Source organism: Metapseudomonas otitidis (assembly GCF_011397855.1).
Taxonomy (GTDB): Bacteria; Pseudomonadota; Gammaproteobacteria; order Pseudomonadales; family Pseudomonadaceae; genus Metapseudomonas; species Metapseudomonas otitidis.
On sequence record NZ_AP022642.1, the window covers coordinates 5,027,758 to 5,136,365 of the forward strand.

Consider the following 108,608-nt stretch of genomic DNA (forward strand, 5'->3'; position numbering starts at 1 on the left):
AGTGAAGTCGCGGCTGCGTACCACGCGCTGGCTCATGCGCGGCTCCCCAGGGGCGCGGCGGCCACCGGCGCTTTCGGCTTGCGGAACACCAGCAGGTTGCCGGCCATCACCAGCACCAGGCCGAGCAGCGCCGGGGCGGTCCAGGCATAGCCCTCGGCGAAGGCCGAGATGTTCAGCGCCACCACCGGGAACAGCACCGTGCAGTAGGCCGCGCGCTCCGGCCCCATGCGCCCCACCAGGGTCAGGTAGGCGGTGAAACCGATCACCGAACCGGGGATCGCCAGGTACAGCAACGAGCCGAGGTAGCGCGGGCTCAGGTCCAGGGTGAAGGGCGTGCCGCTGGCCAGGCACCACAGGGTCAGCAGCGAGGCGCCGTAGAACATGCCCCAGGCGTTGGTGGTCAGCGGCCGGTAGCCGGCCTTCTGCTGCAGGCTGGAAAGCATGTTGCCGGCGGAGAAGCACAGCGTGCCCAACAGTGCCAGGCCGAGGCCCAGCCAGGTTTCGCGGCTGGCCTGGTGGCCGGCCAGCTCGGGCCAGAACAGCAGCGCCAGCCCGGCCAGGCCCAGGGCACCACCGGCCAGCACGTTGGCAGCGATGCGCTGGCCGAAGAACACCCGCGCATTCAGCGCGTTCCACAGGGTGGCGGTGGAGAACACCACGGCGATCAACCCGCTGGGGATCCACTGGCTGGCGGTGTAGAAGCACATGAAATTGACGCAGAACAGGCACAGCCCCTGGGCCAGGCAGATCGCCTGCGCGCGGCCGTCGAGCTTCTGCAGGCGACGGCTGAGCAGCAGGATGGCGAACAGCACCACGGCCGCCAGGGCGAAGCGGTAGGCGATGGACACGGGGATGGCCACCTCGCCCATCTGCAGCTTGATGGCGATCCAGGTGGTGCCCCAGATGAGCACGGTGAGCAGGTACAGCGAGAGGTTCATGGCGGTCTTCCGGTGGTGCGTCGAGTGGCCAGTCTCCCGCGCAGCCCGTCGGCCGGCTTGCAAAAACTTGCGCTTATCCACTGCGCCCCGCTGCCTCGCACACCACGCCCGCGCTAGCATGGCGTTCGTCCCACGGAGGCTTTGTCCATGTCGCCACTGCTGCACCACCAGGTCTTCCAGTCGATGGCCAGTTCGCCCAACGCCCGCCTGGAGCGTTGCACCGAACTGGGCGACGGCCTGGCCGCCGCGCAGTGGAGCAACCACCACGACGCCCGCGACTACGAAGGGCCGAGCCACCACACCCTGTCCTGCTACCTGGCCGGCGGCACCGGCACCTTCCGCCGCGAGCGCCCCGACACCAAGGGCGCCCCGGGCAAGCTGTGCATCATGCCGGCGGGGCACGACTCGTCCTGGGTGGTCAACGGCGAGATCCGCCTCGCCCACCTGTACATCCCGCCGGAGCAGTTCGCCCACGCCGCCGTCACCCTGCTGGACCGCGAACCCCGCGAGCTGGAGATGCGCGAGGCGACCTTCCTCGACGACCCCGAGCAGGTCCTGCGCTTCCAGCGCCTGGTCCAGCTGGACTGGCACGAACCGGGGGAACGCCTGCTCACCACCAGCCTCGCCCACGAGATGCTCAACCACGCCCTGCTCACCCAGGTGGGGCTGCGCCAGGGCCCGCAGCTCAAGGGCGGCCTCGCCCCGGCCCTGCGCAAGCGGCTGATGGCCTACATCGAAGAGCACCTGGCCGAGCCCTTGAGCCTGGGCGAGCTGGCGGCCTTCTCGGCGCTCTCGGAGTACCACTTCGCGCGGATGTTCCGCGAAAGCTTCGGCCTGCCGCCGCACCAGTACGTCCTCGCCCGCCGCCTGGCCCACGCCCGCCACCTGCTGGCCCGCACCACCCTGCCCCTGGGCGACGTCGCCCTCGCCTGCGGCTTCTCCAGCGCCAGCCACTTCAGCAACCGCTTCCGCCGCGCACTCGGCGGCACACCGGGCGAATACCGCGCGGCCATGAGCTGAATCCCCGTAGCCCGGGACCGGCCCTCGGCAACCCCGGACTGAAGTCCGGGCTACTGCTGCAAACGCCATCGCGGTTGAAACCGCTCCCACGGAAAAGCCGTACCGGGGCCGTAAGGTGGGCCGGACGGCGTTCCGCTTCAGCCCACCGCCGCAGCCGCCGGCAGCACAGCACCGTAGCCCGGGCTTCAGCTCGGGACCGGCCCCCCTGGCAACCCCGGACTGAAGTTCGGGCTACGGCTGCATGCGCCATCGCGGTTGAAACCGCTCCCACGCGGGCTCCGCGACACCCTCTGGAAGGATGAGGCCTCGCTGCGGATAGCCCAGCGCATTGCGCAACGCCCCTCGGCACAAATAGAATGCGAAGCATTCCTATTTAATCGCTTTCCGAACCTTCCCGGAGCCTTCCTTGACCCACAGCCCGGCAGCCCCCGAGCAGGCGTTGCACAAGCTCTACAGCGACCACAGCGGCTGGCTCCGGCACTGGCTGCAACGCAAGCTCGGCTGCCCGCAGAGTGCTGCCGACCTGGCCCAGGACACCTTCCTCAAGGTGCTGCTGGGGCGCGAGGCGCATCGCATCCTCGAACCCCGAGCCTTCCTCACCACCCTCGCCAAGCGCGTGCTGGCCAACCACTACCGCCGCCAGGATATCGAGCGCGCCTACCTGCTGGCCCTCGCCGCGCTGCCGGAGGACGAGGCCCCCAGCGAGGAAGCCCGCGCCATCATCCTGGAGACCCTGGTGGAGCTGGACCGCCTGCTCGACGGCCTGCCGCCCCAGGCCAAGAAAGTCTTCCTGCTGGCCCAGGTGGACGGCTGCACCTACGCCGAGATCGCCGAGCAGCTCGGCCTCTCCCTCTCCAGCGTCAAGCGCTACATGGCCAAGGCCGCCGAGCGCTGCTACTTCGCAGAGTGCCTCTGATGGCCCTGCGCAAGAGCGGCGAGCCACGCATCGCCCCCGCCGTCGCCGCCCAGGCGGTGCAGTGGCTGGTGGAGCTGCAGGACGGCACGCCCTCGCGCCAGCGCGAGGAGGACTGGCAACGCTGGCGCGCCGCCGACCCGGAGCACGAGCGCGCCTGGCAGCGCATCGAATCGGTCAACCGGGGCCTGCGCGGGTTGAACACCCCCACCGCCCTCGCCGCGCTGGATGCCCCGGCCTCACGCGGCCGTCGCGAGGCCCTGAAGCTGCTCACCCTGCTGGTCATCGCCGGTGGTGGCGCCCTGGCGATGCGGGACAGCGAGCCACTGCTGGCCCTGCGCGCCGACCAGAGCACCGCCGTGGGCGAGCGCCGCCACCTGACCCTGGACGATGGCTCGACCCTGTCGCTGAACACCGACAGCGCGCTGGACATCCGCTTCGACGCCCGCCAGCGCCTGCTCCACCTGCGCCAGGGCGAGATGCTGGTGAACGCGGTGGACGAGGCACGCCCGCTGCGGGTGGAAACGCCCCAGGGGCTGGTCCTGCTCAACAGCGGTCGCCTCGCCGTACGCCTGCAGGACAGCCGCAGCCAGGTCAGCCTGTTCGCCGGCGATGCCCAGGTGTTCAGCCATGGCCAGCGCCTGGCGTTGCACCCCGGCCAGCGCCTGGACCTGGACGCCCGTGGCAGCGGGGCGGCCCAGGCGGTGGACGAGAACAGCGTGGCCTGGATCAACGGCATGCTGGTGGCCAGTTCCATGCGCCTGGGCGACTTCCTCGCCGAACTCGGCCGCTACCGCCACGGGCGCATCGGCTGCGACCCAGCCATCGCCGACCTGCGCCTCTCCGGCACCTACCCGCTGGACCACACCGACCGCATCCTCGCCCTGCTGCCGCGCACCCTGCCGGTGGAGGTGCGCAGCGTCACCCGCTACTGGATCAGCGTGCACCCCAGGGCCACCTCCTGAGCCGCGCATCGGCCCCGTGAAAAAAATTTCCACCGACCTGAACCTTTTTCCCGGCCTCGCGTGACAGGGAAGGCAGAACCCCCTTCCCTCTCTTGACGAGTGCCGCCATGAACGCCGACCCGACCCTCCGCCGCTTCACCCGCACGCCCCTGGCCCGCGCCCTGCAACCGCTGCTGCTGGGCCTGAGCCTGGCCGCCGCCGGGCTGCCCACCGTCGCCAGCGCCCAGGATGCGGTGATCGGTGCCGACCAGCGCCAGGCCTTCGACATCCCGGCCGGCGCCCTGGAGCCCGCGCTCAACCGCTTCGGCCGCGAAGCCGGCGTGCTGCTGGCCTTCAGCCCGGAAATGACCCAGGGCCGCAGCACCCAGGGTCTGAAGGGCGAGTTCGGCGTGGCCGAAGGTCTCGACCGCCTGCTGGCGGGCAGTGGCCTGCGTGCCGAAGCCAGCGACGGTGGCTTCAGCCTGCGCAATGCCGACGACAGCCTGGCCCTGGAGATCGACCGCCAGGTGGTGGTCGGCTCCCGTGCACCGGTGAGCATCAGCGAGCTGCCGGGCACCGTGTGGGTGATCGACAGCCACCAGCTGCAGGAACAGACCAAGGGCGGCGTGCCCCTCAAGGAAGCCCTCGGCCAACTGATCCCGGGCCTGGACATCGGCCCCCAGGGCCGCACCAACTACGGCCAGAACATGCGCGGCCGCAGCGCCCTGGTGATGATCGACGGCGTCTCGCTGAACAGCTCCCGGGGCATCAGCCGCCAGTTCGACTCCATCGACCCGTTCAACATCGAGCGCATCGAAGTGCTCTCCGGTGCCAGTGCCGTATACGGCGGCGGCGCCACCGGCGGCATCATCAACATCGTCACCAAGCGCGCCGAGGCGGGCGAGGCGCGCTTCACCAGCGAAATCGGCGTGCGCAGCGGCTTCGAGACCCACCAGGACCACGACTGGCGCGTGGCCCAATCGGTCAGCGGCGGCAGCGAGCAGGTCAAGGGCCGCGTCTCGGTGGCCTACCAGAAGAACGGCGCCGCCTACGACGGCAACGGCGACCAGGTGATGCTCGACATCACCCAGACCGACCTGCAGTACAACCAGGCGGTGGACGTGATGGGCAGCCTGGACTTCGCCTTCGACAACGGCCAGACCCTGAACCTGGGCATGCAGTGGTACGACTCCGGCTACGACGGCAAGAAAGGCGTGAACCTGGGGCGCGACTTCCAGGGCCTGCGCGGCCAGTCCCCCTTCGAGGTGCAAGGCGGCGCCAGCTTCGACCGCGAACCGCACACCGAGCGCCAGCAGTTCAACGCCACCTGGCACGTGCCGGAGGTGCTGGGCCACGACTTCTACCTGCAGGCTTACTACCGCAGCGAGGAGATGGCCTTCCAGCCCTACCCCTCCATCACCTTCACCAACGGCGCCATCGACACCAACCGCTCCTACTACTCCGCCTCGCAGCAGGACACCGACTACTTCGGCCTCAAGTCCGTGCTGGTCAAGGAATGGGACCGCGTCAGCCTGACCTACGGCGCCGACTTCGAGTGGGAGAGCTTCGATTCCGACCAGGCCCTGTTCAACCTCAACACCGCCGCCAACACCGGCGGGCTGGTGGCCAACGAGTACGCCCGCGTCGGCCGCTACCCGGGCATCGACACCGACAGCAAGTCGCTGTTCGCCCAGGCCAGCTGGAAGGCCACCGACGACCTGACCCTGTCCGCCGGCATCCGTCACCAGCGCATCGGCAACGACGTCGGCTCCTTCGTCGCCGCCGCCCAGCAGGTACAGATCAGCAAGGGCAACGGCACCAGCGCCGACGCCGTACCCGGCGGCTCGAAGGACTACCAGGTGGACCTCTACAACGTCGGCGCCGTCTACAAGCTGAGCAAGGCACAACAGGTCTGGGCCAACTACTCCGAGGGCTTCGAGTTGCCCGACCCGGCCAAGTACTACGGCCAGGGCAGCTACACCCGGGTGGGCAACCACTGGAGCCTGGGCCGCCACGTCAACGTCGAGGACTCCGCCCTCGACGGCATCAAGACCAAGCAGGTGGAACTCGGCTGGCGCCACTACGCCGACGGCCTGGACGCCCAGCTGGCGGCCTTCTACGCCTGGTCGGACAAGAGCATCACCTACAACCGCACCACCCTGCTGGTGGAGCAGCTGAGCAACAAGAAGCGCAACTACGGCCTCGAAGGCCAGGCCACCTACTGGCTGGACGACAACTGGCAGATCGGCGCCAGCGCCCTGGCCATCCGCTCCCAGCAGAAGATTGCGGACCGTTGGCAGAAGCAGGACGTCACCGCCGCCAGCCCGTCCAAGCTCACCGCCTTCGCCGGCTGGCAGGACGGCGAGACCAGCCTGCGCCTGCAGGCCGTGCGCAGCTTCAACCTCAGCGACGACGGCAACGTCCTGGCCAACGGCACCTTCGACGGCAACGACCACAGGATCGACGGCTACACCACCTTCGACCTGCTGGGCAGCCAGGCCCTGCCGGTGGGCACCCTCAACTTCGGCATCCAGAACCTGCTGGACAAGGACTACACCACCGTCTGGGGCCAGCGCGCCCAGGTGTTCTACGGCACCAACGCCACCGGCGACCTGTTCGACTACCACGGCCGTGGCCGCACCTACAGCCTGAGCTACAGCGTCGAGTTCTGAGCCGCCTGGCCCCGTCCCCGGGCTGAAGCCCGGGCTACATCGCCCCTCGGTGCACAGGGTGGTCCACGCTTCATCGGCCCACCCTGTGGGCTCACGGCGAACGCCCTTGGTGGATGGAAAGAGCGCCATCCACCCTGTGCAGCGACAACCTCTGCGTGGGCCAAGCATCTGCCCACCGCGCCATCCCTGTAGGGGCGACTTCAGTCGCCCGGCGGGCCGCAGGCCCGCCTGCGGCGAAGCATCAAAGCAGCTCCAGCACCCCACTCCCCAACGGCAGCAGGACGGCTGCAAGCAGCACCCAACGACCACGCCAGGCCAGCAGGGCCACCACCAGCAGGCCGGCGAGCATCACCTGGCAGAGCCAGAGGATGGTGCCGATCTCGCCGCCCTGGTCACCCACCGCCAGCACCAGGCCGACGCCGAAAGCGAGCACCGCGACGCCGCGCAGCAGGCGCGCCCGCGCCTGGGACAGCGCCCGCTGGAACAGCGCCTTGTGGTGGCGGGCCATGGCCAGGCTCAGCGCCGTCATGGCCAGGTAGCAGAACGCGAATCCAAGCAACATCACGCGCGCTCCCCTGTCTGCTGCCGATACGGCTCGGAAGCCCGGCGCTCGCTTGCCGTGCGCCAGGCCAGCGCCGCGCAGAGCAGCCCGCAGCCAAGCAGGCTCAGGTCGATGCCCGCCAGCGCCCAGTCGCCACGGCCGACGGTGGCCAGCAGGCTGGCCTGGTCACCGGTGAAGGCATTGAGCAGTGGCAACCCGAGGGCCAGCAGGGCGAAGACGGCGAGCAGGTCGCGCGCCACCCGGCCGCTGTTGCGTCGCAGCACCGCCCAGGTCGCTACCAGCAGCCAGGCACCGACGAAGACGCAGGCTTCCGCGCTGGCACGCTCGGCCATGTCGGCAGGAATCAGGCGATTGCCGCAGAGCAGCGCCAGGCTGGCGATGGGCAGGCCACCGATCACCGCACCGTTCAGCGCACGCACCAGGCCGATGCCCCGGCTGCCGCGTGCCTCGCGCTTGGCCAGCCACACCTGCAGGCCGCCCACCACCATGGCGCAGCCCATCAGCCCCAGGAGCAGGTACAGGGCGCGGACGATCTGCCCGCCGAACTGGGCCATGTGCAGGTTGCTGAGCCAGGTGTAGCTGCGATAACCGGCCAGGTAGGGCTTCTGCTCGTGCAGCAGCTCGCCGCTGCCGGCGTCGTAGGAGAGGGTCCACTGGAAGCCCGCCACCCGCCGTGCATCGCTGCGGCGGATGTCCACCACGGCGGCCTCGTCAGCGGGGTGGTGGACGCTGATCCAGCCCGGCTCGCCGCCGCCCCAGCGCTGTCGCGCATCCGCCAGCAGGCCATCGAGGGACACCGGCGGCGGGGCGGGGCGCTGCACCGCTTCGCGTTCGTAGCGGCCCAGCACGTCACCGAAGAAGGCCTTGGCGTCGCCGCCATAGGCGCGCTGGATACCGGCCGGCATGTAGTAGACGACGAAGATGACCAGCCCGGTGTAGGCGATCAGCAGGTGGAACGGCAGCCCGAGCACGCCGAACAGGTTGTGGGCGTCGAGCCAGGCGCGCTGGCCGTTGGCCTTGGGCCGCAGGGTGAAGAAGTCCTTGAAGAAGCGCCGGTGGATGATGATGCCGCTGACCAGCGCCACCAGCATGAACAGGCCGGCCAGGCCGACGATGTACAGCCCGACCATGCCGGCGTGGAGGTCGTAGTGCAGGGTGAACCAGAAGCGACCGCCGAGGGTATCCGGCAGTACCTCGCCCGTGGCCGGGTCGAGGGCGAAGCGGCGGATCTCGCTTTCGTCCGCCGGCTCGTAGCCGGCCCACCAGAACGGCTCGCGCTCGCTCGGCGGGCGCATCCAGAGGGCATGGGCATCAGGGGCCTGGGCCAGCAGCAGTTCGCGCACCCGGTCGAGGGAGAGCGCCTGTTCGCCCGGCGCCTGCAGGGTGGGGCGCATCCAGCGCTCCAGCTCCTTGTCGAAGCAGGCGAGGCTGCCGCCGAAGAGGATGACGAACAGCAGCCAGGACGGCAGCAGGCCGCCCCAGGTGTGCAGGCCGGCCATGGATTGTCGCAGGCTCATGGACGCACTCCGTAGTCACCGGGCAGGTAGGCCGCGAGGGCCAGCAGCAGGGCCAGACCTGCCAGCACCAGCCAGGCACGCCAGGCCGAGCGGGCACCAAAGGCATAGAGGATCGCCGCCGTGTACACCGCGAAGCAGCCCAGGCTGGCGAAGGTGACACGGTCGGCACGGGCCAGCGGCAGGTGGACGGTGAGGAAGGCGGTGGCCAGGTAGGCCACCGCGTATCCACCGATCACCGCCGCCAGTACGCGCGAGGCGACGGCCCGGCGCGTGGAGGAGGTGGCGTTGCTCACGTCGTTCCTTTCATGGGGTTACCAGTTGTAGGTGGCGCTGGCGGTCAGGGTGCGACCGTAGCCGTAGTAGCAGGCCTGGGCGTCGCAGGAGCTGGCGTACTCCTTGTCTGCGAGGTTGCTGGCGTTGAGGGCCAGGCGCAGGCCGTCGAGCTGGTAGTGGATGCTGGCGTCGAACAGGGTGTAGCCACCGGTTTCCACTTCGAGCACGCGGGGGCCGTACAGCCCGAAGAAGGGGTTCTGCCCGGTGAACGAGGTCTCGCCGATGTAGCGTGCGCCACCCCCGACGCCGAAGCCCGCAAGGGGGCCGCCCTGGAGGGTGTAGTCCAGCCACAGGCCGGCCTGCTCGCGGGGCACGAATTGCAGGCGCGCGCCCTCTTCCCAGGCGTTGACGCTCTTCTGGATGCGCGCATTGGTGCGGCTGTAGCTGGCGGTCAGGTCGAGGCCGTCGGCCAGATTGGCCAGGGCCTCGATCTCCAGGCCCTTGCTGCGCACCTCGCCGACCTGGCGACGCTCGTTGGGGTTGTTGGGGTTGGTGCTGACGACGTTCTGCTTGGTGATGTCGAACAGCGCCAGGCTGACGAAGCTGCGGGCGCCCTCGGGCTGGAACTTGATGCCCACCTCGTACTGCTTGCCGGTTTCCGGGTCGAAGGGCCGGCCGCTGAGCGGGTCGCTGGAGGTGCTGGGGTTGAAGGATTCGCTGTAGCTGACATAGGGCGCCAGGCCGTTGTCGGCGACGTAGACCAGGCCGACACGGCCCGTGAAGGCTTCGTCGTCACGGCTGGTGCGCGAGCCGTTGAGGTTGCTCTCGGTCTCGCTGCGGGCGAGGTCGTAGCGCCCCCCCAGCAGCAGGTGCCAATGGTCGTCGAAGGCGATCTGGTCCTGAGCGTAGAAACCGGTCTGGCGCCGGGTGATGTCGTTGTCGGCATCCTTGGTCGGCCACGGCACCGTCTGGCCATACACCGGGTTGAGCAGGTTCAGGCTGGGGGCGCTGCCGAAGCGGCTGATCTCGTGGGCCGAGACGCGGCGCCAGTCCAGGCCCATCAGCAGGGTATGGGCCAGCGGGCCGGTGTCGAAGTTCACCTGGGCCTGGTTGTCCACCGTCCAGCCGTCGAACTGCTCGTCCTTGTCGTTGGCGGTGCGCGACAGGGTGGTACCGGCGAAGGAAACGCCGCTGTTGTTGAGGTAGCGGTAGTCGAAGTTCATCCGCTCGTAGCGCAGGTTCTGCCGCAAGGTCCAGCTGTCGTTCAGGCGGTGGGACAGCTCGTAGCCGAAGGAGGTGTAGGCGCGGTAGAAGCGGTTGAAGCCCGGTTCCCCCTCGTAGAAATCGTCGTCGCGGTTGGCCGGCAGGCGGAAGGCGCTCATCAGCACCGGGGAGAAGCGGCGGCTGAAGGCGAAGTCGCCCTCGTCCTTCTGGTACATGCCGAACAGCGTCAGCTCGGTGTCGTCGCTGGAGCGCCAGGTGAGGGTCGGGGCCAGGGCCTGGCGCTGGTTGCCGGTCTTGTCCACCTGGCCATTGGCGTCATTGCCGAGGAAGGTGACGCGGTAGAGCAGTTGGCCCTGGTCATCGAGGGGGCCGCCGAAATCCCCGGCCAGCTCGCCCAGGTCATCACTGCCGGCGCGCACGCGCACTTCGTGCAGCGGGGTGTCCGGGGCGCGCTTGCTCACCAGGTTGACGATGCCGCCGGGCTCGCTCTGGCCATAGAGCACCGAAGCCGGGCCGCGCAGCACTTCCACGCGCTCCAGCAGGTAGGCGTCGGGGCGGGCCAGGCCGTAGGTGCTGCGGTTGAGCATCAGGCCATCACGGTAGGTGGAGCCCTTGGCGTCGAAGCCGCGCAGGCTCATCCAGTCGTAGCGCGGGTCGTAGCCGTAGGGGGTGCTGACGCTGGGGCTGTAGCGCAGGGCCTCCTCCACCGTGGCGACGCCGCGGGCCTGCATCTGCTCGCGGCTGATCACGGTGATGGACTGCGGGGTTTCGAGGATCGAGGCGTCGGTCTTGGTGCCGGTGCGGGTGCGTTTGGCCACATAGCCGCCCACCGGGCCGACGGCGGTGTCGCCCACGGAGCTGCCGGTGATGTTCAGGCTGTCCAGCTCCAGTTGCCCGTCCTCGGACGGGGCCGGCTCCAGGCGATAGCCGCCATCGGCCATCTGGTGGGCACGCAGGCCGGAGCCGGCCAGCAGTTGGGCGAAACCCTGCTCCACCGGATAGCGCCCCTGCAGGCCAGAACTGCGTCGGCCTGCGGTCAGCGCCGGATCGAAGCTCAGCAGTACGCCGGCCTGGCGGGCGAAGGCATTGAGGGCGCTGTCCAGCGAACCGGCGGGGACCCGGTACTCCTGGGCGACCGGGGCAGCGAGCGCCAGGGTGGGCAATGCCGCCAGCGGCAGGCTGAGGCTGAGCAGGGCCGCGCGCACGGCGCGGGCAAGGGATTCCGGGGAGCGTTGAACGGCCATGTTGGGTCCTTCGAAAGCCATGAAGAATGGGGATGCGAAGGGAGGCCGAACGAGTTCGGAAAACCTGCAGAACTTCATGAGAATTATTTTCAGCCAGCCAGGCACTCAGGCGCTGGCAGGGGCCAGGGTCACCCACCAGCGGGTGCGGTACACCACCTGGACCGGCAAGGTGCGGGCCACGGCGGCCAGGGCACGCTCGCTGTCGTCCAGGGGAAACACCCCGGAGATGCGCAACCCGGCCACCGCCGGGTCGCAGCGCAGCACGCCGTGGCGCTGGCGGTCGAATTCGGCGACGAACTCGTCCAGGCGCATGTCCCTGGCCACCAGTACGCCGTCCAGCCAGCCGGCGCGGTCCGCCTCGGCACGCTGGGGCTCGGCCATGCCGTGGGCGTCGAACTGGCTCTGCCAGCCTTCCTTCAGGACCCGGGCACTGCCTTCTCGGGGGCTGACTTCGACCGCGCCGGCGTACACGGCGAGCTGGATGCGGTCCGGCCGCTGGCGCACCAGGAACCGGGTGCCCAGGGCCCGCAGCATGCCGGCCCCGGTATCCACCAGGAACGGACGGCGGGAGGGGTCGGCGGCGGTTTCGACGAGGATCTCGCCCTGGTACAGGCGCAGCAGGCGACGGTCGGCGTCGTAGTCGATGTCCACGGCGCTGCCGGCGTTCAGGTGCAGCCGACCACCGTCCGGCAGGCCAACGGAACGGCGCTCACCGGTGCCGGTGCGCAGGTTGGCCAGCCAGGGCTGGAAGGCGGACGGCCCCTGGACGCCCAGCACGCCGGCGCCACCAGCGGCCAGCAGGATCGCCACGGCCTTGAGCGCCCGACGGCGCTGCGGGTCATGCCGGGCGCCCTCCAGCGCTGCGTGGCCAAGGGCTGCGGGGATGCCGGCGAAGCGCCCACCCAGGGCCTCCAGCCGCTGCCACGCCAGTTCATGCTCGGGATGCGCGCTCCGCCACTGCTGGCAGGCCGTGAAGGCTTCGGCCGCGCAGGTACCGGAAGCCAGGCGCACGCGCCAGGCGATGGCCTGCTCCACCACCTGGGGGTCGAGTGCGCTCATGAATAGACCGCCTTGTAGCAATGGGTCAGGGCCTGGGTCATGTACTGCTGGATGGAACTCACCGACAGCCCCAGGCGCGCGGCGATCTGCGGGTAGGTCAGGCCATCGAGCTGGGACAGCAGGAAGGCTTCGCGCACGCGGGGCTTGAGGCCATCCAGCAGGCGGTCGATCTCCAGCAAGGTTTCCAGGATCAGTTCGCGGGACTCGGGCGAAGGCGCCTCGTGCTCCGGCAGGCTGGCCAGCGCCTCCAGGTAGGCGCGCTCCAGGCTGGCGCGGCGGTAATGGTCCACCAGCAAGCCCCGGGCGATGGTGGCGAGGAAGGCGCGCGGCTCACGGACCTCGCGGGACTCGCGCTGTTGCAGCACCCGCACGAAGGTATCCTGGGCCAGGTCGGCGGCGTTGTGCGGACAGCCGAGGCGTTGCCGCAGCCAGCCCAGCAGCCAGCTGTGGTGACCGCGGTAGAGCTCGGTGATGGGGGAGGTAGGTTGCAGCGACACGGCTGACCTCGGCGGGCGTCCAACGCAAATGCGAAATAATTGCAGTTGCGAATGCTGTCACGCCGCCCTTCCCCAGCGCAAGTGCCGCCGGGCCGCGCGACCCGAGGTTTGCCGTTTGCGACAGACGTCGTGAAACCGGCTTTCCGTTCGTCCAATCGGTTCGAACTTTGCAACGGCCACCCCAGTCAATCGATCCAGTGCATCAACCAGGTGGCTCACCATGTACAACCCCTTCCAGATCCTGACCGATGCCTTCCAGGCCGATTACCGGGTCAACCTCAGCCTGGAACGGCTCGACGGCAACATCATGCTCACCCTCGCCGACGACAGCGGGGTGGTGGCGCGGCGGATGATCAGCCCCGCCCAGCGCAACGACCCGAAGCGCCTGCAGCGGGTGATCGAGAGCATCCGCTTCGGCATCGCCATCGAAAAAGGCGGCAACGTCAGCGAAATGCTCACCGCCATGACCAGCGGCAAGCCCCTGCCACCGCTGGCCCGCCCACGGGTGGGCGGCACCGGCGGCAGCCTGGGCGCGGGTTACTGAGGCCGATCAGGACTCGTCGTCCAGGGTCCGCGAATCCAGCAGCTGCCGGCGCGGGTGGGTGGTTTCGCTGGCCACCGCCGGGAAGCGCGACGAGGCATAGCGCACCACCAGGATCGACAGCGCCAGCAGCAGGATCGCACCGCAGACGTACACCAGGCTCTCGTCCGGCCGGTTGTGGTGCGAAACGTCGGAGATCAGCAGGCGCGTCAGTGCCGTGATGGCCACGTAGATCAGGAAGCGCACCGGCATGTGGTTGGTCTTGAAGTAGATCCCCACCATCGCCCCCAACTCCAGGTAGATGAACAGCAGCAGGATGTCATCCACCGTGATGTGCCCCTTCTCCACCATCCCCAGGAACGCCACCACCGCCGCCCAGGCGGTGATCCCGCCGATGGCGAACAGCGCCAGGTAGTGGAACGCCTCCACCAGCAGGTTGCCCAGCGACTCGGCCAGGCCGTGCATGTTTTCGCGCAAGGCTTCCGCCCATTTGATCTTCACGTCATTACTCCCCGGTACGTCTGGTTGGCCTAGCGTGGCGCCTCTGCATGACGGTTCGTCCATGCACGAGCGAGACCACGGCAGCGGATGAGATGCCAAGGTGCGACGTTGCGCCACGGGACAGGTTGTCGCAGGTCGGCAAGCGCAAAGCCGAAGGCTGGGCTATGAAAGAAATCGTTGACGAAAGGGAACGCCCCAAATACTGTACGCACATACAGTATTTTCATATTGACGCTTGCAAAGGTGAGAGGTGATGAATGGCCGTCGAAGTGGTGTACCGCAGCAGCCGCGATCCGGAGCGCCTGTTCATGGATAAGGCCGAAGCGGATCGTTACGACAAGATGCTGGAGCTGGCCGAATCCCTGGCCGGTGTGCTGCACAAGGCCGTGCCCTCCCTCAGTGAGCAGCAGGTCGAAGACCTCGGCATCTACATGGCCCGCAACCGCGACATCTTCGCCCGCGCCTTCAAGAACCAACCCGACGCCCTGGCCGAACTGGAGTCTGCCGAGGCGGAGTGACCGATTCCCCCGCTTGCAGGCGATGCCCGTCCTGCACCGAGCCCGCTGCCCCGGCGGGCTTTTTTTATTCCGCGCCGGCACCGTGCGCCGTTTGTTCAAGCCCCAGTGACCACCGGCCGCCACGCTGGAAGCCCCCGTCCAAGGAGCTTCCGCCATGCGATTCCTGCTTGCCCGCCTCTACGCCCCCGGTTTTCTCTTCGGCTTCCTCGCCCTGGCCCTGTGGATAAGCGAGCGCCTGCCGCTAACCGGGCTGCTGGCCCTGGTGCCGGCGGCCATCGCCGTCTCCTTCATCGCGGAAGCCTGGCTGCCCTACGAGCGGGACTGGAACCGCAGCCACCGCGATCGCCTGCGCGATGCCTTGCACGCCGTGGTCAACGAAGGGCTCAACTGCCTCGGTATCCTGGTGATCCCCCTGAGCGCGGCGCTGCTGCCGGAGGCCGGGCTCTGGCCCCATCACTGGCCGCTGGCGTTGCAACTGCTGGCTGCCATCGTCGTCGCGGACCTGGGCATCACCCTCATGCACTACGCCAGCCACCGTGTCGGCGCTCTCTGGCGCCTGCACGCCGTGCACCACAGCGTGAAGCGCATGTACGGCTTCAACGGCCTGATGAAGCACCCGCTGCACCTGGGCTGCGAGGCCCTGGCCGGCACCCTGCCGCTGTTGCTGCTGGGCATGCCGGAACGGGTCGCCGCCCTCCTCGCCCTGGCCATCACCCTCCAACTGCTGCTCCAGCACAGCAACGTCGACATGCGCATCGGCGCCCTGCGCCACCTGTTCGCCTGGGCACCGGTGCACCGCTTCCACCACATGAAGTACGGCCGCGCCGGCGACGTGAACTTCACCCTGTTCCTCAGCGTCTGGGACAGGCTGCTCGGCACCGCCTTCCACAGCGACTACCCCATGCGCGGCGACGACCTGGGCATCGGCAGCCGCCCCGACTACCCCGACGCCTACCTCGCGCAATTGGCCGAACCCTTCCGCAAAAGCCCAGCCCAACACCCCGCCCCGGAGGTGCCGCAGGAATTGATGCGTTCGTAGACCGCCGAACTCCGCGCCGTGCCCTGTAGGGGCTGTAGGGGCGACTTCAGTCGCCCAGCAGGTGCAATTGCAGGTTGCCGAGATTGCGGTCTGCGCGGATGCCGAAGGTAGCGCGCATGGTGCGGGAGAAGTGCGCGGCGTCGGCGAAACCGGCGCCGTAGGCGGCCTGGGTGAGGGATTGGCCTTCCAGGCCCAGGCGCACGGCGAGACGCAGGCGGCGCCAGAGCACCAAGCGGCGGACCGACAGGCCGACCTGCTCGCCGAACAGCCGTTCCAGTTGGCTCAGGGACAGGCCGGCGCGGCTGGCCAGGGCCTGGGCGCTGACCTTGTCGGCCAGCAGTTCGTCCACCTCGTCCAGGGCCCGTTGCAGGCGAGCGTCCAGCGTCGGGCGCGGTGCGACCAGCAGGCGCTCGGCCAGGGCCTGCAGGTCCGTACCGGCGCCGGCCACCAATGCGTGCAATGCCTGGGGAGCGAAGGCCAGGGGTTCGGCGTAGACGGCCAGCAGTACCTGGCCAGGCAGGGCCAGCGCGTGCTCGCGCATGGACTCCACCAGCACCGCCTGGCCGCTCACGGGCTCGCCTTCCACCAGCAGGTGCAAGGGAGCCCCGCGTGCCAGCAGGACCTGGTGGGCGTAATGGGCATGAGGTCGGGTGTCACCGTTGGCACCGTCGATCAGGCAGAAGTCGCGGGCCAGCCAGAGGGCGCCTTGCCAGGGGGACTCGATCATCGGGGACATGTTGTCGATTGCGGGGTGGACAGCTTCAGGGGGCGGGGCGCCGAGGGCAAGGGTCGGCGGTGATGACGGGTTGATGCCGTCGATCACGGGGCCCTGTAGGGGCGCTCCGCCGTGCCCTGTAGGGGCGACTTCAGTCGCCAAGGGCAGCGCAGCGGCCCCTATCCAGAAGCGGGCGAATGAATTCGCCCCTACACCGGTGCAACCAGCAGCAATGGTGCTCCGTCGTAGGGTGGTCCGGGCGGCGTTCCGCTTCAGCCCACCAGCACAGGCACCGCGTGGGCTGAAGCCCACCCTACGGGATGGTGTGCAGCGGCGGCTCGGCGATACGGGTCGACTTGAGGCGTTTTCCCACAGTGGGAAAGGACAATGCCCGAGGCGGGCCGATTGTTCGCTCAATACCCCCTCCCTATCCTCCGGCGGTCGCGGTCAATCCCGCGAACGGGTTTAGCGACCCGACAAGATGGCGCATCGTACCCACGGGTACATGTGGAAGGCGGCGTACGCTTTTTACAGACGTGCTTCACCCTTCCACATCGCTCCATGGCGGACTGCGCAGGGAGACCGCAAGGTCTGCCGGTGACATCTTCCGGTTCGCTAACCCTGCGCGGTCCGCCACCCTTTCGTAGCGAGAAGCGTGGCGGCTCCTGTACCTGAAGATGGAGCTTCACACCATGCACGACACCTACCCCGCCCTGACCTTCCTCCGCCATAACCGCCCGCTGCGTGCGTTGATGCTGGATAACCAGCCCTGGTTCGTTGCGGTGGATTTCGCCCGTCTCCTGGGCATGCAGCATCCGCAGACCTTGCACCGCCGCGTGGGCAGCGACCATGCGCGGCGCGTGTTCCTTGCCTGCTCCAGCAGCCTTGAGGAGCCGGTGGATGTGATCAGCGAAGCCGGCCTGTACAAGGCGCTGGTGCGCTTCGGCCATCCGGAGAACGCCCACCTGGAGCGCTGGCTGAATCGCGAGGTGATCCCTACGTTGCGCGATGCCCACGCGGCGGACGGCAACGCGCCACGCCGGGTGCTGCTGAGGTGGCAGGGCACGCGGGTGGTGATGCTGAACTGGCAGGGCGAGCTCTGGGTGCCATTGGAGGACATGCCGAGCCTGGTGCATCTGGGTTAGCGGCAGGTCGCTTTTTGTGGGAGCGGTTTCAACCGCGAAAGTCCGTGCGACGAACCTGATCGCGAATGAATTGGCTCTGTCTGCGTTAGCTGTTGTGGCTTTAATGCAAGCGCTCAAGCACGGCCCTTTCCGGGCGCCCAAGGGTTCGTGCCACCGCATGGGTTTCGCTTCGCTCGCGGAACGCCGCCCGCCCCATCCTACGAAAGCCCGTGCGCACCACATGGCGATGCGCTGGACGAAGAAGTTGGAGCAGCCGCCAACGCCCCTCCAAGAGGCCGAACGCAGTCGTTGCGCCGGGGGACGAGCGGCATGGATGCCGCGAGAGGCGCGCCAGGCCATGGATGGCCCATCGCGCCGGCCCCCAGAGCGGCGATGGAGTGAGGGAACCCCGGCAAAGCCGGGGCCGGATGATGGGGCAAGCGTTTTTGGTTCCTTTTTTGGCGATTGAAAAAAGGACTCGCCCGGGGGGGGGGCGAAACCAGAAACATCATCAGAGCTCGGCAATCAGCTGGGTTCAAATCTTCTAGCAACACTTAACGCAGACAGAGCCAATGAATTCGCTCCCATGGGGAGACGCTTGCCGTTCGGCCTTCCCGGGCTGAAGCCCGGGCTACGGGTTGGGTTAGAGGCATGCCGCTTTTGTGGGGATGGCTTCAATCGCGAAGCCTGGCACGCCGAATCCTGTTCGCTACTTGCATCACCCTGTGGAAAACCTCTGCGGGCCCCGTTTCACGGTGCCCGCAGAGGTCGTTCAGGGCCGTTCCAGCGCCTGCACCAGGGCCTTGAAGAAGCGCGCCGCTTCACCGCCGGTGACGGCCCGGTGGTCGAAGGTGAGCGACAGCGGCAGCACCGGGTGCACCGCCGGCTGGCCCTCCCAGGCCACCACTTCGTCGCGGATGCCACCGGCGCCGATGATGGCCACCTGGGGCGGCACCACCACCGGGTTGGCGTAGCGCCCGAACAGGGTGCCGAAGTTGGACAGGGTGAGGGTGGCGCCCATCATTTCCTGCGGGGGGATGGAGCGCGCCTTGACGTCGCCCCGCAACCGCGCGATGCCGTCGCGCAGGTCCTCGGCGCTGCGCTCGCCGACCTTGCGCAGCACGGGGACGAAGAGCCCGTCGGGGGTGTCCACGGCGATGCCGAGGTCCAACTGCTCGTGCTGGCGGATGGCGAGCATGCGGCCGTCGAACCAGCTGTTGAGGATGGGCTCGGCGCGGCAGGCTTCGGCGATGGCCTGGGCGATGCGGATCAGCGGGTCGCGGGCCTGGGCCCAGCGGTGCAGGTCGGCGTCGCCGTAGAGCGTCACCGGCACCACCTCGGCGTGGGAGCGCGCCATGTTGATCGCCATACTGCGGCGCACGCCGCGCAGCCGTTCGCCGCCGAAGCGGTCGCGGGCCTGCTGGGCGGCGGCCTCCACGTCGGCGCGGCTGATCAGCCCATCGGCGCCGCTGCCGGCGAGGCCGGCCAGCTCCACCCCCAGTTGCCGGGCCAGTTGGCGCACGGCGGGGGTGGCGCGGGGGGCGAGGTGTTCCTGGGTGGAAGGCGCGGCGCCGATGAAGAACTGGTCGGCATGGCTTTCGCCACCGCCGTCGAGGCGACCGACCACGGTGCCAGCGTCCTGGTCCTCGCCTTCGTAGGCCAGCAGCGGTTCGCCGACGTGGAGGATGTCGCCCTCCTGGCCGAACAGCTTGGCGACCACGCCGTCGCGCGGGGCGGGGATGTCCACCAGGGCCTTGGCGGTCTCAACTGAGACCACCAGCTGGTCGGCGTGCACGCGGTCGCCAGGCTTGATGTGCCATTCGACGATTTCGGCGTCCTGCAGGCCTTCGCCGAGGTCGGGCAGCTTGAAGTAGTTCATGGTCGTCTCCTCAGGCGGGGTCGAGGACGTGCTCGCAGGCGGCGAGGATGTCATCGGGACCGGGGATGTAGAGGGATTCCTGTCGGTAGAGCGGCGGTGGGATGTCCGGCGCGGTGACCCGCTGGATGGGCGCCTGCAGGTCGGTGAGGACGCGCTCGTAGAGGCTGGCGGCGATCTCGGCGCCGACTCCGCAGCTGCGCGGCGCCTCATGGACGATGACGCAGCGGCCGGTCTTGCGCACCGAGGCTTCGAGGGTCTCCAGGTCCAGGGGTTTGACGCAGGCGACGTCGATCACTTCGGCACTGATGCCGCGTGCCTCCAGCTGCCGGGCGGCCTCCAGGGTTTCCAGCACGCTGGCGCCCCAGGTCACCAGGGTCAGGTCGCTGCCCTCGCGCAGGGTGAAGCAGCGGTCCAGCGGCAGGCGCCGGCCGTCGTCAACCAGGGGTTGCGGGTTCATCCGGTAGAGCCGGGTGGGTTCGAGGAAGATCACCGGGTCCGGGTCGTCGATGGCGGCCAGCAGCAGGCCGTAGGCGCGGGCCGGCGATGAGGGGATCACCACGCGCACGCCGGGCAGGTGGGCGAACAGTGCCTCGGTGCTTTCGCTGTGGTGCTCCGGCGCGCGGATGCCGGCGCCCATGGGGCTGCGCACCACCAGCGGGCAGGACAGGCGCCCACGGGTGCGGTTGCGCAGGCGGCTGGCGTGGGACACCAGGTGCTCCATGGCGGCGTATATGAAGCCGAGGAACTGGATCTCCATCACCGGTTTGAGGCCTTGGGCGGCCATGCCGACGCTGAGCCCGGCGATCATGGTTTCCGCCAGGGGCGTGTCGATGACGCGCTTGAAGCCGTAGGCATCGCGCAGGCCGAGGGTGGCGCGGAACACGCCGCCGTTGACGCCGACGTCCTCGCCCAGGACCACCACGTTCTCGTCTTCGCCCATGGCGCGGTGCAGGGCCAGGTTCACCGCTTCCAGCAGGCTGCGCTTGGGGGTGTCAGTCATGGCGGTTCTCCTCGCGCCGCGCGGCGCGCTCCAGCACCAGGTCGCGCTGGTCGGCCAGGGCCGCCGGCCAGCGGGCGTAGACGTGATCCAGCACGGCTTCGGGGCCTTCGCGGCCGGCGTGCTCGAAGCGTTCCACCGCGGCCTGCACCTCGCGCTGGCAGTCGGTGATGAGCGCCTGCTCGCGGGCTTCGTCCCACACGCCGCTGGCGGCGAGGTAGCTACGCAGGCGCTTGATGGGCTCCTCTTCCCAGGCCTGGTGCACCTCCTCGGCGCTGCGGTAGCGGGTGGCGTCGTCGGCGGTGGTGTGGTCGCCCAGGCGGTAGCTGAGACATTCCACCAGGGTCGGCCCCTTGCCCTGGCGGGCGCGCTCGATGGCGGCACCGACCCGGTCGTAGACGGCGAGGATGTCGTTGCCGTCCACCTGTTCGCCGTGGAAGCCGGCGCCCACGGCCTTCTGTGCCAGGGTCGGCGCGCCGCACTGGATGCGCCGGGGCACGGAGATGGCCCACTGGTTGTTGTTGACCACGAAGACCACCGGCAACTGCCAGGCGCCGGCGACGTTGAGCGCTTCGAGGAAGTCGCCCTTGCTGGTGGCACCGTCGCCGCAGGTGGTGACGGCGACGCGGTGCTCGCCACGGATCTTGAAGGCGGTGGCGACGCCGCAGGCATGCAGGGACTGGGTGGCGATGGGTACGCAGAGCGGGAAGTCCTGCCCGGCGGCGGGCTCGGCGTAGGCGCTGCCGCGCTCGTCGCCGCCCCAGTAGAGGAGGATTTCCCCCATGGCGACGCCGCGCATCAGTTGCACGGCGGTGTCGCGGTAGTAGGGCACCAGTACGTCCTCGGGCTGCATGCGCGCGCCGATGCCGACGCCGATGGCTTCCTGCCCGAGGGTGGGCGCGTAGGTGCCGATACGGCCGGTGCGTTGCAGGGCCACGGCCTTCTGGTCGAACAGGCGGGTGAGCAGCATGCGCCGGTAAAGCCGGGCCAGCAGGTTGAAGTCATCCGCCCAGGGCGGCAGGTCGCCGACGGGGCTTCCGTCGGCCGCCAGGTAGCGGGTATGGGGCAGGTCGATCCGTGTGTGCATGTCGCCTCCTCACCTTGTGGGTGCGCAGGGATGACGGCGCTCATGGCGCCGAACCTGGCCCGGTCTGGATCTCGGCCGGGCCGCGTGGGCGCCGCTCAGCCGTAGAGCAGGCGCTCGGCCAACGCATCGGCGACCCGCGCGGGTGAGCGCTTGTCGGCCTGGGCGTGGGCGTAGATGTCGGTCAGGCGCTGGCCGATCCGCGCCAGGTGCGCGGTGATGGCCGGCATGTCGTCGCCCCGGTGGCGCAGGGCGACGTGGATCAGGCCTCCGGAATTGATCACGTAGTCGGGTGCGTAGAGGATGCCGCGCGCTTCCAGCAGGTCGGCGATGTCGGGGCTGGCCAGTTGGTTGTTCGCCGCCCCGGCCACCACCGCGCAACGCAGCTGGGGCGCGCTCTGGGCATTGAGCACGCCGCCCAGGCCGCAGGGCGCGAGGATGTCGCAGGGGGTGGTGAGCAGCGCGTCGCTGGCCACCGGGTGGGCGCCCAGCTGCTCCACCGCCAGTTGCACGCGGCCGGGGTCGAGGTCGCTGACCAGCAAGTCGGCACCAGCGGCGGCCAGCTGTTCGGCAAGGGCGTAGCCGACGTTGCCGAGCCCCTGCACGGCGATGCGCAGGCCTTCCAGGTCGTCGCTGCCCAGGCGTGCCAGGGCGCTGGCGCGGATGCCGGCGAACACCCCCAGGGCGGTGCAGGGCGAGGGGTCGCCGGCGGCCTGGGTGCTGGTGACGTGGCGGGTGTGGAGGGCGACGCAGTCCATGTCGAGGCTGGAGGTGCCACTGTCCACGGCGGTGATGTAGCGGCCGCCGAGGGTTTCCACCATGCGCCCGAAGGCCTCGAACAGCGCGGCGCGGTCGGGCACGTGGGCAGGCCGCAGGATCACCGCCTTGCCGCCGCCGTGGGGCAGGCCAGCCAGCGCGGCCTTGTAGCTCATGCCCCGGGCCAGGCGGATGGCGTCACGCAACGCGCTGTCGTCGTCGGGGTAGGCGAGGTAGCGGCAGCCGCCGAGGGCCGGGCCCAGGCGGGAGTCGTGGATGGCGATGATCGCGCGCAGGCCGGTGACCGGGTCCTGGGCGAGGTGGAGCGCTTCGAGCCGAGCGCCTTCCATCTGGTTGAACATGGCGGGCCCCCTTGCTGACGTTGCCAGGGAGTATAGGCCGCCCACCGGAACCCGGCCGCCGGCCCACTGGACGAAGGCGGGCGAGCCGGCTACAAACCGCAGAGGCGACACGGAGAGCCCCGATGACCCCGCGACAACACTGCCTGGACTGCGTGCAGAAGAACCCGCCGGCGCTGCTGGAGGCAGCCCTGTGGATCGCCGCCGAGCATGACCCGAGCCGGGTGCCGGCCGAGGCCCTGCGGGTGTTCGACCACCTGCTGCGGGAGGTGGCCGCCGGGCTGCCCGAAGCGCCACCGGCGGAGCTGGCGCAACCGCTGCTGCGGCGGATGGCGGAGCTGGGTTTCTGCGAAGAGGACGACCAGCCGCTGCAACCGCGCGCCGCGCTGCTGGACCAGGTGCTGGCGAGGCGCCGGGGCCAGCCGCTGTCGCTGGCCCTGGTGGCCCAGGCGCTGGCGGCGCGCTTGGAGATTCCCTTGGCGGGGGTGAACTTCCCCGGCCACTTCCTGGTGCGGGTGCCCGTCGCCGACCACCTGCTGGACCCCTGCACCGGCCGCCGCCTCTACCCCCGGGACTGCCGCGAGCTGTTGCTGCGCACCCTGGGGCCGAAGGCCGAGCTGCTGGCCGAGCACATGCGCCCCTGTTCGGCGCTGGAGCAGTTGCAGCGCCTGTCACGCAACCTGCGCCAGCTGCACTTGCAGGCCGAGCAGGTGGAAGAGGCGCTGAAGGATGCGGAGCGGGTGCTGGAGCTGGGCCCGGCCAACCTGATCGATCACCTGGCGCGGGCCGATATCTACAAGCAGCTGGAGTGCCCCCAGGCCGAACGCTACGACCTGGAGCGGGCGCTGCTGTTGTGCGAGGACGCGAGCCAGCGGCTGCTGCTCAGCCGCCGCCTGGAGCAACTGGGCGCCCCGCCACGGTTGCACTGATCACTGCATCAGGCCCAGCGCCTTGGCGTGGGCCACCGCCTGGGTACGCCGCTTGACCCCGAGCTTGCCGTTGATGCGCCGGGCGTGGGTCTTCACCGTGTGCAGGGAGATGAACAGGCGCTCGGCGATCTCCTGGTTGGAACTGCCCTGGGCGATCAGCCCCAGCACTTCCAGTTCGCGGGGGCTGAGCGGGCCGCTGTCCTCCTCCAGCGCTTCGCCCTCCTCCACCCCCAGTTCACGCAGCATCTCCGGCTGGCGCAGGCGCAGCTCGCGCACCGGTTGCTGCAGGTTCAGCTGGCTGGCGAGGGCCAGGGCATTGCGCAGCACGGCCGCGGCGGTGTCGGCCTCGCCGCTGAGGTATTCGGTTTCCGCCAGGGCCAGGTGGACTTCCACCTCCAGGGCCTGGAGGCCCTTCTCCCGGGCCTTCTGCAACTGCCCGAGCAGCCGCTGCCGGGCGTTGAACACTTCGCCCTCGTACAGCTCGGCCAGGGCCAGTTGCCACTCGATGCGCGGGATCAGGTCGAGGGTCGCCGGCGGCGCCTGCACGGCGTGCTCGCCCCGGAAGTGCCGCAGCACCCGCAGCAGGGCATGACGGGCCTGGCCGGCGCGGCCCTGCATGAGCAGCAGGCTGCTGCTCACCTGCAGCAGCACGGCGCGGTAGACCCGCTCGGGGATGTGCCGCAGCTGCATGAGGCGCTCGGCCTCGCGCAAGCGGTCGAAGGCCTGGTCGAAGGCACGCTGGTTGGCGTCCAGCACGGCCAGGCCGAGGTAGCCGTAGAGGGCCCGGTAGTCCTCGCAGGCGCGGGCCTCGCGCAGGCCGGACTGGTAGTGCTGGCGGGCCGCGTCCTCCAGGCCCTGGCGCAGGGCCAGCCGGCCCCGGCGCAAGGCGATGCGGCCCAGCAGCGGGCTGGCGTCCAGCGCCTGGCCCATGAGGAAGGTCTGCGCCCGCTCCAGCACGGCATCGGCCCGCAGCAGCGCGCCCCGGTGTTCCAGCAACTGGGCGTGGTCGAGTTCGAGGAAGGCCTCCAGCAACAGGCAGCCCTGGCTACGCGCCAGCACCAGGGCCTCGCGGTTCAGGGACTGGGCCTGGTCCAGCTCGCCGGCCAGCAGGGCTTGCTGGGTGAGTGCGGAATAGCAGATCAGCCGCTGGTCCCAGGCATCTTCGTCAAGGCCGGCCAGGGCTTCCCCCAGATGCAGCCGGGCGTTGGGGCCGTCGCCCTGGAGGTGGGCCAGCAGGCCGTGCTGCGCCTGCCAGTAGGCCACCAGGCGCCGCTGCTGGCGGGCGTCCGGCTGGGGCAGGAAGCGGCCCTGCTCGGCGATGCAGCGCACGGCTTCGTCCAGGCGCCCGGCGAACAGCAGGGCACCGGCCAGCAGCCGCAGGGAATGCGGTGAGACCCGCAGCAGGTCTTCGCCGACGTCGGCGTGCAGGCGCAGCAGCAAGGCCGCGTTGCGCCCGATGAACAGCTCGCGCACGCCGTAGTGCTGCAGCAGGCTGACGGCCACTTCAGGCTGGCTGGCCTCCAGCGCATGCTCGATGGCAGCCGGCCAGTCTTCGCAGGCGGCGAACCACTGGCAGGCGCGCAGGTGCCAGCCGCGTCCACCGCTGCCGTCACGGGCGCGCACCTGCCGGGCCAGGGGCGGGAACAGGCGGAACCAGCCGGGCGCCTCGGGTACGCTTTCGACGAAGCCGCCGAGGGCTTCCAGCTCACGCAGCAGGCCGGCGCCCTCCCCAGGGCCGAACAGGTGTTCGCAAAGGTCGGCATTGAAGCGCGGCAGGTGCACCAGGGCGTGCCAGGCTTCGCTGAGTTCCTGGCCCAGGCCGGCGAACAGTTCGTGCTCCAGGTAACCCATGAGGGTGGTGGACAGGGCCTGGCGCTGCAGCGGATCGGCAAAGCCCCACTCCACCGGCTCCAGCAGGGCCATGCGCACCCCGGCGCACCAGCCGCCGGTGCTCTCGTGCAGGCGCGCCGGCGCGTCGGCCGGCCAGGGCTGGCGGGAGTCCCGCAGCAGCGGCACCAGTTCGTCGGGCTGGAAGGCCAGGGTGGCGGCGTCGAACTCCAGCAGGTCGCCGTCGATCAGCAGGCGCGGGAGGTTGCAGGCGGGACGGCGGCGGGTGCTCAGCCACCAGGTGATGGCGCCGCCACTGGCAGCGATGAGTCGGTCGAGGCAGGCGTCGAGGGCGGGGTCGGGCTGGCGGGCGTAGTCGTCGAGCATCAGCCAGGTGGGGCTGCGCCAGACGGCCAGGGCGCGCAGCAGGCTGGGTTCGTCGTCCGCCTCCAGCCCCAGCGCGACGGCCAGGATGGCGCGCAACCCGGCCTCGCCCTCACTGCCACCGAGGGGCAGCCAGTGCAGGGCATAGCCCGGGGGCCGGCGCTGGGCGCACTCCAGCAGCAGCACACTCTTGCCACAGCCGGCGGGCGCGCAGAGCAGGCGCAGGCGTGCGGCACTGGCCAGCAGGGGCTCCACCAGCCGGGGACGGGCGACATGCAGGGCCGGCAGCCTGGGCAGGCACACCGGTGGCGCGATGAGGTTCAGTGAGGACATGCCGGCTGCCTCTTGTTCTGTTCAGGGCTGCTCGTGGCGCCACCCTAGGCGCGAGGGGAGGCGTTGTTGAAGGATCATTCAGGCCCCTGATTCGGGCCTATAAGGGCCGGGGAGACGGCGGCCGCAGGCCCCCGATGCATCGAAGCGGAAGCACGGCCACAAAAAAGCGGCCCGAAGGCCGCTATCAAGCGTCACTGACAAGCAAGGGACCGCACACCTCCTTGTGCGCGGGTGGAGCGGTTAGCGAACGCCGGCGTTGCGCAGGGCGGCCGGGGTGTAGTCGGCGGCCTTGCCGACGAAGCCGAACTCGAAGCTGTGCTTCTCCTCGTTCTTCATGCCCAGGGCCAGGTAGCGGCCGGCGATGATGTCGTACAGCGCTTCCAGGGTGTAGGCCGGCACCTGATGGTGGTAGTAGAACTGGGCGTGGCCCTCGGCGACGCGCCACAGCTGGCCACGGCCGTCGTAGTGGTCCACCAGGGCCACCTGCCAGCTGTCCTCGTCGATGTACATGTGGCGCTTGGCGTAGATGTGCCGCTCACCCGGTTTCACCGTGGCCACCACTTCCCACACGCGGTGCAGCTCGTAGCGGGTCAGGTCCTGGTTGATGTGGCCGGCCTTGATGATGTCGTCGTACTTGAGCGAAGGCGAGTCCAGCTTGTAGCTGTTGTAGGGGATGTACATCTCCTTCTTGCCCACCAGCTTCCAGTCGTAGCGGTCCGGTGCGCCGGAGAACATGTCGAAGTTGTCCGAGGTGCGCAGGCCGTCGGCGGCGGTGCCGGGACCGTCGTAGGCGACCTGGGGCGCACGGCGCACGCGGCGCTGGCCGGCGTTGTAGATCCACGCCAGGCGCGGCTCCTTCACCTGGTCGAGGGTTTCGTGCACCAGCAACACGTTGCCGGCCAGGCGCGAGGGGGCGGTGACCTGCTGCTTGAAGAAGGTCAGCACGTTCTCGCCCTTGGCGGCCGGCAGGTCGGGCATTTCCTGGGGCACGGCCACTTCTTCCTCGAAGCGGATGGGGGTGTAGGAGCCGTTCACCTGGGGCGTGGCCTGGGTGATGACCCGGCGCAGGTTGCCGCCCCGGTAGCGGGTGACGTGGTTCCAGATCACTTCCACGCCGCTCTTGGGGATGGGGAAGGCGTAGTAGCGGCTTTCGGCGAAGTGGGCGAGGCCGTTGCCGTCGTTGATGGGCTGGACGTACAGCGCACTTTTCTTCGCGGCGTCCTGCACGGCCTGGGGCACGTTCACGGTGCGGTGGGTGGGGTACACCGGGATGCGGTAGGTCTCGGGGTAGCGCTTGAGCATCGCCACCTGGCCGTCGGAGAGCTTGTCCTTGTACTGGTCCACGTTCTGCGCGGTGATGGTGAACAGCGGCTTCTCGTTGGCGAAGGGGTCGGCGAGGAAGCCCTTGGCGTCCACGGCGCCGGCATCCTTGCCGATGCCACCGGTCCAGGCGGGGATGCTGCCGTCGGCATTGCCGGCCTTCTCCGCGCCCAGGGGGGTGAGGGTGGTGCCGAGCTGGGCGGCTTCATCGGCGGAAACCGCGGCCATCACCTGGCTGGCCAGCAGGCTGAGGGCCAGGGCGGTGCTTTGCAGGAGGGTCTTGCGCATAGTCGTTTCGTCCACTCAGAAGTTCATGCCGAAGCTGACGGCGAGGAAGTCGCGGTCCACCAGGGTGTTGTACTTGCCGCCGAAGAAGTCGGTGTAACTGATGCTCGCGGTGTAGGTGTTCTGGTAGTCGGCGTCGAGGCCGATGCTCAGGGCCTTGGCACCTTCATTGAAGAGGCCGTTGGGGCCGTAGCCGTCGACGTCGTGGGACCAGGCCACGTTGGGCTTGAGGTTGATGCCGGCGATGACGTTGGCGTAGTCCAGCACGGCGCGGGTGCGGTAGCCCCAGGAGGTGCGGGTGACGAAGCCGTGGGTGTCGCCGCCGAAGCCGTAGGTGCCGTACACCGAGTCACGCCCGTAGCGCAGCTCGCGCGGGTTCTCCAGGCCGCCGACGCGGGCCAGGCCGACCTCGCCCACCAGCGTCAGGCGCTCGGCGCCCAGGACCTGGTCGAAGAAGTGGGTCAGGGTGGTCTGTACCTGGGTGATTTCCTTGCGCTTGTAGCCGGTGTTGTCGGCGCCCTCACGGGACGCGATGGGAGACGCCGTGCCCCCTGCCAGCGGGTTGACCAGGGCCAGGGTCACGTCGTTGGTGTTGAGCTGGATGGGCGCGTTCGGGCGGTAGCTGATCTCGCCGCTCCAGGCGGTGCCGGTGGGCAGGGTGGTGGAGAAGCTCAGGCCGTAGAGCCGGATGTCCTCGGGGTATTCCAGGTAGTAGCGGCCGTTGCCGAGCGCCATGCTCTGGGCGAGCCCGGCACCGTTTGCAGCCACGGCAGCGGCAATGGCGGGGTTGCCCACGGAGCAACCGGCCGGACGCCCCAGGCTTGCGCAAACGGCGGCTTCGAGGGTCTGGCCGAACAGCGGGTTGGCAGCCGTCGCCAGTACGCCCGTGGCCGTCTTGGTGCCCACGAACGGCGTGCGGCTGTGGTAGTTCATGAAGTACGCGCCGTACTCGGTCTCGTCGCCCAGCCAGCGCAGGGCCACGCCGAACTGGCCGGAGTCGCGGGCGTCGCGGTCGCCGCCACGGGGCAGGATCACGCCTTCGCGGGCCACCTGGAAGCCCTGGCCGAAGCCCGCTGCGATGGGCTGCAGCGGCGCGATGGCCGGGGAGCCCACGGTGTAGCCGGTCACGCAGCCATCGGCGGCCACGTCGCCACCGAAGAAGGTGCCGCAGTTGTCCAGCACGGTCTGGTCCCATTCCAGCTGGTAGAAGCCTTCCACGCTGAGCTGGTCGGTGAGGGTCTGGGACAGGTAGAACATGTTCACCGGGATCAGGCCTTCCTTGATCTCGGCGCCGGGACGGCGGAAGGCGGAGACGTCCACCGGGTTGATGGAGTTGATGCTGTTGCCGATGAAGGTGCTCTCGCCCCAGCTCACCACCTGCTTGCCGAGGCGGACGTTCCCCGGCAGGTCGGCGATGCTGTAGTTGTGGTAGACGAACGCATCCAGCAGTTGCGCGCCGGCGGACTTGGAGCCTTCCTTGCGGTTGTGGTCGCTGATGGGCTTGAAGCGGCGGTCCTCGTCCTTCAGCTCGAAGTCGTACCAGTACTTGCCCCGCAGGAAGATGCCGGTGTCGCGGTACTTCAGCTCCAGGTCGTGGATGCCCTTGAAGATCTTCGAGAAGGTCTCGCCCTTCTTGAAGTTGAGGCGGCCGTCGTCACCGGTAGACGACTGGCCCTTGCCGCCGTTCACGGTGCTGATCAGGTCCGGGTCGCCATTGCGCATGGACCAGCTGGCGCCGACGGAGAGCGAGGAGTCGAACTGCCCCTCGATCTCGCCGATGTTGAAGTTCACGGCCTGGGCCTGGGTGGCGCAACCCAGGGTGATGGCGACGGCCAGCGCGTGCGGCCGGAAAACTGCGCGCGTTGTTGTTTTTGTCATGCGGCTTTCCTGGTGGGTGTAAGGAGGGCACCACCCTAACCAGTCACCCGCGCAGGCGATAAGCGCACCAAGGAGGGATTCATCCCTGTCGCTCGAAAGAGTGAATCCACCGCCACCACAGGCGTCTCAGAGGGCCTTGTTAGGCCTCGCGGGGCTTTGGCATCCTCCCCGCTTTGCCCCACCGGCCACCGCCATGAACGACACCGACGCCCAGACCCTGGCCACCCGCGAGGTGGTGATGCGCTACCACCTGAGCTGGAAGGCGCGCGACATCGACGCCGTGCTCGCCCTCTACCACCCCGAGGTGGAATACAACGACTTCTTCCAGAACCGCTGCATGCGCCTGGCGGAGCTGGGCGACTACGTGCGCGCCACCATGCCCAGCGCCCCGGACGACTTCCTGGTGCACAGCGACCGCATCCGCGTGGACGGCGACACCGCCTTCATCCAGTACAGCCTGCGGGTCGGCCGCAGCGGTACCTTTCGTACCAGCGAGGCCATTACCGTTCGTGACGGGCTGATCTGGCGCATCAACGAGTACGCCCTGCTGGTGGCCGATGCCCGCGCCAGCGGCGAGCCCGAGCGCTCCAGCCGCCCGGCCGCCAGCCGCCTGGGCCTCTCCGCCCGCCAGTTGAGCCTGCTGGCACGGGACCTGGAGGACTACTTCCAGCGCAGCCAGCCCTACCTCGACCCGGCCCTGGACCTGCACCAGGTGGCCACCGCCACCGGCTACACCCGCAACCAGATCTCCTACCTGCTCAACCAGATGCTCGGCCAGAGCTTCTACCAGTACGTGAACCAGGCGCGCCTGCGTCACCTGCTGGCCCAGCTGGAGGCGCAGCGCTCGGTGGCACGCATCGACGAGCAGGCCTTCGCCGCCGGTTTCAACTCCCTCTCGGCCTTCTACCGCTGCTTCCGCCAGCACACCGGCCTGTCGCCCAAGGCCTACCTCAAGCGCCTGCAGGCCGAGGGCTGAGCGCCCCGCTGCCTTGTCGGCGTGCCCGCGCGCACGACAAGGCGACCGGCAGCCACTAGGCTTGCCGCCCACGATCCCTTTAGACCCGAGGAATGCCCATGCCGGCCTGGAAATCGATCAGCCTGTGGATGGACCAGCTCGACGAGCCCCTCACGCCCCGCCCGGCCCTGGGCGGCAGCCTGGAGGCCGACGTCGCCATCATCGGCGCCGGCTACACCGGCCTGTGGACCGCCTACTACCTCAAGCGCCAGGCGCCCGAACTGAAGGTGGTGGTGCTGGAATCGGAAATCGCCGGCTTCGGCGCCAGCGGGCGCAACGGCGGCTGGCTGATGGGCAACCTGCTGGGCGAGGACCGCGCCCTGGCCAAGCTCTCCCGCGAGGAGCGCCGCGCCAGCTGGGACCTGCTCCACGGCATCCCCGACGAGGTGGCCGAGGTGCTCACCCGCGAGGGCATCGACTGCGACTACCGCAAGGGCGGCGTGCTCTACTGCGCGGCCCGCTACCCGGAGCAGGAAACCCGCCTGCGCCACTACCTCGACGACCTCCACGCCGAAGGCCTGAACGACGACGACTACCGCTGGCTCGCGCCCCACGAACTGGCCGGGCACATCCGCGTGGCCGGCGCCCTGGGCGGCCTCTACAGCCCGCACTGCGCCACCATCCAGCCGGCCCGCCTGGTGCGCGGCCTGGCCAGCGCCGTGGAGCGCCTCGGCGTGCAGGTGTTCGAACAGAGCCGGGTCACCGACTGGGCCCCGGGCCGGGTCACCACCCTGCAGGGCGAGGTGAAGGCGCGCTGGGTGGTGCCTGCCGTGGAAGGCTACGCCGCCGCGCTGCCGCCCCTGGGGCGCTACCAGTTGCCGGTGCAGAGCCTGCTGGTAGCCACCGAGCCGCTGCCGGAGTCCACCTGGGCCGAGATCGGCCTGGCCCAGGGCCAGGCGTTCAGCGAGTTCAGCCGCCAGGTCACCTACGGCCAGCGCACCGCCGACAACCGCCTGGCCTTCGGCGCCCGGGGCGGCTACCGCTTCGGTGGTCGCCTGCGGGAAGACTTCAACCTCGACGAAGAGGAAGTGGGCCTGCGCCGCTACCTGTTCGGCGAGCTGTTCCCCATGCTGCGCAACGTGCGCCTGACCCACAGCTGGGGCGGCAACCTCGGCATGGCCCGGCGCTTCCAGCCGCACATGCTGGTGGACCGCGCCAACGGCATCGCCCTCTCCGGCGGCTACGGCGGCGAAGGCGTCGGCGCCACCAACCTGGGCGGGCGCACCCTGGCCGACCTCATCCTCGGCCGCGAGACGCTGCTCACCCGCCAGCCCTGGGTACTCGGCGACGGCCCGCTGGATCGCCTCGCCGCCTGGGAGCCGGAGCCCTGCCGCTGGCTCGGCTACAACGCCATCATCCGCAGCTTCGTCCACGAGGACCGGGTGCTGGCCAACCCCCACAGCGCCCCCTGGCGGCGAGCCCTGGCCGCGCGCCTGGCCGCCTTCATGGAAAGCCTCATGCGCTGACGCGGCCCCGCCGCGCAGCCCCCTCCCCCCTGATTGGAAGCCCTTGCATGAAAGCCACCCTGCTGCAGAACACCCACACCCTGCCCCTGTCCGAACCCAGCCCGGTGCCGGTACCCGTCGGTGAGCCGGTGCCCCATACCCGCGTGCATTCCGTCGAGCGCACCGACGGCGTGGAAACCGGCGTATGGGAATGCAGCCCCGGCAAGTTCCGCCGGCAGATCCTCGAGCAGGAGTTCTGCCACTTCACCCACGGCAGCTGCACCTTCACCCCGGACGGCGGCGAGCCCATCGAGATCAAGGCCGGCGACGCCCTGCTGCTGCCCGCCAACAGCCTGGGCGTGTGGGACGTGAAGGAAACCCTGCGCAAGACCTACGTCATCATCAGCCGCTGATCCCGGGGCCTTCGGGCCCTGGAAACCGACCGGCACCTCGGGCAGAGTGCCGGCGGTCCCCTCCCTGGTACGCCGCATGCCCGCGCCCTCCCCCCGCCACCTGCCCGTGTTCGATGCCCCGGACGCCCGCCTGCGCCCGGTGACCCGCGACTACCCCGACGGCCATTGCACCCCCGAGCACTGGCACGAGGGCGCACAGCTGATCTACGCCACCACCGGGGTGATGGAACTGAGCTGTGGCCAGGGCTGCTGGCTGATCTCGCCGCAGCAGGCGCTGTGGATGCCCGCGCGCCTGCCCCACCGGCTGCGGGCCCGAGGGCCGGTGGCGCTGCGCACGGTGTACCTGCGCCCGGACCAAGCCCCGGCCGAACTACCCGATGCGCCCTACAGCCTGATGGTCAGCCCCCTGCTGCGCGAGCTGCTGCCCCGCGCCCTGCCGGTGGACGGCCGGACGCCCCCCGACAGCCGCGCCGCGCACCTGATGCACCTGCTGCTGGACGAGATGCGCCAGGCCCACGCCGTGCCCCTGCGCCTGCCGATGCCCCGCGACCCACGCCTGCAGAAGCTCTGTCTGGGCCTGCTGGAGCAGCCGGGCGATCCCCGCAGCCTGGCGGACTGGGGCACCCAGGTGGGAGCCTCGACGCGCACCCTGGCGCGGCTGTTCCGGGCCGAGCTGGGCACCAGCTTCCTGCTCTGGCGCCAGCGGGCCCGCATCCAGGCAGCCCTGCCCCGGCTGGAGCGGGGCGAGGCGGTGACGCGCATCGCGGCGGACCTGGGCTACGAATCCAGCGGAGCCTTCACCAGTGCGTTTCGCCGGCTGATGGGCAAGTCGCCGAAGGCCTGGCGCAACGAGGCTGGCTGATCAGCGCCGGTAACTGGCCGATGACCGACGGCCAACCGCCACCGCCCGCCCTACCCTGGGAGCCTCTGCCACGAGGAGCCCTGCCATGCCCACTGTCCACCGCCACAGCCTGCGCATCCCGGTCAACGGAATCGAACTGGACGCCTGGTACTACCTGCCGGATGCCCCGGCCCCCTTCCCATTGCTGCTGATGAGCCCCGGCTTCGCAGCGCTCAAGGCGTTGCACCTGGATGCCTTCGCCCGTCACTTCGCCGAGGCCGGCTTTGCCGTGGTGCTCTGCGACCACCGGGGCTTCGGTGCCAGTGGTGGGGAACCGCGCGAGGACATCGACCCGTGGCAGCAGGTGGACGACCTGCGCGAGGTGCTCACCTGGGCCAGCCTGCGCCCGGAAGTGGACGCCAGCCGCCTGGGGGTCTGGGGCTCCAGCTACAGCGGCGGCCACGCCATCGTGCTCGGCGCGCTGGACCGGCGGGTGCGCTGCGTGGTCGCCCAGGTGCCCACCATCAGCGGCCACCAGAGCTTCCTGCGGCGCGCGGGGGCGGGCCTGCATGCTGCGCGGGAGGCCTTCCAGGCCGACCGCCTGGCCCGCTACCAGGGGCAGCCGCCCAGCTACCGCCGGGTGATCAGCGAAGGCGACGCGCCCGGCCTCTACCCCGGTGCCGATGCCAGCGCCTTCTACGGCGCCAGCGCCACCCTGGCGCCGGACTGGCAGAACCGCGTGACCCTGCGCTCCAGCGAGCGGGCCAGCGAGTACGAACCGGGCAGCTGCATCGAACGCGTCAGCCCCACGCCGCTGATGCTGCTGGTGGCCGAACACGACACGGTGACCCCCACCGACCTGGCCCTGGCCGCCTACCAGCAGGCCCGGGAGCCGAAGCGGCTGGTGCTGCTGCCGGACGGGCATTTCGAGCCCTACACCCGGCATGCGCCCCAGGCGATGGCAGAGGCGCTGGCGTGGTTCCGCCAGCACCTGATGGATCAGTCGAAGCGGCCGTGACGGCCTTTCCCGGCGCTGAAGGCCTGGGCGCCCAGGCGGGTTTCGCCGCTGTGGATAACCGCCAGGCCGCCCTCGAATTCGTGGGCGATGGCGGCCTCGAACGGCAGCTCCCATTGGGCGTAGGCACTGGCGCGGTCGGCGAGCAGGCAGCGCTGCGGAAAGGCGGCGATCTCCCGCGCCAGGCCTTGCGCTGCTTCCAGCGCCGACCCGGCCGGCACCACGCGGTTCACCAGGCCGATGGCAAGCGCCTCGTCGGCCTGCACCGGGCGCCCGGTGAGGATCAGGTCCAGCGCCCGGCCCTGGCCGACGATGCGCGGCAGGCGCACGGTGCCGCCGTCGATCAGCGGCACGCCGAAGCGCCGGCAGAACACACCGAGCACGGCGTCCTCGGCCATCACCCGCAGGTCTGCCAGCAGCGCCAGTTCCAGCCCACCGGCCACGGCATGGCCTTCGATGGCGGCGATCAGCGGCTTGGCCAGCTGCATGCGGCTCGGTCCCATGGGCCCGTCGCCGTCCGCCTCCAGGCGGTTGCGCCGCGCGCTGTCCTCGGCCACCGCCGCCAGGTCGGCCCCGGCGCAGAAGGTGCCGCCGCTGCCGGTGAGCACCGCCACCCGCGCGTCATCGTCCGCCTCGAAGGCCCGCAGCGCCGCAGCCAGGGCCTCGGCGGTGGGGCGGTCGACGGCGTTGCGCACCTGCGGGCGGTCGATGATCAGGGTGGTGATGGGGCCGTGTTTTTCGACGCGGATGCTCATCGGGAACTCCTTGGGGGTAAACGCAGGCAAGAAAAAGGCCGGCAAGATTGCCGGCCTTCACCCTAGTGCGTTCCCGGGGAGGTGTTCAGCCTGCTGGCGGAATCCCCTAGGAGTCTGGCGGGATCAACCCGTGTATTTCTGCAGGTTGGCCATCATTTCCTTCAGGGCTTCGACGTTGTCCGCCGGGTGGGCAGCGCCTTCGAAGTCGCAGATCTGCTGCCAGCTGGCGGCCACGTCTTCGACGCTGAAGCCCTGGCGCGGGTCGAAGCCGGCGCCCAGGCTGCGCTCCCAGCGCACCTTACCGATCCAGCCGCCGCCCACTTCGAACAGGCCGGAGGTTTCCTGGCACTGCTCGCTGCCGAGGAACACCACCAGGGGGCTGACCAGCTCGGGCTTGAGCTGCTCGAACACCTGCGGCGGGATCAGGCCTTCGGTCATGCGGGTGCCGCCGGTGGGGGCGATGGCGTTGACCAGGATGTTGTTCTTGCGGCCTTCGATGGCCAGGGTGCGGGTCAGCCCGTAGAGGCCGAGCTTGGCCATGCCGTAGTTGGACTGGCCGAAGTTGCCGTAGATGCCGGAGGTGGACGAGGTGAAGATCACCCGGCCATAGCCCTGCTCGCGCAGGTGCGGCCAGGCGGCGCGGGTGACCTTGTAGGCGCCTTCGACGTGGACCTTGTAGACCAGCTCCCAGTCGGCGTCTTCCATCTTGTGGAAGGTCTTGTCGCGCAGGATGCCGGCGTTGTTGACCACCACATCGATGCGGCCGAAGTGGTCCAGCGCGGTCTGCACGATCTTGTCGCCGTCGGTGACGGAGTCATGGTTGGCCACGGCGGTGCCGCCCGCTTCGCGGATCTCGGCCACCACGCGGTCGGCGGCGGAGGCGTTGGCGCCCTCGCCATGGGTGCTGCCGCCCAGGTCGTTCACCACCACCTTGGCGCCATGCTTGGCGAACAGCAGGGCATGGGCGCGGCCAAGACCGCCACCGGCGCCGGTGACTATGACCACTTTGTCTTCGAAACGGATCGATTCGCTCATGCAATGGACTCCAGGGCAGTTTCGGGTATCGGCCGAGTGTCCTGCAGTGCCGCCCGGCCGACAAGAAAGGTGGACGGGCATGAATGGTGAGCGATAACGGCGGGGGATGGCCGGGCGCGTCGCAGAGCGCCCGGCGGCGGCTCAGTCGAAGGGCATGAACAGCGCGCCACGCGGGCGCAGCTTGAACAGCCACCAGTTGTAGAAGGTGCAGAGCAGGGTCACCAACAGGCAGGCGACGAAGCAGCCGACGCAGCTGAACCAGACCCAGGGGGCGTTCTCGTAGTAGGCGGCGTAGGCCACCAGGCCGAAGCTGGCCAGCAGCAGGAGCACGGCCAGGCCACGCCCGGCAATGCGGAAGAAGGGGTGCAGCAGCACCAGCAGCTTGTACAGCATGTGACCTCCGAGCCCGGGCACAGGGCCCGGGCGCATCTTGGAAAGGAGGCCGCGATGCTAGGCCGCGGAGCCGCTGGCAGGCTGCCGGACAATTCCGAATGCACTACCGGACGGCTCCGGGAAACGCCCCTAGGCGAGGCGCAGGCGGCTGAGGTGGTCGTACAGGTGCATGACGTGGGCCTGGGCGTACTCGGCATGATCGAGGGCGCCGTAGGCGAAGTGCGGGGCCAGTTCGCCGGTGTGCGCGGCGAAGTCGGCGAAGGCGCGTTGCAGGCGGGCCAGGGCCTCGGCCTGGGCGAGCGGGGCATCCAGTGCCGGGGCACCGGGGATGGCCTCGTCCAGCGGGTGGCGCATGGCGCCCCGGGCGGCGAAGAGGTCGAAGGCCAGCGGGCCGACGCTGTGGCGGAACCAGGCCGGCTTGAGCTGTGGATAACCCGTGAGGGAGAACTCGATGCTCTGGGCGCAGTGGTTGAACACTTCGGCCGGGCTCCAGCCGGCGAGGCTGACCAGGGTGCGCCCTTCCCAACCGGCCAGCAGGCGCTGGGCCGCCTCCAGGCTGACGGGCGCCGGCGCCACCGCGCGGGGCAGCGCCCAGTAACCGGCGCCTGCAGCGGCCACGCTCCCGAGGGCGGTCAGTTGCAGGAGTCGACGTCGTTTCATGTGGTGCTCTCCAGGGCCTGGCGGAACGCCAGGTAATGCTGCAGGACCTGGCTCGGTGCCTCGGTCTGCGGGTAATGGCCGATGTGTTCGAGGAGCACGGTGTCGGGCTCGGGGATCAGTTCGCGGTAGCGCGCCACCATGTGGGCGCCGGAAATGGGGTCGACGGCACCGTCGATCACCCGCAGCGGCACGCCGCCTTTCTGCATGGCGGCCACCCAGCGGTCGCGCTGCTCGCGGCGCTCGGGGATGTAGCGGATCAGCCGGTGCATCACCGCCGGGCCATCGTGGGCGGCCACCAGGCTCCAGAAGTCATCCAGCTCCGCTGCCGAAGGCTGGGTCGCCGGGCCGAAGACCTTGCCGAAGTTCGCTCCCAGCTTGGCGCGGGAAAAGCCCCGGCCGATCAGGGGTCCCAGGGGGCTGAGCAGCAGCTTCTGCACCAGCACCGGGCGGTGGGTCTCGGGGAACAGCCCGCCGTTGAGGAACACGCAGCTGGCGATCCGGGCGCGGCCTTCGTGGTGCCGCGCCAGCAGCTCCTGGGCGACGCTGTCGCCGTAGTCGTGGGCCAGCAGGTGCACCGGGCCGTCGATGCCCAGGTGGCGTACCAGGGCCTGCTGCAGGTCGGCCTGTTCCAGCAGGCGGTAGTCGTGGCCGCGCGGCTTGTCGGAGTCGCCGAAGCCGAGCATGTCGCAGGCGATCACCCGGTAGCGCTCGGCCAGGGGCTGCCACAGGTAGTGCCAGTCCCAGGCGGCGGTGGGGAAGCCGTGGATCAGCAGCAGCGGCTCGCCCTGCCCGGCCTCCCAGTAGCGGATGCGGTGGCGATGGAACAGCAGGTCGCGGCCCTGGGCGCGCCAGTCGCCCAGGGGGATGCCCGGCAGGGCCATCAGTCGCGGTACCCGGGGTTCTGCTGGTCGAGCTTGCGCAGCAGCGCCGGCCACGGCAGCGCGCCGCCCATGCCGGTGGGGCTCTTCATCACGCCGGCGATCATCTGCCGGGCGCCGTCCAGGATCTGCTGCGGGATGTGGATCAGCTCGGCGCCGCCGCTCTGGGCCATCACCTGCACTTCGCAGGCGCGCTGCATCGTGAACATGCCGAGGAAGGCGTCGGCGATGCTGCCGAAGGCGGTGAGCAGGCCGTGGTTGGGCAGGATCATGAAGTTGGCGCTGCCGAGGTCGGCCTGCAGGCGGGCCTTCTCCTCGTGGTGCAGGGCCACGCCTTCGTAGCCGTGGTAGGCCAGGCTGGCGAGCACGAACAGGGATTGCTGGGAGAGCGGCAGCAGGCCCTGCTTCTGCGCCGAGACGGCGATGCCGGCGGGGGTGTGGATGTGCAGCACGCAGCCGACGTCCTGGCGCACTTCGTGGATGGCGCTGTGGATGGTGTAGCCGGCGGGGTTGATGTCGTAGGGGCTGTCCATCAGCTTGTTGCCGGCCAGGTCGACCTTCACCAGGCTGGAGGCGGTGATCTCGTGGAACATCATCCCGTAGGGGTTGATGAGGAAGTCCTCGGTGCCGGGCACCTTGGCGGAGATGTGGGTGAAGATCAGGTCGTCCCAGCCGTACAGGGCGATCAGGCGGTAGCAGGCGGCCAGGTCGACGCGGGTCTGCCACTCGGCGGCGGAGACCTGGTCCTTCATGGAGGGGCTGGGCGGAGTCTGGGCAGCGGTCACGGCGATCACCTCGTTGTTGTTGTGGGTGACCGGAGTCTAGCGAGGCCGTGCCACCCCGCGAGTCGCCTTGGCAGCCATCCTGATGACCGAGGGAGTCACAACAGGTGGGTCAGCAGAGGCGCGGCGAACAGGTTCAGCAGCCCCATCAGGACCATCACCAGGCCGGCGACGGTGCCCTCTTCGCGCCCCACTTCCTGGGCCCGGCTGACCCCGGCACCGTGGGCACCGACGCCGAACAGGGCGCCCCGGGCGAGGCTGCTGCGCAGCGGCAGGAAGCGGATCAGCAGGCTGCCGGCGAGGGCGCCGAAGACGCCGGTGATCATCACGAACACCGCCGTCAGCTCCGGTACGCCGCCCAGGCCCTGGGCCAGGGGCATGGCGAAGGGCGTGGTGATCGAACGCGGCACCAGCGAGCGGCTCACCGGCGCCTCCAGGGCCAGGGCCTGGGCCAGCCACCAGGAGCTGGCGATGGCCACGCTGCTGCCCATCAGCATGCCCAGTGAGAGCGCCGGCCAATGCCGGGCCAGCAGGGCGCGCTGCTGCCAGATGGGCACAGCGAAGGCCACCGTGGCCGGGCCGAGCAGCAGCATCAGCCAGTGGGTGAGCCCGGCGTACTCGGCATAGGCGGTGTGCAACGGCACGGCCACCGCCAGCAGCAGCGACGGCACCAGGATCAGCGGCGACAGCAGGTAGCGTCCGCTGCGCCGGTACAGCCAGCGGCTGAGCAGGTAGCCGCCGAGGGTCAGGGCGAGCCAGAACCAGGCCATCGGATCAGTGCTCATGGCGTTCACTCCAGCGGCACACCAGCTCCACGGTCAGGGCGGTGGCGAGCATCACCAGCAACGTGCTGACGCCGATCACCAGCAGGATGCGCCAGCCTTCGCTGCGCAGCAGCGCACCGTAGTCCAGCAGGCTCATCAGCGCCGGGATGAAGAACAGCAGCATCTCCGCCATCAACAGCCCGGCGCCCAGTTGCAGCGCTGCGGGCTGCACGCGACCGCTGGCGAAGGCGGCCAGCAGCAGGCCGAGGCCGATCACCCCGCCGGGAATCGGCCAGGCCAGCCAGGCGGCGATCTGGCCACCCAGCAGGTAAAGGGTGATGAGCACGACGAGCTGCAGGACGAGGCGGGACAAGTGGCTGAGGCGGGCGCGGGACATGGGATGCACTCCAGTGATGGCGTGCAGCTTAGGGCCGCGCCTATCATCCCAAAAGCGAATTGTTCGACTTGCTCCCATTCGAGATTGGAATAGCGATGGAATTTCACCAGCTGCGCAGTTTTGTCGAAGTGGTGCGCCAGGGCGGCTTCACCCAGGCGGCCAAGACCCTGCACGCCACCCAGTCCACCATCAGCAAGCAGGTGGCCCAGCTGGAGCAGCGCCTGGGGGTGCTGTTGCTGGAGCGCAACGGCCCGAATCTGCGCCTGACCGATGCCGGCACCCTGGTGCTGCGCCGTGCGGACGAGCTGCTGCGCCTGCGCCAGGACCTCTACAGCGAGCTGGACGACCTCAGCCAGCTGGCCCGGGGCGAGCTGCGCCTGGGCCTGCCGCTGCTGGGTGGCGAGGTGATGTTCGCCGAGCTGTTCGCCGCGTACCGGCAGCGCTACCCGAACATCGTGGTGCGGCTGTTCGAGGGCGGCAGCAAGCTGATGGAGGAGGCGCTGCTGCGCGGTGAGCTGGACATCGGCGGCAGCCTCACGCCCAACGATCCGGCGCTGGCCTTCCAGCCGTTCTGCAACGAGCCGCTGGACGTGCTGCTGCCCGAAGCCCATGAGCTGGCGGGGTGTGACGGCATCGCCCTGGCCCAGTTGAAGGACGCGCCCTTCCTGCTCTACCAGCAGAGCTTCACCCTCAACGACCGCCTGCTGCTGGCGTGTCGCCAGGCCGGCTTCACCCCACGGGAGGTGGGACGCAGCGGCCAGGCGGACTTCCTCGCGGCGCTGGTGGCCGCCGGCCAGGGCGTGGTGCTGCTGCCGCGCATCGTCGCCCGCACGCTGGAACGACCGGGCCTGCGCCGGGTGCCGCTGGTGGAGCCGGACCTGCGCTGGGACATCGCCTTCGTCTGGCGCCAGGGCGCCTACCTGTCACGGGCGGCGCAGGCCTGGCTGGATCTGTTGAAGGAATATTCGCCGCTGACGGCGCCAGGCGACGCAGCGGGCTAGAGGAATTGCCGGTCCAGCAGCGGCCACCGGCGCTGAGCGTCGAGGTCGTCGGCCAGCAAGCGGAAACCGTCGAACTCGAAGGCCGGGGCGACGTTGCAGCCCACCAGGGTGTAGGCCCCGAGGGCCCGCGCCGCCTGCCAGGCATGGGCACGCACGGTGCGCTGCGGCAGGCTGCCCTCGCCCACCGGCCCGAGGCGCTCGCGGCGCAGGGCCTGGGGGTCGTCGGCGATCAGCAGCTCCAGCGGGTCGCCTTCGTAGAAATGCCAGGTCTCGTCGGCGTCCACCCGGTGCCAGCGGCTGATGCCGCCGGCGGGCAGGAGGAAGAAGATCGACGAGGACATCGAGCGGCCATCCGCCAGGCTGCCCTGGGCCTCGAACACCCGGCGGTAGAAGCCACCCTCGGGGTGCGGGGCCAGTTGCAGGGCTTCGATGAGGTACGCCGCGCGCGGGTGCATCAGGCGCTGAGCGCAGCGGCGAAGCGGGCGATCCAGGGCTCGGCGTCCACTTCCGGGGTGACGGTTTCGCTGGCGTCCAGGCGCAGCATCTCCTGCACCTCGCGCAGGCCCAGCTCGGCGTGCAGCTCACGCATCATCTCGCCGCCACCGCAGAACTGGTCGTAGCTGGAGTCGCCGAGGGCCAGCACGGCGGCGGGACGGCCGCGCCAGTCGGGCAGCTGGTCGCGCAGGGCGTGGTAGAGGGGCAGCAGGTTGTCGGGCAGCTCGCCCATGCCGGTGGTGGAGGTCACACTGAGGAACGCTTCGGGGCCGAACGCCTTGAGTTCGTCGAGGGTCATCCCGGCCTTGTGCCAGGCCTCGTGGCCGGCGGCCTTGAGCAGCCGCTCGGCGTGGCGGGCGACTTCTTCGGCGGTGCCATAGACCGAGCCGGATAGGATGGCGACTTTCATGACTTCTCCTGTTAGCGCGAAATGAATCGCATTATGCCGCAACTGGCAGTCCGCCCCCGATGTTTTAGAATCCCTGCACCTCGAACCAGGAACTCGTCATGATCAACGCCAAACTGCTCCAGCTGGTGGTCGAAGCCTCCAACGACGGCATCGTCGTCGCCGAACAGGAAGGCGACGACAACATCCTCATCTATGCGAACCCGGCGTTCGAACGGCTGACCGGCTACAGCCAGGACGACATCCTCTACCGCGATTGCCGCTTCCTGCAGGCGGGCGATCGTGACCAGCTCGGCCTCGCGGCGATCCGCCAGGCGATCAAGAAGGGCGAGCCGAGCCGGCAGATCCTGCGCAACTACCGCAAGGACGGCAGCGTGTTCTGGAACGAGCTGTCCATCACCCCGGTGCACAACGAGGCGGACCAGCTGACGTACTACATCGGCATCCAGAAGGACGTGAGCCCCGAGGTCGAGGCACGCCAGCGCGTGCGCGAACTGGAGGCGGAGGTGGCAGCCCTGAAGGCCCGCATCGCGGAACTGGGGGGCTGAGGCGTCAAGGCAGGCGAGGCCGTTGCGGCGGCGCAGCGGGTTCTTCCAGGTTCTGTCAGGTGTCCAGGTGACCGTCGAGCAGGCGGCGCAAGCGCAGTTGCATGGTGCGCCCCTCGCTGCCCAGGGTGGCCACCGGGCTACGCTCCAGGGCGCTGCCGATCAGGTCGGCGGCTTCGCCGGCCAGGGCCAGTGGGCACTCCACCGAGAGCGCCAGGCGCCCGAGGCGCGCGGCCAGGTCGTCCGCCGGCGGGTGGTTGGAGAACACCACCAGCGCCTGGGGCGCGATCTTCTCGCATACCAGCGGCAGCTCCTGGAACGGCTGGTCCAGCCCCAGCACGCGGATCGCGCAGTCACCATGGCTGAGCAGCAAGGCCGCCACCAGCAACTCCAGTTCGCGGCACTCGCCCTGCAGCGGGGCGACCACCACGCAATCTTCCCCATCCCCCGGTGACAGCTGCAGGCGCTGCAGCACGCGCCCGCGCAGGAAGGCATCGAAGAAGGCCCATTCGCTGGCCACGCCGTATTCGTCCTGGCGCAGCAGCAGGTCGCGCCAGAGCGGCATCAGCACGTCCTGGAACACCACGGTGAGCGGGTAGGTGGAGAACACCTGTCCATAGAGACGCTCCAGGGACGGGCCGTCGAAGGCCGACAGCGCCCGGCGCAACTGCATCTGCCACTCGCCCCACTCCGCCATGGAGGCAGCCGGCTGCACCGGGGCGGGTGCCCGGGTGGAGGCGCTGCGGGCGAGGATCTGCCCGACCTTGCTGACCGGTACGCCACGGTCGATCCAGGCCAGGATGCTGCGCACGGCCTCGACGTCGGCATAGGAATAGAGGCGGTGGCCGCTGTCGGTACGGGTCGGCTGGATCAGCCCGTAGCGACGCTCCCAGGCGCGCAGGGTGACCGGGTTGACGCCGGTGAGGCGGGAGACTTCGCGGATCGGGAAGAGTTCTTCCTGCTGCATGGCGATGGCTGCGTTATCGGTCATGGCAAAAGGTCTGGGCTTGAAAGCGCAGAGTTTAACCCAGGCCCGGCTCCTTGCTCAGTGCCCGGATGCGGTGCGGCATGCGCCATGGGCGCGCACCGAGCCGGCTTCCACTGTCCGGTTGCCATCCGGCGGCCCCATGGCACGCGGCACTGGCGTATTCAGCCGAAACAGGAATAATCCTTGCCTCTGAAAGAAGCAGGCCCACTACCCCGGGCCGCTTCCTGCGCTGCCCCTACCCTGGGCGGCGCCTGCAACAGGAGATACACGATGTCTGCCGATCCCGTCACCCTCATGGTGGCGCGCCGGGTCACCCGCGAGCGCTACGACGATTTCATGGCCTGGCTGCGCGAAGGCGAGCAACTGGCCGCCGACTTCCCCGGCTACCTCGGCTCGGGCGTCCTGGCCCCGCCGCCCAACGACGACGAATTCCAGATGATCTTCCGCTTCGCCGACGAGCCCACCCTGGCCGCCTGGGAGCATTCCGCCTCTCGCCGTGCCTGGCTGGAACGCGGCGCCGGCCTTTTCGACCGCCCTCACGAACACCGCGCGCTGGGCCTGGACGCCTGGTTCGGCAGTGCTGACCGCCGGCCACCCCGCTGGAAGCAGAGCATCGCCATCTGGCTGGCCTTCTTCCCGGTATCGCTGGGCTTCAACCTGCTGTTCGGCCCCTGGCTCGGCGGACTCGACCTGCTGTTGCGCGTCTTTTTGAGCACGTTGGTTTTGACGCCACTGATGACCTACTGGTTCATCCCGTTATCCACCCGCCTGCTGGCTCCCTGGCTGAACGCCCCGGCTTCCCGTACCCGCCGCCCCGGCCTCACGGCTCCCTCCCGATAACGTCACAAAGGTTGTACAGAGGCAAAATCTGTACAACCCTCCAACACCCTCTCTTTTTCTATAACCCCACACAAATCAAGGCCTTGGCTGAATTTACGGTCGGAATCCGGATTTCTTCAGCGCCAAGAATTGTACAAACTCAGGCTTCTGGTATAAGTTTTCACCATTCCGCCCCAGCCTGGGGTATCGCCCTGCCACGAGGCCCCCATGAGCCCTTCGGCCGCTCCCATCCTGATCACCGGTGCCAGCCAGCGCGTGGGCTTGCATTGCGCCGAACGCCTGCTGGAAGACGGCCAGCCGGTGATCATCAGCTACCGCACCGAGCGCGAAGGCGTGCACCGGCTGCGTGAGCGCGGCGCCTGCGTGATCGCGGCGGACTTCTCGGACGAAGCCGGCATCCTCGCCTTCATCGAACAGCTCAAGGCCGCTACGCCGCACCTGCGGGCCATCGTGCACAACGCCTCCGACTGGCTCACCGAAGCGCCCGGCCACGAGGCCGAGGCCTTCCAGCGGATGTTCAGCGTGCACATGCTGGCGCCCTACCTGATCAACCTGCATGCCGAGGCGCTGCTGCGCCACGGCGGTCCGGCCGACATCGTCCACATCAGCGACGACGTGGCGCGCAAGGGCAGCGAGAAACGCATCGCCTACAGCGCCAGCAAGGCCGGGCTGGACAACCTCACCCTCTCCTTTGCCGCCCGCTATGCCCCGGCCATCAAGGTCAACGGCATCGCGCCGGCGTTGGTGATGTTCAACACCGGTGACGACGCCACCTACAGGACGAAGACCCTGGCCAAATCCGCCCTCGGCATCGAGCCCGGGCCGGAAGTCGTGTACCAGGGCCTGCGCTACCTGCTGGACAACCCCTACGTCACCGGAACGACGCTAACCCTCAATGGCGGCCGCCACCTGAAGTGAACCGGCCGTACGGACTGCCAAGATGAATGACGACCTGTCCTCCCACTACCGGGAAATCCTCATGGGCGTGGGTGAGAACCCCGAGCGCGAGGGCCTGCTGGATACGCCCAAGCGGGCTGCCAAGGCGATGCGCTACCTGTGCCGTGGCTACGAGCAGAGCCTGGAGGAAGTGGTCAACGGCGCGCTGTTCTCGTCCGACAACGACGAGATGGTGACCGTGAAGGACATCGAGCTCTACTCCCTGTGCGAGCACCACCTGCTGCCCTTCATCGGCAAGGCGCACGTGGCGTACATTCCCACCGGCAAGGTGCTCGGCCTGTCCAAGGTGGCGCGCATCGTCGACATGTTCGCCCGCCGCCTGCAGATCCAGGAGAACCTCACCCGGCAGATCGCCGAGGCCATCCAGCGCGTGACCGGCGCCGCCGGCGTCGCCGTGGTGATCGAGGCCAAGCACATGTGCATGATGATGCGCGGCGTGGAGAAGCAGAACTCGGTGATGACCACCTCGGTCATGCTCGGGGCCTTCCGTGAATCGCCGAGCACCCGCCAGGAATTCCTCAAACTCATCGGACGGAGCTGAGCATGCCGAGACTGGAGCCAGGAATGGCGCGGATCCGCGTGAAGGACCTGCGCCTGCGTACCTACATCGGGATCAAGGAGGAGGAGATCCTCAACAAGCAGGATGTGCTGATCAACCTCACCATCCTCTACCCGGCCGCCGACGCGGTGGACTTCAACGACATCGACCATGCGTTGAACTACCGCACCATCACCAAGGCCATCATCCAGCACGTCGAGGAGAACCGCTTCGCCCTGCTGGAACGCCTGACCCAGGAGATCCTCGACCTGGTGATGACCAACCCCCGGGTGAGCTACGCCGAAGTGGAAGTGGACAAGCCCCACGCCCTGCGTTTCGCCGAGTCGGTGTCGATCACCCTCGCCGGCCACCGCTGATCCCCGCTGCCCGGCCTCGCGCCGGGCATTGCCGTCCCCGGGAGCGGCTCTTATCATCGCCGCGCCCTCCTCACCGATCCCAAGGAGTCCTCCGATGAACGAGCAACAGCGCCTCGAACTCGAAGCCGCCGCCTTCCGTCGGCTGGTCCAGCACCTGCGCAGCCGCACCGATGTGCAGAACATCGACCTGATGAACCTCGCCGGCTTCTGCCGCAACTGCCTGTCCAAGTGGTACAAGGCCGCCGCCGACGACATCGGCGTCGAAGTCAGCCCCGAGCAGGCCCGCGAAGAGATCTACGGCATGCCCTATGCCGACTGGAAGGCCAAGTACCAGAAAGAAGCCAGCGCCGAGCAGCAAGCGGCCTTCGACAAAGCGAACAAAGCATGAACGACCTGAATGCATTCCGTGGCCGCCTGGCCAGTGGCGAGCACCTCTTCGCCGACACCCTGGCCTTCATCGCCGCCGGCTACGACTACCAGCCCTGTGCCTTCGTCAACGGCGGCGTGGAGAACGCCGCCGGGCAGAACGAGGGCTCCTGCAAGACCCTGGGCCTGGCCCTGCTGGAAGGCCTGAGCCGCGACGAAGCCCTGCTGGCGTTCGGCGAGCACTACCGCGCCGTGCTGGCCACCCCCGAAGGCAGTGACCACGGCAACATCCGCGCGCTGATGAAGAGCGGCCTGGACGGCGTTCGCTTCGACGGCGAGCCGCTCAAGCGCAAGGCCTGATAAGCCGCTCTGCACGCGACTCATCTGTCAGAGAAAGCTGACATACGTCACAAAAGGAACAACGTATCCTGCGCGACGTAACGGGAACACCAGGGAAGGTGTCCTACGCCTATACACCCCGTTGAGCGTTCCCCCCTTCCCGTGCAGTTTCGGAGTCGCATGGATGCAACAGACCCTCGTTTGGAAACCCTGGTCCCACCCCGGCGTGGAGCACCTGCGCCTGCACCGTGACGCCGACGGCGTCCACGTCAGCAGCCACCTCATGCAGAGCCGCGGCGGCAGCAGTTTCGCCGCCACCTACGTGCTGGACTACGACCCCGAATGGCGCTTCCGCCAGCTCTGGCTGAAGGTGGACGACCACGGCCCCCGCAGCCTGCGCCTGCAGCGTGCCGACGACGGCCGCTGGACCCTCGACGGACAGCCCTGCCCGGACCTGGAGCCCTGCGACCAGGTGATGCTGGGCGCCAGCCCCTTCACCCACAGCCCGATCCTGCTGGGCAAGCCGCTGGAGACCTGGGAAGAACACACCCACCAGGTGGCGCATATCGACCTGCCCACCCTGACGGTGCAGGCGCGCCCACAGCGCTACCGCTGCGTGAAGCGCGATGCGCAGCTGAGCCGGTACCACTGGGAACAGGAAGGCGACGCGGGCGGCGAACTGACCCTCGACGACCGGGGCCTAGCCACCCGCCTCGAAGGGCAGTTCCTGCGCCTGGACGCCCGCACCCTGCGCCTGGCCGAACTGCCCATCAACACCTGGGTCTGACGCGCCCTCAGAGCGCGTCGAGGTAGCGTTCCACGTCCAGCGCCGCCATGCAGCCGGCGCCGGCGGAGGTGATGGCCTGGCGGTACACCGAGTCGGCCACGTCACCGGCGGCGAACACCCCGGCCACGCTGGTGGCGGTGGCATTGCCGTCACGCCCGCCGTTGACCACCACGTAGCCGTCGCGCAGGGCCAGCTGGCCCTCGAACAGCGAGGTGTTCGGCGTGTGGCCGATGGCGACGAACAGGCCGTCCACCTTCAGCTCGTCCATCAGCCCGTCGCGGCCGCGCAGGCGCACACCGGTCACGCCCATGTCGTCGCCCAGCACCTCGTCCACCTCGGCATTGAGCTTGAGCACGATGCGCCCCTCGGCGATGCGCGCGCGGAGCTTGTCCTGCAGGATCTTCTCGGCGCGGAAGGTCTCCCGGCGGTGCACCAGGGTCACCTTGCTGGCGATGTTGGCCAGGTACAGCGCCTCTTCCACGGCCGTGTTGCCACCGCCCACCACCGCCACCTCGCGGTTGCGGTAGAAGAAGCCGTCGCAGGTGGCGCAGGCGGACACACCCTTGCCCATGAAGCGTTCCTCGGAGGGTAGCCCCAGGTAACGGGCGCTGGCACCGGTGGCGATGATCAGCGCGTTGCAGCTGTAGGTGCCGCTGTCCCCCACCAGGGTGAAAGGCTCGCCGGCCAGGTCCACAGCGTTGATGTGGTCAAAGACGATCTCCGTCTCAAAGCGCTCGGCGTGTTCCTGCATGCGCTGCATCAGCGCCGGCCCGGTGAGCCCGTGGGCATCGCCCGGCCAGTTGTCCACCTCGGTGGTGGTGGTCAGTTGCCCGCCTGCCTGCAGGCCAGTGATCAGCAAGGGCTTGAGGTTGGCGCGGGCGGCATAGACGGCCGCGCTGTAACCGGCGGGGCCGGAGCCGAGGATGATGACGCGGGCGTGGCGAGTGACGGACATGGCGGACACCTCAGGTAATAAAAAGAGGCCGCTGCGAGCACTTGGGGAAGGCTTAGGGAATGCAGCGGCCTCGCGAACCAGCGGGAGCCGGCAAGCCCCCGAAAATGCTGGCAAGGCTACCGACGCCGCCCCCGGCCACGGAAATGTGCATTGCTTATCCCCTCGATAGGGCGCCCCTATCGCCTGGCGGGCGTGTGACGCCAGCGCTTTTACCGCATCGGCAAAGTCGGTAAGGTCCGCCAGTCCCCCTTCATGGAGCGCCCGATGACCGCCCCTGCCCTGTCCGGCCCGCAATACCTCGGCGAAGGCCTGAAACTCATCCTGCGTCCCGGCCTGCGCCTGTTCGTGCTGCTGCCGCTGACCCTGAACCTCCTGCTGTTCATCGCCCTGATCGGCTTCGCCATCCGCGAATTCAGCGGCTGGGTCGATGCCTTCATGCCCAGCCTGCCCAACTGGGCGAGCTTCCTCGAATACCTGATCTGGCCGCTGTTCGTGGCGCTGGTGGTGCTGCTGGTGTTCTTCAGTTTCACCATGATCGCCAACATCATCGCCGCGCCCTTCAACGGCTTCCTCGCCGAGAAGGTGGAAGTGGTGGTGCGCGGCCAGGACGACTTCCCGCCCTTCAGCTGGGCCGAACTGGTGGCCATGGTGCCGCGCACCGTCGGCCGCGAACTGCGCAAGCTGGGCTACTTCCTGCCCCGCGCGGCGGGCCTGCTGATCCTCAGCTTCATCCCCGTGGTGAACCTGGTGAGCACGCCGCTGTGGTTCGTCTTCGGCATCTGGATGATGGCCGTGCAGTACATCGACTACCCGGCGGACAACCACAAGCTGGGCTGGAACGAGATGCTCGCCTGGCTGCGCGAGAAGCGCTGGCAGAGCCTGGGCTTCGGTGGCTCGGTGTACCTGGCGCTGCTGATCCCCTTCGTCAACATCGTGATGATGCCCGCCGCCGTCGCCGGCGCCACCCTGTTCTGGGTGCGCGAAGGCGGCGACAAGGCCCTGCCCCGCTGATCACCGGAGCGGGCCTAGGTCCGCGCCGCCTTCCCCGGCTGTCACCGGCCGGTCACGCAAAATTCACACGGGCTAAACGGCGGGCGTCGACACTCAAGTCATGAGCCTGCCTGCCCTTCGAATCGCCCTCGTCAGCGAAACCTACCTGCCGGAAATCAACGGCGTCGCCAACACCCTGTCGCGGCTGTGCGAGGGCCTGCGCGCACGCGGGCACCAGCTGCAGCTGGTGCGCCCCCGCCAGGCCGTGGACCAGGGCGTGAAGAGCAGCGACGAGCTGTTGCTGGTGCGCGGCTGGCCGCTGCCCGGCTACCCGGGGCTGCAATGGGGCCAGTCGAGCCTGCACAAGCTGCTGACGCGCTGGAAGCAACGCCGCCCCGACGTGCTCTACATCGCCACCGAAGGCCCCCTCGGCCTGTCCGCCCTGCGTGCGGCGCGGCGCCTGGGGGTGCCGGTGATCAGCGGCTTCCACACCAACTTCCAGCAGTACACCGGCCACTACGGCGTGGGCCTGCTGACGCGCCTGCTGACCAACTACCTGCGCTGGTTCCACAACACCTCGCAACTGACCCTGGTGCCCAGCGCCAGCCAGAGCGAGGAGCTGCGCCGTCGCGGCTTCGAGCGCCTGGCCCTGCTGGCACGCGGCGTCGACGGCCAGCTGTTCACCCCGGCCCGGCGCTGCCAGGGCCTGCGGGAAGCCTGGGGGCTGGAGCCGGACGACATCGCCGTGCTGCACGTCGGCCGCCTGGCCCCGGAGAAGAACCTGCGGCTGCTGGCGCCCACCTTCCAGGCCTTGTGCAAGGCCCATCCCCAGCGCCGCCTGAAGCTCATCGTGGTGGGCGACGGCCCGTCGCGCACCGCCTTGCAGGCCGAGCTGCCGGAGGCGTTGTTCTGCGGCATCCAGCGCGGCGAGGAACTGGCCCGGCACTACGCCAGCGCCGACCTGTTCCTCTTCCCCAGCCAATCCGAGACCTTCGGCAACGTGGTGCTGGAGGCGCTGGCCTCGGGCCTGGCGGTGGTGGCCTTCGACCAGGCCGCCGCGGCCCAGCACATCCGCCATGGGCACAACGGCGCCCTGGCGGTGCCCGACGAGCCGGCCACCTTCAGCGACGCTGCCTGCTGGTTGCTGGAAGACGACGAGACTCTGCGCCGGGTACGCCTCAACGCCCGCCAGCACGCCGGCCGCCAGGACTGGGACAGCATCGTCCAGCAGTTCGAGCAGCACCTGCGCAGCGTCGGCTCCGCCGAGGCGGCGCTGCCCGCCGACGCCCGCCTGCAGCCGCCCTCGCCCTGAGGCCTCAGCCGAACGGCCGGGCCGGTGCGGCGAAGGCCAGGCTGAGGGCACCACGCCCCAGGTTGATGGCGCCGGTGGGGCTGAGCATCGCCACCTGCAGCACCACGTCCCGCGCGAGGCAGGCGGCCTCCAGCTCGGCGAAGCCCGGCAGGTCACGCACCAGGGACAGTTCCCCGGCGTAGCTGATGCACAGCTGCGGCGCCAGCAGGTCGCCCGCCATCACCCGCGCGCAGGCGTGGGCGAACAGCTTCTCCGCCGCCCGCTCGAAACTCGGCGCCAGGGTCACGGGCTTGTCCTCGCCCTGCTGCACGCTGATCACCGGCTTCACGTCCAGCAGCGAACCGATCCCCAGGGCCGCACCGCGCATGCGGTCCAGCAGGCCGCTGCGCTCGCCCTTCTGGAAGCCGCGCTTGCGCAGGTGGCCGAGGTCATCGGCGATGAGGAAGGTGCACACCGACTCGGCCAATTGCTCCAGCCGCGCCCGCACCGCACTGGGATGGCCGCCCCCGGCGATCAGCCGCACGGCCTCGGCGGCCAACACCGCGCTGCCGGCGAACAGCGTGCGGCCGTCGATCACCCGCATGGCGAACGGCGTGGTCAGCCCGGCCGCGCTGCGCCGCTCGCGGTAACACTGCAGCAGGCCGAAGGAGGCCTGGGTGGCGTGCTCGAAGATGGCGCTGCGCTGGGCGGAAAGGGTCAGGCAGATGACGTGGTCGTACTGGGTCACCAGTTCTTCGAGGAACCAGGCCTGGGTTTCCGCAGCGCTCAGCGGCTCGCTGCCATCGCCAGGGCCGACCCGGGGCAACTGGTCGACGTAGAAACGCCCGGTAACCTCGGGAATGCGGCGGTCCACCAGGGTGTCCTGGCCGAGGCGGATACGGATGGGCAGAACGCGGATGCCCCGCTCCGCGATGAAGGTCTGAGGCAGATCGCAGGTGGCATCCACCACCAATCCGGTGCGCATGGGACGACTCCTAGGGCCGGTGGACCGGCCGCTTGTTGTGGTGCCCGGACCATGCGCCTTCGTCCGGGGCAAGTCAGCCCAACCGATTGAGGGTTTGTGGTGAGGGTGGCCTGTCGAAGGCCGTGCCCTAAGCCCACTATTTGGGGGACCAAGCTGATTATCGAGTTCTGCGGATGTTCCCTGTTTCGCCTTCCCAGGCGAGTTTCTTTTTTCAATCGTCGGAATGCCGCCCACAAAAAAGAAACCAAAAAGGCTCGCCCCGCCATCCGGGTCCCGCTGCGCGGGACTTCCCTCGCTCCGTCGCTGCTACGGGGGCCGGCGCGATGGGCCATCCATGGCCTGACGCGCCTCTCGCGGCATCCATGCCGCTCGTCCCCCTGCGCAACGACTGCGCTCGGCCTCCTGAAGGGGCAGTTTCCCTGCCTCACCCTCTTGGCAAGCACGACCACCGAGTGCGCTCATGACTTGCTGCCTCAGAGCGTTCGGCGCCGGCGAGTTGCAAAAACCGTAGCCACAAAAAAGCCCCGCACGAGACGGGGCTGGAAATGGGTGCGCCGGCCAGGCCGACGCACCGGGGGTCGTGCTCAGACCAGGCTGGTCAGGGCGTCGCGGCTGAACGGCAGGATGTCCTGCATGCGGCCTTCGCGGACCTTGGTTGCCCAGTCCGGGTCCACCAACAGGGCGCGGCCCACGGCCACCAGGTCGAACTCCTGCTTGTTCAGGCGCTCCAGCAGGCCTTCGATGTTGGCCGGCTGGGCGACCTTGTCGGTCTTGACCATGAACTGCAGGAACTCGCCATCCAGGCCGACGCTGCCGACGGTGATGGTGGGCTTGCCGGTGAGCTTGCGGGTCCAGCCGGCCAGGTTGAGGTCGGAGCCTTCGAACTCCGGCTCCCAGAAGCGACGGGTGGAGCAGTGGAAGATATCCACGCCGGCCTCGGACAGCGGCTTGAGGAAGCCTTCCAGCTCTTCCGGGGTCTGCACCAGGCGGGCGGTGTAGTCCTGCTGCTTCCACTGGGAGAAGCGGAAGATGATCGGGTAGTCGGGGCCGACGGCCTCGCGCACGGCCTTGATCACTTCGATGGCGAAGCGCGAGCGGTTGGCCAGGCTGCCGCCGTAGCCGTCGGTGCGCTGGTTGGTGCCTTCCCAGAAGAACTGGTCGATCAGGTAGCCGTGGGCGCCGTGCAGCTCGACGCCGTCCATGCCGATGGCCTTGGCGTCGCGGGCGGCCTGGGCGTAGGCGGCGACGACCTCGTCGATGTCCTGCTGGGTCATGCCGTGGACCACCACCTGGCCGTCCTTGAGCTTCTCGCTGGGGCCGTAGCCGGGAACGCTGGCGTCCGGCTCGGTGCCCAGGCGGCGGACGTTACCGACGTGCCACAGCTGCGGGACGATCTTGCCGCCTTCGGCGTGCACAGCCTCGACCACCTGCTTCCAGCCGGCCAGGGCGTCCTCGCCGTAGAAGCGCGGGACGTGGGGGTAACCATTGGCGGCCTGGTGGCCGATGGTGGTGCCTTCGGTGACGATCAGGCCGACACCGGCCGCAGCACGGCGGCGGTAGTACTCGACCACCTGCTCGGTGGGCACGCCACCCGGGGAGAAGGAGCGGGTCATGGGCGCCATCACCACGCGGGTCGGCAGCTCCAGGGCGCCGAGGCGGAAGGGGGCGAACAGGGCGTCTACGGATGCGGTCATCGGGGTCTCCTGATTCCGGCCAAGTGACCGGTCGTCTCGTTAATGGGCTTTTTAGGGGGTCACACCCGCAGCAGGCGCTGCAGGCGGGTCATGAAATCGAACAGCGGCCGGGCGCCGGCACCGACCTTGAGGCGGGTGAGCACGCCCTGCCAGGCGTTGGCGATGAAGCCGGCAAGGTTGGCGCAGTCTTCATCGGCCGGGAGCTCGCCGGCACGCTGGGCCTCTTCCAGGCAAGCCTGGAGGATGTCCGCCGAGCGCTGCAGGATGGCGTCCACCTGGGCGCCGATGGCCGGCGACAGTTCGGCCATCTCGAAGCTCAGGCTGCCGATGAAGCAGTGGTATTCCAGCTTCTCGTGGCGGGTGAAGTGGCTGACCAGTTCACCGTAGTAGTCGAGCACCCGCTGGCACGGGCTCTTCGCCGGGTCGGACAGGGCCTGGGCATAGCGCTCGAGGCGCGGCGAGTAGAGGTAGTCCAGGGCCTGGAGGGCGAAGTCTTCCTTGCTGGCGAAGTAGTGGTAGAACGAGCCCTTGGGGATGCCGGCGGCCTGGACGATCTCCTGCACGCCGGTGCCGTGGTAGCCGGCACGGGTCATCACCTGGGTGCCCTTGGCGAGGATGAGGTCACGCTTGTCGAGTCGGATGCTGTTCATGGCGGCGAGCATATGACCGGTCGTCTCGCTCGGCACAGCACTATTGATCAGGGTGATTTTGGATCAGAAAGCCCGCGCGGCTTACTCCGAGGTAATGGCCTGCGCGGGGGTAACCCGTGCACCTTGCAGGGGCGACTTCAGTCGCCAGGCAGCCCGCAGGGCTGCAACTGGCCTCAGCAGGGCCCCGCATGGTGGATGGGAAGAGGGGAAAGAAGCGTCAGCCCAGCGCTTTCTCGATGGCCGCCACCAGGGCGGGGTCTTCGGGGGTGGTGCGGGGCGAGAAGCGGGCGAGCACGCGGCCGTCCTTGCCCACCAGGAACTTCTCGAAGTTCCAGGTGATGTCGCCGGGGAACTCGGCCCCTTCACCGGCCAGCAGGCGGTAGAGCGGGTGACGGCTGGCGCCGTTGACGTCCATCTTGCTGCCGAGCGGGAAGGTCACGCCGTAGTTCAGGGTGCAGAACTCGCGGATCTCGTCCTCACTGCCCGGCTCCTGGGCGGCGAACTGGTTGCAGGGGACACCCAGTACGCTGAAGCCCCGGTCCTGGAACTGCTGGTGCAGTTTCTCCAGCCCGGCGTACTGCGGCGTCAGGCCACAGCGAGAAGCAACGTTGACCACCAGCACCACCTTCCCCTTGTAGGGAGCAAGCGGCAGTTCCTGGCCGTCGAGGGCACGCAGCTTGAGGTCGTGGAAGGCACTCATCTCACAGACTCCTGGATCGACGCGGGTTTGCACGAGAGACGAAAAAGGCGCCCGAGGGCGCCTTTCCGGTGAACTTGAGCTTAGCAGCCGATCCGCGTCGCCGCGCGCCGCAGATCGCCTGTCATCACTCAGTGGTGGTGACCACCTTCGCCGTGGATGTGACCGTGGGCGATCTCTTCGGCGTTGGCTTCACGCACGTTGACCACCTTCACTTCGAAGTTCAGGCGCTGGCCGGCCAGCGGGTGGTTGCCGTCGACGGTCACGTCGTCGCCGTCGATGTCGCGGATGGTGACGATCTGCATGCCGCCGTCCGGAGCGGAGGCGTGGAACTGCATGCCGACTTCCAGCTCGTCCACGCCTTCGAACATGGCGCGGCTCAGGGTGGCGACCAGCTCGGCGCTGTATTCGCCGTAGGCGTCTTCGGGCTCGATGGCCACTTTCACTTCGTCGCCGGCCTGCTTGCCTTCGAGGGCACGCTCCAGGCCGACGATGATGTTGCCCGCACCGTGCAGGTAGACCAGCGGCGCGCCGCCACGGGAGCTGTCGATCACCTCACCGGCGTCGTTGGTCAGGGTATAGTCGATGGAGACTGCCTTGTTGGCGGCGATCAGCATGGTGCGAGACCTTTTGGATAAGAGTGGAAAGGTGGCAAGTCTAACTGCCAAACCGGCCGATGGCGACCCGCCGATTGACGGACGGGGCTCGCGTTTGCTGGGTTTCCGCCAGGACGAGGACGGCCACTGGGTGGCCCTGCTTTCCTGCGGGCACACCCAGCATCTGCGCCATCAGCCGCCGTGGCAGTCGCGGGCCTGGGTCCTCGACCCACGGCAGCGCGAGGCGCACCTCGGCCAGCCCTTTGCCTGTGGCTGGTGCGCCAGGGAGCAGGACACCGAGGACAAGGACTAACCGACAAGGAGGCGAGATGCCCGCACGCAATATCCTGGTGATCAACTGTGGCAGTGCGTCGATCAAGTTCGCCTTGGTCAGCGAGGCCCATTCACAGTTCCCCCTGCGCGGCATCGCCGACCGCCTGGGCACGCCGGAGGCCGAGCTGCGCTGGCAGCGCGGCGGCGAGAAGGACAGCCTGATGCTGCCCAACGGCGACTACCGCGCCGCCCTCGCCCAGTTGCTGCCACTGGTGCAGGCCGTCACCGGCGGCAAGCTCCACGGCATCGGTCACCGCGTGGTGCACGGTGGCGAGCGCTTCACCTCGGCGCGGCGGCTGGATGCCGACGTGCTCGCCACCATCCGCGCCATCTCGCCCCTGGCGCCGCTGCACAACCCGGCGGCACTGCAGGGGATCGAAGCCGCCATGAGCGTCTACCCGCAACTGCCCCAGGTGGCGGTGTTCGACACCGCCTACCACCAGAGCCTGCCCGAACACGCCTACCGCTACGCCCTGCCCGAGTCGCTCTATCGCGACCACGGCGTGCGCCGCTACGGCTTCCACGGCACCAGCCACCGCTACGTCAGCCACCGCGCGGCGGAGATCGCCGGGCTGTCCATCGGCGACAGCAGCTGGCTGTCGGCGCACCTGGGCAACGGCTGCTCCACCTGCGCCATCGTCAACGGCCAGAGTCGCGACACCAGCATGGGCCTGACGCCCCTGGAGGGCACGGTGATGGGGACCCGCAGCGGCGACATCGACCCCAACCTGCACAGCCACCTGGCCCGCACCCTGGGCTGGAGCCTGGACGAAGTGACCCGTGTGCTGAACCACGAGAGCGGCCTCAAGGGCCTCTCCGGGCTTTCCAACGACATGCGCACCCTGGAGCAGGCCCGCAGCCAGGGCCACCCCGGCGCCACCCTGGCCATCGAGGTGTTCTGCTACCGCCTGGCCAAGAGCCTGGCGGCCATGAGCTGCGCCCTGCCCCAGCTGGACGGGCTGATCTTCACCGGCGGCATCGGCGAGAACTCGCCGCTGATCCGCAGCAAGACCGTGGCCCACCTGCAACTGCTGGACTTGGCCATCGACCAGGAGGCCAATGCCCGCTGCGTGCAGGGCATCGCCGGCCCCATCCACCGCTACGGACGGACCCGCATCCTCGTCGTCCCCACCAACGAGGAGCGGCAGATCGCCCTCGACACCCTCGCCCTGCTCAACTGAGGCGCCCCATGCATACCTTCTTCATCGCCCCCACCGGCTTCGGTGTCGGCCTGACCTCCATCAGCCTCGGCCTGGTCCGCGCCCTGGAACTGGCCGGCCTCAAGGTCGGCTTCTACAAACCCATCGCCCAGCCCCACCCCGGCGACCTCGGCCCGGAACGCTCCAGCGAGCTCATCGCCCGCACCCACGGCCTGACCCCGCCCAAAGCGATGGAACTGGCCCAGGTCGAACGCCTGCTCGGCGACGGCCAGCTGGACGAGCTGCTGGAAGAAATCGTCGGCCGCTACCAGCAGGTGGCCGAGGACCGCGACGTGGTTATCGTCGAAGGCATGGTGCCGACCCGCCACGCCAGCTACGCGGCGCGGGTCAACGCCCACCTGGCGCGCAGCCTGGACGCCGAGGTGATCCTGGTCTCCGCGCCGGAGGACGAGACAGTCACCGAGCTGGCCGACCGCCTGGAGATCCAGGCCCAGCTCTTCGGCGGCCCGGATGATCCCAAGGTGCTCGGCGTGATCCTCAACAAGGTGCGCGACGACACCCTCGGCCCGCAGCTGCAGGACAACACCGCCCTGCTGCGCGCCAAGCACTTCCGCCTGCTCGGCTGCATCCCCTGGGAAGAGGAGCTGAACGCCCCGCGCACCCGCGACGTGGCCGACCTGCTGGGCGCACGGGTGATCAACGCCGGCGACTACGACCAGCGCCGGGTGCAGAAGATCATCCTCTGCGCGCGCACCGTGCCCAACACGGTGCCGCTGCTCAAACCCGGCGTGCTGGTGGTGACCCCGGGCGACCGCGACGACATCATCCTCGCCGCCAGCCTCGCCGCCATGAACGGCGTGCCCCTGGCCGGCCTGCTGCTGTGCAGCGACTTCCCGCCCGACCCGCGCATCATGGAGCTGTGCCAGGGCGCGCTGCAGGGCGGCCTGCCGGTGCTCAGCGTGGCCAGCGGCACCTATGGCACCGCCACCGACCTCAACCGCATGAACCGCGAGATCCCGGTGGATGACCGCGAACGTGCGGAGAAGGTCACCGAGTTCATCGCCCGCTTCCTCGACCACGACTGGCTGCGCGAGCGCTGCGGCACCCCGCGCGTGCCGCACCTGTCGCCACCGGCGTTCCGCCACCAGCTGGTCAAGCGCGCCCAGCAGGCGGGCAAGCGCATCGTCCTGCCGGAAGGGGCCGAACCGCGCACCGTGCAGGCCGCCGCCATCTGCCAGGCGCGCGGCATCGCCCGCTGCGTGCTGCTGGCCAAGCCCGAGGACGTGCAGGCCGTGGCCCGCGCCCTGGGCATCGTGCTGCCCGAAGGGCTGGAGGTGCTCGACCCGGACCTGGTGCGCCCGCGCTACGTAGAGCCCATGGTGACCCTGCGCCAGGGCAAGGGCCTGAACGCACCAATGGCCGCCGCGCAACTGGAAGACAATGTGGTGCTGGGCACCATGATGCTGGCCCTGGACGAGGTGGACGGCCTGGTGTCCGGCGCCGTGCACACCACCGCCAACACCATCCGCCCGGCCCTGCAGCTGATCAAGACCGCCCCCGGCTACAAGCTGGTGTCCTCGGTGTTCTTCATGCTCCTGCCGGAACAGGTGGTGGTCTACGGCGACTGCGCGGTGAACCCCGACCCCAGCGCCGAGGAGCTGGCCGAGATCGCCGTGCAGAGCGCTGCCTCCGCCGCCGCCTTCGGCATCGACCCGCGGGTGGCGATGATCAGCTACTCCACCGGCGACTCCGGCACCGGTGAGGACGTCGAGAAGGTGCGCGAGGCGACCCGCCTGGCCAAGGCCGCCCGGCCCGACCTGTCGATCGACGGCCCGTTGCAGTACGACGCCGCCGCCATCGACAGCGTCGGCCGGCAGAAGGCGCCGGGCAGCGCCGTGGCCGGGCGCGCCACGGTGTTCGTGTTCCCCGACCTGAACACCGGCAACACCACCTACAAGGCCGTACAGCGCAGCGCCCAGGTGGTCAGCGTCGGCCCCATGCTGCAGGGCCTGCGCAAGCCGGTGAACGACCTGTCCCGTGGGGCACTGGTGGACGACATCGTCTACACCATCGCCCTCACCGCCATCCAGGCCGCCACCGCCAGACCCGACGCCTAAGCCGCGTGCCCCCTCCCGCCGGGAGGGGGCCAGGCAGCGGAGAAACCGCCGCGACCGAATGGTCACCCTTCGCGCTTGCAGTCCAGTGAACAACCGTTAACCTTGGCCACCAACGGGCCGCCCACCGGCACGGCGTCCACCGAACAGGGCGGCACAGACTGCCCAGACACGAGGTTCCCATGCTCAGCTTCCTTCCCGCGCCCCTGCGCGGCGTCCTCGCCTCCCTGCTGCTCGCCCTCAACACCCTGTTCTGGTGCTGGCCGCTGTTCGCCATCACCCTGCTGCGGTTGCTGCTGCCGTTCCAGGCGGTGCGCCAGGCGCTGAACCCGCTGGTGAGCTTCATCCACGAGTCCTGGGTGAGCTGCAACAAGACCTGGATGAACCTGGTCCGCCACACCCGCTGGGACGTGCAGGGCATGGAAGGGCTGGACTACCAGCACTCCTACCTGGTCACCAGCAACCACCAGAGCTGGGTGGACATCCTGGTGCTGCAGTACGTGTTCAACCGGCGCATCCGCCCGCTGAAGTTCTTCCTCAAGCAGGAGCTGATCTGGGTCCCCGTGATCGGCCTGTGCTGGTGGGCGCTGGATTTCCCCTTCATGAAGCGCTACTCCAAGGCCTACCTGGCCAAGCACCCGGAGAAGAAAGGCAAGGACCTGGAAACCACCCGCCGCACCTGCGACAAGTTCCGCCACAACCCGGTGGGCATCTTCAACTTCCTCGAAGGCACCCGCTTCACCCCGGCCAAGCACGCCCAGCAGGCCTCGCCCTTCCGCTACCTGCTCAAGCCCAAGGCCGGCGGCGTGGCCTTCGTGCTGGACGCCATGGGCGATCAACTGGAGGCGCTGCTGAACATCACCATCCACTACCCCGGCGGCAACCCGAGCTTCTGGGCGCTGATGGCCGGCCAGGTCGGTGAGGTGGTGGTGCGCATCGAGGCGCTGCCGATCCCCGCCGGCTTCCTCGGCCGCAGCTACGACCAGGACGAGGCCTACCGCAAGGACTTCCAGCTCTGGGTCAACCAGCTGTGGGAACGCAAGGACGCCGAGCTGGCGGCGTTGCACCAGAGCCACCCGCCCCGTTCCTGACCCCCAGGACGCAGAAGCCCGCCAATCGGCGGGCTTCGTCATTCAGGAGCCAGCAGCCTCAGTCGCCCAGCACCTCGTTCACCTGCAGCAGCGGCGCGATGCTGGTGTAGCGCGGGATGTCGTCGTTGATGGCCTGGCCATGCTTGCGCAGGGTCGCCTGTAGGGTGTCGATGGAGCGGATCCAGATGTGCGCGGTACACACGAACGGCGCCGCCGAACCGTCTCCGGAGGCCAGGCCCTTCTGGACCTCCACCTTGACCAGGTTGTCCCCCAGCAGCTCGCGCACCAGGGGGATGTGCTTCTCCAGGTAGTAGGTGAAATCGAAGGTGCCCCCCTCGTTGTTGGGGTAGGCGACGAACAGGCAATACATAGGATGCTCCTTGCGAATGCGGCGACCTCACGCGCCGTCGGCGCAAGTGTAGGCCGCCTTCGCCGGCTTTACCGCGCGGCGTCGAACGCCTGCCAGTCGAGCTGCAGCGGGAATTCGCTCGCCTTGGCCACCGGCAGGCCGGGCGCCACCAGGAAGCCCTGCATCACCGAGCAGCCGTGCTCGATCAGCCAGTCGCGCTGTGCCGCCGTCTCCACCCCTTCGGCGATCACCTCCAGGCCCAGGTGGCGGCCCAGGTCGATGATGGTGGCGACCACCGCCGCATCACGGGGCGACTCCAGCATGTTGGCGATGAACAGCCGGTCGATCTTCAGGGTGTCCAGCTCGAAGTGGCGCAGGTACGCCAGCGAGGAGTAGCCGGTGCCGAAGTCGTCGATGGCCACCCGCACCCCCAGTTCGCGCAACTGGCGCAGCTGCTCGCGGGTGATGTCCAGGTCCTGCATCAACGCGCTCTCGGTCACCTCCACCTCGATCTGCGAAGGACGCAGGCCGCGCTGCTCCAACGCCCGGCGCAGGTCCTCCACCAGGTGCGGCATGCCGAACTGCACCGGACTGACGTTGAGGCTGATGACCAGGTCCTCGCCGAAGCGCTCGCGCCACTTCAGCCCCTGGCCGACCCCCTGCTGGAAGATCCAGTCCCCCAGGCGGTTGATCAGCCGGGTCTCCTCCAGCAGCGGGATGAACACATTGGGCGCAACCGTTCCGGCCACCCGGTGCTCCCAGCGCAACAGGGCCTCGAAGCCGCGCAGGCGCCCGGTGGCGAGGTACACCTGGGGCTGGTAGACCAGCACGAAGTCGTCCTGCTCGATGGCGTTGCGCAGGCTCTCCTCCAGCATCAGCCGCGAGCGCGCGCGGCCATTCATCTCCGGCGAGAAGAAGCGGTACTGCTGGCGTCCGGCGCGCTTGGCCTCGTACATGGCGATGTCGGCGGCGCGCAGCAGGCCGTCCACCGTCTGCCCGCACTCGGGGAAGCAGGCGATGCCCACGCTGGCACCGAGGGTGACGTCGATGCCGTCCACCCGGTAGCGCACCGAAACCAGCTCGATGAGCTTCTCCGCCACCCGGGCCGCATCTTCCGGGTGGTCGAGGGAGTCGATCAGCGCGGTGAACTCGTCGCCCCCCATGCGCGCGAGGATGTCGTAGGGGCGCATGCAGGTCTTCAGTTGCTCGCCCACGCGGCGCAGCACCTGGTCACCGGCGTCGTGGCCGAGGGAGTCGTTGATGCGCTTGAAGCCGTCCAGGTCCAGGTACAGCACCGCCATGCGCTTGCCGTTGCGCTCCACCCGCGCCAGGGCCGACTCCAGCGCCTGGTAGAAGCCGCGCCGGTTGAGCAGCCCGGTGAGCGAGTCGGTGATGGCCTGGGCCTCCAGCTGGGCGTGCAGCTGGCGCACCGCCGACATGTCGAGGCCGATCACCACCATCGAGCGCTGGGCCCTGGGCAACGGCGCGCAGGACAGCGCCACCGGCAGGCTGCCGCCGGCCTGGGTCTTCAGCGCGGCGTCGTGCAGGCGGTAGGGTTCGCCGCGCTTCCAGTGCCGATAGAAGTCCGACAGGCGCCAGTCCCCGGCGTACTCGGGGGCGGCGATCAGGCTGAGGAACTCGCGACCCTCCAGATCGCTGACGGTGCCCTGGAGCATCAGCGCCATGGCCGGGTTGGCGAAGCTGATCACCCCGTCCTCACCCACCACCAGGATGCCCTCGGCGGCGTTCTCCAGCACCGAGGCGTTGAACGCCCGGGCGCTGTCCAGTTGCTGGGTGAGCTGCAGCAGGTCGCGGCGGTTGCGCTCGTGGTCCAGCAGCGCCTGCACCTTGTGGCGCAGCACCTGCGGGTCGAACGGCTTGAGGATGAAGTCCACCGCGCCGGTGGCGTAGCCGCGCAGCACCGCTTCCTGGGTGTGGGCGATGGCGGAGATGAAGATGATCGGCGTGTAGCGGGTGTGCGGGCTGCCACGCATCAGCCGGGCCACCTCGAAGCCATCCATGCCGGGCATCTGCACGTCCAGCAGTACCAGGCCCACCTGCTCCTCCAGCAGCACCTGCAGGGCCGCCTCGCCGGAGTCGACGGTGCGCACGTCCCAGGTGGAGTCGTCCAGCACCGCCTCCATGGCGGCGAGGTTCTCCGGGCGGTCGTCCACCACCAGGAGGATGCTCTCGGGGGCCTTGAGCTTAGGCAAGGGCTGCGTCATGGCGACCTCCCGCGGCTTCGAGCCAGCGTTCCAGCATGTCCAGCAGTTCCTGACGGTTCACCGGCTTGGCCAGGTAGTCGTCGGCACCGGCGGTGATGCACTTTTCCCGGTCGCCCTTCATGGCGTGGGCCGTCAGGGCTATGACCGGGATGTGGCAAGCGTGTTCCTCTTTCAGCGTCCGTGTCGCGGTGTATCCGTCCATGTTGGGCATCGCCATGTCCATGAGAATCAGGTCGAAGGGTTCGCGCTGGAAACAGGCAATGGCCTCCATGCCATCGCGCGCCGGAGTGACCCGTAGGCCAGCTTCGTCCAGCACGGCAGTCAGGGCGTAGATGTTGCGCACGTCGTCGTCCACCAGCAGCACCCGCGCGCCCTCCAGGGCGGAATGCCCATGGGTTGCCGGCTGCGTGTGCAGGCTGTCGAGAAAGCCCTGCACCGCCTCGCCAAGGGCGGCCGGGTCGGTGGCGGACTTGGGCACCAGCGTCGCCGAGTAGCGCCGCAGACGCTGCAGGTGCTGCTGGCCGACATCGAGCCCGGTGTTCACCACCACGCGCACGTCCCGCAGGGAGCGGCGGGCATCCAGCCGGTCGAGCAGCTCGAAGCCATCCAGATCCGGCAGGTTCAGGTCGACCACTATGGCTACGAAACTGTTCGCCTCGTAAGCGACGATGGCCTGCTCCGCAGTGCCCACCGCCACCACCTCGAAGCCCAGTTGCTGCAGATGCTCGCGGTAGTGGTCGCGCTCCACCTCCACGTCTTCCACCAGCAGTATCCGGTGGCCTTGCGCGTCGGGCTCGCCAAGCCCGCCGAACACCTGTTCCAGCTCGGTGCGACCAATGGGCTTGACCAGGTAGCGGGTGTCGCTGTCGTTCCAGTCCGGCGGCTGCGGCACGCAGGAGATGATGTGCACCGGCGTGCCCCGGTGATTGGGCAGCCCGCGCAGGCGCCGGTAGATCTGCCAACCGCTGAGGTCGGGCAGGAGGATGTCGAGGATGATCGCCGCATAGCGCTCCTCCTGCAGCAGCGCCACTGCCTGGCGACCGTTGCTGCACAGCACCGTGGAGAAACCATGGCCCTGGGCCGCTTCGGCGATCACCGCAGCGAAGCCGGCATCGTCCTCGACGATCAGCACCGGCGGCCCCTCGCCGCTGCGCAACGGCTCGGTCAGCTCCACCTCCGGCTCCAGCGACCCCACGGCCACCGGCAGGCAGACCGTGAAGCAGGCGCCTTCGCCCAGGCGGCTGCGCAGGCTGATCTGCCCGTCCAGGGCGAGCACCAGTTGGCGGGTGATGGCCAGCCCCAGGCCGGTGCCCCCGAAGCGCCGGCTGGTGGATCCGTCGATCTGCTGGAAGGCCTGGAAGACCCGCTCGTGCTGCTCGGGGTCGATGCCGATGCCGGTGTCGCGCACGCTGAAGCGCAGCATCTCGCGGCCGGGGCCGAGGTCCTGGGCGTCCACCGACACGGACAGTTCCACCTCGCCCTGGTCGGTGAACTTGAGGGCGTTGGACAACAGGTTGCGCAGGATCTGGTGCAGGCGCACCCGGTCGCTGTGGATGACCCGAGGCACGCCCGGGTCGACCCGGCTCACCAGCTGCAAGCCCTTCAGCTCGGCCATCGGCCGCAGGCTGGCATCCAGTTCCACCAGCATGTCCTGGACGTTGAGCGGCTCCAGCTTGAGCTGCATGCGCCCGGCTTCCACCTTGGCCAGGTCGAGCACGTCGTTGATCAGTTGCAGCAGGTCGCTGCCGGCCCGGTGGATGATGTCGGCATGGCGCGACTGCTTGTCGGTGAGGTTGCCAGCGGCGTTCTGGCGCAGCTGGTCACTGAGGATGAGGATGCTGTTGAGCGGCGTGCGCAGCTCGTGGGACATGTTGGCGAGGAACTCGGACTTGTAGCGGTTGGCGAGCATCAGTTGCTCGGCCTGCTCCCGCAGGCGCTGCTCGGCGACACGGCGCTCGGTGATGTCGATCACCACGGCCTGGACCCAGGTCTCGCTGTCGCTGCGGATCGGCGAAAGGCCCACCTCCAGCGGGATCATGTGGCCGTCCCTGTGCTGGCCGAACAGCTCGCGGTTACCGCCCATTCGCCGGGGTTCGGGTTTGGCCTGGAAGCCCTGGCGCAGGCCCACGTGGGCCTCGCGCAGGGCCACCGGCAGCAGGCGCTCGACCCGCTCGCCCAGCAGCTCCTGGCGGCTGTAGCCGAACATCTGCTCCACCTGGCGGTTGACCATGGCGATACGCCCGCCGGTGTCCACCAACAGGATGGCGTTGGGCGAAGCCTCGACCACCAGCCGGAAGCGCTCCTCGGCACTGCGACGGGCCTGCAGGTCGAGCAGGTTGATCAGGTAGCGGGGGCCATCGGCGCGGTCGATACGGGTCAGGCGCAGGGCCACCGGTGTGCGCCGGCCGTCGTCACAGCGCGCCTCGTACTCGCTGATCGACGCGTGCTCGCTCTCGAAAGCCAGGGCCTCCAGCCCGCTGGCACCCGGCAGGAAGCGCAGGGCGTGCTGCCCCACCAGCCACTCGGAGTCGCAACCCAGCAACTCCCCGGCGCTGTCGTTGGCCAGCTCGATGCGCCCGTCGCCTTCGCACAGCAGCGTGGCCACCGGCAACCGCGCCACCAGGGCGCGCAGGTGTGCTTCACGCTCCTGCAGCAGGGCGGCGGACTTGCTGCTGGCCAGCAGTTCGCGCTCGCGCAGGTACAGGTAAGCCCCGACCAGCAGGGACAGCAGCAGAGCGGCCGACAACCCGGCAACCAGGGTGAAGCGCAGTCCGCCATCACTTTGCAGGCTGGCGTAGGCCGCTGTGCCAGTGACCTGCAACTGCCAGTCGCGGCCGAACAGGCGCAGCTCCCGGCGGTCCTGATAGGGCGCAGGCTCGGCAGCGTCGGGCGGGTCCAGCAGGGGTTGGTCGGGGTACTGGAGGTCCGCCAGCTCGATGTCGAACAGCCGGGCCTGCGCCCCGAGGATACCGGCCATCAGGTCCTGGACGCGGAAGGCGCCGTAGACGGTGCCGATGAACGCTTCGCGGCGCTCGGTTGCGGTGGCCGGTGCATCGCGGCCATACACCGGCATGAACAGCACCAGCCCCTTGAGGGGCGAGTTGTCCTCGTCCTGGCGCAGGACGATGGGCCCGGTCAGCCGGGCCTCGCCGCTGTCGATCGCGGCCTGCACGGCCTGCAGGCGCATCGGCTCACTGAGCATGTCGAAGCCCAGGGCGCGCTTGTTCCGCCAGTCCAGCGGGCTGATGTAGGTGATGACCAGGTAATGCTCGCGCTCGCCGGGGGGAAACAGACGGACTTCGGCACGAGCGCCCTCGTCGCCCGGCTGGGCCACGAGCTCAGCCGGCGCCAGGTAGCGGCTCCAGCCGAGGGCCTGGATGCCGGGGTAGCGGTCCTGCAACTGGAGCTGGTCCACGGCCCGCGCCCACTCGTCGGCGGACACCTCGTCGCTGCCGGCCAGCAGGCCGGACATGCCACGCAGCACCACCTCATAGGCGCGCATCCGGTCGCTGATGCGCTGGGCCACCTCGTCGACCGCCATGTCGAAGCGCTGCTGGTTCTCGGCCTCATAGCGAGCCCGCTGGGCCTGCCATTGCCAGACCACCAGGGCTCCCAGCGCTACCAGCAGGACCATCGCGGCCGCCACGGGCAGCCAGGGTTTCCTGTCGGGAATCCGAGGACGGTCGTCCATGCATGCTCCTGTCCTTGTGGCGACACGCAGGGGGAAAAAATCAGGGGGAGTCGCTGCTGATCAGCATTGATTCGCGGTCACCTGTCGGCAGTCTAGTCAGGATTCGGCGCACTAGCCCCGTGCCAGCAATGAGACGACGGACGGCAGGCAGCGGCCGACGGCACGCCGGAAAATGCCGCAGGAAAACCGGGGGAAAAGTCGCTCGGGAAGCGGACACTTCAGGCCCCGGCGGCGCCATCCCGGGCGGGTGCGCGAGGCCATGAAGTGGAGGCCTGGATCAGGCCCGGAGGGGGATCAGTACTGCTGGGGTGCCTGAGCACCGGGGATGGGGGTCAGCTTGATTTCCACCCGACGGTTCTGCGAGCGGCCGGCTTCGGTGGCGTTGCTGGCGACCGGCTGGTCCGGCCCCATGCCACGGGAAGACAACCGACCCGGTTCGACGCCCTGGGCCATCAGGTAGTTGGCCACGCTCTGGGCGCGCAGCTGGGACAGGTTGACGTTGTACTGGTGGCTGCCGGTGCTGTCGGTGTGGCCGACGATCTCGATGTTGTTCTGGTTGTATTGCTTGAACGATGAGGCGAGGTTGTTCAACGGGCCATAGAAGTTGCTGGCGATGTCCGCCGAGTTGGTGGCGAAGGTGATGTTGCCGGGCATCACCAGGTTGATGCTGTCGCCCTGGCGCTGAACCTGTACGCCGGTGCCTTCCATGCTGCGACGCAGCTCCGCTTCCTGCTTGTCGACGTAGTAGCCGTAGCCTGCGCCCGCCGCACCGGCGACCGCGGCGCCGATCAGCGCGCCCTTGCCCCGGTTGTTGTGGCTGATGGCGGCACCGGCAACGGCACCGGCCAGGGCGCCCAGGCCGCCATAGGTGGCGGTCTTGCTCATGCCCTGGCGGGGCGCCTGGCCCTGGTTCTCATAGGGGTTCTGCGAAGCACAGCCTGACAAGGTGGCCACGGCAAGGGCCGCGACGATCAGGCGACGCGTGGTGAACATGGACTCTCTACTCCTGTGTGACAGGCAACCGGATGGACTGCCGTCAGATTAGAGCATGGCCCTTCGCGGAAATTCCGTAGCTCAGGCCCGGACGAACGGGTTTTCGCGCATTTCGTCGCCCAGCCGGGTGTCGGGGCCATGGCCGGTGACCACGGTGGCCTCTTCGTCCAGGGTGTAGAGCCGCCCCTTGATGGAGCGCTCGATGGTGGCGTAGTCACCGCCCCACAGGTCGGTGCGGCCGATGCCCCGGCGGAACAGCGTGTCGCCGGCGATCAGCAGCTTGGCCTCGGGGAACCAGAAGCTCATGGAGCCGGGGGTGTGTCCGGGCGTGTGCAGCGCCACGCCACAGCCACAGGCCAGCTCTTCGTCATCGGCCAGCCACTGGTCCGGGGCCGGCACCGGCTTGTAGGGCACGCCGAACATGCGGCATTGCATCTCCAGGTTGTCCCAGAGGAACTGGTCTTCCTTGTGCAGGTGCAGGGTGGCGCCGGTGGCCTTCTTCAGCTCGCCGGAAGCGAGGAAGTGATCCAGGTGCGCGTGGGTGTGGATGATGCTGACCAGCTTCAGGCCATGGGCCTCCAGGCGGGCGAGGATCTGCTCATGGTTGCCGCCCGGGTCGACGACGATGGCCTTCTTGCTGACAGGGTCGCCGATCAGGGTGCAGTTGCACTGCAAAGGGCCGACGGGGAAGGTTTCGCGGATCAGGGCGGTGGACGGGTTCATCGGGCATCTCCGGGGCGGCGCTCTGCGGCGCCTGGTGCGGGTCGATCAAGGGTCGGCACGATAATCGCTCGGCAGCCTGCCCGTCCATTTGCGGAAGGCGCGGCGGAAGTTGGAGGGGTCGCTGAACCCCAGCAGCGCGGCGATCTCGAACAGCGGCAGGTGGGTGGTGGTGAGGTACTGCAAGGCCAGGCCCTTGCGCACTTCGTCGAGCACCTGCTGGTAGCTGGTGCCCATGGCCGCCAGGTGCCGGCGCAGGCTGCGGCCGCTGGTGTGCAGAGCTCGGGCGGCGCTGTCCAGGTCGGGGAAGTCGCCGGGGCGGGTGAGCAGCAGGCGGCGCACGCGGGTCAGCAGGGCGTCCTGCACGTCGAGGGTGGCGAGGATGGCCTCGCACTGCTGCTCGCACATCTGCACCGTGGCCGGGTTGGCCAGGGACATGGGGCGGTCGAGGTAGTGCGTGGGCAGGGTCATCCAGTGGCAGGGCTGGTCGAAGGCCACCGGTGCGCCGAACACGGCTTCGTAGCGTTCGGCGTAGTCCGGCGCGGGGTGGGCGAAGCCCACCTGCAGCCCCAACAGCGGCTCGGCAACGAGAAAGCGGGCGATGGTGCAGAAGCTGGTCAACAGGCCCTCGCCGGCAAAGCGCCCCAGCGGCCCCATGGGGAAGGACTCGGTGGCCTCCAGCCGCAGGCAGTCGCCCTGCTCCACCAGCTCCAGCTCGTAGGCCAGGCCCAGCACCCGGTAGTACTTCATGGCGAACTGCAGCGCCCGCCCGAGGTTGGCACTGGAAAGCACCGCGTAACCGAGGATGCCGTGGGTGGAGACGTTCAGCCGCTGGCCCAGCACCAGGCCCAGGGCCGGCTCATTGCACTGCACCAGGGCAGCGGTGGCCAGCAGGTTGAAGTCGACGAAGGAGAGCCGCGCATTGGGGCTCTGCAGCACTTCCGGGCGCACGCGGGCCGCGCTGAACAGCGCCTCGCGGGTGACGCCCAGCTCTTCGGCAAGGCTCAGCAGGGCTTCGGCGTAGGCAACCGGAACGAGCTCGGCGGAGAAGGTCAGCGGCTGTTTCATGGGTTCTTCTTGTGGGTCGGCCGTGGCCAGATATGACCTGACGATTGGCAGAAGATAACCTTGTCCGACAAGACCCCGCAAGCGAGAGTGCGGACGTGGTTTGAACCGACTCAGGGAGTCCCCATGACCAGCACGACCCCAGAAGGATTGGTAATCCGCCCGCGTCACATGGATTTCGACCTGCCCAATCCGATGCCCCGCCACTGGCACAGCGGCGATGCCTTCAAGACCCACCTGTTCGACGCCATGTCGGTGCTCTTTCCCGATGGCGAGCGCTTCTTCATCGACTCGGTGCGGCACTTCCGCGACGAGATCACCGACCTGGTGCTGAAGGAGCAGATCCGTGGCTTCATCGGCCAGGAAGGCCACCACAGCCGCGAACACCTGGAATACAGCGCCCGACTGCGCGACCTGGGTTATGACGTGGGGCGCATCGAGCGCCGCGCCCAGGCACGCATCCGCTACACCCAGAAGAAGTTCTCGCCGCGCCGGCAACTGGCCGCCACGGCCGCCCTGGAGCACATCACCGCGATCATGGCGGACGGCCTGCTCAAGCACCCCGAGCACATTGCCGGCGCCCACCCGACCCTGGCCCGCCTGTGGCGCTGGCACGCCCTGGAGGAGACGGAGCACAAGGCGGTGGCCTTCGACGTCTACAACCAGGTCTGCGGCAGCCGCAAGCTGCTGCGCCGGGCGATGATCATGGGCACCTTCTTCTTCATGCTCGACACCCACCGCGGGCTGATCCACATGCTCAAGCGCGACGGCCTGCTGTGGAACTGGCGTGTCTGGCGCGATGGCCTGAGCTGGATGTGGGGCAAGAACGGCATGTTCCGACAGTTGATCCCGGCGTACATGGACTTCTTCAAGAAAGGCTTCCACCCCTGGATCCACGACAACCGGGACCTGATGTACAAGACCCGGGAAGAGTTCGACGGGCTGCCCGCAGCGGCCTGATCCACCAGCAGTGATACACAACGACCCTTCGGGGCCGTTGTCGTTTCCAGGTTCAGGCCCCGCAGGGTGGGCTTCAGCCCACCGCGTTTCTCCAGATGTTGCGGCACCGCCCCCGGCAGCCCCGAGCACAGGAGGGTGAAGCGGAAACGGGACAGTCGTTGAGAATTGCAAAGAGCGGTGGGCTGAAGCCCACCCTACGTCAGCGCGACGACAACTCCACGTACCTGACCGAAAACGCAGCTCCCGGGTGTTATCCACAGGCGGGAGCGGCGCTCGCTTGGTTGCTGTGCTCGGGCCTCAGCCCTGCAGGAACCGCAGTGCATCGGCGGCCGTCTGCTCGGGGATTTCCTCCATGGGGATGTGCCCCACGCCTGGGTAGGTGAGCACCTGGATGCCCGGTACGTCACGCTGCCAGAGCGGTACGTGCTTGGGCGAGATCCAGCGGTCGCGCTCGCCCCACATCAGCAGGGTGGGCGCCTGGAGGGCGGCGACGCGCTCGGGGGTGCCTGCCAGCTCGTCCTTGTTGACCTTCAGCAGCACGCGGAAGATCTCCATCATCGCGCGGCGGTTGCCGGGGCGGCGGGTCAGGTCGTAGTAGCGGTCCACCACGCCGGGCTTGATCCGCCCCGGCTCGCCGTAGACCTCCTTGATGCCCTGGGCGATCAGCGCGCGGGGCATCCACATCGGCATCGCCACGGTGGCGCCCGGCAGCGCAGCGGCGGCGATCATCCAGGGCACCTTGCGCATCGGGTAGCCGGCCGGGTCCACCAGCACCAGGCGGTTGACCCGGTGCGGCTGTGCCAGGGCGAAGTTCCAGGCGATGTAGCCGCCCAGGGAGTTGCCGGCGATGGAGGCCTTGTCCACCCGCAGGTGGTCCAGCAGCAGGCCGAGGATGCGCACCATGCGCTCGCCGGAGTAGTCACCGCTGCGCTTGGGGCCGGTCAGGCCGAAGCCGGGGACGTCGAAGCGGATGATCCGGTAGTGCGGCGCGAAGGCCTTCACCCAGCCATCCCAGGTGTGCAGCGAGGCGACCACGCCGTGGATCATCACCAGCGCCGGTTTGTCCCGGCTGCCTTCGTCGCGGTAGTGGACGTTGAAGCCGTCCAGTTCGATGTAGCGCGAGCCGGACTCGGCGTTGCCGTAGCGCGACTTGAGCCGGTCGAGCGGCAGCGAACCGAAGCCCAGGCGGGCAACGCCGACGGCCAGCGGGGGCATCATCGGCAGGCTGGTGGCGGTCATGGAAGGCACCTCGTGGTTGTTATTGTCGGTGCCTTATCAGAGCACGCCCCCACGGAGCCGGTGGCCCAGCCTAAGGTTGTGTCACGCCGGCCCGCCCTGGGGGCGCAGGGCGGCGATCAGCAGGTCGCCGAGCACCGCCGTGGCCTGCTCGATCTGCGCACGGGGCGCGGCGCTGGCGAGCAGGTCGAGGGAGGCGGCCTCCAGCGCCCAGATCAGCGCCCGCCCGGTGAGTGGCTCCAGGGCCGGCCCGCTGATCCGCAGGCGTTCGTCGAGCAGCGCCACCAGCGCTTCATGGGCCCGCCGGCGGTGGCTGGCAAGGGGCGAGCCGCTGCGCATGGCCTCCTCCTGCATCAGGCGGATGATCGGCCCGACGGCCAGGTGGTAGTCGAAGAAGCAGCGCACCATGGCGCGCAGCCAGGCCTCGTCGCTGCCGCTGGCCTCGCGCAGGGCGCGGAAGCGTTCCAGCAGCAGCACCACCGAGGTCTGGTAGATGCACGCCAGCACATCCATCTTGTTGGCGAAGTGCTTGTAGAAGGTGCGCCGCGACACCCGCGCCGCCTCCAGCAGGTCGTTCACCGTGGTGTCGTCAATGCCCTTGCGGGCGAACACCGGGATGGCCGCCAGCTGGATGTTGGTCTTCAGCAGGTGCCCCACCAGCGGACCGCCGCCCTCCCCTTGCTGGCGCGCCACGGCGCCGTAGCCGCCGAGGTCCTCGAACACCGCCAGAACGGCCCCACGCTCGCCCCCTTCCATCACGTCTCCTCACCGAACCAAGGCGCGGGTGACGGCGCCGCGCCGCCTCGCTACTCTTGGCGCGCCCCTTCCCGCCGGACCCGAATGCCGATGACGCTATCACGCCGCCTGCCCTGGCCGCTGGCCATCCTTTTGCTGGTGCTGTGCCTGCCGGCCGGTGCCGCCGACCTGTACTACCTGGGGCAGAAACTGCCGGACCTGCAGCGTCCCTGGGGCAGCCCGGAGTACCAGCAGCTGATCGAGGCCCTGGAGCGCATCGACAAGGCCCAGGCCAACGCCCTGCCCCGCCGCAGCGGCGAGTTCACCGGGCCGATCTACCAGCGCATGGTCAATGAAGAGAACTTCAAGCCGCAGCTGAACATCTACGCCCCGCTGGAGCTGCGCCAGAACGAGGCGCGGGAGGTGCTGTTCCGCCTCAAGGAGCTGATGCGCCTGTACTTCGACTTCAAGGCCCCGCAGCAACCCTACGGTGCCGAAGCCCTGGGGCTGATGAGCTATTCCCTGCGCCAGCAGGCGGTGCTGTTCTCCCTGACGGTGGAGTTCTGGATGACCCTCTCGGAGAGCGAGCAGACCAGCGCGATCCGCCTCCAGGGCCTGCAGGAGACCAAGGACGCCGCCGCCATGCTCACCTCCAGCGCGCTGGACTACCTGGGCCTGACCAAGCAGTTCAACCGCGAGGACCTGGTGCTCTACGGCGCCGAACTGGCCAAGCAACTGCCGGAGCTGTACATCCACCTGCGCAGCGAGGTGCGCGCTCAGTTGCTGGCACGGGTCGGCGAGCTGGCGGAGAAGCACCCCTACCCCGAGGTGCGCGCCAGCATGGGCAGCCTGCTGCCGGTGCTGGCCGGCATCCAGCAGGATGTGGAAAAACAGCTGGCACAGCCGCCGAAGACCAAGCCGGCGGCACCGGCCCTGGACCTCAGCGCGCCGCCGGCAACCTCAGCGCAATAAACCCAGGGCCTTGGCCCGGGCCACGGCCTGGGTACGCCGCTCGACCCCGAGCTTGCCGTTGATGTGGCGGGCGTGGGTCTTCACCGTGTGCAGCGAGATGAACAGCCGCTCGCTGATCTCCTGATTGGAACAGCCCTGTGCAATCAGCTGCAGCACCGCCAGCTCACGGGTGCTGAGCATTTCCCCACTGCCCAGCGACTCGCCAGGCGCATCGCCCGCCGAGTCACCGAGGTGTTCCAGCAGGGTCGCCTGGGGGCCATCCGGACGCACAGCGATCTGCTCACGCAGCCAGCCACCGCGCTGGGTCAGCAGTACGTGGAACGGCAGCAAGGCGCCGCCGGCCATGGCGTCGAACGCGCTGCCCAGGGCGAGTGACGCGTCACGCTCCTTGCCCATTTCCAGCAGCAGGTGCACCAGCGCGACTTGCGCGAACTGGGCCAACAACAGCGCACCGGCTTCCCGGGCGCGCAGTGCCAGGGCCCGCAGGCGACGTTCGGCCTCGGCGGCACGCCCCTCCACCCGGGCCAGGGCGGCCTGCTGCAATTCGACGTACATCGGCAACTGCGGGTGGAACTCCGGTGCGGCGGCCGGCTGCTCGCCGCCGTAGGTTTCCGACAGCCGCACCAGCCAGGCATTGGCCAGTTCCAGTTGCCCCTGGGCCAGCCACAGCTCGCACTTCACCAGGGTGGCCATGGCCAGGTAGTAGACCGGGGGAATGTCCCAGATGTGCATCAGCCGCTCGGCCTCGGCGAGCAGGGCGAAGGCGGCGGCGAAGCGGCCTTCGCGCCCTTCCAGGCTGGCCAGCACGGCGTAGCCGGTGAGCAGGCTGATGTCGCGACAGGCGCGGGCTTCGGCGATCCCGGCGAGCAGGCGGCTGCGCGCTGCCTCGGGCTGCAGGCGCTGGGCCAGCAGGTAGCCCTCGTACATCATCAGCCGTGCACGGGCGGCGTAGTGGCGCTGGGGTGACAGGTCGCGCAGGCAATCGAGGCCCAGTTGCACTTCCAGGTAGGCCCGGTGCACCTCGCCCCGGGCGTGCAGCAGGCGCGAGCGGTCGTAGTGGGCGACGGCTTCGAACAGCGGGTTGCCGATGCGCTGGGCCAGTTCCAGGGCATCCCGGTTCAGGCCCCGGGCGCGCCACAGGTCGCCGCGCACCACGGCGATGTTGGCCAGGGTCGACAGGCACAGCAGGCGCTGGCCGTAGCGCTCAGGGCTGAGGGTGGCGACCGCTTCGGCGCAGTGACGCTCGGCCAGGTCGATGTCGCCGCGTCCCCGGGCGATGACACCGCTCAGGGCGAGCCACTGGGACAGCAGGTTCTGCTGGGCCTGGGCGCTGGGCGCGGGCAGGAAGCGCGCCAGCTGTGCGCCCAGCTCCTCGGCGGCATCCAGCTGGCAGGCCAGGGCCAGCGCCAGGCTGTAGAGCATGATCAGCCGCGGGGTGCTGACCAGCAGGCTGTCGGGCAGGTCCATCTTCCAGCGCAGCAGCATGGCGATGTTCTGCTCCGCCAGCAGCTGCTCCTCGGAGAGGTTCTGCACCAGGCTGGCGGCCACGTCGGGCTGACCGGCGCGCAGGGCCTGTTCGATGGCCTCGTCCAGCAACCCCTGGGCGCTGAACCAGCGGCAGGCGCGCAGGTGCAGGCTGGCCTGGGGCAGGCTGCCGGCGCCGGTCGGCCGCGCCCGCAGCAGGTCGGAGAACAGGTGGTGGTAGCGGAACCAGCGGCCGTGCTCGTCCAGCGGGACGAGGAACACCTGGTTGGCCTGCAGCTGCTGGAGCAGCGCGGCGCTGTCGTGGCTGTCGCGCACGGCGTCGCAGAGTTCGGCACAGAAGCGGTCGAGGCAGGCGGTGTCATAAAGGAAGGCCTGGATGTCCGCCCCCTGCCGTTCGATCACCTCTTCCAGCAGGTAGTCGCGGATCAAGCCTTCGTCACCGTGGGGGCCACGGGCCAGGGCCTGGGTGTCGCCTTCGTCCTGGCTGGCCAGCAGCCACAGGCGCAGGCCGGCGGCCCAGCCTTCGCTGCGCGACAGCAGGTGTTCGAGGCCGGCGCCCTCCAGCTCGACGCCCTGGGCCTGGAGCAGTGCGGCGCTCTCCGCCTCGGTCAGGCGCAGGTCCTGCTCGTTGAGTTCCACCAGTTGCCGCGACAGGCGCAGGCGCGCCAGGTGCCAGTCCGGGCGCTGGCGGCTGGTCACCAGCAGCACCAGGCCGGCAGGCAGGTGGTTGAGGACGAACTGCAGGCAGCGGTCGAGCACGGCCCCCTGGGCCAGGTGGTAGTCATCCAGCACCAGCAGCACGGGCTGCCGGGGGTCGAGCCGGGCGGAGAGTTCGTCCAGCAGGCCGTCGATCCATTGCTCGAAGGCGAAGGGCTGGTGCCGCTGGCGCAGCTTCAGCAGGCCCATGGCCTCCTCGCCCAGACCGGGCAGGAGCTGGCGCAGGCCGTCGAGCAGGCGTTCGAGGAAGCGGCCGGGATCGTTGTCTCGGCGCCCGAGCCCGAGCCACAGGGTGCGCCAGGCCTCGGGCAACCCTTCGCAGAACTCGATGGCCAGGGAACTCTTGCCGAACCCGGCCGGGGCGCTGACCAGCAGCAGGCGGCCGGAAAGCCCGTCGACCAGGCGGTCACACAGACGGGGGCGGGACAGGTGTCCTGCCGGCAACGGGGGTCGGAAGAAGCGTTCGCCCACCACCGGCATGGCAGTGGGCGCGAAGGACCGCGAACTGGAAAGGTCTGTCATCACCCGGCTTCTAGTAATGGTTATGCCGCGGGGGCGTGGACGTGGTGGCAGCCTATCCCCTCGGCCGATTCATTTGAAGTACCCGGGGAAATCATGGACAAGAAAAAGCCGGCCCGAGGGCCGGCTTTTTTACAACGTCCTACAGGATCAGCGCACGCCTGCCTGACGCAGGGCAGCCGGGGTGTAGTCGCTCTCGGAAGCGCTGTAGTTGAAGTCGTAGGACTGTTTCTCCTCGTTCTTCATGCCCAGGGCCAGGTAGCGGCCGGAGAGCAGGTCGTACAGGGTTTCCACAGCGTACCAGGGCACTTGCTTGTCGTAGTAGTACTCGGCATGGGCCTCGGCGACGCGCCACAGGGTGCCACGGCCGTCGTAGTGGTCGATGGCAGCGGCTTGCCAGGTGTCTTCGTCGATGTAGAAGTCACGCTTGGCGTAGATGTGGCGCTCGCCCGGCTTCAGGGTGGCGACGACGTGCCACACGCGGTGCAGCTCGTAGCGAGCCAGGTCCTGGTTGATGTGGCCGGCCTTGATGATGTCGTCGTACTTCAGCTTCGGCGAGTCGAGGCGGTAGCTGTTGTAGGGGATGTAGATCTCCTTCTTGCCTTCCAGCTTCCAGTCGTAGCGGTCGGGCGCGCCGTTGTACATGTCGAAGTTGTCGGACGTACGCAGGCCGTCGGCAGCGGTACCCGGGCCGTCGTAGGACACCTGCGGTGCACGACGGACGCGGCGCTGGCCGGCGTTGTACAGCCACGCCAGGCGCGGCTCCTTCACCTGGTTGAGGGTCTCGTGCACCAGCAGCACGTTACCGGCCAGGCGCGAGGGCGCCGTCACGCGCTGCTTGAAGTAGAACAGCACGTTGCTGGGCTTGCTCGGGTCGTAGTCCTTCAGCTTGTCGCGGAAGGTGAACTCGTCCTGGAAGTACACCAGGCTGTAGGAGCCGTTGGGCTGCGGGGTGGCCTGGGTCACCAGGCGACGCACGCTGCCGCCCCGGTAGCGGGTGATGTGGTTCCAGATCGCTTCCAGGCCGTTCTGCGGGATCGGGAACGGGTTGGCGGTCTTGAAGTTCTCCAGGCCGTTACCGCCTTCCACCAGCTTGGTGGCGGACGCGTTGGCCTTGGCGGCGGCGATCACGTCAGCCGGCACGGTGGCCGAACGGTGGGAGGGGAACACCGGCATCTTGTAGGAGTCCGGGTAGCGCTTGAACATGGCGTACTGGCCGGGGGTCAGCTTGTCCTTGTACTGGTCCACGTTCTGCGCGGTGATGGTGAACAGCGGCTTCTCGCTGGCGAAGGGGTCGGCGAGGAAGCCCTTGTCGTCCACCGCACCGGCGTTCTGCGGCAGGCCGCCGGTCCACTCGGGGATGCTGCCATCGGCATTGCCGGCCTTCTCCGCGCCCAGCGGGGTCAGGCTGGTGCCCAGCTTGGCCGCCTCGTCGGCCGGCACCGCCGCCATGACGGCGGAGGCCAGCAGCGACAGCGCCAGGGCACCGGTTTGCAGAAGAGTCTTTGTTGTTTTCATGGTGAGTCCTTGTCTTCCGGAGCCGCTTAGAAGTTCATGCCGAAGCTGAGCGCGAGGAAGTCGCGGTCAGTCAGGGTGTTGTACTTGCCGCCGAAGAAGTCGGTGTAGCTGAGGCTGGCGGTGTAGGTGTTCTGGTACTCGGCGTCCAGGCCCAGGCTCACGGCCTTGGCGCCTTCGGTGAAGGAGCCGTTCGGACCATAGCCATGCACGTCGTGAGACCAGGCCACGTTGGGCTTCAGGTTGATACCGGCGAAAACGTCGTTGTAATCCCAGATGGCACGAGCGCGATAACCCCACGCAGTGCTGGTCACGAAACCATCGTTCTCGCAGTACTTGCTGACGTTGGCAGCACTGGTAGACCCCAGCGTGCTCACGTTCAGGCCTTGGCAGGCGGGATACGTGCCAGCGATACCCGGCGTGGTGACGGTGTAATTGCCAGGCAGCGGCCCGGGGCCGTATATCGGATCACGCCCATAACGGGCCTTGCTGGTGCTCTCCAGCCCACCTACGTGCACCACGCCTACTTCGCCAACAAGGGTCAGGCGCTCGGCACCCATTACCTGATCAAAGAAGTGGGTGAAGGTGGTCTGGAACTGGGTGATTTCCTTACGGCGGTAACCGTGCAGATCCTGTCCAGGAGCACCATTCAATACCGAGATGTTCTTGATGCCCGCAGCGGTGAAGGCGCCGCCGATGGTTGCCAGATCACCCAGTGGTTTGAGGCCGGCATAGAGCACGTCCGTGGAGTTGAGCTGCACAGGCGCATTGGGGCGATAGCTCAACTCGCCACTCCACGCTGTTCCCGTGGGTAGGGTGGTGGAGAAACTCAGACCGTAGAGACGAATGTCCTCAGGGTACTCCATGAAGTACTGGCTATTGCCTGCGACGGCAACAGGTGCCAGGGATGCCGGCATCCCCGCAAGCACAGCACTGCGGATCGCATTGAAAGCCGCCGGGCTGGCCCCCGTACCACTGAAGATCGGCGTACGGCTGTGGTAGTTCATGAAGTAGGCGCCAAACTCGGTATCCAAGGCATCCGAGAAGTAGCGGAATGCAGTGCCCCACTGGCCATCGTCACGCGCATCGCGGTCACCGCCACGAGGTACAACAATGCCTTCAGAAGTCTGCCTTACCCGATAGTTGGCCATCTGAGGACGCGCATTCACCCCAGCAGCAGCTAGGGGGTTATTGGAAAGTACAGCAAGATTGTTTGTGCAACCGTCTGCAACGATGTCCGGTTGCGCGAAGAACGTACCGCAGTTGTCGGTGACGGTTTGGTCCCATTCCAGTTGATAGAACGCCTCAACCGACAGGTTCTCGGTCAGGCTCTGGGACACATAGAACATGTTGACCGGAATCAGGCCCTCCTTCACTTCGGCGCCGGGACGGCGGAAGGCGGAAACGTCGATCGGGTTGATCGAGTTGATGCCGTTCTGGATGAAGGTGCTCTCACCCCAGCTCACCACCTGCTTGCCCAGGCGCACGGAGCCCGGCAGGTCGGCGATGTTGTAGTTGTGGTAGATGAAGGCGTCGAGGATCTGGCCGCCGGAGGACTGGGCGCCTTCCTTGCGGTTGCTGTCGTCGATGTCCTTGAACAGGCGACTCTCGTCCTTCAGTTCGAAGTCGTACCAGTACTTGCCACGAACAAAGACGCCGGTATCCCCATACTTCAGCTCCAGGTCGTGGATGCCCTTGAAGATCTTCGAAAAGGTCTCGCCCTTCTTGAAGTTCAGGTGCGAGTCGTCGGAGGTCTGCGACAGGCCGCGACCGCCATTGTTCACGCCGATCAGGTCCTTATCCGGGCTGGCCATGGACCAGCTGGCCCCCACGGACAGCGACGAGTCGAACTGCCCCTCGATCTCACCGATGTTGAAAGTCACGCCGAATGCCGGGGCGGCGAGGGTGGATGCGAGGCTGACGGCTACGGGCAGCCGCGCCAGTCGCCAGATGGGTTTTCTAGTTGTTGTCATCGACGCTACTCCATGTGTGTTTTTTGTTATGGAATGAGCGGACTATAGCCAGCGGGCTATACCGCTTGATCCCTCTAAAGTGTGATTTGCTGCCCTGCGTACGGCCCGACTCGCTCTGGCTCGCAGGTTTGGAGACTAGACCGAAGTAGCGATAGGTAAAGGCGGGGGGTGACGCGGCAAGAGGCCGCAATCACTGGGCCAAGCGTTTGCTTGGTGGCTGGGCCGGGCCTTTCGGCCCGACCCAAGGGTGGGTCAGAGGGCGGAGAGGAAAGCGCTGCCGGAGGCCTGCCATTGGGCGATGTCGGCGCGGATACGTTTCTTGTCCAGTTTGCCCACGCTGGTCTTGGGAATTTCAGTAACAACGGCGATCTGGCTGGGAATGGCCCACTTGTTGATGTGGCCCTGCTCCACGAAGGGCTTGAGGTGCTCCTTCAGTTCCTTCGCATCCAGGGTGCAGCCGTCGCGGACCACCAGCAGCGCGAACGGGCGCTCGCCCCACTGCGGATCGGGCACCCCGACCACCGCCACCTCGCGCACCGCCGGATGGCGGCTGACCAGGTCCTCCAGCTCCAGGGAGGAGATCCACTCGCCCCCGGTCTTGATCACGTCCTTGATGCGGTCACGGATGTCGATGAAGCCCATGCCGTCCAGGGTCGCCACGTCACCGGTGTGCAGCCAGCCGTGCTCCCACAACTCCTCGCTCTTCTGCGGCTCGTTGAAGTAGCCCTGGGTCAGCCAGGGGGCGCGCAGCACCAGCTCGCCCTGGGTCTCGCCATCCACCGGCAGCAGGTGGCCCTCGGCGTCCATGATGGCCGCCTCCACCAGCGGCACCGGCACACCGGCCTTGATGCGGTAGGTGGTGCGCTCGTCTTCGCTGCCAGCACGCAGTTCCTCGTTGAGGTGGGCAACGGAGATCAGCGGGCAGGTCTCGGACATGCCGTAGGCCGCCGTAAGCTGGATGCCCCGGGCCTTGGCAGCTTCGTACAGGGCGCGGTTCAGCGCGCTGCCACCGATGATCACCTTGAGCCCGCCGAAGTCATGGCCCTGGGCGCTCGGGGTGTTGAGCATCATCTGCAGAATGGTGGGCACGCAGTGGGAGAAGGTCACCTTCTCCTCGCGGATCAGCCGGCAGAGCATCTCCGGCTCGTAGCGCCCCGGGTAGACCTGCTTCACTCCCAGCATGGTGGCCACGTAGGGCACGCCCCAGGCGTGAACGTGGAACATCGGGGTGATGGGCATGTAGACGTCGTCGGTGCCCATCAGGCGGATGCTGTCCAGCGCGCCGATGGTGGAGGCCATGGACAGGGTGTGCAGTACCAGTTGCCGGTGGGTGAAGTACACCCCCTTCGGGTTGCCGGTGGTGCCGGTGGTATAGAAGGTGGTGGCGACGGAATCCTCGTCGAAATCCGGGAAGGCGTAGCGGGGGCTGGCGGCGGCCATCAGCGTCTCGTACTCGCCGACGAGGTTCGGCAGGTCGGCGCGCTTGTCGGCCGCGTCGGTCAGCAGCAGGGTCTTCTCCACCGTGGTCAGCTGGCCCTCGATGGCCTTGTAGATCGGCACGAACTCGCTGTTGACCAGCACGAAGCGGTCCTCCGCGTGGTTCATGGTGTAGAGGATCTGGTCAGGCGAGAGGCGGATGTTGATGGTGTGCAGCACCGCGCCGATCATCGGGATGGCGAACATGCACTCCAGGTAGCGGTGGCTGTCCCAGTCCATCACCGCCACGGTGTCGCCGGCCTTCACACCGGCCTCGGCCAGCACGTTGGCCAGGCGCGCCACGCGCTCGACGAAGGTGGCGTAGCTGTAGCGCACCTGGTCGCGGTAAACGATTTCCCGGGTCTTCTCGTAGCGGCTGCCGGAGAGCAGCAGACGCTTGATCAGCAAGGGGTAGGTGTAGGCGTTGTCGGCCGGTTTGATGACTCGGGTCTGCACCATGGGAAAGCACCTGCGTACAAAGGGGTTTCATGTAGTCATGCGCACTCTAGAGCCCTCCGTCGAGGCCTCAATCAGTCAAAAGAATGATTTGCCACGTGACCCTTTGGCCACTTCCGGTCACGAGATAGAATCGCCCCACCCGGCCGGTCGCGGCCTGTCTCCACAGAGGAATCAAGAAGATGTCCGAGATCGTAATCGTCAGCGGCGCCCGCACCCCCATGGGCGGTTTCCAGGGCAGCCTCGCCGGTGTGTCCGCCGTCGACCTGGGCGCCCTGGCCATCCGTGAAGCCGTGGCCCGCGCCGGTATCGACGCCGCCGACGTGCAGGAAGTGATCATGGGTTGCGTGCTGCCCGCCGGCCTCAAGCAGGGCCCGGCCCGCCAGGCGTCCCTGAACGCCGGCCTGCCCGCCGCCACCGGCTGCACCACCATCAACAAGCTCTGCGGCTCCGGCATGAAGGCCGTGATGCTGGCCCACGACCTGCTCAAGGCCGGCACCAACAGCGTCATGGTCGCCGGCGGCATGGAGAGCATGTCCAACGCCCCCTACGTGCTGGAGAAGGCCCGCACCGGCCTGCGCATGGGCCACGGCGAGATCAAGGACCACATGTTCCTCGACGGCCTGGAAGACGCCCGCACCGGTCGCCTGATGGGCTCCTTCGCCCAGGAGACCGCCGACACGTACAACATCACCCGCGAGGAGATGGACGCCTACGCCATCGAGTCCCTCAAGCGTGCCCAGGCCGCCATCGCCGAGGGTGCCCTCGCCGCCGAGATCGTCCCGGTCACCGTCACCACCCGCAAGGGCGAGACCCTGGTGAAGGACGACGAGCAGCCGCTGACCGCCAACCTCGACAAGATCCCGACCCTGCGCCCGGCCTTCCGCAAGGACGGCACCATCACCGCCGCCAACGCCAGCTCCATCTCCGACGGCGCCAGCGCCCTGGTGCTGATGACCGCCGAGGAAGCCCAGCGCCGTGGCCTCAAGCCCCTGGCGAAGATCGTCGGCCACGCCACCCAGAGCCAGGACCCGAGCGAATTCACCCTCGCCCCCATCGGCGCCATGACCAACCTGTTCAGGAAGACCGGCTGGAGCAAGGACGACGTGGACCTGTTCGAGATCAACGAAGCCTTCGCCATGGTCACCATGCTCGCCATGCGCGAGCACGGCCTCGACCACGCCAAGGTCAACGTCTACGGCGGCGCCTGCGCCCAGGGCCACCCGGTGGGCTCCACCGGCTCGCGCATCATCCTCACCCTGATCAACGCCCTGCGTAACAAGGGCGGCAAGCGCGGCGTCGCCTCGCTGTGCATCGGCGGCGGCGAAGCCACTGCCGTGGCGGTGGAACTGCTGTAACCCGCCCGCGCGGCCAACCAAAAGGGGCTCCCGGACCAACGTCCGGGAGCCCCTTTTCATTCCGCCCGGGCGCGCCTCAGGCGGGCACCGCCCTGGGCGCGTGGGCCGGCGTCCTCGGGAAGACCAGCGCCGCCGCGAAGGTCAGCGCACCGAACACCGCCAGCACCAGGTACAGCCCCACCAGCCCATGGCGCGGTTCGATGAAGGCGATCATCGGGATGGCCGCCGCACTGGCGCCGAAGGACAGGAAGTAGCGCAACGCGAAGACCCGCGCCTGCCACTGCGGCGCGACGAAGTTCGCCACCATCGCATCGTTCACCGTCACCTGGCCGAACACCGCGAACATGAAGGCGGCGCCCAGGGCGATCACCGCCCAGCCATCGGCATAGGCCATGGCCACCAGCAACGGCCCCTGGCAGAGGGTCATCACCACGAACGGCAGCTTCAGGCTGTAGCGATCCAGCACACGGCCCATCAGCAACTGCGCCACGGCACCGAAGGCGTAGGCGATGCTGACGACGATGCCGAGGCTTTCCGGCGAGGCGAACAGGTCCACCAGACGCTCCTGGAACAGCTTCGGGTAGGTCATGGTCGAGGCGTTGAAGATCACCCCGCCGGTGGCCGTCACCAACGCCAGCACACCGAACACCAGGCGCATCGACACCTGCCCCGCCCCGCCACCCCGATGAGTGCCGGCCGCTGCGACGGGAGACGCCTCGTCACGCACGCAGAGGGCGAACCACACGCCAATGGCCACCGACAGAGCGCCCGGCAGGATGAACGCCGCGCGCCAGCCGAAATGAGCGGTGAGAAAGCCCGTGACCAGCGCCGAGAACGCCACGCCCAGGTTGCCCCACATGCCGTTGATGCCGATCTCGCGACCGCGGTTCTGCGCATGGGCCACCAGCATCGCTGTGCCCACCGGGTGGTAGATGGCGGCGAACACGCCCATCAGCGTCAGCCCCAGCACCAGCATCGGCGTACTGCGGCTCAGCCCGGTGAAGATCGCCGCGCCGCCGATGCCGAGAAAGAACACCAGCATCATGTGGCGGCGGCTCCATTTATCCCCCAGCCAGCCGGCCGGTAGCGAGCAGGCCCCGAAGGCGATGAAGCCGCCGAGGGACAGCCCGATCAGTTCGGCGTACGACAGCTCGAAGGTGGCGGTCATGCCCAGCACGGCGGCGGGGAAGATGAGCATGAACATGTGGTCGATGATGTGGGCGGCGTTGATGAAGCGGATGACGGTACGCGGTCGGTTCATGGCAGTTTCGCTGCTGTTTGGTTGTTGTGGACCGCCATGCTAGGTTGGCCGCCCAGCAACGTTCTGCCAAAAAGATCATCGGAACAGCCATGTTCATCGACCATCTGCCCCAGGGCCGGATCGGCGCCGTCGCCCTCGACTACCCCGACGGCGCCCATGTCGACCTGCACCTGCACAACCAGGCGCAATTCCTCTACGCGGCGCAGGGGCTGATGCGCCTGGTCACCGAGGCCGGCGCCTGGGTCATCCCGCCGACCCGCGCGGTGTGGATCCCACCGGGTATCGAGCACCAGATCTTCATGTCCGGGCAGGTGCAGATGCGCACCCTGTTCATCGCCGCCGACGCCGCACCACCGAACCTCGATGCCTGCTGCGTGCTGGCGGTACCGCCGCTGCTGCGCGAACTGATCCTGCGCCTGGTGGCGCTGGAGGCCGGGGATACCGATGACGAACACCGCAGCCTGGTGCAGCGTCTGATCCTCCACGAGATCGCCGCCCTGGAGCGCATGCCCCTGCACCTGCCGATGCCCCAGGACCGACGCCTGCAAGCCATCTGCCTGGCCCTGCTGGAAACCCCGGAGAGCACCCGCACCCTCGACGACTGGAGCCTGGAGGTGGGCGCCAGCACCCGCACCCTGAGCCGGCTGTTCGCCCAGGAGCTGGGCATGAGCTTCAACGACTGGCGCCAGCAGCTGCGTCTCACCGAAGCCCTGCCGCGCCTGCTGGCCGGGCACAGCGTGCAGCAGGTCGCCCATGACCTCGGCTACGGCAGCGGCCGCGCCTTCAGCGCCATGTTCCGCCGCCTGCTGGGGGAAAACCCGAGGGAGTACGTGGCCAGCCTGGGGTTGCTGGCGACGCTGGAGAAAGGCTGATGTGCCAGATACCGCCTGGTGGGGCGCAGGTGGCAGTGATGCGGTCCGCCGAGCTCACCGCATCCAACGGGATGCACATCACGGCTCCGTAGGATGGGCTGAGCTACGCGAAGCCCATCATTGCGAGGTGGAGCGCTTACTTCATCGAGGTGAACGCCAGCTTGATCCCCAGGCCCACCAGCACGGCGCCCATCAGGCGGTCGAACCAGTGGCCCAGGCGGGCAAAGCCGCTGCGCACACGCTCCTGGCTGAACAGCATCGCCACCAGGCAGAACCACACGGCAGTGGCACAGGCCAGGTAGAGGCCGTAGCCGGCCTGCACCGTCAGCGGGGTGTGGGGGTTGATGACCACGGTGAACAGCGAGAGGAAGAACAGCGTCGCCTTGGGGTTCAGCCCGTTGGTGACGAAGCCGGTGACGAAGGCACCGCGCGGACTGCGCACCTCGCGGGTGAGTTCCGCCTCGGCCGCCGCCGGGTCGGCCGGGCGCGCCCGCAGGGCCTTGATGCCGATGTACAGCAGGTAGGCCGCCGCCAGCCATTTCAGCGCGTTGAACAGCACGATGGACTGGGAAACGATCAGGCCGATGCCCAGCAGCGAGTAAGCCACGTGGACGAAGATCCCCGTGCCCACGCCGATCGCCGTCCAGGTCCCGGCGCGCCGCCCATGGGCCACGCTCTCGCGCACCACGATGGCGAAGTCCGGTCCCGGGCTGGCCACGGCCAGCAGGTGGATCAGGGCAACGGTGAGGAATTCCGTCCAGTACATGGCGCCTCCAGATTCGAGCCAAGGGTCTGTTAGGCTGGCCACCTTACGCCTCCCCAAGCTTCGGAAAAAGGTACAGCTGATGACCAACAGCCTCCGCGCCGTGTTCCTCGACCACGCCTCCCTCGACCTCGGTGACCTCGACCTGACACCCCTGCGCCAGCTCTTCGGCGAACTGGTGCTGCACGAGCAGAGCGCCCAGACCGACGTGGTGGAGCGCCTCCGGGGTGCGCCGGTGGCGATCACCAACAAGGTGGTGATCGACGCCGACGCCATCGCCGCCCTGCCCGACCTGCGGCTGATCCTGGTCAGCGCCACCGGCACCAACAACGTCGACCTCGCGGCCGCCCGCCAGCACGGCATCACCGTCAGCAACTGCCGGGGCTATGGCACGCCCTCCGTGGCCCAGCACACCCTGATGCTGATGCTCAACCTGGCCACGGCCTTCCTCGACTACCAGCGCGACGTGCGCCAGGACCGCTGGCAGAAGGCGAGCCAGTTCTGCCTGCTGGATCACCCCATCGTCGAACTGGAAGGCAAGACCCTCGGCCTGCTCGGCCATGGCGAACTGGGCGGCGCGGTGGCGCGCCTGGCCGAAGCCTTTGGCATGCGCGTGCTGCTGGGGGCGCTGCCCGGCCGCCCCGACCGGGCCGATCGCCTGCCCCTGGAGGACCTGCTGCCGCAGGTGGACTTCCTCAGCCTGCACTGCCCGCTGACCGAACACACCCACCACCTGATCGACGCCCACGCGCTGGCGCGGATGAAGCGCGGCGCCTTCCTGGTCAACACGGCCCGGGGCGGCCTGGTGGACGAACACGCCCTGGCCGACGCCCTGCGCAGCGGCCACCTGGGGGGCGCCGCCACCGACGTGCTGACCCAGGAACCACCGAAGGACGGCAACCCGCTGCTGGCGGTGGACATCCCGCGCCTGATCGTCACCCCGCACAACGCCTGGGGCAGCCGCGAGGCGCGCCAGCGCATGGTGGAGCAGATGACCGAGAACACCGAGGCCTGGCTGGCGGGCACCCCGTGCCGTACGGTCGTCTAGGGCGGGTGAGTTTCTGGTAAAGTTCGCCGCTTTTATCAGGACCGACCCATGGACCCGCGCAGCGAAGTCGTGCTTCGACAGGCCGAACTGTTCCAGGGCCCGCTGCTGGCAGCGGGTCTTCCCGCCGACGACCTGCTCGGCACCCTGCCCCAGGCCCGGGGCTGGAGCTGGCACGCGGGCGAGCACGCCAGCCTGGAAGCCCGCTTCGCCGGCCGCACCACCTTCGGGGTGCAGGTGCCGGACGAGCCCTTCGAACAAGCCCTGCTGTTCCTGCCCAAGTCCCGCGAACTGACCGATTACCTGCTGACCGCCCTGGCCGCCCGCCTGCCCGGCCGTCAGCTGTTCCTGGTGGGCGAGAAGCGCGGCGGCATCGAGCGTGCCGCCAAGCAGCTGGCCGCCTTCGGCACCCCGCGCAAGCTGGACAGCGCGCGCCATTGCCAGCTGTGGCAGGTGCGCGTCGACCAGGCCCCCGAACGCCCCGACCTGGACAGCCTGGCCCAGCGCTACAGCCTGGAGTTGCCCGATGGGCCGCTGCAGGTAGTCAGCCTGCCCGGCGTGTTCAGCCACGGTCGCCTGGACCGGGGCACCGCCCTGCTGCTGCCGCACCTCGACAACCTGCCCGTTGGCCCGGTGCTGGATTTCGGCTGCGGAGCCGGCGTCATCGGCGCCAGCCTCAAGCGCCGCTACCCGGCCAGCGAACTGCTGCTGCTGGACGTGGACGCCTTCGCCGTCGCCAGCAGCCGCCTGACCCTGGCCGCCAACGGCCTCGCTGCCGAAGTGATCGCCGGCGACGGCATCCACGCCGCGCCCAAGGGGCTGGCCGCCATCGTCAGCAACCCGCCCTTCCACCAGGGCGTGCACACCGACTACCAGGCCAGCGAAACCCTGCTGCGGGCCGCCGGCCAGCACCTGCGCCCCGGCGGCGAGCTGCGCCTGGTGGCCAACAGTTTCCTGCGCTATCCGCCCCTCATCGAACAGGCCCTCGGCAATTGCCAGACCCTGGCGGAGGGCGACGGCTTCCGCGTCTACCGTGCCCGCCGCTGAGCGGCGGGCGTTCCTGCATCTACCCACGACGAGCGGCCCCGGCCGCCGCGCCCATCCGGCATGAGACCGGACCCCTGGAGTTCTACCTTGACCGACCACACTGCCAACCCGCCGGCCGCCCACGGCCTGCACCGGGCGCTGAAGCCCCGTCACCTGAACATGATCGCCATCGGCGGCTCCATTGGCACCGGCCTGTTCGTCGCCTCCGGCGCCACCGTCGCCACGGCCGGCCCCGGCGGCGCCCTGCTGGCCTACGCCCTGATCGGCCTGATGGTCTACTTCCTCATGACCAGCCTGGGGGAGATGGCTGCCTACATGCCGGTTTCCGGCTCGTTCAGCACCTATGGCAGCCGGTTCGTCGACGATGGCTTCGGTTTCGCCCTGGGCTGGAACTACTGGTACAACTGGGCGGTGACCATCGCCGCCGAACTGGTGGCGGCCCAATTGATCATGAATTTCTGGTTCCCGGACGTGCCCGGCATCTACTGGAGCGGACTGTTCCTGGCGCTGATGTTCGCGCTGAACGTGGTCTCGGTTAAGGGCTTCGGCGAGAGCGAGTTCTGGTTCGCGCTGATCAAGGTGGTGACGGTGGTGATCTTCATCGGCGTCGGCCTGGCCACCATCTTCGGCCTGATGAGCGGCATGCAGTCCCCGGGCTTCAGCAACTTCACCCAGGGCGAGGCGCCCTTCGTCGGCGGCCTGCAGGCCATGGTCGGCGTGGCGATGATCGCCGGCTTCTCGTTCCAGGGCACCGAGCTGATCGGCATCGCCGCCGGCGAATCGGAGAACCCGCGCAAGAACATCCCCATCGCCATCCGCCAGGTGTTCTGGCGAATCCTGATGTTCTACATCCTGGCGATCTTCGTGATCGGCATGCTGATCCCCTACACCGAGCCCAGCCTGCTGCAGAACGAGGCCAGCGACATCAGCGTGTCGCCCTTCACCCTGCTGTTCGAGCGGGCCGGCTTCGCTGCCGCCGCCAGCGTGATGAACGCGGTGATCCTCACGGCCATCCTCTCGGCGGGCAACTCGGGCATGTACGCCTCGACGCGGATGCTCTACACCCTGGCCCTCCAGGGCAAGGCGCCGAAGCTGTTCGCCCGCCTTTCCGACAGCGGCGTGCCGCGCAACGCGCTGTACGCCACCACCCTGGTGGGCGCGCTGTGCTTCTTCACCTCCATCGTCGGCGACAGCACCCTCTACACCTGGCTGCTGAACACCTCCGGCATGTGCGGCTTCATCGCCTGGCTGGGCATCGCCATCTCCCACTACCGCTTCCGCAAGGGCTACCTGCTGCAGGGCGGCCGCCTGGAAGACCTGCCCTACCGCGCCAAGCTGTTCCCCTTCGGCCCGCTGTTCGCCTTCGCCCTGTGCCTGGCGATCACCCTCGGGCAGAACTACGAGGCGCTGGTGGGCGAGCAGATCAACTGGGTGGGCCTGGCGGCCACCTACATCAGCCTGCCGCTGTTCCTGGTGATCTGGCTGGGCTACCGCCTGCGCAAGGGCAGCCGCTTCGTGCGCTACGCCGAGATGGACGTACGCCCCACCCTCGACTGACCCGGCGGCGGGCTTGCCCAGCGAGCCCGCCTTGTGCAAAATGCGCCCCGTCCTAGGGGAGTAGTCTCCCGCGAGCGCCCTGCTCGCCCGGTCCGCGTCAACACACTTGGTCCACAGACCATGGCGCGGACGACCCCGAGCCTGCACAGACAGGCCAGCGGTTTGACAAGACCTATGACACACACAACCTGACCCGGGGCGGGCAGATTGCGTGTGTCATGGTGATTAGTCGACCCGCCCCCGTAGGAACCCTGATGCTGGAATCCCTGTTCGTCCCCACCCTGATCGTTGCCCTGGCCGAGATCGGCGACAAGACGCAATTGCTCGCCCTGCTCCTGGCTGCGCGCTTCCGCAAACCCTGGCCGATCATCTGGGGCATCATCGCCGCCACCCTTGCCAACCACTTCGCGGCCGGTGCGGTGGGCAGTTGGGTCGCCGGCTTCTTCTCTCCCGCCACCCTGGGCTGGATCCTCGCCGCCTCCTTCGCCGCCGTGGCCCTGTGGACCCTGGTGCCGGACAAGCTGGACGACGACGAAGCCTCCGGCCTGAAGAAATACGGTCCCTTCCTCACCACGCTGATCGCCTTCTTCCTCGCCGAGATGGGCGACAAGACCCAGGTCGCCACCGTGATGCTGGCCGCCCAGTACCCGCACTTCGTGCTGGTGGTCGCCGGCACCACCCTGGGCATGCTGATCGCCAACGTCCCCGTGGTGCTGGCCGGTAACTTCGCCGCTGATCGCCTGCCCCTGGCCCTGATCCGCCGCCTCGCTGCCGTCGCTTTCGGCGTCCTCGCCGTCTACGCCGCGTGGCAGGCCTGGATGCTGACCACCGCCAGCTGATTCGCCACTTGGCTGACGCCGGAACGCCGGCGTTTCGGCCAATGGCAGGCGGTTGGCAACTGGTAGATTCCCGCCGATCTGCAGAACCGGCGAAGGAGACAGCGGATGTCGACCGAAGACCTGAAACGCGTCGTGCGCCAGCACATCGACCTCACCTGGAACAAGGGCCGCCTGGCACTGGCCGAGCAATTGCAGAGCAAGGACTTCCTCTACAAGAGCTCCTTCCTCGGACGGACGCTGGACAGCGCCGGCTACGCCGGGATGGTGCAGGAGATCCGCGAGGCCATGCCCGACCTGGAAGTGGTGGTGGAGGAATGCATCGCCGAAGGCCACAAGGTGTTCACCTGGAGCACCCTGATCGGCAGCATCCAGAAGCCCGCCCTGGGCTACCCGCCCAGTGACCGGGTGCTGAGCATCTCGGCCATGGCGTTCTGGACCTTCAACAGCCTGGGGGAGGTGCAGGAGCTGTGCACCATGTTCGACATGGAAAGCTTCCGTGCCCAGCTGGGGTTGGCCAGCCGCGCCTATGCGGAGAAAGCGCTGCCCTGAGGCAATGGGAACCGCCGGCTCGACGAGCCGGCGGTATCGATGGAGCGATCAGCCGCCCTTGGCCTGCTTGTAGAAGGGCATGACCTTCGGAATCGCCGCCTGCAGGGAAGCGATCCGCGAGCTGGACGAGGGGTGGGTGCTCATGAACTCCGGCGGAGCCCCTTCGCTGGCCTTGCTCATCTTCTGCCACAGGCTGATGGCCGCGTTGGGGTTGTAGCCGGCGCGGGCCGACAGCTCGAGGCCGATCAGGTCGGCCTCGTTCTCGTTGGCGCGGCTGTTGGGCAGCGTCATCAGGTATTCCACGCCGGTATTGGCCAGTTGCAGGCTATCGTTGCCCGCCCCCAGCAGCGAACCCAGCTGGGTGCCCATCTGCACGGCATAGGCCTTGGACATGGCTTCACGGCCGTGCTCGCGCAGGGCGTGGGCGATCTCGTGGCCCATCACCGCCGCCAGTTCGTCGTCGGTGAGCTTGAGCTGATCGATCAGCCCGCTGTAGACGATGATCTTGCCGCCCGGGCCGCAGTTGGCGTTCAGCTCGTCGCTGTCGATCACGTTGGCGTCCCAGGCCCACTGGGCCGCGTCGGGACGGAACACGGACACCTGCGCGATCAGCCGCTTGGCAATGGCCGAGACGCGCTTGGCGTTGGCGCTGCTCTTGTCCAGCACGCCGGCCTGGGAGGCCTCGTTCAGGGTTTCCTGGTAGGACTGGGCATACATCTGGTTCACCTGCTGCTCGGACAGCATGCTGAACATGTACTGCTTGCGCTCGACACCGACGGCGCCGCCGCTGGTGGTATTCACGGCCTGGCATCCTGCCAGAAGGACGGACAGCGCGAGGCTGCCGAGGATAAGGGGCTTGGCCACTTGTCATTCTCCTGCTTGAACTGCGCGGTACTGTAAGGACCGGACCGATACCAGGCAACCAGGAAGCGGACTAGTGGCCAGGTGACTATCTTTTGTTGTGACAACGGGCTCATGCTCCCGCCCGGTCCGGCCGATAAACCCAGCGCTGGCTGAATAAAGACGCGAACGGAGTTCCCATGAAATTCAGATCGATCCAGTTTTCGGTAGCCACCCTGGCCGGTGCCAGCGTGCTCGCCGTGGTAGTCGCCCTGGTGCTCTACGCCCTCTTCGCCGGCGCCCGGACCCAGGAGCTGGTGCAGTCCCGGACCGAAACGTTGCTGGAGCAGGCCATCGCCGAGCGCCTGCAGTCGCTGGCCGCCGCCCAGGTCTCGGACATCCAGCGCGAGCTGGCCGCGCCCATGAGCATCGCCGCCACCGTCGCCCAGACCAACGCCCTGCTGGGGCAGACCGCCGAGGACGGCAGCCCGGCGCTCAGCGCCTCCCGCAAGGAGCTGCTCAACCTGCTGCGCCACCTGCTGTCGAGCAACCCCAAGCTGATCGACCTCTACATCGGCTGGCAACCCAATGCCTTCGGCAACGACGCCGACAACATCGGCACCCCTGGCCACGACGAGACCGGCCGCTTCATGCCCTGGTTCTACCGCGACGGCAACGCCCTGAAGGTCGACCCGCTGGGCGCCACCCTAGAAAGCGAGAAGCTCCTCCCCACCGGCGTGCGCGAGGGCCAGTACTACCTGTGCCCGCGCGAAACCCTCAAGCCCTGCGTGGTGGACCCGGCCCCCTACGAGTTCGCCGGCAAGATGGTGATGCTCTCCAGCTTCAACGCGCCGATCCTGGTCAACGGCCAGTTCAAGGGCGCAGTGGGTGCGGACCTGTCCCTGGACTTCATCCAGCAACTGCTGGTCGAGGCCAACAAGAAGCTCTACAACGGTGCCGGCGAGCTGGCCCTGCTGGCCAACAACAAGCGCCTGGTGGCCTACACCGCCAACGCCGCCAAGCTGGGCGAGCCGGCCGACCAGGTGCTGGGCAGCGTGATCGCCGACAACCTGCGCAACCTCAGCGGTGACCAGCCGGCCTACGAGATCGACCGCGAGAACGGCCGCATCTTCCTGCTGGTGCCGTTCAAGGTCGCCGGCACCGATTCGCGCTGGATGCTCAGCCTCAACCTGCCGCTGGAAACGGTGATGGCCGACCTGCAAAAGCTCGAAGGCGACCTCACTGCCCAGCGCGACAGCGACATCCTCGGCATGAGCCTGGTGGGCCTGCTGATCGCCGCCCTGGGCCTGGTGATCATCTGGTTCGTCGGCTACGGCATCGCCAGCCCGCTGCGGCAGATGGTGGCCATGCTCGACGACATCGCCAAGGGCGAGGGCGACCTCACCCGCCGCCTGCATTCCGACCGCGCCGACGAACTGGGTGCCATCGCCAACGGCTTCAACACCTTCCTCGCCAAGCTGCAGGCGATGATCAGCCAGGTGGTGACCTCGGTGCAGAAGGTCAGCGACTCCTCCGAGCACACCGCCGACATCGCCATCCGCACCAACCAGGGCGTGCAGAAGCAGCTGGCCGAGATCGAACTGGTGGCCACCGCCGTCCACGAGATGACCGCCACCGCCCAGGACGTGGCGCGCAACGCCACCCTGGCCGCCGAGGCGGCCAACAACGCCGACCAGGCCGCCAACGACGGCAAGCGCATCGTCCAGAGCACCACCGGCGCCATCAGCGCCCTGGCCGAGGAGATCGCCCGCGCCGTGGGCGTGGTGCAGAACCTGGCCAAGGACAGCGAGAACATCAACGCCATCCTGGTGGCCATCCGCGGCATCGCCGAGCAGACCAACCTGCTGGCCCTCAACGCCGCCATCGAGGCGGCCCGCGCCGGCGAGCAGGGCCGCGGCTTCGCCGTGGTGGCCGACGAGGTGCGCAACCTGGCGCAGAAGACCCAGCAGGCCACCGAGGAAATCCAGACCATGATCCAGCAGCTCCAGCAGGGGACGCGCGACGTGGTGCGGGTCATGCAGGACAGCCAGACCAAGACCGATACCAGCGTGCAGTCCGCCAGCGAGGCGGCCCAGGCGCTGGAGTCCATCACCCAGGCGGTGTCGGTGATCAACGACATGAACACCCAGATCGCCAGCGCCGCCGAAGAGCAGAGCGCCGTGGCCGAGGACATCAACCGCAACGTCACCAACATCGGCCAGGTAGCCAACGAGGTGGCCGGTGGCGCCGATGAAGCCTCCGCCGCCAGCGCCGAGCTGACCAAGCTGGCCGAGCAGCAGCGCCGGCTGATCAACCAGTTCAAGGTCTGACCCACGTCACCTCCCCGGCCCACAGGGCCGGGGAGGTTTCCGGAAGATGAACGGCCCGGCACTTCGTCGGAAACGCCCCGCCCCCGCACCGCCCCTCCGTTAGACTCGCCGCCGTTTTCGTGGCCCGCCCCGGGCCCGCTGGTCGTAGTCGCAGGCTGTGCCTGCCGCGGAGTTGATGATGTCCCTGCAGGCACTCTGGTCCCTCTACCAGGCCCACCCGCACCAGGCGGTCAACGGCCTGGCCCTGTTCTTCGCCGTCATCGGCAGCTGGCTGCTCATGGCCACCCGGCTGCGCGAGCAACGCGCCTCGGCCCGCCTGGTGGTGGAGAGCGATCTGGAAGAACTGGAGCAGGACGCCCCAGTCGACGAACGCAGCCAGAAGATCAACCGCTTCTTCTACACCTTCGGCAGCTTCACCCTGGCCGTGGCCCTCGGCGTGTCCTGGGCCAGCACCCAGCTCTGACCGCGCAGCCCGCTGCAGAACGAAAAACGGCGACCCGAGGGTCGCCGTTTTGCTGTGGCCTGTTCGCCCTCAGAGCGGCAGGCCCGCCTGGGTACGGTACTGGTTGCGCACCGGGTTGGCGTACTGCAGCACCAGCCACGGGCGGTGCGCCTCGGGGCAGGCGTTCAGGTGGCGCTGCCACTCGGCCCGCGCACGGGCAATCTCCTCGGCCCCAAACAGGCTTTCCAGCGCCGGTACGCCCAGCGCCTTGTCACGCCCCTCCCACATCGCGTAGGCCAGGTAGTGCACCGGGAACAGCCGGTAGCCAGTGAGGATGCGCCGGTCCATCTCCGCCGCCAGCTGCTTGGCATCCGCCGCCTCGTCGACGATCTCGCCACCGAAGGCCACATGCACCCGGCCCTTGTAGCCGGTGATGCCGAGGGCGATGCTCGCGTCATCCTCGCCCGGCGCCTTCTCGTAGCCGCCGGTGGTGGCGCGGATGTACAGCTCGCGGGCCTTGGCCTGGTCGCAGGGGTCGTATTCGTAGCTGATGGACACCGGGACGATGTGCAGGTCGCGGACCACGTCGGCGAACGCCTCGTCCTTGCGGCTCATGTGGAACATCTTGAGGATCGCCGAATCGGTGCGGTCATCCCCATCCTTGGCGCGGCCCTCCGCCTGGGCGATCCAGATCGACTGGCCGTCCTCGCGGATCGAATGGTTGATGTAGGCGGACAGCAACTGGTAGGCCGCCAGCTTCTCGCGGCGCCCGGCCAGGTTGCGGTGGACGATGAAGCTCTTGTTCAGGCGCATCAGGTCGCTGACGAAGGGCTTCTGCAGCAGGTTGTCGCCGATGGCGATGCGCGGCGTGGGGATGCCGGCGTGGTAGACCGCGTAGTTGACGAAGGCCGGGTCCATCACGATGTCGCGGTGGTTGGCGACGAACAGGTAGGCCCCGCCGGGCTTGAGCCGGTCCACTCCGGAGTAGGTGACGCCATCGGTGGCACGCTCGATGGTGGTGTCCACGTAGGGCTCGATCTTGTCCTGCAGCGCATGCACGGACTCGATGCCCTGGAACTCACGGCGCAGCCGATGGGCTATAACAGGCCTCAGCAGCCAGCCCAGCGGACCCGCCAGCCGGGGGAAGCGGTAGCGGGTGAGCGTCCCGATGAAGGCCGGGTCGGCGAACAGGCGTGCCAGAACCGCGGGCACCTCGGCGTCGTCATAGGGTCGGATGGCTTCGAATTCGCCCATCGTGTTCTCTTGTTCTGCTGCGGCTGTGGATAAGGATGTGCCCCGCAATCCGGGGCCAGAAGTAGACCGGCGATTATACCTTCAAGTCACAGGGGAATATGGCGACATGCTGGAGACACAAGCGTACGACTGCCCATATTGCGGCGAAGCGGTGGACACCCTGCTCGACCTGTCCGGCGGCGACCAGCAGTACATCGAGGACTGCCCGGTGTGCTGCCGGCCGATCGTCTTCGACCTGCGCACCGACGGGCTCGACTGGAGCCTGGACGTGCGCCGGGAGGACGAGTGATGCAGCGCATCTACGAGCCCCGCGACCTGATCGAGGCCCAGCTGCTGCTGGGCATGCTCGCCAGCGAGGGCATCACCGCCCACCTGGCCGGTGCCCACCTGCTCGGCGGCGTTGGCGAACTGCCCGGTGCCGGGCTGCTGGGGCTGATGGTGGACGAGGCGGATGCCGAACAGGCACGGTGCCTGATCGCCACGTACAATGCCGCCTCGCCCGTGCCCGGGGACGAGCCGGAAGGCTGCCCCGGCACCCTGTTGTGCTGAACCGAGAAGCCCATGTCCGGACGTTTCGCCCTGTTCCGCTGGTCCCCCGACTTCGCCGCCCTGCCCGGCTTCCCCGCCGACCAGCGCCCGCACTGGAACCTCGCGCCGAACATGCAGGTGCTGATGCTGCGCCAGCAGGACGGCATCCAGCGGCTGGACCTGGCCCGCTGGGGCCTGACCCCGGCCTGGCTGACCGACCTGTCGCGCACCCCCGCCCACGCCCGGGCCGAGACGGTGGCCGAACAGCCGATGTTCCGCGACGCCCTGCGCCGCCGCCGCTGCCTGGTACCGGCCAACGGCTTCTATGAATGGCGCGGGGTGCGCAAGCGCCCCTACTGGGTCAGCGGCGAGACCTCCCTGCTGCATTTCGCCGCACTCTGGGAGCCTTTCCCGGTCGGCGACACCGAGTACCTCAGCCTGGCCCTGATCACCCGCCCGGCCGCCGACCTGCGCCGCCCCCTGGTGCTGGACGCCGACGGCCAGCGCGCCTGGCTGGACGCCGACACCCCGCAGGAAACGATCCACGCCCTGCTCGACGGCCCCACCCCGCCCCTGCGCGAGCGCGCCCTGGCCACCCTGGTCAACGACCCGAAGCTCGATGGCCCCGAGTGCCTGACCCCGGCCTAGGGCGAATCGCAGGCACAAAAAACCCGGCTCAAGGCCGGGTTTTTCGTCATCGACTTGCTTACTGCAGCAGCAGCTGGCCGATGGTCGGGTCCTTGAAAGCGCGGGTCAGCGCATCGCTCAGGACATTGCTCACCAGCTTGGTGTTGGTCTCCTGGTTCGGCGCGGTGCCGAAGCGCTGGTTCAGCGAAGCACCGTAGCGGCCGCTGTAGCGACGGGTGGCGTTCTGCACGTCGACGCGGAAGGTGGCACTGATGTCCGCCTCGGTCACGTACATGCCTTCCTTCGGCGACTGGTACTTCAGCTCGGCCAGGGTCAGGGTCAGCTGGGGAGCGTTGTAGGCGTTGGGCGACGGGGTGAAGCCCAGCAGACGCACGGCGGCCTCGGCTTCGGCCTGCAGGCGCGGCAGGATGTCCTGGCCCTGCACGGTCACGTTGCTGGTGTCGGCGTACAGGCCGCCACGGGTGCCCAGCACCGGGGAAGGACGACCATCGGCGACCCGCACCACCACCGGCTGGCCCTGGCCGACCGGAGTCAGCGGGCCGGTGAGCTTGGGTTGCGGGCTGAGTTGTTGCGGGCTGAGGGCACAGCCGACCAGGGTCAGGCTGAGGGCGGCCAGCAGGCCGAGCAACGCGCGGTTCAGCATGCTTGATTCTCCAGGTTCGGAAACGAAAGGCCGGCAGTATAAGCGAGCCGGCGGGCCCGCCGACAGAGCACACGCCGATGGCGTTCTGACAGCGCCCGGGGCCGCTCGGTTCCTGTCATGACCCTGTCACGCCCTGGTGGGATAACGGTGCCGAACCCAAGGAGAGCCCGACGATGATGTCCCTCTGGTCCCTGCTGGCCCCCCGCGCCAAAACCCGCCACTTCGCCCTGCTGGACGAGGCCGGTATCTGCCGCGGCCTGCACCAGGCCACCCAGGCCCCGGCACGCGGTCACTGGGTCGAGGTAGAGGAGCCCTCCCCGTCCTGGATCGGCCAGCCCCTACCGGTGCGTGCACGCCTCTCCCAGGCCACTCGGGACGCCCGCAGGCCCCGCGCGTTGGCGGCCTGACCGATGGATGAATAAAAGTCACGGGAAACGCTCAACACGCCCGCTTTCTCCGCTACAATCGCCCCCCGATTATAAGGTCGACTCCTGATCGGGCCCCGCAACACCCGCCGCGCCTCGCGCCGGCACTTCACACAGCCCCACAGAGAGCCGCCCACTATTCGCGCTGCCAACTACTGGCCTGCTGCTGTTTCCGCCCGATATGCAAACGCTTTTGCATGGACGTAGCGTGTCATCGCGCGATGGAAGCGGCCTGCCTCCAGGCAGGCGATTCTTTTGAGGTTCACGTCTCCAAAAGAGCGTGAGATGACGGTTTTTCACTACTTCACGAGAGAGTGGCGAGCAATGGCGCAAAACGAGAACGAAGCAGTGGACGTGTTGCTGGTCGGGGCCGGCATCATGAGCGCCACCCTGGCGACACTGCTGAAGGAACTCGATCCGGGCATCAAGCTGGAAATCGCGGAACTCCGCGAATCCGGTGCCGTGGAGAGCTCCAACCCGTGGAACAACGCCGGTACCGGCCATGCCGGGCTGTGCGAACTGAACTACACCCCCCAGGCAGCCGACGGCTCCATCGACATCAAGAAAGCGGTGCTCATCAACACCCAGTTCGAAGTGTCCAAGCAGTTCTGGGCCTACATGAGCGGGAAGCCGGCCTTCGGCAGCGCCCGTGACTTCATCAACCCGGTTCCGCATCTGTCCTTCGTGCGCGGCAAGGACATCCCGTTCCTGCGCAAGCGCTTCGAGGTGATCAGCCAGCACCACGCCTTCTCGCACATGGAGTATTCCGAAGAGCGCGAGACCCTGGCCAAGTGGATGCCGCTGATGATGCAGGCCCGCCCGGCCGACGAAGCCGTGGCCGCGACCCGTGCCGAAAACGGCACCGACGTGAACTTCGGCGCCCTGACCAACAAGTTGCTGGCCTACCTGACCACCCTCCCGGGTACTGCGGTCAGCTACTTCCAAAAGGTCACCAGCCTGAAGCGCACCGACAGCGGCTGGTCGGTCAGCATCCGCAACACCCAGAACGGCAGCACCCGTGAGGTGTCCGCACGTTTCGTCTTCCTCGGAGCCGGCGGCGGCGCCCTGCCGCTGCTGCAGATGTCCGGCATCCAGGAAGGCAAGGGCTTCGGCGGCTTCCCGGTCAGCGGCCAGTGGCTGCGCTGCGATAACCCCGAGGTGGTCAAGCGCCACCAGGCCAAGGTCTACAGCCAGGCCGAAGTGGGCGCCCCGCCGATGTCCGTACCGCACCTGGACACCCGCGTGGTAGATGGCAAGAAATCCCTGCTGTTCGGGCCCTACGCCGGCTTCACCACCAAGTTCCTCAAGCACGGCTCCTTCCTCGACCTGCCGCTCTCGGTACGTCCCGGCAACCTCGGCCCGATGCTGGCCGTGGCCCGCGACAACATGGACCTGACCCGCTACCTGATCAAGGAAGTGATGCAGTCCCAGGAGCAGCGCCTGGACGCCCTGCGCAAGTTCTACCCGGACCTGGATCCGGCGGACTGGCGCCTGGAGATCGCCGGCCAGCGCGTGCAGATCATCAAGAAGGACGCCAAGAAAGGCGGCATCCTGCAGTTCGGCACCGAGCTGGTCTCGGCCGAGGACGGCAGCATCGCCGCCCTGCTGGGCGCTTCCCCGGGTGCTTCGGTCACCGTGTCGATCATGCTCAACCTGATCGAGCGCTGCTTCGGCGAACAGGCCCGCTCTGCCGAGTGGAGCAGCAAGCTGAAGGAGATCTTCCCGGCCCGTGAAAAGGCGCTGCAGGACGACGCCGAACTTTACCGGCAGATCAGCCGCCAGTCCGACGCCCGCCTTGGCCTGATCGACGCCCAGGCACCGGAAGCCACCGCTTCCGCCGGCTGAGCCGGGTGCCAATGAAAAAACCGCCCTTTATGGGCGGTTTTTTTATGGCCATGCCGACTCTCCGTTACGACCGCTGCTTACCAGGCCAGCGGGCGCTCCTCACTCTTCCAGAACAGCCACCGCCGCCGCTCCCGGTGATTGCCGGTGCCGATCTGCCACGCCGGGCGCCCGGCTTCCAGGTCGATGATCGACACCACCCCCGCGTAGCTGGCCGCCACCAGGGTGCGGCCGTCGGCGGACAGGTCCATGGCGCTCAGGGTCGAGCCCAGGTAGTGCTGCCACACCGCATTGCCCGACGCATCCACGCAGCGCAGGTAGCCATAGGCATCGCCGAGGACGAAGCGGTCGCCCATGGACACCCCGGCATACACCCGCGCGCCCGGTTCGATCAGGGTCACGCCCTCGACGTCCTCGTAGTAGTCGGAATCCAGGCCCGGCGCCCGCGCCAGGTCCACGGCGATGGTGCCGCCGTTGTAGAAGTGGCAGGCATTGAAGGCCACGCTGCGGCCATCGCCGCTGAACAGCGCGAAATGCGGGTACTCGCCGTGGGGGCCGATCTGGGCGACGGGGTTCAGCTCGCCGTCGAACAACTGGTGCCGACCGTCCTGCGCGCCGAAGGCGATCCAGCGGCCATCCGCCGACACCGCGCCGTGCTCCATGGACAGGCCGGTGCCCTGGGGCTCGTCCGGCTCGGCGGACTCCAGCAGCATGGCGTTGTCCGGGTACAGCCGCCGAGCACCGTCGGCCGCCAGCACGAAGATGCCGTCGGCACTGACCAGCAACACGCGCCGGCCATCCGGGAACGGCTGCAGGCGCGTCGGCCGGGGGAAGCCCTCGATGGGCTGCAGCTCCACGCCCTCCGGGGCATCCTCGGTGCCACGGGGCCAGGCACAGCGCAGCACCTCGCGGCCCTCCCAGCCCTCACGCACCACCACGCCGGCGGCATCGGCGGTGGCGTAGAACCGGCGGTTCGGGCAGGCACCGAAGTACTCCAGCCCCGGCAGCTCCTCCACCCGATCGGCGTGGATGCGCACCACCCGGCCGGCTTCCCAGGTGGCTCCGACGCGGGCGAGCACCGAACCGTCGTCCAGCAGCGCCAGCTGGGCGATGCACTGGCCTTCCTCGTTGACGTGCCCGAACAGCGGCTCGTGGGCCGGCGGCCAGGCGTCGCGCAGTGCCTCCACCTGCCCATTGCGGTTGGCGTCGCGCAACGCTTCCAGCAGGTGCGGCACCAGCACCTCGCGCCCCTCGGCGCTGGGCTCCTTGCCGGCGTTGTCCCAGCCGTCGCGCAGGCCACGCTCCACATAGGCGTTGATCGCCTGGGCGTAGGCGAGGGTCTGTTGCTGCCACTGGCGCTGGGCGTCGTCCCTGGTCATGGCTCACTCCTTTCGGTTCGGGGGTTCGTGTGCTGGGTCACGGTTTTTCCGCGGCCCATATATGCAGAAACCCGCACGAGGGCGGGTTTCCGGTGGACAGGTCGTAGCGCGTCAGCCACGGGCCGCCTGGACGGCTTCGATGTAGGGCTCGGCCTGGCGCTGGTCGCGGATCAGCGCGATGAAATCCTGGCCCTGGGCGTCGCGGGCATCGAGGTCCAGGCCCGCTTCGCGGAAGAAGCCGAGGAAGCGCTCGAAGTCGTCGATGCGCAGGCCACGGTAGGCCTTGACCAGCTTGTGCAGGGAGGACGGAGTGCCGTCGGCGGGCTCGAAGTCGAGGAACAGCTTGATCGCGTCGTCGCTCATCTCTTCGCCAATCACCTGCTTCTTGTCTTTGCGCATCGTTCGCTCTCTCTGGCCGCACGTTGGGGGCCGGCAGTGTACCCCCGGGCCGGGCCGGGGCTCAACGCACCCGCACCGGCCCCAGGTGCAGGTCGGCCCACACGTGGCCGTTGGGGTAGCTGAGGAACTGGCAGTAGATCGGCCCGCCGTTGCGCAGCAGGTCGAGCACCGGGCGGTACTGGGACAGCGGGTAGTTCAGCGTGAGGGTGCGCGACTCGGCGTCGTAGGCGGCCTTCTTCAGGCTCTTGCCGTCCGCCTCGAAGTGGATCAGCACCGTGCTCAGGTCACCGGCCTTGGCCGCCTTGCTCACCGGTTTGGCGCGCAGCTTGACCAGGGTCGGCGTGGTGATCGGGATCGGCTGCTGGCTGGACTGGCGCTGGTTGCCGAGGGTGACGCTGAAGTCCACCACCTGCAGCAGCACCTGCTGGTCCGGCTGTTCGCTGCGCAGGCCGGCATCGTCGGGCGGCAGGAAGGCCGCGTGGGGCGGGGCGGCGGGAGCGGTCGGAGCCGGCGCGGCGGCCAGCGGCAGGCTGGTCAGCAGCAGCAGGGCACAGGCAAAGCGGGTACGGCGAGACATCGGCAACTCCCGGCTGGGTCAAGCGGGGCACTCTAGGGGCTGTCGCTTCCCTGACGCAAGCCGCCCGATCAACACCGCTCAGTGCTGACCGCCCTATAATCCGGCCTTCAGCCAAGGAGCCGCCATGACGCCCAACGTGCCGCTGTTCGCCGCCCTGCGCCAGACCCTGCGTGCGGGCTATTCGTGGGAGCGCCTGCGTGGCGACCTCGGCGCCGGGGTCACCGTCGGCATCATCGCCATCCCCCTGGCCATGGCGCTGGCCATCGCCGTGGGCGTGGCACCGCAGCACGGGCTCTACACCGTACTGGTGGCGGCGCCGCTGATCGCCCTCACCGGCGGCTCGCGCTTCAACATCTCCGGCCCCACGGCCGCCTTCGTGGTGATCCTGCTGCCGATCACCCAGCAGTACGGTCCCGGCGGCCTGCTGCTGTGCACGCTGATGGCCGGGTTGATCCTCCTGGCCATGGGCCTGGGCCGACTCGGGCGGCTGATCCAGTTCATCCCCTACCCGGTGATCCTCGGCTTCACCGCCGGCATCGGCATCGTCATCGCCACCCTGCAGGTGAAGGACCTGTTCGGCCTGAGCCTGCCGCACACGCCGCAGCACTACCTGGAGCAGGTGGAGCTGCTGGCCCTGGCACTGCCCGGCGCGCACCTGGGCGACACCCTGGTGGCAATGGTGTGCCTGGCGGTGCTGCTGGTCTGGCCGCGCTTCGTGCCCAAGGTGCCGGGGCACCTGGTGGCCCTGGCGGTGGGCGCCCTGCTGGGCCTGCTGCTGGACACCCTCGGCCTGCCGGTGGCGACCCTGGGCGAGCGCTTCAGCTACACCCTGGACGGCGTGAGCCACCCCGGCATCCCGCCCTTCCTGCCGGACTTCGCCTGGCCGTGGAACCTGCCCGGTGCCGATGGCCAGCCGCTGCGGCTGTCCTTCGAGCTGATCCGCCAGCTGCTCGCGCCGGCCTTCGCCATCGCCATGCTCGGCGCCATCGAGTCCCTGCTCTGCGCCGTGGTGGCCGACGGCATGGCCGGCACTCGCCACGACCCCAACGCCGAACTGGTCGGCCAGGGCCTGGGCAACCTAGTGGCGCCGCTGTTCGGTGGCATCACCGCCACCGCCGCCATCGCCCGCACGGCGGCCAACGTCCGCGCCGGGGCCTTCTCGCCCCTGGCGGCCATCATCCACGCAGGGGTGGTGCTGACGGCCATGCTGCTGCTCGCCCCGCTGTTCAGCTACCTGCCGATGGCGGCCCTGGCCGCGCTGCTGGTGATGGTGGCGTGGAACATGAGCGAGGCACGCCATGTGCTGCACACCCTGCGCATCGCCCCGCGCAACGACGTGGTGGTGCTGCTGGTGTGCCTGGTGCTGACGGTGCTGTTCGACATGGTGCTGGCGGTTGGCGTTGGCCTGCTGCTGGCGGCGGGCCTGTTCATCAAGCGCATGAGCGAGCTGACCGACACCCAGCCCATGCCCGGCCATGCCCAGCGCGCGTTGGGGGAACTGCCGGCCAGCGTGGTGCCCTACGTGATCAGCGGCCCGCTGTTCTTCGGTGCAGCCGACAAGGCGCTGAGCGTGCTGCGCATGCTCAACCCGCAGGTGCGTGTGGTGGTGGTGGAGATCAGCGCCGTGCCGCTGCTGGACATGACGGCCCTGGCGGCCCTCGAAAGCCTGCTGGAGGACTACCGCCGGCAGGGCATCGGCCTGGTGCTGGTGGGCACCACGCCGCGCGTGCGCCTCAAGCTGCGCCGCGCCGGCATCCGCCGCGAGGAGGGCCGCCTGGCCTATGTGCAGACCCTGGAACAGGCGCGGGCCAAGGCGCTGCGCTGGGTGGGTGAGCCGGCGGGGTGAGTCAGGGGAACTGCGCGCGCATCCAGGCCAGGTAGTCGGCGACACCCGGCTCCCCTTCCCGGGGGGCGATGTAGGTGCCGGGCTGGAGGCCCACCGCCAGGCGGTGGCAGGGCTCCTCCATGTCGTGCAGGTTGTGGTGCTGGCGCAGGCGCGGACTGGCCGCGGCGCCTGCGGCCAGGCCATCGAACAGCGCCTGGTCGAGGAAGCGCGCGGCCACGGGGGTCACATGCCCTTGACGGCGAAGATGCCGGCGGCGTTGCGCCAGTAGCCCTTGTAGTCCATGCCGTAGCCGAAGATGTAGCGGTCTTCGCAGTCCAGGCCCTTGTAGTCGGCCTTCAGGTCTGGGCGGGCCTTGCGGTCGTGGGTCTTGTCCATCAGCACGGCGGTGTGCACACGTGCGGCACCGGCGTGTTTGCAGAAGTCGATGATGGCGGCGAGGGTGTGCCCCTCGTCGAGGATGTCGTCAATGATCAGCACGTCACGGTCGATGAAGGAGATTTCCGGCTTGGCCTTCCAGAACAGCTCGCCGCCGCTGGTTTCATTGCGGTAGCGGGTGGCGTGCAGGTAGGACAGCTCCAGGGGGAAGGCCAGCTTGGGCAGCAGCTTGCCGGCGAAGATCAGGCCGCCGTTCATCACGCAGAACACCACCGGGTTGCGTTCGGCCAGGTCGACGTTGATCGCGGCGGCGACCTGGTCGATGGCGGCCTCGACTTGGGCATCGGTGAACAGGCAATCGGCTTCGGCCATTACCTGGCGGATGTGGGCGAGATCGACGGGCATGGCGAGGGTTCCTCAGGTCGGCTGGTCGGGCCCCGCTTCCGACGGAAGCTGTCCGGGGCGTCAATAAAAAAAGGGCGCAACGTTACCCATCCGCCCTCCTCCCGGCAAGCCCTGCCGGACGAGTGAGCGATGGTGCGCCAAGCGCGCCCACAGGGGAAGCCCGCGGCCCTGTGACCCATGAGTCATCTCACGACATGGCACGGGCAATGCTTTAATCTATCGCGATTTTTTTGCCAGCCCGCCGGAGTGATTCCACATGCCCATTCGAGAGATCCGCCACCCGCTGATCCGCCACAAGATCGGCCTCATGCGCCGCGCCGACATCAGCACCAAGAACTTCCGCGAACTGGCCCAGGAAATCGGCGCCCTGCTCACCTACGAAGCCACCAACGACCTGCCCCTGGAGAACTACGAGATCCAGGGCTGGGCCGGCCCGGTGCAGGTGGAGAAGATCGCCGGCAAGAAGATCACCGTGGTGCCCATCCTGCGCGCCGGCATCGGCATGCTGGACGGCGTGCTCAGCCTGGTGCCGGGGGCCAAGGTCAGCGCCGTGGGCGTGGCGCGCAACGAGGAAACCCTCGAAGCCCACACCTACCTGGAGAAGCTGGCGCCGGAGATCAACGAGCGCCTGGCGCTGATCATCGACCCGATGCTGGCCACCGGCGGCTCCATGGTCGCCACCATCGACCTGCTCAAGCGTGCCGGCTGCAAGGAAATCCGCGCGATGGTGCTGGTGGCCGCGCCGGAGGGCATCAAGGTGGTCAACGACGCCCACCCGGACGTGATGATCTACACCGCTTCCATCGACCAGAAGCTCAACGAACATGGCTACATCATCCCGGGCCTGGGCGATGCCGGTGACAAGATCTTCGGCACCAAGCAGAAGGACACCTGATCCATGAGCGACGACTACAACGATCCGCTCTGGCGCCAGGTGCTGTCCGGCGCGCAGATGCTCTTCGTGGCCTTCGGCGCCCTGGTGCTGATGCCGCTGATCACCGGCCTGGACCCGAACGTCGCACTGTTCACCGCCGGCATGGGCACCCTGCTGTTCCAGTTGGTGACCGGGCGCCAGGTGCCGGTGTTCCTGGCATCGAGCTTCGCCTTCATCACCCCCATCATCCTCGCCAAGGGCCAGTTCGGCCTCGCCGCGACCATGGGCGGCGTGGTGGCGGCGGGCTTCGTCTACACCTTCCTGGGCCTGGCGGTGAAGATCAAAGGCACCGGCTTCATCGACCGCCTGCTGCCGCCGGTGGTGATCGGCCCGGTGGTGATCTCCATCGGCCTGGCCATGGCCCCCATCGCCGCCAACATGGCCATGGGCAAGGGCGGTGACGGTACCCAGCTGATCCCCTACGGCACCGCCATGTGGATCTCCATGCCGGCACTGCTCACCACCCTCATCGTCGCGGTCTTCGGCAAGGGCATCTTCCGCCTGGTGCCGATCATCGCCGGCGTGCTGGTGGGCTTCGTCCTGTCCTTCTGGTTCGGCGTGGTGGACACCGCCAAGATCGCGGCGGCGCCCTGGCTGGAGCTGCCCAACTTCGTCGCCCCCGAGTTCAACTGGCAGGCCATCCTGTTCATCGTACCGGTGGCCCTGGCCCCGGCGATCGAACACATCGGCGGCGTCATCGCCGTGGGCAGCGTGACCGGCAAGAACTACCTGAAGACCCCGGGCCTGCACCGCACCCTGCTGGGCGACGGCCTGGCCACCTCGGCCGCCGGCCTGTTCGGCGGCCCGCCCAACACCACCTACGCGGAAGTGACCGGCGCGGTGATGCTGACCAAGAACTACAACCCGAAGATCATGACCTGGGCGGCGGTGTTCGCCATCGGCCTGGCCTTCATCGGCAAGTTCGGCGCCATCCTGCAGAGCATCCCGGTGCCGGTCATGGGCGGCATCCTCTGCCTGCTGTTCGGCTCCATCGCCGCCGTGGGCCTGAACACCATGATTCGCCACCAGGTGGACCTGGCCGAAGCGCGCAACCTGGTGATCGTCTCCGTCACCCTGGTGTTCGGCATCGGCGGCATGCTGGTGGGCACCGGTACCGGCCAGGACGACTTCGGCCTCAAGGGCATCGCCCTCTGCGCCATCGTCGCCATCGCCCTGAACCTGATCCTGCCCGGTCACCAGACCTGGAAGCACAAGGCTGCGGACGACACACCGGACATCTGAGTCCTGCCCCAATAAAGAGCCCCGCCATCGCGGGGCTTTTTATTGGGGGCTCGTGCAACGCCATACGGGCCAAGCGACAACGCGCAGGGTGGGCTTCAGCCCACCATTTCATCCCCCCTCCCCGGATCAAGCATCCGCCAGCTTCGCCGCCGGCATCACGCTCGGCGCCACCCATTGCTTCAGCCGCTCGACGCTCTCCCGATATGGCTTGAGGCCCATCCACAGCAACACCACGGAGCTGCCCACCGCCAGGGTGGTGACGATCAGCAGCGACCAGCGCAGGGCCAGGTCATCAGCGAAAACGAAGTCGGTGACCAGCGCCACCGCCGTGGGGCCGAGCCCGAGGCCGATGAGGGTAATGACGAACAGGTAGATGGCCGAAGCCTGGCCGCGCATGGTGTTGGGCATGATCTCCTGGATCGCTGCCGGCGCCACGCCGAAGGGCATGCTCAGGCAGAACACCGTCGGCGCCATCACCACGGTCACCCAGGCGGCATCGTCGAGGAGCGGGAACAGGATCACCAGCGGCAACGCGCCCAGGGCGGCGAGCAGGCCGACGCGCATGTTGGCGTCGCTGCGGCCGCGCTTGGCCATCCAGTCCGCCAGGCGCCCGCCGAACACCACGCCCAGGCAGCCGAATACCGCCACCAGGGAGCCGTAGACGACGCCGACGTGCCCGGCATCCCAGCCGTGGGTGCGGATGTAGTAGGTGGGAATCCAGGCCGCACTGCCGTAGCCGGCAAAGGACAGCCCGGCGAAGCCGAGGTTGTGGCACAGCACCGTGCGGCGGTTGCTGCGCAGGTAGCGGCCGACCTCCGACAGCGGCACCGCGACGCCGGAGCCGACGCCCCGCCGCTCGGGCTCGCGCACCGCCAGCATCAACAAGGTGAACAGCACCCCGGCGGCGCCGAGGATGAGGAAGATCAGCTGCCAGGGCCGCACGTCTCCCAGCAGCGGCAGGTGCACGTCGCCCTGGGCCGAGGCGAACTTGATCACCAGCCCGCCCACCAGGAAGGCCAGCCCCGAGCCCAGGTACACCCCCATGGAATAGACGCTGATGGCGGTGGCACGGCGCTCCCGGGGGAAGCTGTCGGCGATCAGCGAATAGGCCGCCGGCGACAGGGCCGCCTCGCCGACGCCCACGCCGATGCGGCAGACGAGGAACTGCCAGTAGAGCTTGGCCAGCCCGCAGGCGGCGGTGGCGGCGCTCCAGAACAGCACGCCGATGGCGATCAGCCCGCGTCGGCTGCGGGTATCGGCCAGGCGCCCGAGGGGGATGCCGCACACGGTGTAGAACAGCGCGAAAGACAGCCCCATGAGCAGGCTCATCTGGGTGTCGCTGATGACCAGGTCGCGGCGGATGGGGCCCACCAGCAGGTTGAGGATCTGCCGGTCGATGAACGACAGCACGTACGCCACCATCAGGATGGCGACGGTGGTCCAGGCTCGCAGGCCCGAGGGATAGCCGTTGTTGTTGTTCTGCATGGGCTCTCCTCGGCGCCGCCGGTGCGGCGCACGACGGGTGGAAGGAGCGCCCAGCTTAGGTGCAGGCGGGATGGGGCAGCGGCCTTATAGGCCAGGCGAATGCCCGGGCTGCCCCCGGGCTGATGCTCAGAGCAGGCGCTGGGCCTTGCCGGAAAGGCTGGCCAGGGCCTGGGCCCATTGCGGGTGGTCGTTCATGCAGGGCACCAGCACCAGGTCCTCGCCGCCGGCGGCGATGAACTGCTCGCGCCCACGGTCGCCGATCTCCTCCAGGGTCTCGATGCAGTCGGCGACGAAGGCCGGGCACATCACCAGCAGTTTCTTCACCCCCTGGGCCGCCAGTTCGTCGAGGCGGCTTTCGGTGTAGGGCTCGATCCACTTGGCGCGGCCCAGGCGCGACTGGAAGGACACCGACCACTGCCCCGGCTGCAGCCCCATGCGTGCGGCGAAGCCTTCGCTGGTGCGGTAGCACTGGGCGCGGTAGCAGCGGGCGAGCACCTGGCCCTCGGCGCGCTGGCAGCAGTCCGCGCCCTTCAGGCAGTGGCTGCCGCTGGTATCGGCCTTGTGCAGGTGACGCTCGGGCAGCCCGTGGTAGCTCATCAGCAGGTGGTCGAAGCCCTGCTCCAGGTGCGGGCGGGCACTGGCCACCAGGGCGTCGAGGTACTCGGGCTGGTCATAGAAGGGGTCGAGCACCTGCACCTGGAGCTTGAGGCCGTGGG

The 108,608-nt window shown here is 68.5% G+C and carries 105 protein-coding genes, 1 pseudogene and 1 riboswitch (2 of these 107 only partly in view); of the genes and pseudogenes, 48 read left to right on the plus strand and 58 right to left on the minus strand.

Annotated features, from left to right (window positions below; genetic code table 11):
- Positions 1-36 carry the 5' portion of a cupin domain-containing protein gene (locus tag PotMrB4_RS23240; RefSeq protein WP_021220921.1) on the minus strand. The gene continues 282 nt to the left of window position 1, outside the view, so 36 of the gene's 318 nt are visible here — the first part of the coding sequence; it begins with the start codon at positions 34-36; the stop codon falls past the left edge of the window.
- Positions 33-938, minus strand: a complete 906-nt coding sequence (locus tag PotMrB4_RS23245; RefSeq protein WP_044404373.1) for a DMT family transporter — start codon at positions 936-938, stop codon at positions 33-35. The genes PotMrB4_RS23240 and PotMrB4_RS23245 overlap by 4 nt, the downstream gene beginning before the upstream one ends.
- A gap of 147 nt (positions 939-1,085) precedes the next feature.
- Here PotMrB4_RS23245 and PotMrB4_RS23250 point away from each other — a divergent pair, with 147 nt between their 5' ends.
- The 4 genes from PotMrB4_RS23250 (at position 1,086) to PotMrB4_RS23265 (ending at position 6,487) form a co-directional block, all read left to right on the plus strand.
- Positions 1,086-1,958: a helix-turn-helix domain-containing protein gene (locus PotMrB4_RS23250; protein ID WP_074970759.1), complete on the plus strand. Its 873-nt coding sequence runs from the start codon at positions 1,086-1,088 to the stop codon at positions 1,956-1,958.
- 406 nt (positions 1,959-2,364) lie between these two features.
- Positions 2,365-2,874: a sigma-70 family RNA polymerase sigma factor gene (locus PotMrB4_RS23255; protein ID WP_044404380.1), complete on the plus strand. Its 510-nt coding sequence runs from the start codon at positions 2,365-2,367 to the stop codon at positions 2,872-2,874.
- Positions 2,874-3,836, plus strand: a complete 963-nt coding sequence (locus PotMrB4_RS23260) for a FecR domain-containing protein (RefSeq protein ID WP_172434600.1) — start codon at positions 2,874-2,876, stop codon at positions 3,834-3,836. Before PotMrB4_RS23255 ends, PotMrB4_RS23260 begins: the two co-directional genes overlap by 1 nt.
- A 107-nt stretch (positions 3,837-3,943) precedes the next feature.
- A complete protein-coding gene (locus PotMrB4_RS23265) occupies positions 3,944-6,487 on the plus strand; it encodes a TonB-dependent receptor (protein WP_232060761.1) in 2,544 nt (847 codons plus the stop codon).
- Positions 6,488-6,728: 241 nt separating this feature from the next.
- Here the strand turns inward: PotMrB4_RS23265 and PotMrB4_RS23270 are convergent, their stop codons facing one another.
- The 6 genes from PotMrB4_RS23270 to PotMrB4_RS23295 all read right to left on the minus strand — a co-directional run bounded on the left by PotMrB4_RS23270 (position 6,729) and on the right by PotMrB4_RS23295 (position 12,857).
- Positions 6,729-7,049 carry a DUF3325 domain-containing protein gene (locus PotMrB4_RS23270; protein WP_172434601.1) on the minus strand — a complete coding sequence of 107 codons (321 nt, stop codon included), beginning with the start codon at positions 7,047-7,049 and terminating at the stop codon, positions 6,729-6,731.
- The gene (locus tag PotMrB4_RS23275; protein WP_172434602.1) at positions 7,049-8,566 is read right to left on the minus strand and encodes a PepSY-associated TM helix domain-containing protein; all 1,518 of its coding nucleotides are present in this window, start codon (positions 8,564-8,566) and stop codon (positions 7,049-7,051) included. Before PotMrB4_RS23275 ends, PotMrB4_RS23270 begins: the two co-directional genes overlap by 1 nt.
- Positions 8,563-8,859, minus strand: a complete 297-nt coding sequence (locus tag PotMrB4_RS23280) for a DUF3649 domain-containing protein (protein WP_172434603.1) — start codon at positions 8,857-8,859, stop codon at positions 8,563-8,565. The genes PotMrB4_RS23275 and PotMrB4_RS23280 overlap by 4 nt, the downstream gene beginning before the upstream one ends.
- Before the next feature lie 18 nt (positions 8,860-8,877).
- On the minus strand, positions 8,878-11,307 hold the full coding sequence (locus PotMrB4_RS23285; RefSeq protein WP_172434604.1) for a TonB-dependent siderophore receptor: 2,430 nt from the start codon (positions 11,305-11,307) through the stop codon (positions 8,878-8,880).
- A gap of 105 nt (positions 11,308-11,412) precedes the next feature.
- A complete protein-coding gene (locus PotMrB4_RS23290) occupies positions 11,413-12,366 on the minus strand; it encodes a FecR domain-containing protein (RefSeq protein WP_172434605.1) in 954 nt (317 codons plus the stop codon).
- Positions 12,363-12,857, minus strand: a complete 495-nt coding sequence (locus PotMrB4_RS23295) for a sigma-70 family RNA polymerase sigma factor (RefSeq protein WP_044404423.1) — start codon at positions 12,855-12,857, stop codon at positions 12,363-12,365. Before PotMrB4_RS23295 ends, PotMrB4_RS23290 begins: the two co-directional genes overlap by 4 nt.
- A gap of 226 nt (positions 12,858-13,083) precedes the next feature.
- Between PotMrB4_RS23295 and PotMrB4_RS23300 the strand changes: the two genes are divergently transcribed.
- Positions 13,084-13,407, plus strand: a complete 324-nt coding sequence (locus tag PotMrB4_RS23300) for a DUF3509 domain-containing protein (RefSeq protein WP_044404397.1) — start codon at positions 13,084-13,086, stop codon at positions 13,405-13,407.
- Between the two features lie 6 nt (positions 13,408-13,413).
- Here the strand turns inward: PotMrB4_RS23300 and PotMrB4_RS23305 are convergent, their stop codons facing one another.
- Complete coding sequence (locus PotMrB4_RS23305) at positions 13,414-13,905, minus strand: phosphate-starvation-inducible protein PsiE (RefSeq protein WP_074970753.1); 492 nt, start codon at positions 13,903-13,905, stop codon at positions 13,414-13,416.
- A 257-nt stretch (positions 13,906-14,162) separates the two neighbouring features.
- Here PotMrB4_RS23305 and PotMrB4_RS23310 point away from each other — a divergent pair, with 257 nt between their 5' ends.
- Complete coding sequence (locus PotMrB4_RS23310) at positions 14,163-14,423, plus strand: YebG family protein (RefSeq protein ID WP_044404404.1); 261 nt, start codon at positions 14,163-14,165, stop codon at positions 14,421-14,423.
- A 154-nt stretch (positions 14,424-14,577) separates the two neighbouring features.
- On the plus strand, positions 14,578-15,462 hold the full coding sequence (locus tag PotMrB4_RS23315) for a sterol desaturase family protein (RefSeq protein WP_172434606.1): 885 nt from the start codon (positions 14,578-14,580) through the stop codon (positions 15,460-15,462).
- Positions 15,463-15,508: 46 nt separating this feature from the next.
- Here the strand turns inward: PotMrB4_RS23315 and PotMrB4_RS23320 are convergent, their stop codons facing one another.
- Positions 15,509-16,189 (minus strand): helix-turn-helix domain-containing protein, encoded by a 681-nt coding sequence (locus PotMrB4_RS23320; RefSeq protein WP_172435145.1) that lies wholly within the window; start codon positions 16,187-16,189, stop codon positions 15,509-15,511.
- A gap of 680 nt (positions 16,190-16,869) precedes the next feature.
- Between PotMrB4_RS23320 and PotMrB4_RS23325 the strand changes: the two genes are divergently transcribed.
- Complete coding sequence (locus PotMrB4_RS23325; RefSeq protein ID WP_107331091.1) at positions 16,870-17,322, plus strand: BRO-N domain-containing protein; 453 nt, start codon at positions 16,870-16,872, stop codon at positions 17,320-17,322.
- Positions 17,323-18,073: 751 nt separating this feature from the next.
- Here the strand turns inward: PotMrB4_RS23325 and PotMrB4_RS23330 are convergent.
- From PotMrB4_RS23330 to PotMrB4_RS23345, 4 genes are all read right to left on the minus strand, one after another.
- Positions 18,074-19,180 (minus strand): dihydrolipoamide acetyltransferase family protein, encoded by a 1,107-nt coding sequence (locus tag PotMrB4_RS23330; RefSeq protein WP_074970751.1) that lies wholly within the window; start codon positions 19,178-19,180, stop codon positions 18,074-18,076.
- A gap of 10 nt (positions 19,181-19,190) precedes the next feature.
- Positions 19,191-20,180, minus strand: coding sequence for an alpha-ketoacid dehydrogenase subunit beta (locus tag PotMrB4_RS23335; protein WP_044411357.1), 990 nt, complete (start codon positions 20,178-20,180; stop codon positions 19,191-19,193).
- Positions 20,173-21,264: a pyruvate dehydrogenase (acetyl-transferring) E1 component subunit alpha gene (gene pdhA, locus PotMrB4_RS23340; RefSeq protein WP_172434607.1), complete on the minus strand. Its 1,092-nt coding sequence runs from the start codon at positions 21,262-21,264 to the stop codon at positions 20,173-20,175. Before pdhA ends, PotMrB4_RS23335 begins: the two co-directional genes overlap by 8 nt.
- Positions 21,265-21,359: 95 nt before the next feature.
- Positions 21,360-22,379, minus strand: a complete 1,020-nt coding sequence (locus tag PotMrB4_RS23345; protein WP_074970747.1) for a Leu/Phe/Val dehydrogenase — start codon at positions 22,377-22,379, stop codon at positions 21,360-21,362.
- A 122-nt stretch (positions 22,380-22,501) separates the two neighbouring features.
- Here PotMrB4_RS23345 and PotMrB4_RS23350 point away from each other — a divergent pair, with 122 nt between their 5' ends.
- Complete coding sequence (locus PotMrB4_RS23350; RefSeq protein WP_172434608.1) at positions 22,502-23,305, plus strand: SirB1 family protein; 804 nt, start codon at positions 22,502-22,504, stop codon at positions 23,303-23,305.
- Here PotMrB4_RS23350 and PotMrB4_RS23355 read toward each other — a convergent pair whose 3' ends face one another.
- The 3 genes from PotMrB4_RS23355 to PotMrB4_RS23365 form a co-directional block, all read right to left on the minus strand.
- Positions 23,306-25,849, minus strand: a complete 2,544-nt coding sequence (locus tag PotMrB4_RS23355) for a LuxR C-terminal-related transcriptional regulator (protein WP_172434609.1) — start codon at positions 25,847-25,849, stop codon at positions 23,306-23,308.
- Positions 25,850-26,089: 240 nt separating this feature from the next.
- Positions 26,090-27,457: a DUF1329 domain-containing protein gene (locus tag PotMrB4_RS23360; RefSeq protein WP_074970741.1), complete on the minus strand. Its 1,368-nt coding sequence runs from the start codon at positions 27,455-27,457 to the stop codon at positions 26,090-26,092.
- Between the two features lie 15 nt (positions 27,458-27,472).
- A complete protein-coding gene (locus tag PotMrB4_RS23365) occupies positions 27,473-29,332 on the minus strand; it encodes a DUF1302 domain-containing protein (RefSeq protein ID WP_044411373.1) in 1,860 nt (619 codons plus the stop codon).
- 238 nt (positions 29,333-29,570) lie between these two features.
- Between PotMrB4_RS23365 and PotMrB4_RS23370 the strand changes: the two genes are divergently transcribed.
- The 5 genes from PotMrB4_RS23370 to PotMrB4_RS23390 all read left to right on the plus strand — a co-directional run bounded on the left by PotMrB4_RS23370 (position 29,571) and on the right by PotMrB4_RS23390 (position 34,064).
- Positions 29,571-30,308 carry an AraC family transcriptional regulator gene (locus PotMrB4_RS23370; protein ID WP_044411493.1) on the plus strand — a complete coding sequence of 246 codons (738 nt, stop codon included), beginning with the start codon at positions 29,571-29,573 and terminating at the stop codon, positions 30,306-30,308.
- A gap of 98 nt (positions 30,309-30,406) precedes the next feature.
- A complete protein-coding gene (locus tag PotMrB4_RS23375; RefSeq protein ID WP_172434610.1) occupies positions 30,407-31,813 on the plus strand; it encodes an NAD(P)/FAD-dependent oxidoreductase in 1,407 nt (468 codons plus the stop codon).
- A gap of 47 nt (positions 31,814-31,860) precedes the next feature.
- Complete coding sequence (locus PotMrB4_RS23380) at positions 31,861-32,205, plus strand: cupin domain-containing protein (RefSeq protein WP_044411379.1); 345 nt, start codon at positions 31,861-31,863, stop codon at positions 32,203-32,205.
- 76 nt (positions 32,206-32,281) lie between these two features.
- Positions 32,282-33,067, plus strand: coding sequence for an AraC family transcriptional regulator (locus PotMrB4_RS23385; protein ID WP_172434611.1), 786 nt, complete (start codon positions 32,282-32,284; stop codon positions 33,065-33,067).
- Positions 33,068-33,152: 85 nt separating this feature from the next.
- The gene (locus PotMrB4_RS23390; RefSeq protein WP_172434612.1) at positions 33,153-34,064 is read left to right on the plus strand and encodes an alpha/beta hydrolase; all 912 of its coding nucleotides are present in this window, start codon (positions 33,153-33,155) and stop codon (positions 34,062-34,064) included.
- On the opposite strand, the gene PotMrB4_RS23395 is transcribed toward PotMrB4_RS23390, so the two are convergent.
- The 8 genes from PotMrB4_RS23395 to PotMrB4_RS23430 all read right to left on the minus strand — a co-directional run bounded on the left by PotMrB4_RS23395 (position 34,046) and on the right by PotMrB4_RS23430 (position 39,725).
- A complete protein-coding gene (locus PotMrB4_RS23395; RefSeq protein ID WP_172434613.1) occupies positions 34,046-34,816 on the minus strand; it encodes a crotonase/enoyl-CoA hydratase family protein in 771 nt (256 codons plus the stop codon). The genes PotMrB4_RS23390 and PotMrB4_RS23395 overlap by 19 nt on opposite strands.
- A gap of 123 nt (positions 34,817-34,939) precedes the next feature.
- A complete protein-coding gene (locus PotMrB4_RS23400) occupies positions 34,940-35,851 on the minus strand; it encodes an SDR family oxidoreductase (protein WP_107330440.1) in 912 nt (303 codons plus the stop codon).
- 141 nt (positions 35,852-35,992) lie between these two features.
- Positions 35,993-36,244, minus strand: a complete 252-nt coding sequence (locus PotMrB4_RS23405; protein ID WP_044411391.1) for a hypothetical protein — start codon at positions 36,242-36,244, stop codon at positions 35,993-35,995.
- A 129-nt stretch (positions 36,245-36,373) separates the two neighbouring features.
- Positions 36,374-36,904 (minus strand): DUF1569 domain-containing protein, encoded by a 531-nt coding sequence (locus PotMrB4_RS23410; RefSeq protein ID WP_074970731.1) that lies wholly within the window; start codon positions 36,902-36,904, stop codon positions 36,374-36,376.
- On the minus strand, positions 36,901-37,785 hold the full coding sequence (locus tag PotMrB4_RS23415) for an alpha/beta fold hydrolase (RefSeq protein WP_044411397.1): 885 nt from the start codon (positions 37,783-37,785) through the stop codon (positions 36,901-36,903). Before PotMrB4_RS23415 ends, PotMrB4_RS23410 begins: the two co-directional genes overlap by 4 nt.
- Positions 37,785-38,534 (minus strand): class II aldolase/adducin family protein, encoded by a 750-nt coding sequence (locus PotMrB4_RS23420; RefSeq protein WP_394354045.1) that lies wholly within the window; start codon positions 38,532-38,534, stop codon positions 37,785-37,787. The genes PotMrB4_RS23415 and PotMrB4_RS23420 overlap by 1 nt, the downstream gene beginning before the upstream one ends.
- A gap of 128 nt (positions 38,535-38,662) precedes the next feature.
- The gene (locus PotMrB4_RS23425) at positions 38,663-39,349 is read right to left on the minus strand and encodes an LrgB family protein (RefSeq protein ID WP_172434615.1); all 687 of its coding nucleotides are present in this window, start codon (positions 39,347-39,349) and stop codon (positions 38,663-38,665) included.
- Positions 39,339-39,725 (minus strand): CidA/LrgA family protein, encoded by a 387-nt coding sequence (locus PotMrB4_RS23430; RefSeq protein WP_172434616.1) that lies wholly within the window; start codon positions 39,723-39,725, stop codon positions 39,339-39,341. The genes PotMrB4_RS23425 and PotMrB4_RS23430 overlap by 11 nt, the downstream gene beginning before the upstream one ends.
- 95 nt (positions 39,726-39,820) lie before the next feature.
- Here PotMrB4_RS23430 and PotMrB4_RS23435 point away from each other — a divergent pair, with 95 nt between their 5' ends.
- On the plus strand, positions 39,821-40,726 hold the full coding sequence (locus tag PotMrB4_RS23435; protein ID WP_074970724.1) for a LysR family transcriptional regulator: 906 nt from the start codon (positions 39,821-39,823) through the stop codon (positions 40,724-40,726).
- Here PotMrB4_RS23435 and PotMrB4_RS23440 read toward each other — a convergent pair.
- Entirely contained in the window at positions 40,723-41,181 is a 459-nt protein-coding gene (locus PotMrB4_RS23440) for a cupin domain-containing protein (protein WP_074970722.1), read from the minus strand. The genes PotMrB4_RS23435 and PotMrB4_RS23440 overlap by 4 nt on opposite strands.
- The gene (locus PotMrB4_RS23445; RefSeq protein WP_044411413.1) at positions 41,181-41,630 is read right to left on the minus strand and encodes a flavodoxin; all 450 of its coding nucleotides are present in this window, start codon (positions 41,628-41,630) and stop codon (positions 41,181-41,183) included. Before PotMrB4_RS23445 ends, PotMrB4_RS23440 begins: the two co-directional genes overlap by 1 nt.
- Before the next feature lie 98 nt (positions 41,631-41,728).
- Here PotMrB4_RS23445 and PotMrB4_RS23450 point away from each other — a divergent pair, with 98 nt between their 5' ends.
- Positions 41,729-42,175: a PAS domain S-box protein gene (locus PotMrB4_RS23450; protein WP_044411416.1), complete on the plus strand. Its 447-nt coding sequence runs from the start codon at positions 41,729-41,731 to the stop codon at positions 42,173-42,175.
- Between the two features lie 55 nt (positions 42,176-42,230).
- Here the strand turns inward: PotMrB4_RS23450 and PotMrB4_RS23455 are convergent, their stop codons facing one another.
- Positions 42,231-43,163: a MerR family transcriptional regulator gene (locus PotMrB4_RS23455; protein ID WP_172434617.1), complete on the minus strand. Its 933-nt coding sequence runs from the start codon at positions 43,161-43,163 to the stop codon at positions 42,231-42,233.
- Between the two features lie 267 nt (positions 43,164-43,430).
- Here PotMrB4_RS23455 and PotMrB4_RS23460 point away from each other — a divergent pair, with 267 nt between their 5' ends.
- The 7 genes from PotMrB4_RS23460 (at position 43,431) to PotMrB4_RS23490 (ending at position 47,364) form a co-directional block, all read left to right on the plus strand.
- Complete coding sequence (locus tag PotMrB4_RS23460; protein ID WP_044411422.1) at positions 43,431-44,000, plus strand: antibiotic biosynthesis monooxygenase; 570 nt, start codon at positions 43,431-43,433, stop codon at positions 43,998-44,000.
- A 207-nt stretch (positions 44,001-44,207) separates the two neighbouring features.
- Positions 44,208-44,918 carry a dihydromonapterin reductase gene (folM, locus tag PotMrB4_RS23465; protein ID WP_172434618.1) on the plus strand — a complete coding sequence of 237 codons (711 nt, stop codon included), beginning with the start codon at positions 44,208-44,210 and terminating at the stop codon, positions 44,916-44,918.
- Between the two features lie 22 nt (positions 44,919-44,940).
- Positions 44,941-45,498 (plus strand): GTP cyclohydrolase I FolE, encoded by a 558-nt coding sequence (folE, locus tag PotMrB4_RS23470; protein ID WP_044411428.1) that lies wholly within the window; start codon positions 44,941-44,943, stop codon positions 45,496-45,498.
- Between the two features lie 2 nt (positions 45,499-45,500).
- Positions 45,501-45,872 (plus strand): dihydroneopterin triphosphate 2'-epimerase, encoded by a 372-nt coding sequence (gene folX / locus PotMrB4_RS23475; protein WP_074970718.1) that lies wholly within the window; start codon positions 45,501-45,503, stop codon positions 45,870-45,872.
- A 94-nt stretch (positions 45,873-45,966) separates the two neighbouring features.
- On the plus strand, positions 45,967-46,260 hold the full coding sequence (locus tag PotMrB4_RS23480) for a DUF1244 domain-containing protein (RefSeq protein ID WP_044411434.1): 294 nt from the start codon (positions 45,967-45,969) through the stop codon (positions 46,258-46,260).
- Complete coding sequence (locus tag PotMrB4_RS23485; protein WP_044411437.1) at positions 46,257-46,598, plus strand: HopJ type III effector protein; 342 nt, start codon at positions 46,257-46,259, stop codon at positions 46,596-46,598. Before PotMrB4_RS23480 ends, PotMrB4_RS23485 begins: the two co-directional genes overlap by 4 nt.
- Before the next feature lie 163 nt (positions 46,599-46,761).
- Entirely contained in the window at positions 46,762-47,364 is a 603-nt protein-coding gene (locus PotMrB4_RS23490) for a putative glycolipid-binding domain-containing protein (protein WP_142014648.1), read from the plus strand.
- Positions 47,365-47,371: 7 nt separating this feature from the next.
- On the opposite strand, the gene trxB is transcribed toward PotMrB4_RS23490, so the two are convergent.
- Positions 47,372-48,319 (minus strand): thioredoxin-disulfide reductase, encoded by a 948-nt coding sequence (trxB, locus tag PotMrB4_RS23495; RefSeq protein ID WP_142014645.1) that lies wholly within the window; start codon positions 48,317-48,319, stop codon positions 47,372-47,374.
- Between the two features lie 264 nt (positions 48,320-48,583).
- On the opposite strand from trxB, the gene cysZ reads away from it, so the two are divergent.
- The gene (gene cysZ, locus PotMrB4_RS23500) at positions 48,584-49,330 is read left to right on the plus strand and encodes a sulfate transporter CysZ (protein WP_172434619.1); all 747 of its coding nucleotides are present in this window, start codon (positions 48,584-48,586) and stop codon (positions 49,328-49,330) included.
- Positions 49,331-49,430: 100 nt separating this feature from the next.
- Entirely contained in the window at positions 49,431-50,621 is a 1,191-nt protein-coding gene (locus PotMrB4_RS23505) for a glycosyltransferase family 4 protein (protein ID WP_172434620.1), read from the plus strand.
- Between the two features lie 4 nt (positions 50,622-50,625).
- Here PotMrB4_RS23505 and PotMrB4_RS23510 read toward each other — a convergent pair whose 3' ends face one another.
- The 5 genes from PotMrB4_RS23510 to PotMrB4_RS23530 form a co-directional block, all read right to left on the minus strand.
- Positions 50,626-51,585, minus strand: coding sequence for a DegV family protein (locus PotMrB4_RS23510; protein WP_044411449.1), 960 nt, complete (start codon positions 51,583-51,585; stop codon positions 50,626-50,628).
- A gap of 584 nt (positions 51,586-52,169) precedes the next feature.
- Entirely contained in the window at positions 52,170-53,279 is a 1,110-nt protein-coding gene (locus tag PotMrB4_RS23515; protein WP_172434621.1) for an NADH:flavin oxidoreductase, read from the minus strand.
- 59 nt (positions 53,280-53,338) lie between these two features.
- The gene (locus tag PotMrB4_RS23520) at positions 53,339-53,929 is read right to left on the minus strand and encodes a TetR/AcrR family transcriptional regulator (protein ID WP_172434622.1); all 591 of its coding nucleotides are present in this window, start codon (positions 53,927-53,929) and stop codon (positions 53,339-53,341) included.
- 217 nt (positions 53,930-54,146) lie between these two features.
- Positions 54,147-54,629 (minus strand): glutathione peroxidase, encoded by a 483-nt coding sequence (locus PotMrB4_RS23525; protein ID WP_044411458.1) that lies wholly within the window; start codon positions 54,627-54,629, stop codon positions 54,147-54,149.
- A 128-nt stretch (positions 54,630-54,757) separates the two neighbouring features.
- Positions 54,758-55,243: an FKBP-type peptidyl-prolyl cis-trans isomerase gene (locus tag PotMrB4_RS23530; RefSeq protein ID WP_074970702.1), complete on the minus strand. Its 486-nt coding sequence runs from the start codon at positions 55,241-55,243 to the stop codon at positions 54,758-54,760.
- Between PotMrB4_RS23530 and PotMrB4_RS23535 the strand changes: the two genes are divergently transcribed.
- The 4 genes from PotMrB4_RS23535 to PotMrB4_RS23550 all read left to right on the plus strand — a co-directional run bounded on the left by PotMrB4_RS23535 (position 55,212) and on the right by PotMrB4_RS23550 (position 59,920).
- Entirely contained in the window at positions 55,212-55,535 is a 324-nt protein-coding gene (locus tag PotMrB4_RS23535) for a DUF3565 domain-containing protein (RefSeq protein ID WP_074970991.1), read from the plus strand. The two genes, PotMrB4_RS23530 and PotMrB4_RS23535, sit on opposite strands and share 32 nt — an antisense overlap.
- 16 nt (positions 55,536-55,551) lie before the next feature.
- Complete coding sequence (locus PotMrB4_RS23540) at positions 55,552-56,736, plus strand: acetate kinase (RefSeq protein ID WP_044411466.1); 1,185 nt, start codon at positions 55,552-55,554, stop codon at positions 56,734-56,736.
- A gap of 8 nt (positions 56,737-56,744) precedes the next feature.
- Positions 56,745-58,832: a phosphate acetyltransferase gene (pta, locus tag PotMrB4_RS23545; protein ID WP_107330952.1), complete on the plus strand. Its 2,088-nt coding sequence runs from the start codon at positions 56,745-56,747 to the stop codon at positions 58,830-58,832.
- A 179-nt stretch (positions 58,833-59,011) separates the two neighbouring features.
- A complete protein-coding gene (locus PotMrB4_RS23550; protein ID WP_142014624.1) occupies positions 59,012-59,920 on the plus strand; it encodes an acyltransferase in 909 nt (302 codons plus the stop codon).
- Between the two features lie 58 nt (positions 59,921-59,978).
- Here the strand turns inward: PotMrB4_RS23550 and PotMrB4_RS23555 are convergent, their stop codons facing one another.
- From PotMrB4_RS23555 to PotMrB4_RS23580, 6 genes are all read right to left on the minus strand, one after another.
- On the minus strand, positions 59,979-60,290 hold the full coding sequence (locus PotMrB4_RS23555; protein ID WP_172434623.1) for an EthD family reductase: 312 nt from the start codon (positions 60,288-60,290) through the stop codon (positions 59,979-59,981).
- Between the two features lie 68 nt (positions 60,291-60,358).
- Positions 60,359-62,494: a putative bifunctional diguanylate cyclase/phosphodiesterase gene (locus PotMrB4_RS23560; RefSeq protein ID WP_172434624.1), complete on the minus strand. Its 2,136-nt coding sequence runs from the start codon at positions 62,492-62,494 to the stop codon at positions 60,359-60,361.
- Complete coding sequence (locus PotMrB4_RS23565) at positions 62,475-66,185, minus strand: response regulator (protein ID WP_172434625.1); 3,711 nt, start codon at positions 66,183-66,185, stop codon at positions 62,475-62,477. Before PotMrB4_RS23565 ends, PotMrB4_RS23560 begins: the two co-directional genes overlap by 20 nt.
- A 294-nt stretch (positions 66,186-66,479) precedes the next feature.
- The gene (locus PotMrB4_RS23570; RefSeq protein ID WP_107330949.1) at positions 66,480-67,178 is read right to left on the minus strand and encodes an OmpA family protein; all 699 of its coding nucleotides are present in this window, start codon (positions 67,176-67,178) and stop codon (positions 66,480-66,482) included.
- A gap of 81 nt (positions 67,179-67,259) precedes the next feature.
- Positions 67,260-67,901 carry an MBL fold metallo-hydrolase gene (locus PotMrB4_RS23575; RefSeq protein WP_044411483.1) on the minus strand — a complete coding sequence of 214 codons (642 nt, stop codon included), beginning with the start codon at positions 67,899-67,901 and terminating at the stop codon, positions 67,260-67,262.
- A 45-nt stretch (positions 67,902-67,946) separates the two neighbouring features.
- On the minus strand, positions 67,947-68,966 hold the full coding sequence (locus PotMrB4_RS23580) for an AraC family transcriptional regulator (protein ID WP_172434626.1): 1,020 nt from the start codon (positions 68,964-68,966) through the stop codon (positions 67,947-67,949).
- Between the two features lie 123 nt (positions 68,967-69,089).
- Here PotMrB4_RS23580 and PotMrB4_RS23585 point away from each other — a divergent pair, with 123 nt between their 5' ends.
- A complete protein-coding gene (locus tag PotMrB4_RS23585; RefSeq protein WP_172434627.1) occupies positions 69,090-69,923 on the plus strand; it encodes a metal-dependent hydrolase in 834 nt (277 codons plus the stop codon).
- A 297-nt stretch (positions 69,924-70,220) separates the two neighbouring features.
- Here PotMrB4_RS23585 and PotMrB4_RS23590 read toward each other — a convergent pair whose 3' ends face one another.
- Positions 70,221-71,162, minus strand: a complete 942-nt coding sequence (locus PotMrB4_RS23590; RefSeq protein WP_069563974.1) for an alpha/beta fold hydrolase — start codon at positions 71,160-71,162, stop codon at positions 70,221-70,223.
- Between the two features lie 81 nt (positions 71,163-71,243).
- On the minus strand, positions 71,244-71,915 hold the full coding sequence (locus PotMrB4_RS23595) for a TetR/AcrR family transcriptional regulator (protein ID WP_044403275.1): 672 nt from the start codon (positions 71,913-71,915) through the stop codon (positions 71,244-71,246).
- Between the two features lie 84 nt (positions 71,916-71,999).
- Here PotMrB4_RS23595 and PotMrB4_RS23600 point away from each other — a divergent pair, with 84 nt between their 5' ends.
- Positions 72,000-72,866 carry a hypothetical protein gene (locus PotMrB4_RS23600; RefSeq protein WP_172434628.1) on the plus strand — a complete coding sequence of 289 codons (867 nt, stop codon included), beginning with the start codon at positions 72,000-72,002 and terminating at the stop codon, positions 72,864-72,866.
- Here the strand turns inward: PotMrB4_RS23600 and PotMrB4_RS23605 are convergent.
- The 4 genes from PotMrB4_RS23605 to PotMrB4_RS23620 form a co-directional block, all read right to left on the minus strand.
- The gene (locus PotMrB4_RS23605; RefSeq protein ID WP_172434629.1) at positions 72,855-75,590 is read right to left on the minus strand and encodes a LuxR C-terminal-related transcriptional regulator; all 2,736 of its coding nucleotides are present in this window, start codon (positions 75,588-75,590) and stop codon (positions 72,855-72,857) included. The two genes, PotMrB4_RS23600 and PotMrB4_RS23605, sit on opposite strands and share 12 nt — an antisense overlap.
- Positions 75,591-75,737: 147 nt before the next feature.
- Positions 75,738-77,105, minus strand: a complete 1,368-nt coding sequence (locus PotMrB4_RS23610) for a DUF1329 domain-containing protein (RefSeq protein ID WP_044403267.1) — start codon at positions 77,103-77,105, stop codon at positions 75,738-75,740.
- A 26-nt stretch (positions 77,106-77,131) separates the two neighbouring features.
- Entirely contained in the window at positions 77,132-79,075 is a 1,944-nt protein-coding gene (locus tag PotMrB4_RS23615) for a DUF1302 domain-containing protein (RefSeq protein WP_172434630.1), read from the minus strand.
- Between the two features lie 252 nt (positions 79,076-79,327).
- Positions 79,328-81,010 carry a fatty acid--CoA ligase gene (locus PotMrB4_RS23620; RefSeq protein WP_172434631.1) on the minus strand — a complete coding sequence of 561 codons (1,683 nt, stop codon included), beginning with the start codon at positions 81,008-81,010 and terminating at the stop codon, positions 79,328-79,330.
- A 179-nt stretch (positions 81,011-81,189) separates the two neighbouring features.
- On the opposite strand from PotMrB4_RS23620, the gene PotMrB4_RS23625 reads away from it, so the two are divergent.
- Positions 81,190-82,365, plus strand: coding sequence for an acetyl-CoA C-acyltransferase (locus tag PotMrB4_RS23625; RefSeq protein WP_044403260.1), 1,176 nt, complete (start codon positions 81,190-81,192; stop codon positions 82,363-82,365).
- 76 nt (positions 82,366-82,441) lie between these two features.
- Here the strand turns inward: PotMrB4_RS23625 and PotMrB4_RS23630 are convergent, their stop codons facing one another.
- The gene (locus PotMrB4_RS23630) at positions 82,442-83,626 is read right to left on the minus strand and encodes an MFS transporter (RefSeq protein ID WP_107330520.1); all 1,185 of its coding nucleotides are present in this window, start codon (positions 83,624-83,626) and stop codon (positions 82,442-82,444) included.
- Between the two features lie 89 nt (positions 83,627-83,715).
- Between PotMrB4_RS23630 and PotMrB4_RS23635 the strand changes: the two genes are divergently transcribed.
- Complete coding sequence (locus PotMrB4_RS23635) at positions 83,716-84,498, plus strand: AraC family transcriptional regulator (RefSeq protein WP_165665369.1); 783 nt, start codon at positions 83,716-83,718, stop codon at positions 84,496-84,498.
- 136 nt (positions 84,499-84,634) lie between these two features.
- On the opposite strand, the gene PotMrB4_RS23640 is transcribed toward PotMrB4_RS23635, so the two are convergent.
- On the minus strand, positions 84,635-85,264 hold the full coding sequence (locus PotMrB4_RS23640; protein ID WP_074973445.1) for a LysE family translocator: 630 nt from the start codon (positions 85,262-85,264) through the stop codon (positions 84,635-84,637).
- A 79-nt stretch (positions 85,265-85,343) separates the two neighbouring features.
- Between PotMrB4_RS23640 and PotMrB4_RS23645 the strand changes: the two genes are divergently transcribed.
- From PotMrB4_RS23645 to PotMrB4_RS23665, 5 genes are all read left to right on the plus strand, one after another.
- Positions 85,344-86,309 carry a 2-hydroxyacid dehydrogenase gene (locus PotMrB4_RS23645; RefSeq protein WP_172434632.1) on the plus strand — a complete coding sequence of 322 codons (966 nt, stop codon included), beginning with the start codon at positions 85,344-85,346 and terminating at the stop codon, positions 86,307-86,309.
- 48 nt (positions 86,310-86,357) lie between these two features.
- Complete coding sequence (locus PotMrB4_RS23650) at positions 86,358-87,353, plus strand: class I SAM-dependent methyltransferase (RefSeq protein ID WP_172434633.1); 996 nt, start codon at positions 86,358-86,360, stop codon at positions 87,351-87,353.
- 159 nt (positions 87,354-87,512) lie between these two features.
- Complete coding sequence (locus tag PotMrB4_RS23655; RefSeq protein ID WP_232060876.1) at positions 87,513-88,910, plus strand: amino acid permease; 1,398 nt, start codon at positions 87,513-87,515, stop codon at positions 88,908-88,910.
- Positions 88,911-88,953: 43 nt separating this feature from the next.
- A riboswitch (yybP-ykoY riboswitch) is annotated at positions 88,954-89,074 on the plus strand.
- A 93-nt stretch (positions 89,075-89,167) separates the two neighbouring features.
- Positions 89,168-89,749 (plus strand): TMEM165/GDT1 family protein, encoded by a 582-nt coding sequence (locus PotMrB4_RS23660; protein ID WP_107330527.1) that lies wholly within the window; start codon positions 89,168-89,170, stop codon positions 89,747-89,749.
- A gap of 105 nt (positions 89,750-89,854) precedes the next feature.
- Complete coding sequence (locus PotMrB4_RS23665; RefSeq protein WP_142014573.1) at positions 89,855-90,298, plus strand: ketosteroid isomerase-related protein; 444 nt, start codon at positions 89,855-89,857, stop codon at positions 90,296-90,298.
- Between the two features lie 48 nt (positions 90,299-90,346).
- Here PotMrB4_RS23665 and PotMrB4_RS23670 read toward each other — a convergent pair whose 3' ends face one another.
- Positions 90,347-91,162 carry a M48 family metallopeptidase gene (locus tag PotMrB4_RS23670; RefSeq protein WP_172434634.1) on the minus strand — a complete coding sequence of 272 codons (816 nt, stop codon included), beginning with the start codon at positions 91,160-91,162 and terminating at the stop codon, positions 90,347-90,349.
- A 176-nt stretch (positions 91,163-91,338) separates the two neighbouring features.
- Here PotMrB4_RS23670 and PotMrB4_RS23675 point away from each other — a divergent pair, with 176 nt between their 5' ends.
- On the plus strand, positions 91,339-93,468 hold the full coding sequence (locus tag PotMrB4_RS23675) for a methyl-accepting chemotaxis protein (protein WP_172434635.1): 2,130 nt from the start codon (positions 91,339-91,341) through the stop codon (positions 93,466-93,468).
- Positions 93,469-93,646: 178 nt separating this feature from the next.
- Positions 93,647-93,931, plus strand: a complete 285-nt coding sequence (locus PotMrB4_RS23680) for a hypothetical protein (protein WP_172434636.1) — start codon at positions 93,647-93,649, stop codon at positions 93,929-93,931.
- A 69-nt stretch (positions 93,932-94,000) separates the two neighbouring features.
- Here PotMrB4_RS23680 and PotMrB4_RS23685 read toward each other — a convergent pair whose 3' ends face one another.
- Positions 94,001-95,164 carry a 1-acyl-sn-glycerol-3-phosphate acyltransferase gene (locus PotMrB4_RS23685; RefSeq protein WP_172434637.1) on the minus strand — a complete coding sequence of 388 codons (1,164 nt, stop codon included), beginning with the start codon at positions 95,162-95,164 and terminating at the stop codon, positions 94,001-94,003.
- A 106-nt stretch (positions 95,165-95,270) separates the two neighbouring features.
- Between PotMrB4_RS23685 and PotMrB4_RS23690 the strand changes: the two genes are divergently transcribed.
- The 3 genes from PotMrB4_RS23690 to PotMrB4_RS23700 are packed head-to-tail and all read left to right on the plus strand — an operon-like array spanning position 95,271 to position 96,340.
- On the plus strand, positions 95,271-95,453 hold the full coding sequence (locus PotMrB4_RS23690) for a CPXCG motif-containing cysteine-rich protein (protein ID WP_074973461.1): 183 nt from the start codon (positions 95,271-95,273) through the stop codon (positions 95,451-95,453).
- Complete coding sequence (locus PotMrB4_RS23695) at positions 95,453-95,713, plus strand: putative signal transducing protein (protein ID WP_044407409.1); 261 nt, start codon at positions 95,453-95,455, stop codon at positions 95,711-95,713. The genes PotMrB4_RS23690 and PotMrB4_RS23695 overlap by 1 nt, the downstream gene beginning before the upstream one ends.
- 12 nt (positions 95,714-95,725) lie before the next feature.
- Positions 95,726-96,340 (plus strand): SOS response-associated peptidase, encoded by a 615-nt coding sequence (locus PotMrB4_RS23700; protein WP_160482017.1) that lies wholly within the window; start codon positions 95,726-95,728, stop codon positions 96,338-96,340.
- Positions 96,341-96,398: 58 nt separating this feature from the next.
- Here PotMrB4_RS23700 and PotMrB4_RS23705 read toward each other — a convergent pair whose 3' ends face one another.
- Positions 96,399-96,983, minus strand: a complete 585-nt coding sequence (locus tag PotMrB4_RS23705) for a YajG family lipoprotein (RefSeq protein ID WP_044407415.1) — start codon at positions 96,981-96,983, stop codon at positions 96,399-96,401.
- Positions 96,984-97,156: 173 nt separating this feature from the next.
- Here PotMrB4_RS23705 and PotMrB4_RS23710 point away from each other — a divergent pair, with 173 nt between their 5' ends.
- Together PotMrB4_RS23710 and mqo are read left to right on the plus strand one after the other, a co-directional pair.
- Complete coding sequence (locus PotMrB4_RS23710) at positions 97,157-97,390, plus strand: hypothetical protein (protein ID WP_172434638.1); 234 nt, start codon at positions 97,157-97,159, stop codon at positions 97,388-97,390.
- 342 nt (positions 97,391-97,732) lie between these two features.
- Complete coding sequence (gene mqo, locus PotMrB4_RS23715) at positions 97,733-99,253, plus strand: malate dehydrogenase (quinone) (RefSeq protein WP_172434639.1); 1,521 nt, start codon at positions 97,733-97,735, stop codon at positions 99,251-99,253.
- A 77-nt stretch (positions 99,254-99,330) separates the two neighbouring features.
- On the opposite strand, the gene PotMrB4_RS23720 is transcribed toward mqo, so the two are convergent.
- From PotMrB4_RS23720 to PotMrB4_RS23730, 3 genes are all read right to left on the minus strand, one after another.
- Entirely contained in the window at positions 99,331-100,629 is a 1,299-nt protein-coding gene (locus tag PotMrB4_RS23720) for a WD40 repeat domain-containing protein (protein ID WP_172434640.1), read from the minus strand.
- A 111-nt stretch (positions 100,630-100,740) separates the two neighbouring features.
- Positions 100,741-101,028, minus strand: a complete 288-nt coding sequence (locus PotMrB4_RS23725) for a PA4642 family protein (protein ID WP_074973473.1) — start codon at positions 101,026-101,028, stop codon at positions 100,741-100,743.
- A gap of 61 nt (positions 101,029-101,089) precedes the next feature.
- Positions 101,090-101,605, minus strand: a complete 516-nt coding sequence (locus PotMrB4_RS23730) for a hypothetical protein (RefSeq protein WP_142014549.1) — start codon at positions 101,603-101,605, stop codon at positions 101,090-101,092.
- A gap of 124 nt (positions 101,606-101,729) precedes the next feature.
- Here PotMrB4_RS23730 and dauA point away from each other — a divergent pair, with 124 nt between their 5' ends.
- Positions 101,730-103,451 (plus strand): C4-dicarboxylic acid transporter DauA, encoded by a 1,722-nt coding sequence (dauA, locus tag PotMrB4_RS23735; protein WP_172434641.1) that lies wholly within the window; start codon positions 101,730-101,732, stop codon positions 103,449-103,451.
- Between the two features lie 61 nt (positions 103,452-103,512).
- Here dauA and PotMrB4_RS23740 read toward each other — a convergent pair.
- Positions 103,513-103,668: pseudogene (locus tag PotMrB4_RS23740) on the minus strand (WbuC family cupin fold metalloprotein); the annotation flags it as partial.
- A 5-nt stretch (positions 103,669-103,673) separates the two neighbouring features.
- Positions 103,674-104,231 carry a hypoxanthine-guanine phosphoribosyltransferase gene (locus tag PotMrB4_RS23745; RefSeq protein WP_044407436.1) on the minus strand — a complete coding sequence of 186 codons (558 nt, stop codon included), beginning with the start codon at positions 104,229-104,231 and terminating at the stop codon, positions 103,674-103,676.
- Positions 104,232-104,487: 256 nt separating this feature from the next.
- Here PotMrB4_RS23745 and upp point away from each other — a divergent pair, with 256 nt between their 5' ends.
- Both upp and PotMrB4_RS23755 read left to right on the plus strand, forming a co-directional pair.
- Positions 104,488-105,126, plus strand: coding sequence for a uracil phosphoribosyltransferase (gene upp / locus PotMrB4_RS23750; RefSeq protein WP_044407439.1), 639 nt, complete (start codon positions 104,488-104,490; stop codon positions 105,124-105,126).
- Positions 105,127-105,129: 3 nt separating this feature from the next.
- Positions 105,130-106,407: a uracil-xanthine permease family protein gene (locus PotMrB4_RS23755; protein ID WP_044407442.1), complete on the plus strand. Its 1,278-nt coding sequence runs from the start codon at positions 105,130-105,132 to the stop codon at positions 106,405-106,407.
- Positions 106,408-106,533: 126 nt separating this feature from the next.
- Here PotMrB4_RS23755 and PotMrB4_RS23760 read toward each other — a convergent pair whose 3' ends face one another.
- Positions 106,534-107,892, minus strand: a complete 1,359-nt coding sequence (locus PotMrB4_RS23760) for a spinster family MFS transporter (protein WP_044407444.1) — start codon at positions 107,890-107,892, stop codon at positions 106,534-106,536.
- A 126-nt stretch (positions 107,893-108,018) separates the two neighbouring features.
- Positions 108,019-108,608, minus strand: the 3' portion of a protein-coding gene (gene hemH / locus PotMrB4_RS23765; RefSeq protein WP_044407447.1) for a ferrochelatase. It continues 436 nt past the right edge of the window; the window shows 590 of its 1,026 coding nt (coding positions 437-1,026); its start codon lies off the right edge, out of view; its stop codon occupies positions 108,019-108,021.

Coding starts and splice junctions, on each gene's coding strand:
- PotMrB4_RS23245 (WP_044404373.1), bottom strand. CDS start 938: ATGAACCTCTCGCTGTACCTGCTCACCGTGCTCATCTGGGGCACCACC.
- PotMrB4_RS23250 (WP_074970759.1), top strand. CDS start 1,086: ATGTCGCCACTGCTGCACCACCAGGTCTTCCAGTCGATGGCCAGTTCG.
- PotMrB4_RS23260 (WP_172434600.1), top strand. CDS start 2,874: ATGGCCCTGCGCAAGAGCGGCGAGCCACGCATCGCCCCCGCCGTCGCC.
- PotMrB4_RS23265 (WP_232060761.1), top strand. CDS start 3,944: ATGAACGCCGACCCGACCCTCCGCCGCTTCACCCGCACGCCCCTGGCC.
- PotMrB4_RS23270 (WP_172434601.1), bottom strand. CDS start 7,049: ATGTTGCTTGGATTCGCGTTCTGCTACCTGGCCATGACGGCGCTGAGC.
- PotMrB4_RS23275 (WP_172434602.1), bottom strand. CDS start 8,566: ATGAGCCTGCGACAATCCATGGCCGGCCTGCACACCTGGGGCGGCCTG.
- PotMrB4_RS23285 (WP_172434604.1), bottom strand. CDS start 11,307: ATGGCCGTTCAACGCTCCCCGGAATCCCTTGCCCGCGCCGTGCGCGCG.
- PotMrB4_RS23290 (WP_172434605.1), bottom strand. CDS start 12,366: ATGAGCGCACTCGACCCCCAGGTGGTGGAGCAGGCCATCGCCTGGCGC.
- PotMrB4_RS23300 (WP_044404397.1), top strand. CDS start 13,084: ATGTACAACCCCTTCCAGATCCTGACCGATGCCTTCCAGGCCGATTAC.
- PotMrB4_RS23310 (WP_044404404.1), top strand. CDS start 14,163: ATGGCCGTCGAAGTGGTGTACCGCAGCAGCCGCGATCCGGAGCGCCTG.
- PotMrB4_RS23315 (WP_172434606.1), top strand. CDS start 14,578: ATGCGATTCCTGCTTGCCCGCCTCTACGCCCCCGGTTTTCTCTTCGGC.
- PotMrB4_RS23320 (WP_172435145.1), bottom strand. CDS start 16,189: ATGATCGAGTCCCCCTGGCAAGGCGCCCTCTGGCTGGCCCGCGACTTC.
- PotMrB4_RS23325 (WP_107331091.1), top strand. CDS start 16,870: ATGCACGACACCTACCCCGCCCTGACCTTCCTCCGCCATAACCGCCCG.
- PotMrB4_RS23330 (WP_074970751.1), bottom strand. CDS start 19,180: ATGAACTACTTCAAGCTGCCCGACCTCGGCGAAGGCCTGCAGGACGCC.
- PotMrB4_RS23335 (WP_044411357.1), bottom strand. CDS start 20,180: ATGACTGACACCCCCAAGCGCAGCCTGCTGGAAGCGGTGAACCTGGCC.
- pdhA (WP_172434607.1), bottom strand. CDS start 21,264: ATGCACACACGGATCGACCTGCCCCATACCCGCTACCTGGCGGCCGAC.
- PotMrB4_RS23345 (WP_074970747.1), bottom strand. CDS start 22,379: ATGTTCAACCAGATGGAAGGCGCTCGGCTCGAAGCGCTCCACCTCGCC.
- PotMrB4_RS23350 (WP_172434608.1), top strand. CDS start 22,502: ATGACCCCGCGACAACACTGCCTGGACTGCGTGCAGAAGAACCCGCCG.
- PotMrB4_RS23355 (WP_172434609.1), bottom strand. CDS start 25,849: ATGTCCTCACTGAACCTCATCGCGCCACCGGTGTGCCTGCCCAGGCTG.
- PotMrB4_RS23360 (WP_074970741.1), bottom strand. CDS start 27,457: ATGCGCAAGACCCTCCTGCAAAGCACCGCCCTGGCCCTCAGCCTGCTG.
- PotMrB4_RS23365 (WP_044411373.1), bottom strand. CDS start 29,332: ATGACAAAAACAACAACGCGCGCAGTTTTCCGGCCGCACGCGCTGGCC.
- PotMrB4_RS23370 (WP_044411493.1), top strand. CDS start 29,571: ATGCGCTACCACCTGAGCTGGAAGGCGCGCGACATCGACGCCGTGCTC.
- PotMrB4_RS23375 (WP_172434610.1), top strand. CDS start 30,407: ATGCCGGCCTGGAAATCGATCAGCCTGTGGATGGACCAGCTCGACGAG.
- PotMrB4_RS23380 (WP_044411379.1), top strand. CDS start 31,861: ATGAAAGCCACCCTGCTGCAGAACACCCACACCCTGCCCCTGTCCGAA.
- PotMrB4_RS23385 (WP_172434611.1), top strand. CDS start 32,282: ATGCCCGCGCCCTCCCCCCGCCACCTGCCCGTGTTCGATGCCCCGGAC.
- PotMrB4_RS23390 (WP_172434612.1), top strand. CDS start 33,153: ATGCCCACTGTCCACCGCCACAGCCTGCGCATCCCGGTCAACGGAATC.
- PotMrB4_RS23395 (WP_172434613.1), bottom strand. CDS start 34,816: ATGAGCATCCGCGTCGAAAAACACGGCCCCATCACCACCCTGATCATC.
- PotMrB4_RS23400 (WP_107330440.1), bottom strand. CDS start 35,851: ATGAGCGAATCGATCCGTTTCGAAGACAAAGTGGTCATAGTCACCGGC.
- PotMrB4_RS23405 (WP_044411391.1), bottom strand. CDS start 36,244: ATGCTGTACAAGCTGCTGGTGCTGCTGCACCCCTTCTTCCGCATTGCC.
- PotMrB4_RS23410 (WP_074970731.1), bottom strand. CDS start 36,904: ATGAAACGACGTCGACTCCTGCAACTGACCGCCCTCGGGAGCGTGGCC.
- PotMrB4_RS23415 (WP_044411397.1), bottom strand. CDS start 37,785: ATGGCCCTGCCGGGCATCCCCCTGGGCGACTGGCGCGCCCAGGGCCGC.
- PotMrB4_RS23420 (WP_394354045.1), bottom strand. CDS start 38,534: ATGAAGGACCAGGTCTCCGCCGCCGAGTGGCAGACCCGCGTCGACCTG.
- PotMrB4_RS23425 (WP_172434615.1), bottom strand. CDS start 39,349: ATGAGCACTGATCCGATGGCCTGGTTCTGGCTCGCCCTGACCCTCGGC.
- PotMrB4_RS23430 (WP_172434616.1), bottom strand. CDS start 39,725: ATGTCCCGCGCCCGCCTCAGCCACTTGTCCCGCCTCGTCCTGCAGCTC.
- PotMrB4_RS23435 (WP_074970724.1), top strand. CDS start 39,821: ATGGAATTTCACCAGCTGCGCAGTTTTGTCGAAGTGGTGCGCCAGGGC.
- PotMrB4_RS23440 (WP_074970722.1), bottom strand. CDS start 41,181: ATGCACCCGCGCGCGGCGTACCTCATCGAAGCCCTGCAACTGGCCCCG.
- PotMrB4_RS23445 (WP_044411413.1), bottom strand. CDS start 41,630: ATGAAAGTCGCCATCCTATCCGGCTCGGTCTATGGCACCGCCGAAGAA.
- PotMrB4_RS23450 (WP_044411416.1), top strand. CDS start 41,729: ATGATCAACGCCAAACTGCTCCAGCTGGTGGTCGAAGCCTCCAACGAC.
- PotMrB4_RS23455 (WP_172434617.1), bottom strand. CDS start 43,163: ATGACCGATAACGCAGCCATCGCCATGCAGCAGGAAGAACTCTTCCCG.
- PotMrB4_RS23460 (WP_044411422.1), top strand. CDS start 43,431: ATGTCTGCCGATCCCGTCACCCTCATGGTGGCGCGCCGGGTCACCCGC.
- folM (WP_172434618.1), top strand. CDS start 44,208: ATGAGCCCTTCGGCCGCTCCCATCCTGATCACCGGTGCCAGCCAGCGC.
- folE (WP_044411428.1), top strand. CDS start 44,941: ATGAATGACGACCTGTCCTCCCACTACCGGGAAATCCTCATGGGCGTG.
- folX (WP_074970718.1), top strand. CDS start 45,501: ATGCCGAGACTGGAGCCAGGAATGGCGCGGATCCGCGTGAAGGACCTG.
- PotMrB4_RS23480 (WP_044411434.1), top strand. CDS start 45,967: ATGAACGAGCAACAGCGCCTCGAACTCGAAGCCGCCGCCTTCCGTCGG.
- PotMrB4_RS23485 (WP_044411437.1), top strand. CDS start 46,257: ATGAACGACCTGAATGCATTCCGTGGCCGCCTGGCCAGTGGCGAGCAC.
- PotMrB4_RS23490 (WP_142014648.1), top strand. CDS start 46,762: ATGCAACAGACCCTCGTTTGGAAACCCTGGTCCCACCCCGGCGTGGAG.
- trxB (WP_142014645.1), bottom strand. CDS start 48,319: ATGTCCGTCACTCGCCACGCCCGCGTCATCATCCTCGGCTCCGGCCCC.
- cysZ (WP_172434619.1), top strand. CDS start 48,584: ATGACCGCCCCTGCCCTGTCCGGCCCGCAATACCTCGGCGAAGGCCTG.
- PotMrB4_RS23505 (WP_172434620.1), top strand. CDS start 49,431: ATGAGCCTGCCTGCCCTTCGAATCGCCCTCGTCAGCGAAACCTACCTG.
- PotMrB4_RS23510 (WP_044411449.1), bottom strand. CDS start 51,585: ATGCGCACCGGATTGGTGGTGGATGCCACCTGCGATCTGCCTCAGACC.
- PotMrB4_RS23515 (WP_172434621.1), bottom strand. CDS start 53,279: ATGACCGCATCCGTAGACGCCCTGTTCGCCCCCTTCCGCCTCGGCGCC.
- PotMrB4_RS23520 (WP_172434622.1), bottom strand. CDS start 53,929: ATGAACAGCATCCGACTCGACAAGCGTGACCTCATCCTCGCCAAGGGC.
- PotMrB4_RS23525 (WP_044411458.1), bottom strand. CDS start 54,629: ATGAGTGCCTTCCACGACCTCAAGCTGCGTGCCCTCGACGGCCAGGAA.
- PotMrB4_RS23535 (WP_074970991.1), top strand. CDS start 55,212: ATGGAGACTGCCTTGTTGGCGGCGATCAGCATGGTGCGAGACCTTTTG.
- PotMrB4_RS23530 (WP_074970702.1), bottom strand. CDS start 55,243: ATGCTGATCGCCGCCAACAAGGCAGTCTCCATCGACTATACCCTGACC.
- PotMrB4_RS23540 (WP_044411466.1), top strand. CDS start 55,552: ATGCCCGCACGCAATATCCTGGTGATCAACTGTGGCAGTGCGTCGATC.
- pta (WP_107330952.1), top strand. CDS start 56,745: ATGCATACCTTCTTCATCGCCCCCACCGGCTTCGGTGTCGGCCTGACC.
- PotMrB4_RS23550 (WP_142014624.1), top strand. CDS start 59,012: ATGCTCAGCTTCCTTCCCGCGCCCCTGCGCGGCGTCCTCGCCTCCCTG.
- PotMrB4_RS23555 (WP_172434623.1), bottom strand. CDS start 60,290: ATGTATTGCCTGTTCGTCGCCTACCCCAACAACGAGGGGGGCACCTTC.
- PotMrB4_RS23560 (WP_172434624.1), bottom strand. CDS start 62,494: ATGACGCAGCCCTTGCCTAAGCTCAAGGCCCCCGAGAGCATCCTCCTG.
- PotMrB4_RS23565 (WP_172434625.1), bottom strand. CDS start 66,185: ATGGACGACCGTCCTCGGATTCCCGACAGGAAACCCTGGCTGCCCGTG.
- PotMrB4_RS23570 (WP_107330949.1), bottom strand. CDS start 67,178: ATGTTCACCACGCGTCGCCTGATCGTCGCGGCCCTTGCCGTGGCCACC.
- PotMrB4_RS23575 (WP_044411483.1), bottom strand. CDS start 67,901: ATGAACCCGTCCACCGCCCTGATCCGCGAAACCTTCCCCGTCGGCCCT.
- PotMrB4_RS23580 (WP_172434626.1), bottom strand. CDS start 68,966: ATGAAACAGCCGCTGACCTTCTCCGCCGAGCTCGTTCCGGTTGCCTAC.
- PotMrB4_RS23585 (WP_172434627.1), top strand. CDS start 69,090: ATGACCAGCACGACCCCAGAAGGATTGGTAATCCGCCCGCGTCACATG.
- PotMrB4_RS23590 (WP_069563974.1), bottom strand. CDS start 71,162: ATGACCGCCACCAGCCTGCCGATGATGCCCCCGCTGGCCGTCGGCGTT.
- PotMrB4_RS23595 (WP_044403275.1), bottom strand. CDS start 71,915: ATGGAAGGGGGCGAGCGTGGGGCCGTTCTGGCGGTGTTCGAGGACCTC.
- PotMrB4_RS23600 (WP_172434628.1), top strand. CDS start 72,000: ATGCCGATGACGCTATCACGCCGCCTGCCCTGGCCGCTGGCCATCCTT.
- PotMrB4_RS23605 (WP_172434629.1), bottom strand. CDS start 75,590: ATGACAGACCTTTCCAGTTCGCGGTCCTTCGCGCCCACTGCCATGCCG.
- PotMrB4_RS23610 (WP_044403267.1), bottom strand. CDS start 77,105: ATGAAAACAACAAAGACTCTTCTGCAAACCGGTGCCCTGGCGCTGTCG.
- PotMrB4_RS23615 (WP_172434630.1), bottom strand. CDS start 79,075: ATGACAACAACTAGAAAACCCATCTGGCGACTGGCGCGGCTGCCCGTA.
- PotMrB4_RS23620 (WP_172434631.1), bottom strand. CDS start 81,010: ATGGTGCAGACCCGAGTCATCAAACCGGCCGACAACGCCTACACCTAC.
- PotMrB4_RS23625 (WP_044403260.1), top strand. CDS start 81,190: ATGTCCGAGATCGTAATCGTCAGCGGCGCCCGCACCCCCATGGGCGGT.
- PotMrB4_RS23630 (WP_107330520.1), bottom strand. CDS start 83,626: ATGAACCGACCGCGTACCGTCATCCGCTTCATCAACGCCGCCCACATC.
- PotMrB4_RS23635 (WP_165665369.1), top strand. CDS start 83,716: ATGTTCATCGACCATCTGCCCCAGGGCCGGATCGGCGCCGTCGCCCTC.
- PotMrB4_RS23640 (WP_074973445.1), bottom strand. CDS start 85,264: ATGTACTGGACGGAATTCCTCACCGTTGCCCTGATCCACCTGCTGGCC.
- PotMrB4_RS23645 (WP_172434632.1), top strand. CDS start 85,344: ATGACCAACAGCCTCCGCGCCGTGTTCCTCGACCACGCCTCCCTCGAC.
- PotMrB4_RS23650 (WP_172434633.1), top strand. CDS start 86,358: ATGGACCCGCGCAGCGAAGTCGTGCTTCGACAGGCCGAACTGTTCCAG.
- PotMrB4_RS23655 (WP_232060876.1), top strand. CDS start 87,513: ATGATCGCCATCGGCGGCTCCATTGGCACCGGCCTGTTCGTCGCCTCC.
- PotMrB4_RS23665 (WP_142014573.1), top strand. CDS start 89,855: ATGTCGACCGAAGACCTGAAACGCGTCGTGCGCCAGCACATCGACCTC.
- PotMrB4_RS23675 (WP_172434635.1), top strand. CDS start 91,339: ATGAAATTCAGATCGATCCAGTTTTCGGTAGCCACCCTGGCCGGTGCC.
- PotMrB4_RS23680 (WP_172434636.1), top strand. CDS start 93,647: ATGTCCCTGCAGGCACTCTGGTCCCTCTACCAGGCCCACCCGCACCAG.
- PotMrB4_RS23685 (WP_172434637.1), bottom strand. CDS start 95,164: ATGGGCGAATTCGAAGCCATCCGACCCTATGACGACGCCGAGGTGCCC.
- PotMrB4_RS23690 (WP_074973461.1), top strand. CDS start 95,271: ATGCTGGAGACACAAGCGTACGACTGCCCATATTGCGGCGAAGCGGTG.
- PotMrB4_RS23695 (WP_044407409.1), top strand. CDS start 95,453: ATGCAGCGCATCTACGAGCCCCGCGACCTGATCGAGGCCCAGCTGCTG.
- PotMrB4_RS23700 (WP_160482017.1), top strand. CDS start 95,726: ATGTCCGGACGTTTCGCCCTGTTCCGCTGGTCCCCCGACTTCGCCGCC.
- PotMrB4_RS23705 (WP_044407415.1), bottom strand. CDS start 96,983: ATGCTGAACCGCGCGTTGCTCGGCCTGCTGGCCGCCCTCAGCCTGACC.
- PotMrB4_RS23710 (WP_172434638.1), top strand. CDS start 97,157: ATGATGTCCCTCTGGTCCCTGCTGGCCCCCCGCGCCAAAACCCGCCAC.
- mqo (WP_172434639.1), top strand. CDS start 97,733: ATGGCGCAAAACGAGAACGAAGCAGTGGACGTGTTGCTGGTCGGGGCC.
- PotMrB4_RS23720 (WP_172434640.1), bottom strand. CDS start 100,629: ATGACCAGGGACGACGCCCAGCGCCAGTGGCAGCAACAGACCCTCGCC.
- PotMrB4_RS23725 (WP_074973473.1), bottom strand. CDS start 101,028: ATGCGCAAAGACAAGAAGCAGGTGATTGGCGAAGAGATGAGCGACGAC.
- PotMrB4_RS23730 (WP_142014549.1), bottom strand. CDS start 101,605: ATGTCTCGCCGTACCCGCTTTGCCTGTGCCCTGCTGCTGCTGACCAGC.
- dauA (WP_172434641.1), top strand. CDS start 101,730: ATGACGCCCAACGTGCCGCTGTTCGCCGCCCTGCGCCAGACCCTGCGT.
- PotMrB4_RS23745 (WP_044407436.1), bottom strand. CDS start 104,231: ATGCCCGTCGATCTCGCCCACATCCGCCAGGTAATGGCCGAAGCCGAT.
- upp (WP_044407439.1), top strand. CDS start 104,488: ATGCCCATTCGAGAGATCCGCCACCCGCTGATCCGCCACAAGATCGGC.
- PotMrB4_RS23755 (WP_044407442.1), top strand. CDS start 105,130: ATGAGCGACGACTACAACGATCCGCTCTGGCGCCAGGTGCTGTCCGGC.
- PotMrB4_RS23760 (WP_044407444.1), bottom strand. CDS start 107,892: ATGCAGAACAACAACAACGGCTATCCCTCGGGCCTGCGAGCCTGGACC.